Raw genomic sequence first — 112,061 nt, 5'->3', positions numbered from 1 at the left:
ATTATATGAAAGCATTTGCCGATCAGATCCGCCCGTTCATCATGGACCGCAAGCTGGTTTGTCTAGGCACCGATGGATTTGGCCGCTCGGATACGCGCGAGTCGCTTAGAAGTTTCTTTGAGGTTGACCGTTATTTTATTGTAGTTGCTGCGCTTAAGGCGCTCGCAGATGAGGGACAAATTCCAATAAAGGAGGTAACAAGAGCGCTAACATGCTATGCGATTAAGGCTGACAAGTTGAGTCCTGCTGATCCCCTAGCCACCTCTAACATAAATCATTAGTTGAACAGGATACTGCGTTCTGGATGATTCTAAAATCAAGAGCCACCAAAACGCAGTATCGAGTGGCTTCTTTAAACTGTAGCTAAGGTATACCCCAGCGACTACAGGGCTTAGATAACCGAGGTCATGGCAGAGGATGTGAAGCAAGCGCATCTGATGTCTATCACAACTAGGTTTCGCCGTTGGGGCTAAGTCAAGTATTATCGTAGCGGGCCGTTGCTGCCCGCCGCTCGCGCCCCTTGGGTAAGGTGAAAGCAGCCATGCTTCTTTCTCAATCGCTTCTCTGATCACCGAAGCATTGGTAATGCGAGCTCCAGGACGCTTCGCTTTCAGGAGGAACGATGACTTCAACTGAGCAAGCCAAACAGATGGCCAAAAGGTTACGCGCTTCATTAACAGAGCGTAATCAAGATATAACCCACTCTACTGCGCTTGAGCTGGTCTCCCATCAACTAGGCTACAGGGACTGGAATACTGCATCAGCAGCACTTTCAAAAGAGAGTCAGACGCAAAACAACCCAGCCTTCGAGAGACCTATTCCGATCCTTCGGATGTTTGAAGAAGCGAAGGCCCGCGAGTTTTATCTAGATTTTTTGGGTTTTACCATTGAGTTCGAACATCGATTTGAAGCCCACTTACCACTTTACCTTGGCATTGATCGAGGCGGCTTAAAGCTCCATCTTTCCGAGCACCATGGCGATGCCAGTCCGGGCTCGACAATCTTTGTACCGATGCGAAACATCGAGGCATTTCGCGATGAGCTATTAGCAAAACGCTATAGCTACGGTCGCCCAGAGATTGTTCACCAGCCGTGGGGAAAGGTTATGGAAGTCCATGATCCTTTTGGTAATCGCATTCGTTTCTGCCAGAACTGATTAGCTCCTAAGCGTAGTAGTCGCTGGGGTATAACTCAGCGACAACAGCAAGAATGCTAGCGATGAGCTCTTATAGCCGTAACTGTAACCTCAATAAGCACGTTTTCTTCAAGGGCAACGCCTAAGCAAGCCCGTTGAGGCCAGTGATCTGGGTTACTTCCGATCCAGTCACACCAGATGCTGTCCATCAGAGGCTTATCCTGCATATTTGCGATATAGACCTGGGCAGAAACGATCAGCTGCTTCGAAGAGCCCAGCTCAGCAAGGTTACGCTCGATCGTAGCGAGGGTCTGAACCGTCTGATCCCTCATGCTCAACGAGGTATCACTCGTGGTGGCTACTGTCCAAACAAGATCCTTGTATGCAGAAGACTTGTTTCTTCCCTCATAAATACCGCGGACTCGCTCAATAGGCTCCATAAAACGCTGCTCTTCTGTTTACATTTTCAAATAGGGATAATCATCTGTAGGTCATACTACTACCAGCTCAAATAGGCAACCTGAGCAGGTATGCCTATGAATTTACAATCCGACATATTGAAATCTTTCGGGCTGTTATGCGCAGCGGCAACGTAACAGGTGCCGCCCGGCAGTTATTCAGCTCACAGCCCATCGTCAACCGTGAACTTGCCCGGCTTGAAACACTGCTTGATATTCGACTGTTTGAGCGAGACGGCGGGAGCTTGAGGCCTGTTATCGAATGCTGATCTATTAGATCCAGACGTCATTAGGCGCTGTCCGCTCTCCGCCTTCTTGGCCAGTGTTTAAAACACCCCGTGGCTCGATCAGCAATAGCTTTACTTCTTGCTCAGTGTACGGTTTGTGCTCAACCCCTTTGGGGACCACATAGAGTTCACCTGCTTTTAGCGTCACGCTACCGTCCCGAAAGTCAATCCGAAGCGTGCCTTCAAGTACCAGAAAGGTCTCGTCTGTTTCTGGATGAGAATGCCAGATGAAATCTCCCTGGATTCGAACAACCTTAAACTGGTAGCTGTTCATCTCAGCAACAACTTTGGGTGACCACTGCTCGCTAACCAGCGACAACTTCTGCAGCAGATTGATTGACTGGTAGGGCGCTTGAATTACATCAGTGTTCATGGTGTCGGCTCCTTTGTTTGTGGAACCGTTACGCTAACGGGACTGAACGGATAACTCTTGCACGATCGTGCAGGTTTACCGGCCCAGCATGTCTAACCAGCGGGCCGGCGAAACACCGTAGCACCGTTTGAAATGGCGAGTCATATGGCTCTGATCGAAAAAACTAGCTGCCAGGGCTGCTTCTACAAGACTAAAACCATCCAGAAGCAATTTCCGACACCTGTCCAGCCGCCTAAGCGTCATGTATCGGTACGGGCTTGTGCCATACAGTGCCCGAAAATCCCGGGAAAGACTCCAGCGATCCCGCCCGCTGGCATATTCAAGCTCATCCAGTGTGATGCTTGTACCATGACTTGCGTGGATATACGCGCGTGCTCGTTCTGCTGCCGGGAAGTCATAGGCTCGCCTGCCCCGACGCCTGTTACCAACAGCGTCCAGCGCCTGCGCCAAGTCGTACAACGCATCCTCTTCCTCAAGCGTCTCGAGAGGACAGTCCATCGCTTGCATAAAGGCCTCAAGCGCTCTGCAAAGACGCGGGTCGGTTGAAAGGCCCGTTGCAATGAAAGGCAGCGGCTTACCCCCCAGAATCTGCTGAATGATCGCAGGCTCGACATAGATCATCCGGTAGCGAAAGCCTGCCTCGGTACCCGCCTCGCCGTCATGCAGCTCATCCGGGTGCAGGACAAGGGTTCCGCCTGGCAGACTATGACGCATGCTCTTCTGGTAGTGGAAGCTCTGTACGCCTGACAAGGTACGGCCAATGGCATAGGTATCGTGGCGATGGGGTTCATAACCATGACCGCTGAAGTAGGCTTCGATGCGCTCTATCCTCGAGGCGCTATCGCTGCGACGCACCCAGTCCCTGCTTGCCGTCTCTGTAGTCATCCCAAGCTGTCCTGATCAAATCCATGCATGAGCGTAGCGCCTCTGCATCATACAGCCATCCCATCGCTTCAGATGTCACGAATGGAGGCTATCCATTCAAGCGTCGGTGTCACCTTACACGGGATTTGAAAGTCAGAAACGGATGGTTATGCCAGGAGCCTCTGCGGCATAAAGATGATTCAGAAGCTGGCGCCTGGAAATACTCTTCAGAGCTGCTGCTTTCTAGCATTCTTTGATAACCGGGGAGCGGCGCTGCATGAGTGCGATGACAGGTAAGGATTGGAGTCTGCTGGTTGTCTTGTCAGCACTCTGGGGCGGCTCGTTCCTCTTTATAAGAATAGCGGTCAAAGAGCTGCCTCCCGGGTTGACACCATATAAGCAACCCCTACGTAGTTCAGCAAAGCAAATGATGCGTTGTATAGGGTCGCGGCTTGCGTGTCTAACTTGATGTTCCTGGCCTGAATCCAACTTGGCTAAGTCAAGGTCACTCTCCCTCTAAAGCCTATTACCTAAGCCCCTATTTAATATTTCTAAGCCGTACTGGGCCCTTGGACCTTTGAGTGTTTGGAGGTTACCTCTAATTACGATACGACCGCTGCTGTAACTGAAAGGAAAGCCTAGGTGTTGGCCCGCTTGGTGGCCATATCTATATAACACTGCCAGTGTTCTTTAACTTGAGCATGCACAATCTGCTCTCCTCGTCTAACAAGACGCTCGATCCACTCCGTATCCATAGCGCGGAAATTGGTGGGATAGCCTGCTATCTCCTCACCACTGACCATATCAGGACCAGTAAACTTAAGTGTGTTGTCTTTCTGTCCAAGATATGGAAGCAGTACCCCTTTCAGTTTCCCTGCTTTCTTTAAGTCAAACAGCCGGTTGGTCGCAAGATTCTGTGCTCTGGCGAATACGCTTTCGAAAGCAGCCTCCATACGCGACATCCAGATGGACGACGGTTCAGCCACATCTAAGCCATAGCCAGCTCTACACGCGATGATTCTGTCGTGACGTGGCACCTCAAGGCTTTCAGAAAAAGTACGCTCCGGCCAAAGCGGAGCAAGGCCGAGATTGTCATAAACCCCACCGTCAGTGAGCGTTACACGATGAGCCGTCTTCGCTCCGTTTTTATCGAAGATCAACCTCTGGTCCAAAGCTGGTAACGCGGCAGGGTATGCTGCGGAGGCGATCACTGCATCTGCTAATTCCACCCCATCGGACGTCGATGAGCCGTAGCGCCAGCAGTGGAGAGTATCGCGAGTGTAATAGAACGCTGCCTTGGACCGTAGCTCACACGCGATGACGATTAACGCAGGGCGATCTTGCCTGAGCTGCTTCAGCATACAACCGCGAAACGTATTACTGAACACGTTTCGGAGTATCGTAGTGCGGCTGGCTTTTCGCAAAAATGGTGACACGTTTGGCCAGTGCTCACCGGTTTTGGCCCTACCCGCCAGCTTTAAAGCCAAGCGAGCAGTTGAGGCTAGGATACGCTCGACAAATAGAGCAGATGCATAACCAGTAGCTGTCACGCCATCAAGCGAAGTGAAAAGCCGCTTCAAAGCCGGCACAACAAAGCCTTGCCTCAATATTTCACGTACACGGGCTTCAAAGGCCTCAAAGTCACCAGGGTGACTGCAATAAAGTCCTGCCAGAACACTACCGCCTGAGACCGCCGTGATCGTAGACACCTGCTGGAGAATCCCTAGGTCATGCAAGGCGCGGAGGCAGCCCAAATGAAACGCCATAGCTCTCGCCCCTCCACCTGATAGAGCCAGCGCAAGGGTGTCGCACGTTGTATCATGCGAGACCAATAAATCTTCATTTGCTTCCATGCACTATCCCTTCAACCTCGCCACGCTCCTGCCATCCCGCACGAAGCCAAGTCTCATGCTCTCCGCAGATGATCATCACATAGGGAGAGCCAACCGGCTCCATATGGCAACGTAGATGACTAAAGACCTCTTCATCATCGTTGCTTGGTTTAACCGATGCACCGGCAGGGTGGCTGTGCCACTCGCCGACATAATGCAACCGTCCAGCAGAAGCTTCGGCAATATCCTCGATAAGCGGCTTGAGATCTTTCATCCCGCGAATGAAATATGTGGGTGATCTTTTGCTATCGGGTGGTGCAGGCAGCGCAGCAACGATATGCAGCACATTGCGCTCAAGATTAAAACTTCCGAGCAAAACACCACCAGTCTCATCCTTGCCGCACTGGTGCCGTAGCTGCCGCATTGTCTGGATAGCCGCATGGGTGATAGTCACGCGAATCTTAGCGGAAACAAGTCGTGTCACAGGGTGCACCGGAATATCGACCGAATCGACCGCACCTGAAATCGTATCCATCCGCCATACCCGGAAGCTCGCATCAACCTCGTCGATAATCTGCATGAGACGTCCGGCTGCTAAACCACACAAGGTATGTACTTGCCAAGGTGGCAGCGGTCGGGATAGATCTTGGCAGGCGTTGGCGTAGCGAATTCGGTCCATCCGTGCGGCAGCCAGATGACCTTTCATCTTGTCATCGCGGGCTACGGCCCAGAAATACTGGGCTTCAATCTCGTCAATACGAACGTCTCTAGATGAGCCCTCCGCAAGAACAACCAAATCCGACCCACTAGGACCGAAAAACGCACTTACTGCACGGTTGATCGTCTGCTCAGACAACCAGCTCAATACAGCCGGAGAAGCACTAAAGTCGACCGCTAATTCGGCAGTGCGCAACGCGACATCTAATGTTTGAGCGGCCTCCCCTGGCCTGAGTACATCAATGCTGATAGCTGTATTGCCTGCCTCTGCCAGAATGCTGTCAAGCTCGTGTCTAAGAGTCTCAGCTTTGTTTAACCCCACTACATCGTCTTTTTGTACTTGCCTGACGATGTTATGAGGGAGAAGAACGTCGTCGTCTACAACTGTCCACACTCCCAATCCTGAACGGGTGGTGATCATAGCGACATTCGAACCAATCGCTCCTGCTCCAATCCCGAGCAGCCGTGCATCCTTTGATCGGGCGACTCCGGAAAACATCCGTGCCGCTGAACGATCTAGGCGCGCGAGTACCCGCCATGGTTCAATTCTGATACTGGATAGATCTAGACCATCGGTACCGCCCAAAAAATTCAATGTGGTGATACCGGCGGCAGTTACTGTGACGTTTAAACTCTCGCCGAGGTTGGCAATCGATTGGCTGAAGCTGTAACACCAGATCTCCGGTTCTTCATCCTCGCCTTCGTCAGTGCGCCGTTTGGGAACGGTTAGTAGTAATAATGGTGACAGTTCAGATGCGCTTGCTAGTTGCTCAGGTTCTTTAAGCCACTTAATAAAGTCCCCGATGAGATCGAATCCTAAGTCCTTACAAAGCTGGTCGAGCAGTTGCAAGTCATGCGGGGTTACCGCGAGACCACGATGTAATTGCGAAGGCAGTCGCCTAGCGTAGATAGAAAACTTCGCCTTCCCTGCATTTTTAGGAGGCTGACTCCCGACCGAGACAAAGAAACGCTCAACATCCTTAACTACCCATTCAATGTACCAAGTATGTCCAGCTAGGCCGGGTGGAACAATAAGCGTATGAGCGCCCGGGTGAATCAACGGCTCAAGGTGTTGCTGAGAGTCATGAATTGTTCCGGCGGCCATAGAGGAAAACCAGGTCCTGATACGCTCAATCAACGCTTGGCCGGTGAGTCCCGTGGCAAGGTCCGCCCAGTTCTCCTCCCAAATACACAGACATAAACCACCATCTGAATCAGGATTCAAATTGGTGTGTACCATGCCAACCGGAAAGTCGTTACGCGTGGATCGCACCCTAGGTGAATACAGGTTACTGTCTGCACAAAACAGGATGCTAATCGGTTCCTTGGAACAGATAGGTACTTTTCTACGCTGATCAAGCTCAAGCTCAAGCTCGATATCCAGCTGGTCCAACCTGCCCTTTTGGCTTACGCCTACTAGTTTCGCATATGGATAGCTCTGAGCCTCGCTTAGATACTGAACTACTGATCTTGCGAGCTGCGAGCGAGGCGTATCGAACATATGCACCATAATCAAATCCCTGCGCGTGGTGCAGGAGTCGCAATGACGATATTCCGAGCTTCCTTTTTAATTTTGTAGCCATTGCTCTTGATCTCGATGACAAGCGGCTCTGGCTTGGTTTTCGTAGGGTGCTCCATCGATACCACCCATTCGCCATCCAGTTTTCGAGCCACGTCCTTATAGTATGCCGCCGCTTGGCGGTGAGGAGGCTGCTTGTCTTCATCATCGCTAGGAATGACCTTGCTAGTGGAGACTAGAAGCCCACCAGGCTGCCCAGCCTTCTCATAGAGCCATTCTGAAGACTCGCTAGGTTCAGTCTTCTCCTCGCCTTTCTCATCGGACAGAGACTTATAACTACAGTGATGCGGAATGTTATTGATATCCCATTCCAACCGAGACTCACGCTGGTGGTACCGGGTGACCTGAACAATGTCATCGATCACATCGTGGGTAACATCTGCAGACAGAATCAGCTTAGTTTGTTGGCCATCCACCTCGAACGTAGCTTGCATAAATAGTGCATCATCGTTGCGGACCCGCACGACACCTTCCTCATCTCGCTTACCGAACGGAGAGTGAACGAAGAATTCCACACCATCATGTGACAGATTGAACTCAGGACACAGCGTCCCAGCGTCAGAGATCAAATTGCGCCGCTTGGCCGGTTCGATGCCACGCTCAGTCAAGAAATCATCGAGCTCTTCAGGGCGCGAAAAGACACGGACTCCTTCGCCCTTAATAAAACGATGTCGCGCTTCAGCGCGCAACGTACGTGCCTGCCCTGTAACGCCCTCCTCCAATACCGCATGCGCTGGCACCCACAAAGTTTTGATCTTAATGCGGTTGTCATCCTGGTATTTGGCGGCATGCTCCAGCCAAAAGACTTCCTTGGCGCGATTACAGTGATCTTGGTCTAGATGGGTGAATGCGACTACATCAATGGTCTTGTCATCGCCGAGGATGTCACGCAGCTCCTTCTCAAGGTCGCAGCGCTTGTCCTCAGCATCATCCGGCGAATGCATATCAGCAAAGTCGAAGAGAATTCGGCGGCCGTTTTCTAGCTCAATCAAGCAGGTATCAGCGTTGCCAATAGGGAAGAACCGAACAATGTGCATACCGAATTCCCCAACGTGCGTCAATGTTAAAGTGGCACGAAGCCATCACGCTTTCAAAGTACTACATGCAGTTTTTTGTAAGCAATAGGTCGCACCATGGTGTGTAAAAAAATAATTCAACAGATTTGAAGGACCATCTCTTTTCCTTTCTGGAAATCCAGTACGACAAGGCATCGCAGCGCTGGGCTGTCTGGTTGATACCCTGGACCCTGCAGGGCTTTTCAACCGAACCGCTGCTACCGGGCCAGTCAATACCTGTCGGCTGCACAGGCTTTCAGGTTGAGTACGACGGAGAGGTCTGGATTGAGCGCAAATCAGCGGAAAAGCTCCGCACCCACAGAGACCTGAGTAAATGGGCTGTGAGGCCTTTTTTTCACAGCTTCGAGAGCGCTCAACGCAAAGCAATGCATTGGCTCAACCACAACCGCCGCGATCTGGTTGAAGCCTGCATCAAGGAAACTAGAGAATCCCTTGGCTATCGAGCACGGCTAGCTTCCAGAGTGGATGAACATGGCGCGGTATAGCATTTATCTGAATGACGAATTGCAATGTGAAACTGACTGGCCACCCATGGCTCAGGCTGCATGGAACCGTGCTGGGCGTGATCGCAATGCAGCCCAGCACGGAGGCATCGCAATGCTCAAAAAGGACGGGGAGATGTTGGCCAGCGCTCAGCCACAAACCCTCAAGGGCCTCCCATGGCCTGATCACGACGAACCTGAATGCGATCTACGCGATGTCGTAAAGTCCTTGTTATTACTGCTTAGGCATGATGGCTGGGACGCCAGGGAGATAGCCGAGGCCATGACCGCTCATGGTTTGCCCACAACCAGGTCGCGTATAGATGCACTTCGCGGATCTACTCAGGGGAAGCGCACTGAAGTTACAGCAGCTGAGCTTGTGGTGCTAATCAGTTCGGTGCTCAATGAATACAAGAGGAGCGAGTCATAGGCGCTGACTACAGGCCAGCATTTAAATAAAGGGAAGCGCAGATCTCCTTATTAGGCATCTGCGCCTATTCCCTTTGCGCCGTCATGTAATGAAGAACTGCCATAGGCTCCGTGATCAAGACGTCATACCAGGCGGGATTGCTATTCACGATAGATTCGACTTCCTGCCTTAAGCCGTGATCAAGCATATCCAGATCGGCGCTCTTGAAATGTGATTCAAGCATGCAGCGAACATTGGCCGAATCGATGTTAACAGCAGTCTGGTTTAAAACCTGTACGGCCACGCGTACAGCCATAGCACCCCACTCGCCCATAGGGCCGTTTGAGCCTACAGAGGCAGTCAACCGATATCGTTGAAGGAATCCTTCTGTACTACAAGATAAATTCGTACTCATTCGAACCTCTTCTACCTTGAATAGCGAGAAAATTTCGCAGCCTTCTTACGGTATTCGGCGGACGTTACGTCCATGTATACGAACGCCTCGCGCTTATCAGAAGAAACGCGCTCTGGTGAGTTGCCGCCTTGTTGGGCGATATGGAACAGCTCATTGAGGGTCATAGGCGGTTTTCCTCAAACTTAATTGCGGAGTGGAAGAGCGCGTTTGATCGACCAATATGCGACCACCCAGGTACGCTGTATGAGTACGAAACTAGCAACATAAATCGGCACGCCAATCCATCGCGCGCGAGACGCCTCTGTTGTAAAAATATCGATGCCCGGCCAGGTACTAATTGCCCCAACGACTAACATTTCCAATTATTCGCTTGAGCAAGTTCACGCCTGTCGTTCCCCCACGGAAATTCACCTCGGGTCTGCTCCCAGCAGCAGAAATTGAGGAAGTCTTCGTCTCGCTCAGAAACAGGCTCCCAGGAAATCATGTTGACCTGCTGGCAGTAGCTTCCCCACGCGACATCAAGCGCCAAGCTGCCCCACTCTGCTAGCTCTGGATAGTATTTGCGAAGCGCGGCAATATCTTCAGCCGTATCTGCATCAGGAAGGCGATCAGCCCTCTCGGCGCCGTGATTGACGAAGTGCGGTGAGGGCAAAAATACGAACGACATGGTGGGTTTCCTCTAACTATTCAGCTTGGGAGACACATTATTCAATAGCATCCGCCCAGGAAGCAGGGAGCCGACTCAAGCGACCATCTGCCCGTAATCAGTCGCCTTTTGGTAGGCCGTCCGTAGAGCCTCGATCGCTTGACTGGTGAGCGTTGAAGGGCCAGTGGTATGCAGCGAAGTTCGTCTGTTGATCCATGGTTAATTTTCTTGATCAGTCGCTGGCAAGAATGGATACAGCTCCACCTCTGTCCAGCGGTGGTAAGAATCAGGCTCAAAGACCTGCCCGCTACTGCGGCAAAACTCCCATTCGGTTCGAAAGGCCTCAGCGGTAAGCGAGGCATGCAACTCCTGATGCCACTCGAAAGTGCCCATGCGGCCTACTTGGAACTGCTTTACACGTTTTCTGCCTTGGTCATCTGTCCAATTAACCCCGTACACCACATAAACTGGACAGCCGAGGCGGCGGCGATCCTTTTTCAGATAGCGGGTGATTCCGACGCGCCCGACGCTACGTTTGTGCGCCATTGGGGAAGTGCGGAAGCTACCACGTCCATTCCCAGCATTGGGCAGTTTCGCAAGCATCTGGTCTCGCCAGTTTACTGCCGCACGCAGCGCCTTTTCTTTGCTGACGAATCGCGACCAGGCGAATGTGGCAGAATATTCGTAGTCACCTCGCACGATCCTGACCTGATAGGCATCGTAGCCTGGGACGGTGATGTTGTCTGGCAGGAAGCGAGGGATAGCAGGCATCTTTTTTCCTATTCAAAATGGTGGGTAGTTCAAGCCAAACACCAATCGCAGTGCCGACAATCACTAATGCACATGTTTGTAGAGGCCCATTGCGTTTTCCTTTAACTATTTGCGCTCAATTGCCCAGAGCGTGAAACCAGTGAAAGCAAGGAGAAGCATCGCTGTAGCCAAGGAGTAGAAACCAACTTGGCCGAGCCTCTCTAGCGGGTGCTCAAACCACAGAAACGGTAGTCCCAGAACGAAGCTGCCAGTGATCATGTTTGTGCTGCCTGCAAACGTCATTGTCGTTTTCCTAGTTCGATGATTCCATTTCTGCGAGGTAGTCACGCCGGGCTTTATCAGCTTCTGGATCGCCCGTTTCTTGCCCTAGATCCCTGACCGTTTCATACATCAGCTTCTTGATCAGAGGATTCAACAAGACATTCTCACGCACCCACTGCTGGGCTTCTTCAATGGTCTGCCTTTGAGCATCAAGGATTGCCTGTTCGCGCTTCGAAGGCTCGAATGACATTTCGTCGTAGTGCGCCAACATAGATGCAAGCCGAGCGGCCTTGTCATAGTGCTGCGCGTCCAACCGCTCTGCCATTTGCAAGTCAAACATTGCACATGCCGGGCCTCGCCACGCCTCAGGAATGGCAGCGGGACTGGAAGGCTTGAGCGTGATAATGGTCATGTTTGGGGCCCTCATTGCAATTCTCGTCTAGCTGTAGTCCAAAACCAGCGTCTCATGGGAAATGCGCTATGCAAGGTCCTGTCATCCGGCGAGGCAGTCACCATTCAAAACACGCAGCATCAACGAAACTCAGCTGCAAGCTCAGAATCGCCAGCCCACTCAAGCGCATCAGCCATATCATTGAAGGCGCGGCAGTGGTTGTCAGTTTTGCTGACCTCAAGGATTCGCTTGTTGTCACGGATCTGGAGAACCCAGCACTCATCGGTCTCGCGAATTAATGAGGTTGCGATGAGGTTTCCGTTTCGGGCTGCTAGGATCATGACTGGTTACCTTCGTGGTAGACCCTTGAAAAAGTGCTTAAAGTGACTCCTGATGCTTTGCCCACTAGCCACCTCAGAGCTTCGGACAGGATCAGCAGAAACGCTGCTGCCGCTACGGTCAGGCCAAGGCTGGACTCAAGGCCCGGCGTGTATTCTCGTATCCCGTAAGCGAAATACAGGAGTATCAATGCTGGCACTAAGACCACTCCAATACTCACTATAAAGGCCTGCCATATAGTGAATAATCGGCTCAGGGTGAGGCCGGGGCCTACCACGGCCAGTACCCACAAAGCGCAGACGGCTCTGGCAAAAACCTCACTCCCAAAGCCAATAACCAGGGCCAGCACGGCGTAGTGGGTAAGGGAACGCGGGTTTGCCTTTATCTGCCCTGCCATACCGAGGACGTAGATACTACTGAGGTTGGAGCAGAAAGAGCTGTACCTCGGGGCCTGGGTGAAACTGTGCTGGTGGTAGAAGACGAGCCGGTTGTTCGTGCGCTCATAGTCGAAGTACTAGATGAGTTAGGCTATAGGGCCATCGAGGCTGCAGATGCTAAAGAGGCGCTTCCGGTGCTGGAAAGCCCGCAGCGTATCGATCTGATGATCTCGGATGTAGGACTGCCGGGGCTTAATGGCCGCCAGCTGGCTGATCTGGCCAGACAATATCGTCCTACCCTCAAGGTGTTGTTTGCCACGGGTTATGCTGAGGGATCAGGGGCTCGCAACTATTTGGCTAATGATATGGAAATCATTACCAAGCCCTTTGCCATTGATGCACTGGCGACCAAGATTCGCGAGATGTTAGCCGCCGGCTAATTAAGCCATGGTAATAGGGGCTAGTCTGCCCCTGTCATGCTAGTTACATAGCTTCGCTGAAGTAAATCCAGCTCAACTAGAGATCTAGTCAATGGGGTATACCCTGATGACTACAAAGCCCTGAATTACACCTATCAGCCAAAAGCAGTCGTAAACTTAGAAGAATTATTAGTTGCTACAGACATTACTGGATCTGTTCTTGCTGTTCCGGCCCGGATGAATGGGATCGGAGGCCAGCGCATTTGAATGAATGTCGTAGCAGTTCCCAGATGGCGCTGATGCGAACCTCGAAGATCAAGGTGCAACTTGGCAAACAGCCTCCAGGTTCACTCCGTCAGGGCCTAGTAAATACGCCGCGTAATAATTGGAGTGGTAATGGGGTCGGATGCCAGGCGCTCCATTATCCTTTCCGCCAGCTGCTATGGCGACCGCATAGAACGCATCGACTGCCTCACGACTCTGCGCAATCAGAGCTATGTGCGCCCCGTGACTGGGGACAGGCGCAGCATGCAACCAAAAAAACGGTTTTCCTTCAGAGCCGAACCCCAGTCGTCGAGGTGCCGAACCCGGTGGATTGGCCTCGATAGTCATCAGCAACTCAATTTCAAGTGGCCTGAGCGCGGCTTCGTAAAAGGCTTTAGCATGCGAGATATCTGAAACACCGAGTCCTACATGATCGATTACCGACCCAACGAAGTTGCTCATTAAGTATCTCCATAAAACGTCGAATGATTGACAGGATGGTAGAGCACGCCATTGGCAGAGCAAGGTCACTCTGTGCTCGTTTTAAACCTGAGATGCACCACCGTCAGCAAACAACTCAGCTCCATTGACATAGCTCGATGCATCGCTCGCCAGGAAGAGCGCAGCCTGACCGATCTCGTGTGCCTGGCCGATCCGACCGAGAGTGCTCTTCTCGCTGAGTGCATTGATCACCTCCTGAGCATTCTCACCAAGCACATTGCGCAGAGACGGGGTGTCCACGGGGCCGGGGCTGAGCAGGTTGATGCGTACACCAGAGCCTTTGACATCCAGAATCCAGCTGCGCACCAGCGAGCGGAGCGCGGCCTTGGTGGCTCCGTAGACACTCAAACCAGGACCGGGGTTTATCGAGGCGGTAGAGCCAATGATGACAACGCTGCTCCCCTTACCCATCAACGGCAGCGCGCCTTGAACGGTAAAGGTTGTGCCTTTGACATTGGTCGTAAAGAGCCGATCAAAGCCTGCTTCGGTGATCGCGCCCAAGGGCTCGATTTCACCCGTCCCGGCATTGGCGATCAACACATCGACCCGGCCATGCACCGCGCTGATGTGGCTGAACAGCTCGGCCAGCTCGGCAGGGTTCGAAATGTCCGCGCAGACGGCGGAGGCGTTGTCCCCGAGCTTTTTAACTGCTTCGTCGAGCGGAAGCTGGTGACGCCCGGTGATGACCAGCCTGGCGCCCTGACTGGCGAACGCTTCAGCAATGGCGAAGCCGAGGCCCGAAGAACCGCCAGTGACCAGAACCACCTTGTTTTCAAAAAGCATGAGAAATACCTGTGAGAGTGAATATATAGTGAACACTACATAGGTAAATAACCAGGCGCAACTTATTTAGTGACTGCTACAAAACTTGCCTAGCAATCCTCGATTGAAATCTCTTTTAGTGATCGCTACATTAATCACATCGACTGTACGAGATCGCCATGAACGAAAAACCCCGTCAGCGCCGCCCCGCCTTCGACCGCGAGCAAGGAATAGCCATCGCACAGGCGCTGTTTCATCAGCGCGGCTTCGATGCAGTCAGCCTGACCGACCTGACAGAGGCCATGAACATCAAGCCGCCGAGCTTTTACGCCGCTTATGGCAGCAAGGCCGAGCTGTTCGAGCGTGCGATGCATCGCTACGCCGATGAAAACGCGCTGCCTATGGACAAGCTGCTGGGATCGGGTCAACCACCCGCAGAAGCGCTGACCGCACTGCTGGTTGCCGCTGCTCGCCAGTACGGACGAGACCGGACTTTGCGTGGCTGCCTGATCACCGAGGGCATGCGGGCGGACGATCCTACCGCCCGCAACATGGCCGAGAAACTGAGCGACGCCGGAATCCAGGCCGTCCGCCGTTACCTTGACCAGGTTCGCCCGGACGCCGCTCAGGTCCTGGCTGACTACGTGCTTATCACCCTGCGGGGCCTGTCGGCGGCGGCATGCAGTGGCATGTCTTCCATGCGCTTGGTGGAAGCGGCGCAGCTTGCCGGCAAGCTGATTTCCCTTGAATTCGAGGCTAGCGACAGCGCTACGAACCCCTGAGCAACGCCGCATTGCCACTTCCCATGGGAACTCAGCGATCAGTGATGGTCGTTCCGGCAATGCTCTCGGCAAATCCACCACCGAAAATGCGTGCAGGCGTTTCAAAACCCGGCTTGCGCTCACCGCTCAACACACGGCGCGCCGCTTCGATGGCAGCCAATGGCGTGTAGGAGTAACCGTTAACCGTCTCGATCATGGATCGTGCAATGCTTCCATCCGATGCTATGACTTCTGCCACCGCGCGAGCCCGATGGGCGTCCCGCTCATAGGCACTGGGACCATCAGGCAGTTGTGATACGTCGCCCTCGGGAAAGGCGTCGCCTGAGATATGCACGAACATCGTGATGTTTGGAATGCCTGTCGAATGCCAACCCGTCACCAGATCACCGAAAGACAACGGTTGACACGTCACGGGCCCTTCACCGAAATCAAACTGTCGTGGCTGTGCATCAGACGTTGCAAGCAGTTCACCGTTGATCCGCGCAAGCAGACCTGCTCCGATGATTTCGCTGACGCTCATCGCCGAACCACGCGACATGGACCCAGGCACCTGTAACGCAATGCTCAGCGCGCGGGGGCTCGCTACCCGCTGAGCCACATGCATGGCCAGGCAGTCCGTGGGGACAACGTCCCAGCCGACACCAGGCAGAAGCATCACGCCCGCCTCGGCAGCTTGAGCACCCAGCCGTTCTGCAAGACGATAGACATTGATCTCGGCCGTGATGTCCAGGTAGTCGACGCCAGCCTTAATGCACGCTCGCATCAGGTGCTCGGCGGTTTGCGCGAAGGGGCCAGCAAAGTTCAACAACACGCCTACGCCATCCAGCGCCTCTGCGGCCTGAGCCTCTGCTGCAAATACGCGGTAAGGGACATTCAGCTGCGCCGCCAGATGCGCGAGCCGATCATTATTACGCCCGGCTATTTCGATATTGAGACCGAGCCCTTTCGCGCGCTCGGCGGCCATTCGCCCGGTGTAACCCGTCGCGCCATAGATCATTAATGTCTTCATTGCGCGTGCTGCCAACTTTTGTAGACGAACTCCACACTGTAACCATCCGGGTCCAGCACGTTCGCAGCATAGTAATTCGGGTCGTAATGCAGCCGGGCACCCGGCGCGCCATTGTCGACAGCGCCCTGACTCATCGCGGCAGCATAGGCGGCCTCTACTTCGGCCTTGCTGCTTGCCACGAAACCTACATGAGCCGCTCGCCCCTCGACCACACCCTCGCGCAGCCAGAAGAACATCCGGCCATTAGCGCCGAAGCCTTTGAGATCAGGATGGCCTGGCGGACCATCCTTGCCGTCGTAGTCCAGACGCGCGGTAATGCCTAGCGGCGTCAGGGCCGCTTCGTAGAAGCGGATGGAGCGTTTGATGTCACTGACCGACAGAAAGATATGGTCCAGCATGTCAAAGCCCTCGCTTGTTCAAATGGTGTAGCCGCTCGCCACTTCGATGGTCTGGGCATTGATCCATGCGCCGTCTTCGGACAACAGCATAGCAATGACGCGCGCCACATCTTCAGGCTCGCCCACCCTGTCCAGCGCCGTTTGCGCTGCCAGCAGTGCTTCGAACTCATCGTTGAGCCCCCCGCCCAATTCGGTCCGGATTGCTCCAGGTGAAACTGCGTTGGCCCGTATACGCCGATCACCGAACTCCTTGGCCATATAGCGCGTAAGCACCTCCAGCCCACCTTTAAACGCCGCATATGGCGCCACCCCGGCAGTGGCCACTCGGGTGGTGGCGCTGGTCAGGTTGACGATACTGGCGTTTTCTTCCAGCAACGGCAGAAGTGCCTGGGTCAGGAAGAACGGACCTTTCAGGTGAACATTGAACAAACCGTCGAACTGTGCTTCGCTGACCGTCTGCAATGGGTTGAACAGGCCATACCCCGCATTGTTGACCAAGCCAGCAAGCGTGCTGATGCCCCAGACGTCCCTTAAGGTCATCACGACCGCTTCTCGAAACGCTTCGAAACTGCCCACTTGGCCGACATCGAGTTCGAGCGCAGCGGCTTTACCGCCAGCCTGCTCGATACTGCCTACGACTTCTGCCGCCGCTTGAGCATTGCTGTTGTAGGTCAGGATGACACCCGTGCCTCGCTGGGCAATGTGCCGTGCCGTAGTGGCACCGATCCCACGGCTGCCGCCGGTGATAACGATAACGCTCATGTGATGCTCCGCTGTCGTTGAAATGAGTCACAACAGTAACGACGCACCACCACGCTGGCGTAGCCGTTCCTACCTCAAACTTGCCTGTTTCTGCTTTTCCCTTGTGTGGCTCATCGGCTAGCGGTCAATATTCCCATCATGAAAAATCAACTGAATGAACTGCGCACCTTAACGGCCAAGGCCGAAAATCGCCGCACCGAGACAGGCATCCCTCGAGTGGCCATGGTTCAGGGCAAGATTCCCGAGCACATGCTGGCAGCCGTCTACGACCCGATGGTCAACCTGATTCTGCAAGGCAGCAAAACGATGACGGTGGGCGACCGCACCCTTCGGTATGACCCTGCGACGTACTTCGTCATGTCTATCGACTTGCCTGCAGTAGGGGTTGTCCACGCCGCTGAAACCGGCGAACCCTATCTAGCCGTTAGCCTAACGCTAGACCCGACAGTGCTCGCTACTTTGCTGGCTGACCTTCCGAAGCCTATGGGGCGGTATGAAAACGACCCCGGCTTTTCGGTGGCGGCCGTCACGCCAGAACTGATGGATGCCTGGGTGCGCATGCTTCGGCTCATGGGCAACCCAGATGCTATTGCTGCGCTCGCTCCTGCGTACGAGCGCGAGATACTATTTCGCGTTTTACAAGGCCCGCATGGCTGGATGTTGCGAGAGATCGCCGCACCAGATACCGCTATGGCACGCGTGAACCTGGCCATTCAGTGGATTCGACGCGACTTTGCTGAACCCATCAGAGTGGAAAGCCTGGCGCAAAAAGCGGCCATGAGCGTCTCGGCGTTTCACCGGCATTTCAAAGCCGTCACTACGCTAAGCCCATTGCAGTACCAGAAACGGGTTCGCCTGCTCCAGGCCCGAACGCTCATGGTCGCCAGTGCTAAAAGCGTCACGGCCGCCGCGTTTGAGGTGGGCTATGAAAGCGCCACGCAATTCACGCGGGATTATGCACGGGTATTTGGCCTGCCCCCGGCGCGGGATGCTGCGAGAATCCTGAGCGAAACTAGATCCGATAAGTGACGTTGGCGAGATCCGGCACCGGTAAGCGGGCTGTTTATTCTCCTTTGTTTCCACTTGATGTTTATTGGTGACATCAAGCGTGTAACCCTTGGCGATACCTTTCAGTGCGATGACCTTGGCCACAACCTCATCAAGTTTGTCTTTACCTTTATTCATGACAACACCTCTTTCTTAACTTCAAATTCCGCTGGGGAGTACAGCGGATAATCTGTAAACCCTTGTTCGCCACCGCCATACAGGGTGGCAGGATTCAGTGCATTCAACGGCCAGCCATTGGCAATGCGCTGGGGCAAGTCGGGATTGGCGATAAAGGGGCGACCAAAAGCTATGAGGTCAGCAAGGCCTGCCTCGACAATACGTGCAGCGCGATCTGCGGTATACAGGCCGGCATAAAGGATGCGGCCACTGAATGTATGTCTTACCTCGCGCCGGAACGCTTCCGGTAGATCAGGAGCATTTGGCCAGTCGGCCTCGGCGATCGACAGATAAGCGATGCCTACCTCCTCGAGCACCTTGATGGCCTCTATGTAGGTCTGATGCGGATCTTCCTCCACAAAGCCAATGTAGACACGGTCTTCGCTGGTACTGGTGAACAGGGGCGTGAACCGCACGCCGACGCGATCAGGACCTACGACTGCGCTCACGGCCTGCACTACCTCCCTCAGGAAACGCAGGCGGTTGTTCAGCGAACCACCATACTTATCGTTGCGCTGATTGGCGTGTGCTGAAATGAACTGGTTGACCAGATAGCCATTGGCCGAGTGGATTTCAAGGCCATCAAAGCCAGCGCTTAATGCATTGCGCGCCGCTTGGGCGTATAGCTCAATTAATCCCTTGATTTCAGTGACGGTCAGCTCGCGAGGCTCGGAAGGCTCAACCAGGATACCGGCACCTGGGCCGGTTTCGATAAAGGCTTTCACCTTTTGTGCCTGGATTGCCGAGGGCGCAATCGGCGCTGCATTGTCTGGTTGTAATGCGGTATGGGAAACGCGGCCGACATGCCAGAGTTGAGCAAAGATCACCCCACCTTCAGCATGCACGGCGTTGGTCACCTTGCGCCATCCGTCAATCTGCGCCTGGCTGTAAATGCCAGGTGTCCAGGCATAGCCCTTACCTCGCGGTTCGATCTGAGTACCTTCGCTGATGATGAATCCGGCGCTGGCTCGTTGTTGGTAGTAGGTAGCCATGAGCGCTGTCGGCACATCGCCGGGCTGGCCACTGCGCTGGCGAGTGAGTGGCGGCATGACAATACGATTTTTTAGGGTATAAGGACCCAATGTGGTCGGTTCAAACAGTGAGCCGTGTTCCATGATTCAGTTCCTTCTTGCGTCAGCTGCTAAATGTTCGATTACAAACAGCAAGGCCTGATGTACTTAAGGTTCAAGTATTCTTTCAGGCCCTGGGTGGACCACTAATGCCTCCCACCGATAGCGAGCTTACACATTCTTCTGGTTCAGCTTCTCAACGAGAACCTTTGCGGCTTCGCTGGATGAAGTGGGGTTCTGCCCCGTGATCAGCAGACCATCACTGACTACGTAGGAGGCCCAATCGTCGCCTTTGGAGTACAGCCCGCCGTTGGCTTTGAGCACATCCTCAACCAAGAAGGGCACTACGTGGGTCAGGCCTACGGCCTCTTCCTCAGTGTTGGTAAAACCGGTGACATTCTTGCCTTCGACCAACGGAGTTCCATCTGGCTTTTTCACATGGCGGAGGACGCCAGGAGCGTGGCAAACGAGGGCAGTAGGTTTGCCCGCAGCAAGGAATGATTCAATCAACTGGATCGAGTTAGGGTCTTCAGCCAGATCCCATAGTGGGCCATGGCCGCCTGGATAGAACACAGCGTCAAAATCGCCTTCCGAAACGCTGTCCAGCCGCACGGTGTTAGCCAGTAATGCTGTTGCTACAGTATCGGCTTCGAAACGGCGGGTCAGATCAGTCTGGAAGGAGGGCTCGTTGCTCTTTGGATCTAGCGGAGGTTGGCCACCCCTGGGCGAGGCCAAGACGATTTCTGCCTTGGCGTCCAGGAAGGCATAGTAAGGAGCCGCGAGTTCTTCGAGCCAGAACCCAGTTTTACGGCCAGTATTTCCAAGGGTGTCATGTGAGGTCAAAACCATGAGAATTTTCATTTGATTTTCCTGTTTCTGTTCGAATCGGGATTAGGGGTTGGATTTTAAATAGACCGGTCGTCTATAAACTGAGCAAATTGAAATTACTTCGCAGCCTTGATGATCAATTCTGCTACTTCCTGAGGGTGAGACAGCATCGCTACATGACTCGACGGCACTTCCACCGAGACAGCATGCATACGCTTGGCCTGATCCAGCTGCTGTTGAGGTGAAATGATGGCATCGTTACGAGCTACTACAGCAAAGGAGGGAACGGTATGCCAGGCCACGTGCTTGACGGGTTCACTCAGTGCGCGGCTATTCAAGGCTCCCTGGGTTGCGGCGACGAGCGCCTGCTCAGGCTGTGGCAGATCTGGAGCGAAATACTTGGCGACGCCTTCATTGCTGACTTTGACGTAACCGGCTTGGTCTTTAACGAAAGATGACTGGCCTGGACTCTGCGGATAGCCTTTGGCGGTATCAAGAGCCGACTGACCTTCGGCAGGTGCAAAAGCTGCTACATAGACGAGCGAGTGAACCTTATCGTTCACGCCAGCATCCGTAATCACCGCGCCTCCCCAGGAATGCCCCACCAGCACGACAGGACCTTCGGCGTCTGCGATGGCACGATTGGTAAACGCCACATCGCCTTCCAGGGAGTCAAGCGGGTTTTGCACCGCGACAACTTTTAATCCAGCCTGTTGAAGCAGTGGGATTACCTTATTCCAGGACGAACCGTCTGCAAACGCTCCATGTACCAGCACAACGGTTTTCGCAGGGCTGCTTGCAGTGGTGTCCTGCGCAGCAGCGACACCTGCATGTGCCACAAATGCCAACGAGGATATAAATGCGGCCAGTTGGGTACGTATTTTCATCACTGTGTTCCTTTGTGGGGTGAGCTAATGTGTGCTTACCATATCCTCGAGTAGACCAGTCGTCTAGTAGTTTTTAAATTATTTTTGTATAGGTGTCTGCACTATGCTTCGTGCATCTTTGCACTATGGGTGTTGGGTGGATAGCATCCTGCGTCGCTCCGCTCTTATTCACCTGAAGAAATTTTCAATGCTGATCTTCTAACGGATCATTCATTAAGAGCGTTTGAAGGGGAGCTTGTTAATAGGGCCTTTGCTCGGTTGCCAGCAGAGGCCGTATTAGCAATGGGTACCGCTTGCTGGCGGAATGCGAAGCAAGGGTGAACGATGTATGGATGATGCCTGGCCCGTAGGCAATATCAGGTCAGGTTGAGAATCTGCCGCGTGGTCGTCAAGGCCATCTCAAACGGTTGGGTATTTCTAGAGATCTTAACCATGACACTGGCACCCACCCACAACTGATACAGGCTTTGCGCAACCACATAAGGATCATTGGAAACTTTCAGAGATCCCTCTGCGACACCCGTCTCCAGGGCTTGCGCGAGGCGATCGGTGATGCCTGATGTACCACGCTTAAGTACAGAGCGCATAGCTTCTGAAAGGTCGGCTACCTCAACCCCCAACTTGACGGCCAGACACTTTCCCTGGCAATCCATAAAGGATTGGCTTTCCTGCCATACCTCCCAATAGTTCATCAGCCGCTGTGCCATGGTCAGGCCGGGCTGGTTAAGTATTTGGTCGAGCTCCTCCAGATAGGTCTGAAAATAACTTTCTAATAGTGCTTCGCCAAAAGAGTCCTTGGAATCAAAGTAATGATAAAAAGACCCTTTTGGCACGCCAGCAGCTGCCAGAATCTCATTCAGACCTACAGCCGAATACCCTTTGGCGGCCATGATTCTCTGGCCTACATCAAGTATTCCCTGACGGACATCGGATGTTTCACGTTTCTTTGAAATGCTCATGTCGACGATGCTATCTCACTAATCGGTCGGTCTACTAGTACTTTGCATGCACATAACCTTAGACGTTTGCAACTGTTTTGGCTATACAAGGAGGCAACAGATAAACAATGGATACTGGATTCAGATCTGTTTTACTCAGTTTATGGATATTGCCCCTTTGGACGCCGCCAAAAATAATTGGCTATCTGTAGAAGGCTTCGCCGGACGAACATTAGGGTGAATTCTGACGTGTAGTCGCTGAGGTATACCTCAGCGACTACAGTGCCTGAACAGCCCCTCTAAGAGGGTAACGACAGGAATCGCCGTTCTGGTTTATAAAACAATGCGAGGTTAATAATGAATAAGGGCTTGGATAGACGTGTCGACGGCGCTTGTGCAAACGGCATTTCATTCAGCCGTGGAGACTATTAGATAACTGTAAGGACAAAGCATGAGCTGCAAAGTAAGGGTAGCTGTACCAGATGACGCTTCAGCCATCCAGGCAATCTATGCTCCTATGGTTTTGAATACCGCCATTTCTTTTGAGCTTGTACCTCCGACAGTTCAAGAGATGGCGAATAGGATTGAAACCACCTTATCGACCTACCCTTATCTGGTGGCAGAGCAAAACGGTAGGGTTATTGGCTATGCCTACGCAAGCCAACATCGGGCCAGAGAAGCGTATCGCTGGTCTGTTGATGTTACGGTCTATATAGACCCAACAGCGCATAGACAAGGAATAGGGCGATCCCTCTACCAAGGCTTACTACCTATCCTTACAGAGCAAGGATTTCATGCTGCCTATGCTGGCATTGCCCTACCTAATAACGCGAGTGTCGGCCTTCATGAGGCGCTGGGCTTTAAGCACATCGGTACCTATCCAGAAGTAGGATTCAAGCACGACCGATGGCATGACGTAGGATATTGGCGTAGAGAACTCAATGAGGCGGTACGACCTACTGAAGTAGTGAAATTCGGTGATATACAAACTGCCTTGCTTTCATAAGACCGAATACCCCCCCTATCCTAGCTAGTCTTTTCTACTAGCGTTTGGCCAAGTTATAGCTATTTTTGTGTAGTTAGTAGGGCTCATCCCAGCAGCTACATGGTGGCCACGATCCGGATTACTTCTGAAAAGCCTTCGTTACGCTGTGGGGGTTCGAATAAACGGGCCACACTTTCTATGCTCTCGTCTGGCACTCGCTTGTATAGTTGTCTTGTAAGGTTACGCTGCTTTGCTATTTCGATAGGCGTATCTATCCATACAGCAAGAGTCTCAAGCCCATGTTTATTAGCCATGTCGAGAATAGGCTTACGATGACGTGCGCCGGGCAAGGCCGCGTCAAAACAAACACATGGTGCGTAGTCCTTCGCGTAGTCTCTGATCCATTGAGATTTACCTGCTCCTTGTAAGCCGCACACTATCAATAAACGCGTACTAGATTTATCTGCGTCTGAAAGAGACTGCTCAAGCGCTTCAAAACTATCGGCCCAAGCTCTTTTACTTCGTTCTGGTGTCCATACGCGACCAGCCTCGGTTTCCAGGAAAAGGTCAGGATTGATCACTTGTACTGGTTCCAATGACTTCTCCACCATGATCTTTATGCGGTAGCTTTCGTAAACGAGTGAGCTTATATCAGAGCTTTCATCTTGTTAATTGATAGGTATTTTTATGTAGTCCTTAAGGTGTACCCCAGCGGTAACAGCGAGCAGCTATCGTCTGGGTGTAGAGATAAATAGGCAGAAGGACTTAAACGACTATACCGCCTATTCGCTACACCTAACGACTACACTCAACCACCTGATTTTGCCCTCAAGCTGGAAGATTATTCCTTTCAATAGATGATGCCATTTAGATGGCATTTGTTTGGATACTCCAGCGTACCTCGTCTAAATACACGTTTTCTCGCTCAACGAGGCATGCTCGCTGTGCTCTTTTGCACGGGGTGAAACATTGACGGGAACTGTATGCATGGCCATGCTGTATAAAAATACACACAACCATGTCGCTCGGATGTCGTCATGCAAACCCATTCCATCACCATTTTAGGCCCGCTTTCGGCCACGGATTTAACCCTCCCGCTTTATGGGTATCGCGTTCCGGCAGGCTTTCCCAGCCCCGCCCAGGATCATATAGAGGAACGCATATCGCTGGACCACTTGCTTGAGATCCAGGCGCCCCATACCTACCTGGTGCGTGCGCACGGCGACAGCATGATTGGGAGTGGAATTCACGATGGTGACCTGCTGGTCGTTGATCGATCCGCTGATGCAGTACAGGGTGACGTGATCATTGCCGCCATCAATGGCGAGCCTGTAGTCAAGCGACTTGGCAGAGTTGGCGAAACGCTGGCGCTTCTCTCCGATAACCCTCTCTACCAGCCCCGGCTGATCCTTGAAGGCGACGACCTTGAGGTGTGGGGCGTTGTGCGGTGCAGTCTGCGGACGCATCGTGGCCATGTTTGATGAGACTATCTTTGCGCTGATCGACTGCAATAGCTTCTATGCCTCATGCGAGCGGGTATTCCGGCCAGACCTCAAGCACACTCCGATTGTCGTCTTAAGCAATAACGACGGGTGCGTTATTGCGCGTTGCTCACTGGCAAAGAAGCTGGGTATCAAAATAGGAGCGCCCTACTTCCAAATCAGGGATGACCTCAAGCGCCTGGGTGCGCGCGCGTTCAGCTCCAACTATGCACTCTACGGCGACCTTTCCGCGCGGGTCATGACTTGTATAGAGTCGCTGGTGCCACGTCTGGAGGTATACAGCATCGACGAGGCCTTTGCCGATCTCACCGGTATTCCAGGTTCGCCTGAAGCGATGGGCCGCATGATCAAGGAGCATGTCCTCAAATGCACGGGTATCCCGGTAGGTGTGGGCATTGCCAACACCAAGACACTGGCCAAACTGGCTAACCATGCGGCCAAACGCTGGTACAAGTCTACAGGCGGTGTACTGGACCTGAGAGAACCGGACAGACGTAATCGAGCCCTGCAGCATATCGATGTGGGTGATGTCTGGGGCGTAGGGCGAAGACTTACTGAAAAACTCAACATGCTGGGCATCGAGAAGGCATGGCACCTCGCCCAGTACGACGCCTGGTCGATCCGCAAGATGTTTAGCGTCGTGTTGGAAAAGACGGTACGCGAACTGCGCGGTATCTCGTGCATCGATCTAGAGGAAGTTGCGCCCCCCAAGCAGATGATCTGCACGTCCCGGATGTTTGGCCAGCGCCTGTACCTGTTTTCAGCCGTGGCGGAGTCCGTGGCCTGCTATACGGCAAGGGCAGCGGAAAAGCTCAGGGCGCAGCAGTCGCTCTGCCAGGTGATGCGTGTAGGCATCCAGACGGGTATGCACGGCCCGCCAGAGGAGCGTTACTCCAATGGAGTCATCCTGAACCTGCCCTACCCCACCGATGACACCCGCGTGCTTGTGAAATACGCCCTGCACGGGCTAAAGCACATCTATCGCGAAGGCTATGGCTATGCGAAATCCGAGATCTTGCTCATGGACCTCAAGCAACGTGGCGAGTACTCCATGGACCTGTTCCAGCCCGAGCAGTCAGCTGGGGCCGACCGGCTCATGAGTACCATGGATACCATCAACCTCAAGTTCGGCAAAGGCATGCTCCGCCCTGCGCGTATTACGGCTCAACCCGGCTGGGCCATGCGGCGCGAGCTGATGAGCCAGAGCTACACCACCCGGCTGGATCAGCTTTGGACGGTGCGTAGTTGAGAGATACTGCGTGCTTCCTCTCTGGCCAGACAAAGAAGCTACTTTTCGACAGGATCGGCCAAAGGCGGACGGCTGGGACGCCCGCCTATTGGGATTAGCTGTGCTTCACTAGATTGAGTGTGGGTAATGGCCCTTCAGGAAATTGCGCCAGCCGTCCTTCGCTTAGGCCTCCCAGATCAATGCCAGCGAAGCCCAGTCGCTCAATCAGTGCCCCTACATTGGCCTTAGCCTCAGCATCCTCGCCGGAATAGAACAACACCCTTCGACCACTTTCGACCTGTGGATCGAGGCTCAACAGTGCCGGAGCAAGGTGGTTAAAGGCCTTGACCAGGCGCGCGCCAGAGACCATTCGTGCGACCACCTCACTCGAACTCTGCCCGCCCAGATCGAAGGGGCGAAAGGTCGGCGCCTCGATGGGGTTGTTGGTATCGACCACGATGCGTCCGTTCCAGGCAGGCAGATTCTCCAGCGCGTCGGGAATTTTCGACCAGTTCACCGCGAGAAAAACGATGTCCGACTGTGCGGCTTGCTCCCGGCTTACCGGTCTGACTTTCGGCCCCAGTTCGTCAGCCAGACCCTGCAGGCTCTCCGGCCCACGGCTATTGGCGATTGCGACCTCGATACCTGCCTTACTCAAGATGCGTGCAATGGTACTGCCTATGGCGCCAGCGCCGATGATTCCAATCTTCATGTCTGTTTCTCCTTAAGCGGTGAAACCGCCATCGACCAGCAGCTCGGCGCCGCTAACAAAGGCCGCCTCCGGGCTAGCTAACCAGGCCACGGCAGCGGCGATGTCACGGCCCTCCCCGTAGCGGCCGACCGCGATATTGGGGCGAACGAAATCGGCCACAGGGCCATCTGCCGGATTCATGTCGCTCTCAGTCGGGCCGGGATGCACTGTGTTGACCGTAATGCCGCGCGGGCCGAGGTCACGCACCAGTCCGCGGCTAAAGCCGGCCAGTGCGCCCTTGGTCAGGGTGTAGGCCGAGGCGGTGGCAAAGGCAGCGTACTGCACCATTGAACTGCCGATATGAATGATGCGACCGCCGCTCCCTATATGTTTAAGCGCCTCCTGAGTAGCAACGAACACGCCGGTCACATTCACCGCGAGGATGCGCTGGAAGTCTTCGAAAGCGATCTCCTCCGGGGCGCCCAGCACACTAATGCCCGCGTTGTTAACCAGGATATCCAGCCGACCGAAAGTGCTGGCGACCCGCTGTACCGCATCGCGCACCGCCTGAGGGTCTCCCGCATCGGCGGCAATCGCCATCGCCCTTCCGCCAGCAGCAACTATTTCGCCGACCAGCGCCTCGGCCTTGGCTGGCGAGGCGTTGTACGTAATAGCGACGCTGGCTCCGTCGGCCGCTAGGCGCTTGGCAATAGCCGCGCCGATGCTGCGCGATCCGCCGGTGACCAGGGCGACCTGGCCGCTCAGGGGAAGATTGACGTTGTTCATGATGCAGACCTCATATGAGTGGTAGATGTGCTTATGAAACGCCTTTCGCTTTCGACGCAGTAGCGGGTAATGACTAGAATTATCTTCAACTCATAATTGAAGATGATTCTATGGAAACCTTGGCCAATTTGGAGTCCTTCGTACGCAGCGCCGAGTGTGGTACCTTCTCGGCGGCGGCACGTCGTCTGGGTCTGACACCAGCGGCCATCAGTCGCAACGTTGCTCAGCTGGAAAGCAATCTCGGCGTACGCCTGTTCCAGCGAAGTACCCGACGTCTGACCCTGACCGAAGCCGGCGAGCGCTTCCTCGTCAATGTTGGCGGTGGGCTGGAAAGCATCCAGGAAGCAATTGCCGATCTCACCAGTAGCGCCGGTGCTCCGGCCGGTCTGCTACGCCTGTCGGTGGCACCTACCTTCGGCCGTGATTTTTTGCTACCTCTGATGCCTGGTTTTCTGGCCTGCTACCCGGCAGTAACGCCGGAATGGCATTTCGATAATCGCCAGGTGGACCTGATCGCAGACGGTTTCGATGCCGCTATTGGCGGCGGTATCGAGCTGTCGACCGGTGTGGTAGCGCGCGAATTGGCCCCAGCGCATCTGGTGCTCGTGGCGTCATCGGATTATCTGGCCGGGCGGCCAGCGCTATGTCGGCCAGAACAGCTAACCGAGCTTGATCACCTGGGCATGGGTAAGGTGCGCAGTTGGATATTGCAGAGCACTCAGGGTGAGCGACTGCCGCTGGAACTACGCCCGCGAATGCTAGTAAACGATCCGCAGGCACTATGCCAAAGCGCCTTGCTCGGGCTAGGCGTGGCGCTACTGGCCGTACCGGATGTACTGGCGCATCTGCAAAGCGGTGCGCTGCAACGTGTCTTACCGCACTGGTATGTCGATGCCGGCCCCATCTTGCTCTACTTTGCCAGCCAGAAGCTATTACCGGCCAAGACAAGGGCCTTCATTGATCACCTGGTCGAGCACTCCCGTGATCAGCAATGGAAGAGACGCTTCGATGCGCGGCTTGCAGCGAGTAGCTAACGTCCAATTTTTTGAAAAAGTCAGTTTTTCCTGACTGCCTGCATACTGACTGCTAGCAATGTTGCTTTTTGCGCGCCGCTACGCGAAATCTGAGTTCGGAATCCTTTGCTTAAAGTGAGGATTTCAATCTCTAGCGTGTACTTTACTGCCATAAAAGCCATGGCCGAATTTTTCAACAGAATCGGTCGAAAGCGGTCATTGTCAAGTAATGGATTTGGCCATTTCCGACGTTCCAGTCCAACCGATTTGCTCATAGACTGGTTTGCCCGTCTTAGTGGCGTGCAGGATAGCGAAGGTGATTCCTCGGCGAGCGAACTCGGCGTCAGCAGCTTGCATCAAAGCCGTAGCTAAACCTCGGCGGCGGTAGGCCGGCTGGACGAACACATTCAACACGTACCCACGCTTATCCAGAGTTGGGTGCGATGGATGGGGAGGCCAATCAATGCTCATTAGGCCAATGGCTGCGACCGGTTGGTCGCCATCTAAGAGTTTGAATCCGTAATACCGACCATCACCGAGCCGCTCCTCCAGCCATGACCGAAAGTGCTGAGTCATGACCCTTAGTTCTTCAAGATTCCCACCCGCCTCAAGAAACATTTCCTGGCGATGTGAACAGATCATTTCTGCGTCGGAAGGGCCAACAGGAACGCACTCCAAACCGGAAAATTTTTCACATCCTTGTAATTCGGTCATCGTTTATCCGGCGTCAGTAGCATCAATTCATAAGGAGGCAGCCTATGCCATCTTTATGCGTATTTGCAATGGCACGGCTGGGAGGTGAAAAACATGATAGGGCACAGGCGCCGACCTGAGCATCACTAGAAGCCGCTGGACCGCTAATCACCCACTAAAGGCGCATTGAAAGCAGGTCATAGGGCTTAGGGCGGTTGGAGCGGAAGCAGGTTTCTTTGGCATACGCACAGCTTAATACTGTATATATTTACAGAATTATACCTATAGCGTAGAGATCAAACCGTTTCACGAGCAAGCTCCTGAGCGCCAGGAGCTAGGCGATTTATGGTCACTCTGTACGTGGTTTTCCGCTGACTAGCCGGTTCGGCTCTGTACGAACCATGTTGCGCTACCCTATCTGAGCGTCTCTCAAGAGACGATACGCAGGGCTTTCAAGCTTGCTTCTTAGCTATGCCATATGCCTTGCATATGCCAAAATTTAGCATTACATTTGCATATGTCAAACATATGCAGGAGCAGCAAAACATGCGTACCGTCTCTATTTTCAAAAATGGTAAGAATCAGGCCGTTCGCTTGCCCAATGACATGGCCTATGAAGGCGTCGGGGAGCTTGAGATTACGCGGGAAGGTGATGTGATAACCCTGCGTCCTGCTCGGCCATCCTGGGCATCTTTTGCTGAGCTCCCCAAGGCTGATGCTGACTTCCTGCAAGAGCGGCAACCAGTAGTCGGCGATGAAGGCAGATTCAATCTGTGATCACCTATATGCTTGATACCTGCATCTGCTCTTTCATTATGCGAGAACATCCGGCCTCGGTGATCCAGCGTCTGGCCACCGAAGTGGAGCAGGGCAACCGGTTTGTGATCTCGGCCATTACCTACGCCGAAATGCGTTATGGGCAGATCGGCAAAAAGGCATCGACCAAGCACAAGACGCTGGTTGATGAGTTTGTAAAGCGCCTGGATGCCGTACTGCCTTGGGATCAGAGGGCAGTCGATGCGACTGTCGAACTCATGCGCGTGCTAACCAAGGCCGGCATGCCAATTGGCCCTAACGATACCGCTATTGCAGGGCATGCCGTGGCTATTGGCTGTGTACTTGTGACCAATAATGTGCGTGAGTTTAGCCGTGTCCCTAGCCTTGTTTACGAGGACTGGGTTTGAGAAAAGATCATATGCCTACTGGGCTAACTTGACATCCTTCCCGTCCTAAAGGACGGGGATTCCCACAGATGGACGCTCATGCTCGAGCGCGAGAATGTTTCTGGCCGCGTTGATATCGCGGTCGTGAGCGACACCGCACTCACAGCAGGTCCATTCTCTTATACGCAGCCCATTGACGCCTCCTGGCCCCGTCAGGGCGCCGCAAGCCGAACAGGCGCGGGTGATGTACGCTTCTCGCACTTCCTTGAAAACAATGCCTGCGTGATCGCACTTGTATTCCAGCATTGTTTTCAGGATGGACCAGCCAGCATCCAGCACGGACTTAGCCATCCTGGTTTTGGCGAGCTTCGAAGAGCTTACGCCGCCCACGATGATTGTGCCGTAGCAGTTCACCAGCTGGCGGCTAAACTGATGCAGTGCATCCTTTCGGCGGTTGATTATCTTGGCGTGAATAGCGCGTGTTCTGGCCTTGTTTCGGCTGCGCTGGGCTATGGCAAGCTTTGGCTCTAGATCACGATAGAACCTGCCATTTTCAAGCGTTTCGCCATCACTACAGGTCGCCACGTCCTTCAGGCCTAGGTCGATGCCTACCGCGCCTTGCCCAAGGCTGGATTGAACTCTGGCATCAACGACGACATTGAAGTACCAGCGTCCGCGTGCGTCTTCACTAAAGCTGCCTGAGCGGAATTTATGCCCTGCCAAGCCGTAGCTATCCCATACCTTGAAGTAGTGGCCGTTATGGTAGACCTGCCCATTGTTCCAGCTTGCAGCGCCGGTATTTATAGGAATCCAGCCAAGCGAGCGCCGGACGCCAGCCGACTTGCGCCAGTTGAGACGGACCTTTTTAAACTGTTTGCGGCGCGTGACGTATTCAGCGGCAATGCACTGCAAGGTCTGGCTATGTAGCCCTAGTTCTTTTGCAGCCCCTTTTGTGTAGGGGTGAAAGTCATAGGCCGATAAGAATCCCCCGCGCTCACGGATAGAGCGAGCGCTAAGCTCGTTTAGGTAGTTCCAGACAAAATTAACGCTACGCGCCATCTGCCGAAGCAACGGAACGTGCTTGTCTCGAACTCGAACCTTGAGGTTCCTGGTCTGTTTCATGAAAAGAAATATATTTGGTCTATGAGCAAAAATACAGACATTAGAGCTGGTAGACACTGCGTCTTCGAGATTCATGCACACTTGGTCTTTGTAACTAAGCATAGAGGGCGTGTTTTTTCAGATGCACACCTGAGGACACTAGAAAGGTTACTTTGCAAGGTGTGTCACGACTTTGAAGCAGACCTTGTAGAATTCAATGGAGAGGCTGACCATGTTCACTTGCTAGTAACGTACCCACCTAAGGTCGCGCTTTCCAGGCTGGTTAATAGCTTGAAGGGGGCTTCCAGTAGGCGCATGAAGCAGTTGCACCCTGAGCTGGCGGCCACTGCCTATCAGCACAATGCCTTGTGGAGTCCTAGCTATTTTGCAGGCAGTGTTGGAGGTGCGCCGCTCTCGGTAGTAAAGGCATACATTGAGCAGCAGACGAGACCCTTATAGGAAGGCTACGCCTTCCGCGCTATTCATCTCCGCACTAGAAGTACGGGGTTTTTCGGCATAACTGATAAATACGCCACATCGAACAGGACATCGCCCCATGGCCTCACCCGACAAACAACGTAAACGTACTCAACGAGCCAAGGACAAAGCCAAGCAGAATCGGTCTAGCAAAACCAAAGCGAAGATTGGGTCCCCACTACTAGCCAATCCGCTGGTCAACGAGCCATTCGACGACGTCGAGATCGACCTGAGCACCTTCAACTTCAAGGACATTGAAGAGAACGGTTTCGACCCAGCGGACTTCGACGATTTGTTTCAGGCGATGAATGCTGCCGAAGGCATAAGCCTGCTCGCCATGTGCTTGGTGTTTTTGCAGTACCCAGTGCTGGAACTGGTAATCGCTGAGGAAGGAGAAGAGCCTGCCATCGACTTCATGATGGGCCTGCTCATCGTCTATCGCGGCATGTTTCATAATGATGACGAAGAGGCTGCTGTGAACTGGATTGGCAGCGATACCTTCCAGGCTGCTTATAACGAAGCGTCGACGATCCTGCAGCAAAAGAAAGTACGCGGCGCTTCAAAACTACAAATTTAGTAGGTCGTAGATTAATTATACTGGCCACTCCATTAGGACAAGATCAAACACTTGTATCGGCTTACCCAATGGCAGCTGTTGGCCGATTCTGTTGAAAATGTAGGTTCAGCGGCAGCCAGCCGGTCAGGTGTTCCTGCTGTCGAAGTGCCTAGCAAGCCACTTCAAGTTGCCTTTCGGCGTTTCACTGAGCTCCCTTGCTCAGTTTTGAGGGTTAACTGGAGGGTTTCTGCTTGCAGCAGGCGTACCTATCCCGTGATCGGTGGCCCTTGAGGCAAAAGCTCGGCCATGCGTCGCAGGTTCTGCACAGTCGCAGCCAAGGTGAACTCGTCAGTCGCTCCTGTCAGACCACGCAGTCGCAAGCGGTCGAGGGTGCGCTTAGAAGACAGAGCTGCCTTGGTTTTTACATAGCAACGCCGAAATCGAGCGTTTTTTGAGCTGCCGATAAGTAGCTCTCTCAGAAGCCGACTTTTTCAACAGAATCGACCCATAGCAGACGCTGACGACAGGCTGACAAATGACTAGTGTGACGATACGAAGGAGGATGGTTTTATCGGCGCCGGCAACGCATAGGTTCGCTTCATCCATGCCACCTCCGCCAAAGGTGTGCGACCGAACAGGCGCTTGAAGTCGCGGCTGAATTGCGAGGCACTTTCATAGCCCACTAGAAAAGCCGTTTTCGCTGCCGTTAGATCGTTACGCAACATCAGTAATCGCGCTTGGTGCAAGCGTGTCGACTTGAGGTATTGCATGGGTGAGGTGTCGGTAACCTTGCGAAAATGCAGATGAAAATTGGGCACGCTCATCTGCGCTTCCTGGGCGAGTGCTTCTACATCCAGATGCTCGTGATAGGAGTGATGGATCTTGTGAATGGCACGTGTCACTTTGCCAAACTGGCCCTGTTGGGCGATGGCCACGCGCAGGCTACCACCTTGTTCACCCGTGAGGATGCGGTAGTAAAGCTCGCGCAGCATCGCTGGACCAAGGATCTGCGCATCGGTACGCTCTTCCATGATTTCCAGAAAACGCAAGGTAGACCGGCGCAGCGGTTCATCCATAGGCGAGGCATACATTCCCATAGGCTGGGCTGCGCCGAACCCTCGTACCTCATCCACCTGCTGGATCAACTCGCCGGCCAGAGTGAAGTCCAGGCGCAGGTATACTGCCAGCATTGGTTCTGCCTCGCTGGCGTCGGTCTCCATGGCGAAGGGCACTGGCACCGACACCACTAGATAATGCTGAGAATCGTAGACAAAAATTTGGTCACCCAGATAGCCGCGCTTCTGGCCCTGACAGAGGATGACAATACCCGGCTCATACAACACCGGTGTGCGTGTCAGCCGTCGGTTGGAGCGCAGAAAACGCACATCATCCAACGGGCTCAGGTTATAGCCCTCCAACGGAGCCAGTCGGCCCATCAGCTGTACCATGCGCACCGTGCACGGGTCCTTGGATCCAACGATTGTCTGCACTTCTCCCCGCATTATCATCCCCAGCCATCGGTCGAGCAGCTAAGCGCCTCCCATTGCTCAATACTCTCAAGCATTTGTCGCAGCTTGTCACGTACCAAGGTCAGGGCGTCGCTGCCCAGCAGGAGGTGAGCTGGCGGGTTGGGGCTGGCGATAGCCTTCAAGATGGCGCATGCGGCCTTTTGCGGGTCGCCCAGCTGTTGGCCGCTTTTTTCCTCACGCGCCTTGCGCACCGGGTCGAAGCTCGCATCGTAGTCACTGATACTGCGTGGAGTACGCTGCATCGAACGGCCTGCCCAGTCCGTGCGAAATGACCCCGGCGCCACGGCCGTGACAAGGATGCCAAAGGGGGCAAGCTCCTTGTTCAGGGTGTCGGATATACCTTCCAGAGCAAATTTGCTCCCGCAGTAGTAAGCAATACCGGGCATGGTGATATATCCGCCCATGGACGTGATATTGAGGATATGCCCCTTCCGCCGTTGGCGGAAATACGGCAAGAACGCCTTGGTCACCGCTACGGCTCCGAACACATTTACGTCGAACTGGCGGCGCATCTCAGCCAACGATGACTCTTCGAATATCCCCTCGTGGCCATAACCTGCGTTATTGACCAGCACATCCACCGGGCCGTGCCGATGCTCGACCTCAGCGATCACAGCGTCGATAGCATCGAATTGGGTAACGTCCAGAATCACACCATGGGCTCGCTCTGGCGAGAGCGCCGCAAAGGCCGCCAGTGCGGATTCGCTGCGGACGGTCCCGATTACCTGATACCCCTGGGCAAGCGCCTCTTTGGCCAGCGCCAAGCCAAATCCGCTGCTGACGCCAGTGATGAAGAGGGTTTTCTCTGCATTCATGTGAAGTACTCCTGAGATTCGCAACGAGGCAATGCTAAGGTCAGGAGTAAGAAGAGCCTATGCCGGATCGACTTGGAGTATTGCCTATTCCTATCAGGTTAACCGTTCAGGGTTTGGCAATCTGAAGATTTTTGTATTTCGCTTTCTAATCAAGGCTGGCATTTGCCAAGGGCCGCTTTGGTCGATAGCTGCCTCTGGCGGTAGGGTTCAGCAGGGTTTCTAGCGTGGACGGAGCTGAGGCCGTGAAAACGTTAGTAGGAATACCCGCTTTAAAATCAGTAGTTTAAGTATGACTAACAATCAGCGTCATTCAGATAGATCTGTCAGCGAGAGTCATGGCCTGTATAGAGTCGATGGTGCCCCGCTTGGAGGTCTACAGTATTGACAAGGCCTGGGCAGACCTCACCGGTATTCCAGGCTCGCCGGAAACGATGGGTCGCGTGATCAAGGAGCATGTCTTCAAATGCCCCGGTATCCCGGTAGGTGTGGGCATTGCCAACACGAAGACCTTGGCCAAGCTGGCCAACCACGCCGCCAAACGCTGGTACAAGTCCACCGGTGGGGTACTGGATCTGAGAGAACCTGACCGGCATAACCGGGCGCTGCAGCACATCGATGTCGGTGACGTCTGGGGCGTTGGGCGACGGCTTGAGGAAAAGCTCAAGCTGCTGGGCATTGAGAAGGCATGGGACCTCGCCCAGCACGACGCCTGGTCAATCCGCAAGATGTTTAGTGTCGTGTTGGAAAAGACAGTACGCGAGCTGCGCGGCATCTCCTGCATAGACCTAGAGGAAGTGGCACCACCCAAGCAGATGATCTGCACATCCAGAATGTTTGGCCAGCGCCAGTACACATTTTCCGCGCTGGCCAAGTCGGTGGCCAGCTACACGGCTCGGGCGGCAGAAAAGCTCAGGGCGCAGCAGTCGCTCTGCCAGGTCATGCGTGTGGGCATCCCGATGGGTATGCACGGCCCGCCAGAGGAGCGCTACTCCAATGGGGTCATCCTGAACCTGCCCTACCCCACCGATGACACACGTGTACTGGTTCAGTACGCCCTGCACGGACTGAAACACATCTACCGCGAAGGCTATGGATACGCCAAGTCCGAGATCCTCATGATGGACCTCAAGCAGCGTGGCGAGTACTCCATGGACCTGTTCAGCCCGAGCAGTCAGCAGGTGCCGATCGGCTCATGAGCACTATGGACAGTATTAACCGCAAGTTCAGCAAAGGTATGCTCCGCCCTGCGCGTATCACGGCTCAACCCGGCTGGGCCATGCGGCGCGAAATGATGAGCCAGAGCTACACCACACGGCTGGATCAGCTCTGGACGGTGCGTAGTTAAGAGAGTAGCTTTGACTGGAGAGTGAGAGAAGGTACGGTCAACCTTCCTGCGGAACGGTCCAGAAGATCTGAACATTGCCATTATCGCGAAAGGCCAGGGTTACGTTATCGGTTTCCTCAAGCTCGGCCATGACCTGCTCCCATGCTTCCTCCGGATCACTTTCAAGCCGCTCAAGCAGGGCTGTCTTTGCACGCTGCGCAGCTGGACTGTTGATCATGCGCTGAAGACGCATCGGTGCGCCAGCGAAGCATGGTATTATAGACCAAACGCACACAGCCAAACGTCTTTGCAAGCAACTCTGCTTGTTAAAGCGTTGGGTAGAACTGGTATTTGTAGGCGCATTTAGTCATGCCTTACAACATACAAAACTTAGTGTGAGATAGAAATTGGTCATCAGCAGGAAACGGTAAAAGGGCACGCTTTGCGCGCCGCGCTATCCCTCCCTGCACTTGAAGTACGGGGTATCTCGCGCAAGACTGATGAGCTTGCTGCGTTGCTTACTGCTCTTGCTTTTTCGAGGGACAAGTTTATGGATATTTAGAGCCACCTGCTGATCCGTTACCTGAGAGATCTATGTTTGATGCCTGACTCTCTGCTTTCTGCGAGTCTGCACCATATCGCCATCGGCCATTGAACTGACCCTGATTTTACGGACACCTCGAATGTGACTATACCGTTAGAGAGGAAGGTATCCCATGACAAATAAACGTACCTATCAGCGCTACAGCGCCGAGTTCAAGCGAGAGGCTGAGCGCCAGCTGGCCGATTTCATTCGCTTACCACATGCGATGCATCCAACTCGCCTGAATAGGGCAGAAACCTATTAATATCGTGCACGAGAACGCCGGTTGGTACTGGGGTTGTAGGTACGAACTTCACCCATCAAACCAGCGTTCTTGTTTCTGCCTTTCCCAAGATTTCGTGAAGAACCTTTTTTACCATAGAATTTGGCGTAAGAATCTTCTTTGCCGGTCATCGAAATTCATGGCCGCGCGGCCCGACCGAGGACACGAGTAGTCTCCTACGGCGATACTTCCCGAAAGGTACCAGGCCGTCTCGTTGGGTGCTCAATAGCGCATAGTCCACTGTAACCAGACTCTAAAAAATTGGCTGAATAATACCTGCCGAGCACTCAACGAATATCTAAAATCCATTAGATTTAGATGGATCGATTCAGCAAAATTTACATAGCCTAACAGATACCATTCTGGTGAGCTCTACATAAAGGCTTATGCCAAATAGTGAAATCACATTCCGTTTTCAGCAGCCCCGCCAAATCAGAATACATTCGCTCAAAAGGCTGCGTTTCAATCGGCCTGTACCCAATCCGGTAATACCATTTCTTCAGAAATTCCTTTCTTTGATTTTCCCAAGTTCGAGGGGTCAGCAATTCTAGTTGCATTGTAGTGCATCCATTCTGGAGAGCCCACTTTTCAGCGTGTTCAACCAGCGCCGATCCAATACCTCTACCCCTCTGATACAAGTCGGCAGCAAGCATCCCAAACTCGGCAACGTTTTTTTTGAGAAGAGTAATCTTAACCACTCCAGCTAAAACTCCTTCAATTTCAGCCAGCATAAGATTTCCTTTTCCTATGAGAGAGCTTAACTCCTCGTGATTTGTCCTGAGCGCAGACGGTATCCACATACCCGCCTCGGCATCAGCGTAGACTTCATTTATAAGGCGCGTCAGTTGATCTAAACGGTCAGGATCTAGATCTGCGCCACTGGCGAGCCTTATTCCAATCATATTATTCACAAATATTTATCTCCATCTCGATGAAAATTAGCCTTAGAGTTCATGCGATAAGTGCAATAGCTACGTTATCCAACTCTTCTGTATATTTTTGTAAAGGGCACCTGTGCCGGTATTTGATAGCCGAGCCACTTCTGTAGACCGAATAACGAATCGACGATGGGATCGCCGCACTCCACTACCAGCAACGCCGATTTCGCAAGGAACTAAATAAATCTGTTCCCCTTTTTCCCTGCGTTTGCACGATCAGCGAGTGATGGTATTCAACGGCTTCCGCCGCAGACCTACAAAAAGCACTCGTGGAAAAAGTAGCGCCTGACAACCTCATCGCGTCAGGGCTGCGCTTTGGTTCTTGGAAAATACAGGTCATTCAGTCCTGTCTGCAGCAACGCCTGATGCAGATCCGATCCATCCACCGGTATCAGGGTGCGCTTGGCAATCGCCCAACCCGCAGCGGATCTTTCAAGCTCCCAGCGATTGACTACCGCGCGGTGAATTCTATAGCCGGTAGATACGCCGTGGTTTGGCAGTTCCCTGGGTTGCCCTTCGTGATCCAAATGGACAATCATCAGATAGGAAGTCACTACCGCCGTATCGCCTTGCAGATCGATCAGGGGCAAGCCGGCAAAATGAGCGAGCCCTTGCCCGATGGCTTCATAATGCTCAGGCCTTTGAATGAACGCCGCGATGGCTGTCGCACCTTGCGCTCCGTCCAACACCGGACCTCTATCGAACACCCCGTTCTCCCGGTAAGCGGATAATGTGTAGGCGGCATGTCCGGTATCTGCGCTAGGTGGATGGGATGCTATGAGCTGATAAATTGCCAGCTTGTCTTCGACAACACGCAGCCTGCTTTCAAGGTCCGCTAAGTCCGTAGAATTCATGTTCTTTTCTCTGCTTGAGCGTGGGGCTATCGATGGGAAGTAGCGCATCGATAGAAATTCTTTCGTATCGTTCGATGTGTTCGATTCGAGGTTATCTGGCATCAGCCGTGTGAGAGGCCTCGATGATCAGATCAGCAATCGTCCGGGGTTGAGAGAGAAGCGAAACATGACTGGCACGAACGTCTATCATGTGAGCGTTCATCCGTTGTGCCATGAAGCGTTGAAGCTGGGGATTAATGGTTCGGTCTTCGGTCGATACCGCATACCAGGTCGGCTTGTCATGCCAGGCGGCGACCGTCGTTTTTGCCGTCGTGATTGCTTTGCCGAAAGGCTGTTGGACTGCAAACAGGACCTTGGCTTCCTGCTGGGGTAGGTCACCCGCAAAGTCCTGTACGAAGGATCGCTCAGAAAGCATGCCATATCCGTCGGCTGACCACCGAAGACCTTTAGCGGCCGGGGCAGGCGCGAAGCGTTGGGTCAAGGCCTGGTAGTCTTCGCCAGCATCGGGCGCACGGGCAGCGATATATACCAGCCCCTTCACCCTGGGATCGTCGCCTGCCTGGCTTATTACCATTCCGGCATAGGAATGCCCGACCAAAAGCGTAGGTCCGTCCTGTAGGGCAAGGGTTCGTTCGACTGCGTCCACATCGGCATCCAGCGACGTCGTCGGGTTTTGCACTGCGGTAACTTTGAAGCCCTTGGCTTGTAATAACGGAATAACCTTCGACCAGCTGGACGCATCCGCATAAAGCCCGTGGACCAGTACGATGTTCTTTATTTCATTGTTGTTAACGGACGGAATGTCGTGCGCTTGGGCAGCGAATACCGCTCCAAGGCAGACGGCAATAACCGATAGGCCAATGCCGAGTCGTCTGACTGACTTCATAGATATATCTTCCTCTTTTAGTCGCCTACCCGTTAATAGCAATAGCGTCAAAAACAAATAAAAGGCGGACAGCTGTAATTCAGGCGCGGTGGAATATATTCGAACCAGATTGACTACAGCCTGAATCTACCTTCTAGTAGGTTTAATAGTCAAGTGCATTAAGTGAGCGCGGTTTAGCCAACAGATCTAAAATCTTCGGAGATTTCAGATGGACGTATGACAAGCGACGCTTTTCCCAGCGGCTAGATGGCCGAACCGATAAATGGCAAGGCAATCCCATCAGCATGCAGAGCAGGCGTGACCCGGAGGTTGACTGGACAGGGCTTTCGCCCTTTCAGGGCCTAGCTGCCGGCGACGGAACTAGTAGAGGCATACCTACCGGGAGACCGCAACGGACAACCGTTCCGCCGGCGGTCAGTACAGATATAAGCGCGAGTTTTATCATCTGCCGGATAAACATCAGGCATTGCAAGAAAGACTACCTTCTAGTAGGTTATTTTCTAGCTTTTTTTGGAAAGGCCACTGAACTGCGCAGGTGGGTTTACCACGTAATCGAACATTCAATAGAGTCGTGGTGATCGTTTACTTAATCGGCCTAGCGAGCGAAAACACCCGTTTCATAGCTCTACCTTTTCTTGCGGTAAGTAAAGCGCAGCGCCCCTCCGGATAGCTATTGAAACTCAATAAAAATCGATGGTTAAGAAGAGACCCTATGGAAACGCCAGATATCATGACTCACCTTTCATCGTTCCGACTGACGATCGATAACATCGACGCCGCGCTTATCCATATGTTCGCCGAACGCTTCCGGTGTACGGATCAGGTTGGCTTTCTGAAGGCGGAACACCACCTGCCTGCGGTCGATGAGGCTAGGGAACAACATCAGTATGATCGCCTGAAGAAACTTGCTGAGGGCGCCGGTCTCGATCCGATTTTCATCGAGAAACTGATGCAATTCGTCATCAGTGAGGTAGTCAAGCGGCACAGGCAGATAGCGGCTGCGCATGAATCCGGAAACGCGGAGCACTTTCCTACAGCGAACGGTTCGTGATGCATCAACCCCGTCTCAAGCGTTAGGCCATGGGTTGTCGTACAGAGCCGTCCGGGTTTGGAGTGTTATCCCTTACTCTAAACCCAGGTCGGTTGATTGGAATATTCGGATCTACCATTACTGAATGATGCCTGTGCTTCCCGAGATTGATTTTCGATGGGGCAGGCAGACTTTCGGGCAGTTGCTCTGACACCTACCTACGCTTCACACCTTCCCTTTATCACAGTCGATCCTGCCGGTTAGATAAGCAATGCTGCTAAGGAAATCGCATGTCCTTAAAATTCGTATTAATAGCTCCACTGTTGACTCTCGCCCTTGTGGATCTCAATGCAATGGCAGCGCAGCCCGATAACTGCGCAATAGAGCCGGCTCCCGATGTGCTAAAGCACCTCTTGGCAACCATGAACGAGCGCCTTGAAATCGCGGATCTCGTGGCGCTCACCAAGTGGGACAGCGCCAAACCGAGCCAGGACAGCGGAAGAGAGTCTCAGGTGATTGCCAATGCACAGCGACAGGCCGTCCAGTACGGTATCGGCAAGGACGACGCGGGCCAATTACTGAATTGCTGGCAGCCCAGATCGAGGCCAGCAAACTCGTTCAATACCGCTTACTGGCCACATGGCAAGCAGCGGGAAGAGCTCCGGAAACGCAACGACCGGATCTGAAGAACCAGATCCGCCCTCTGCTTGACGAGCTTCAGACCCGTCTACTGAAGCAGTACGCCAGATTCTGTTCATTCAGGAAGCATCCAGACTGTCCCGCCTCGTTAAACCAGACACGACCGCCTTTAGCCCGCGATCAGCTACATGCGTTAGGGCTGATTCGGGCCACAGGTGAGCTATGCACCGGCAACAAACCGCAGGCATGAATGCCCGGCACAATGGAGTCGATGTCAAGACAATCGCGGTCAGTGAAAGGCACTACTGTGCCTGCCGCCTAGCGCCGCTCCGCATCGTCCGGGTTACCCTAGCCTCTGTTCTGGAAGGGTCGGATTACCCACCGCTCACACATGGCCCATAACTCGGGAGTTCCGGCTTCGATCACAGGCCCATATCGGCTAAGCACCTAGTCGAGCGAGACGCCACTCTCCTCCCACGTCCCGCCATCGGTCATTATATTTGCGAGCAAGGGCTGTAGACGGTCAAGCGCCTCGGCGAACTTTGCATCCGCTGTCTGTGCAAGCTCGAACTCCTGCCAGAGGCCAAGCAAAGCGTTGCCTTGTGGCTGTGGCAAAAGCCCGAACAGGCGCACTGCCGCCATGTGCTCCTGCTCGGCCTGTACCTGGCTCGATGTACCGCCATGAATGGGGTGATCGCCGACATCAATCTCAACGATGTCATGCAGCAGGAGCATCTTGATGACACGCGCTGCATCTATCGTTGCGCTTGAATACTCGCTGAATATCAGCGCGTCATCGCCAAATGCCAGGAATGTTCGACCGAGTTCTCTCGTCGGCTCTCATCCAGCAGCAGTGATTGCCGCACGACAGATTTAAGTTGGTCGATTTCCCTCAGGGAGGCGAGCTGTCGGTCGAGCAGGGTATTGCATGGCTTGGCTCCGGGTCCGTCTTGGCAGGTCGGGTATTGCAATCGGTACGGCCTGCGGCACAGTGATCACCGCGCATGCGGGCCGACCGGTCTGCAGCCGCCAGCCCGTGCTCTTCGTCGCTTGAAAGGCCCTGTAACGCGACAGCGGTTGAGAAGGTACATCCGTACTTTAGGTCGTACCGTTCCTGCTCGCCTCGGACGTATCGGTAAAACCAGCCTCCCCGCCCGGGTCTCATCGTGACCAGGCGCTGGATCTTTCGCCAGCACCAGCAGATCAACGAGTAGAGCCGGCATTACCCGCCTTGAGGTGGATCGGCCGGTCGCATAGGCGAAGGCTGCAATCCGGTCCCCGCGGCAGCGAAGTCAAAGGAGGCCTCGCCGGCCGAAGGCCGAACCATTCATGTTTTGACATCGGAGTCAGACACCAATGAATCCAGGCCTTCGAACAAGTATTCAGCTACGACGGCGGTTTCCAGCACGCCACAACCTGGTATCGAGCCGTCAAGCGCCCTCTGTCAGGCGCTGGATCGATACGCGGACGAGAGATTCGAACGTATGTGGATCACCGAAACCTCTTGCCGCCAACATTGCACCGTGTACGGAGGCCATGAACACCTTCGCCTCGATCAACGGGCTGCTGTGCAGTCGAAACTGTTTGTTCGCTGCTCCACGCTCCAAGGTCGACGCAAGCCATGCTGTGAGCTCCTCGAAATGCCCTTGCACCTCGACCGCAACATTGGCCGGAATGGCCGGCAGCTCAGCCGCCAGCATCGCGCAGATACAGAACGAAGACGTACCCTTTTCGATGCACTCGGTCCAATAGCCGGCGTAAGCGTTCAGTTGTGCTACTGGATCGGCAAGCTGTCGTTCGAGCATGGCCAACCCGTCACGGGCCTCCGCGCGGTATCGCGCCACAACCTCACGAACCAGATCGGCCTTGGTAGGAAAATGGTAGTGAATGCTTGCCTTGCTGATCTGTACCCGGGCAGAAATATCTGCATAGCTGAAACTGTTGTAACCCCCCGCTTCTATGAACGACCGGGCAAGCGTGACGATATCCGCCGCTCTGGGAGAAAGTTCTGCATACATAGTTAATATGAGTCGTGTCCAATGTAGATATAACTCTACCAGTTGATAGGTTTTAGATCAAAGTCTCAGAGTGTCATTGACCGAATCCGATTGGTCTGGACGTCATCTACAACCCATCGAGCCGGCTCGCTCCAGTGCTCAACTCTCTCGCGTTCTGGTTCTTCATCGTGGAGCACGGTGATTACAACTGCCCTGCCCCTTTCCGCCTATCGTGCCTTCTTTTCCTGCTGTGCACGGTATCCAGCAACGCCTTGGCGCGCCGCCGTAAACATTCATAATCTTGAACGATTCAGGGTCAGTGAGTACCGCTGCGACAAAGAATCCTATCGTACATTGATAATATACCTACCAGTAGGTTAGTATTCCGGAACTGGTACTGAAGAGGGGTGAGATGCCAGCGCGCTTACTTCTCTGTCGACTCGCTATTCATGGGTCCCGCTTCAGGCCCGCGAGTGCAGTAGTCGGTCGGCAACACACCTGTCCATGCCAGCCCAAACTATCTGGAGAATCCCATGAAGAATGTTGATTCAACCCCCGCCTACCTTTCGAATACTTGGCTGCAAACCTACTACTTGCTACGCTTCGCCGTTTCGGTAGTCTGGATCATACTGGCGGTCGTCCTGGGCCGGCATAACCCGGCCATTGGTGCAACTCTGCTGGTCGCCTACCCGTTATGGGATGCGCTCGCCAATTACCTCGATGCCCGCAAGAGCGGTGGGCTTGGCTCCAATCCGCCGCAGTTGCTCAACGTCATCGTCAGCGTGTTCGTCGGCATCGCCATTGGATGGTCGCTTACCTTTGGCATGGCCGCCGCCATCAAGGTGTTTGGCACGTGGGCCATCGTCGCCGGCTTGCTGCAGTTGGCGGTCGCCGTCCGGCGTTGGAAGACTGCTGGTGGCCAATGGGCGATGTTCCTCAGCGGTGCCCAGTCTGCGGCCGCAGGCGCCTTTTTCTTCAAGCAAGCCGGTAGCGGCATCCCGCTGGATGTAACAACGGTAGCGCCCTACGCCGGCTTCGGGGCGGTGTACTTCGCCATCGCGGCTATCTGGCTGACCGTCAGGAATGCTCGTCAGCGGTCTAGAGCTCTTGCCCGCTGAGCAGATCTGCTCATCAGTGCCGCTCGGTCTTGCAGAACCACGCGCCGGGTTTACCAAAATGACAAATGGTTTCCAAAGCTGTCTTGACCCTAGAGCGGCACTAATATATGAACCAGTCAGTCTACATATCGACACTGCAGGCAGGCACATCAAATGGCAAATCACGCTGACCTTGGACAATTGACCAGCTTGCCAGTGCGGTACAAGAGATAAGACGGTAGAGCCCAGGACGTCAGACTGGCATAGGATTACAATAGATCCAGGCTTAATCCCTTCTTTGATACCCGCTCTCCTGCTTTACATACGATTGTTGTAACCGCAGTGGGGCTGGAGTCCTATGCTGCCAATCATTGAACAATGTCAATTTTATAATGCATTTTATCGCTAATAAAAATCGCTCTAAAACCGATACAAGAAGACAAGATTTTTCCTCTATCAGAGCGTGTGTATGTTATCCAATCTCAGTATTACCAAAAACTGGGTGCTGGCTTTGCACTGATCAATTGCGATCATATGCATCCTGGTCTATGTCGCCCGCCAAGGCTTCTTCGAGGTAGATCACTCTGTTAGATGGAATATTCATACCTATGCAGTCCTGGACAATGCCAATGACCTTTTGATCAGCCTGACCAATATCGAAACAGGCATGCGCGGCTTTGCCTTAAGTGGCGAAGACGATTTTCTGGAACCCTATACCTCCGGAAAAAATGAGTTCGAGCAGTCCTAGATAAAACTCAAGGACCTGACCTCTGATAATCCAGTTCAGCAAAGCCGCCTGGATGACATCAAAGCTTTCAATCAAAAGTGGATAAGCGAAGATATCGACAAAACCATTCAGCTACGCCGTGAAGTCACATTAGGGCACATCCCAATGGAGGCTGTCGTTTAGCGTATCGTTGATCGTCACGATAAGGTCAAGATGGATGGTATGCGCAAGCTGATTGCCGATCTGAGCGCTGATGAAGACAAGCTATTGGTTACACGTACCGCTACGATGGAGTCTGCCGCAAGCGCAGCCGTCTGGACATTAATCGGTGGGGGTATCGCCGCAGCCATCGCTGCGCTGATCATTGCGCTTAGCTTGTCTTCCTCTATCAAGGGCCGTCTCGAAGAGGCTATCAAGGTTGCTCGCTCGATTGCAGAAGGCGGCCTGGATACTGACATCAACCAGACGGGTAATGACGAAATTGGCAACCTGATGGCTGCGTTCAAAGCCATGCAGCTGCGCCTGCGTGAAATGATCTCCGAGATCAAGGGTGGCGCCGATCAGCTTCTCACCGCAGCCCATGATATTTCGGGTACATCCGAGCAATTGGCTGTGGCTGCCCGTGACCAGTCCAACTCGGCTTCGTCCATGGCGGCAACCGTAGAGGAGCTGACAGTTAGCATCAGCCATGTATCGACCAGCGCCACTGAGGCTCACGCCATTTCCACGGACTCAGGCAAACGTTCGCTTGAAGGGGGCAATGTCATCCGACGTACCCTGGAAAGCATGACGCAGATTGCTGGCACAGTGCAGAACTCAGCCGATCAGATTTCTGAACTGGGTCGCCATGCCGAAGAGATTACGTCGATTGTCAATGTGATCAGTGCGATTGCCGAGCAAACCAACCTGTTGGCCCTGAATGCCGCCATCGAGGCTGCTCGTGCCGGTGACCAGGGTCGTGGTTTTGCCGTAGTAGCTGACGAGGTTCGGCTGCTGGCGCAGCGCACGGGTAAGTCCACTCAGGAAATTGCGGATACGATCAAGAAGATTCAGGTCAGCACCCAGGATGTTGTAAGCAGCATGAATGTAGGTGTTGTTCAGGTGAATCAAGGCGTGGAGCTGGCTCACGCTGCCAGCGAGGCTATTGAGGAGATTCGCAATGGTTCGGATCGTATTATTTCTGTAGTCGATCAGATCTCCATTGCGCTGCGTGAGCAATCAGCCGCCAGCCATGATGTGGCGCGAAGTGTCGAACGTATTGCTCAGATGGCTGAGACCAACAGCTACTCGATCGAAGGCGCCTCGCGTAACGCGTCTAACATCCAGCATCTTGCTCAGTCATTGGACAAGCAGGTCGCGCAGTTCCGCCTGTAACTGGATAGTATTGTAAGAGCGTATGGTTGATGGCTCCCTTAAAAGACCATCAACCATACAAAACCTGTCCCTTTACACCTGTTTCGCTTGCCTTGGCTATTTTACGCAACTACTGGGTCTAAGCGGGTCTGGATGGGGTATCTCTGACGGCTCCGTCTGTTGGCCTCTTGGCTTGGGGGCGAGCCCTTTTCTCAAGAGAGTTTGAGCTACTCGCTCTCTTTTGTAAGCCGAGCTTTTGTCCTTAAGCGGAAATAAACAAGCCATTTAAGATTGAAAATGCGCTTACCCAAGTGCGATAGGCAGCAGCCCTTCAAATTGAAAAGAAACCATAGCTGTAAACGCTCAGGTTTACCCCACAGCTTTTCAGAGCCATGGGAACAGTCTGAATGGCAATACGACGGCGTCTAAATGAATGCACTGTGGCCCATCCACCTCTACCAGTTCTCAACACATTCACAACTGTTCTACTTCAGCTGCGCGGCAGTAATCTATTTGCCTTCAGTCATGCTGCTTATTTTTGAGGCAAGATCTGTAATCGTAAAAGGTTTAGTCATAAGCTCTACCCCAGGTCGATTAAGGCTCTTTTGCAACGTCACGCTTTGATCATAACCCGTGATAAATAGCACTTTTAAAAGGGGATACATTTCTAACGCCTTAGCCGCAAGGTCTCGCCCGTTAAGTCCTGGCAGCCCTATATCAGTTACGAGCAAATCAATTCCAGGTCTATTTTTCAGGATGTCCAGACCTTCATGCCCGTCACTGGCGATAAGCGTAAAATAACCCATATCCTCAAGCACCTCTGGTACCAGCTCACGAATGGCTGGATCATCTTCAACCAGAAGGACCGTTTCGCGTGTAATCGTATTCTGGGGGTTCAGCACAGGCTCGGTCGTGTCCTCCTGAATGTGCCCCTGATAGCGAGGTAAATACAGGTCAACGGTTGTTCCTTTGCCTTCTACAGACGAGATCTTTAATCGGCCTTCACTTTGTCTGGCAAAACCATAGACCATTGAAAGTCCGAGCCCTGTCCCCTGCCCCATCGGCTTTGTCGTAAAAAATGGTTCGATGGCCCGCTTCATGACTTCAGCTGACATTCCCGTACCATTATCGGTCAAGCCGATTCGTACATATTCTCCTGGAGCTACATCGGGAATGTTGAAGCAGTTCTCAAGCTCTATCAGCAGCTCCCCCCCTTCATGCATAGCATCTCGGGCATTAATGGTCAGGTTAAGGATCGCGTTTTCCAGCTGATGGGAATCACATAGTGTTAACCAAAGGTCTTGCTCCGGCTCGATTCTAAGAACACAGGACGGGCCAACAGAACGGCGCAAGAGCAACTCGATTTCATAGATAAGTTTGAGGACATCGACCGGTTTTGGCGCGAGCGGCTGCCGACGTGAAAAGGCAAGCAGGCGGTGGGTCAGTGCGGCGGCCCGTTGTGCTGACTCCTGGGCTATGTCTGTATAACGTTCGAGCTTATCGGTGCGTCCATACGAGAGGTGCTTCTTTAACAGCCCTAAAGAGGCAATAATTCCGCCAAGAAGGTTGTTGAAGTCATGAGCGATACCTCCCGTCAGTTGCCCCACTGCCTCCATCTTTTGCGCCTGCCGGAGCTGATCCTCAACCTGGAGCAATGCCTGCTGCTGTTCTTTCTCCGCTGTGATATGCCTGCCATAGAAATAGCAGGCGTTGCGTTCGGCCGATGAATGCCAGGATATCCAGCGAGGGGTGCCGTCCCTGTGACGGTAGCGGTGTTCAAAGCTTGTCAGGTGATCGCTTGAAGCAGCCCGCTGGATTGCCTCTCGAGTTTTCTCTATATCTTCATGCCATACGAAGCCATAGAGGCTTTTTCCTTCAAGCTCGGCCTGATCGTATCCCAGAATGTCTTTCCAGGCTGGGTTTACAGAATGAAAGACACCATCAGGTCCTGTTACAGCTAGGAGATCTCGGGAGTTTCGCCAGACGCGATCATATTGTGCAGTACGGTTCGCAACGCGACGTTCAAGCCTTGTGTTGAGCTGCTGAAGCTCTTCGGCTGCCTTCTGCTGCTCGTGAATATCTGTAGTTGTGCCAATCCATTGAAATACTTCATCTTCAATGCCATGGACGGGCACGGCTCTGACCACGTGCCAACGGTACTCACCATCGAAGCGGCGAAACCGCATTTTCGTTTCATAAACAATTTCAGACTGTGTACACCCAGCCCATAGAGCCTCCACTGCAGGACGATCTTCGGCATGAACCCAGTCGAGCCAGTTCCTGGCTAACTCAGCACTACTTTCAGCCCCGCAGTAAGTAACAAGCCAGTCGCTCGCCCAGCGTACCGTACCCTCAGGGGTTGCGCTCCAAACCCCGTTGGGCATGGCTTGAACCAGAGCCTTGAATTGCAACTCGCTTGCTTTAAGCGCTTGCTCAGCCTGATGTTGCTCAGTTACGTCATAGCCTTCAACAAAAGTACCGGTAACGTTTCCGGCGTCATCTTTAATAGGCTCATAAATAAAGTTGAGGTATCGCTCGGTGGAAACGCCTATGTTTTCCCCATGCAAACGAAAGGGCACATGAGTGGCTACAAGCCGCTCACCGGTCTTAAATACCGTGTCCATCCATTCAAAGAACTGCTCGTCTGCGATATCGGGATAAGCTTCGCGAATGGTTTTACCTATAAAGTCTCGGCTACCAAACAAACGCTCATGGGTGGCATTAGCAAACTCAAATACGTGCTCGGGCCCTTTTAGAACAGCGATAAAGCCGGGCGCCTGGTCAAACAAGCGGAGCTGGCGTTCGGTTTCTTCGCGATGACGACGTTCAGCCAGTACTTGAGCAGTGGTTTCGACACAGGGACAGAAAAAGCCAGCAACCTGTCCTTGTTCATCGCGCACCGGTGTGTAGGAAAATGCAAAGTGAGTTTCCTCTGGATAACCATGGCGGTACATGGTTAAGGTGATATCGTCCATATGCACGGAGGAACCGCTATAAACGGAGTCGACAATCGGGGCTAATTCCTCACGTGCCTCCCTCCAGACTTCAAACAATGGCTGCCCCATGGACGCGGGATGCTTGCGTCCAAGAATATCGGCATAGGCATCGTTATAAATCATGGTTTTATCGATACCCCAGGCAATAAACATGGCCTGTTTGGATCCCAGAACAATGCTGACCAGCATTTGCAGGGTTTGAGGCCAGGTCTCTGGCTTACCAAGCGGGGAGTTCTCCCAGGCGAGGCTCCGAATAAGTTGCCCCGTCTGGCCTCCTCCCTGCATAAAGGTAAAAGGGCTATTTTGCGGTTGTATTTCAAGCATTAGATATTCTCGGTAGCGATGAGATATCCAAGCCCTAAAGGCATGGTCAATAATTATTAAGAACACGCCTATGTTAAATTATCCCTTGCCACTGCATTTAAACTTCCCTTGGATCAGAGGCTTAAATCCCCTTAATCGTTGTGTGCAAGGCTTGAGAGGACACTCTGGCTGCCAGCGCGGAAACAAGCAGCCCGGTTGCGGCTGGGGAAAACTCTTGTGCGCGAAGAGCCTTTTGAAGACAGAGTCAAGCTAGAGCAAAGCTCAATCCAGTCAGAAGCGAAATATCTCATCTCTGCAGTGCATGAGCTGCTGGCGCCGATCGAGCGGCTACCTCAATGAGCCCATTCGAAACAGCGGCCCCAGCAACAGGTACACGTCGCTCCTAAAACCATGAGGTGGCCTTTAACGGTTTGCACTCCTGCAAATCTTTGACGTGAGCATCTAGTAATGGCCCCTCTGATTCAGCAAAATCCTGTTTGAGCTGCCGATCTGATTGATCACCGCTTTTTGACTAATCCCCGCCTGCCCTATGGACAGATAATTCTGGCTGCCCTGTGTCAGCGCAGTCGCTACGTGTCCAGCTCCTTCCTGATGCCCTTCATACAGATTCGACTGCCCGATCTGCCTGTAATAGAACTCGTTCGAACTACCAGACTGGACCATATCGATCGAATTGGCCTCCCCGCTCTGCTGAAGGCTGGACAGGATGCCAGGCTCAGCCGGCGCGGCCAGTGCCACGTTGTTATCACCATCCTGCAGAACAGACAGACCGTTACCTGAGCCAGTTTGAGTTGAGGAAATCAGGTTGGAATCTCCTATCTGGGTAAGTGCAGTAGCGCTACCATCGCTTTGAAACTGGAACAGATAAGCAGAATTGTTTTCGCCTTGTTGCCTGGTGAACCCTACGCTGTAGCCTGACGAGGTCAACTGGTTGGCAAGACTGAAGTTTGCCGCGCCGCTCTGTAGCTGCAAGGTATAGGTATCATTTGAGGCGGTGTGCCAACTGCTAGCCTGGTTACTTTCACCTTGTTGAAACATATCGGCATTGGAATCAGATGAGCCAGTATCGATATAAACGCTTCCATCGTTGTTGTTGCCTGTCTGCTGGAGCAGGACATTCACATCTTGTGTGTTTTCCTGATGGATTAGACCAACATTTAACGAGCCCTCCTGCTCAATTTTGACGCGAGAATCTACGCTGTTGATCTGTATCGATACAGCTTGGTTTTGATTACCTTTTTGAGTCACTATGGACTGAAGACTAGCCCCGGTCTCCTCAGAGGGCTGCAGAGTACCAGAGCTGGCGTTCTGCATTGATTGTTGGATCTGCTCTTGCGCATAGGCTCCTGACGCGGCTATTAACGATAAGATAGCCAGGCCTGATGATTTCCACCTGCTCATAGCGGTACCCTCCAGACACCCGTTGGTCTTCTTGGTCATCACAGCCAGTCTAACGGTAGACTTAATCAGCCCATTTACTGCCCCAACGTGTGACTAACTATTTCAGATACACCGATCAGTAACGAGGCTACCGCCAAGGTAGCTTCTAAATGCCTATCTGGGCGCTTGTTGGACACCGTAACGAGCAACGCTCACCAGTGGCAGGCAGCGGAGTGGCCGGAAGCGTTGTGCCTGCAGCAAGGCAAAGGGCAATGTGTGTCGATCACCGCAACACTGAGCTCGGCGATGCCGATCTTGAGGATGCGATTCCCCAATGTCTTATCAAGGCTAGGCGATGGCTTCAGGACAGCAACTTCGATATGTGGACAATGACAGATGCAGCCGATGGTGTGGCCCCTGACTTGACTCTTTGTCAGTGGTAAGGCTGGGCTTCGAGTCATCATGAACAGTGTTAGGGCTATTGGATTGGATAGATCTTACAATAGCCTCCTGTAGCTTTCCTTATGCTAATGCCCAAATACGGATGATGGCACTATCAAGCTCAATGGTACGCTCGTAAGGTGTTATTTTTAACGCTCGTAAAATGTTTCCATTCTCTGTAACGGTTTCACCATGAGCGATAATAAGGATGAAGAATTTGTGTTGAAAATCAGTAAGGCTCTTAAGCCTTAGCGTATCGCTTAATATCGACCAACCGATTGGATTTGAAGTGGTAGCCTGAGGCAATGGGTCATGAAAACTCAATCGTCCCTCTGGAACAGGTCGAAGTAGTTCCATAGTCTCCGGCAAGTTATTACGGCCAGCTATACACTTCGTGTAGGAAACATCACCTAAGCATTTGACTTCAGCTGCCATCTCCAGATCCTCAGTATAAAGATCGAGTCGCTGCCCGTTTCCTATAGTTTTTCCGATCCAGATTTCTCGCTCCTGCTCAAACCAGGCATGCAAGCTGAGCTCAGCTTGTATCCAGTGTTCACGGCAATCATTTAGCTGGAGCACTTGGCTAAGTCTTGTTTCGATTTTTGTAAAGGCTTGCTCGAATAAATCTAACCACTCATCCCGACTTAACATACGCTGCTTGCTCTTCTTGATTGGCTAATAGAAAAGCCTGAGATCGGGCTTCTCTTGTCTCTCCTTGTAACGTCGTTTATATAGAAAACTTTATGGTGGCGCCCATGGAAAGGTCTTCGCCCATACGTACCAGCACCGCAGTCGTTTTTGTGCCGCCTTTAAATACGCTCGGCGACTATGCAGCACTCGTAGGCGCATAATGTTTAGAGGTGGATGGTTCTAGGCTGGAATGCTATTTATCTACAGGAAATAGTAGAGACCTCCCACTCAGCTCGCAGATAATTCCTGCTCGCTCCTGGGCCTGAAGGACAAGTCTTCGCACCCCGTCATCGCCCCCGCGAACATGAAAGCGAAAGGTGCCAAATTTACTTTTGACCTGGGTAACTTCCAGGTCCAGCCCTGGATGGTTCTCCAAGTAAAGCATAAGGTCGCGACTGAGCTCTCGAATCAATAAGAACCAGCCATCTCCACACTCGAAGCCCCAATGCATTGAACTCTCATCCGTGGGCCTGGTACGGCCACGGTAGAGATAGGGAAATTCCGCGTATAGTTGGTTAGTTAATTCAGCATTCATTGCTTATCTCTTGTAGCGGCAGCGGTCTGGGAGGTAGTAAATAGCCAGCCAGATTCCCTTTGGTGCATTAACCTTTACTAGACTATCAAGGTGCCTGAGCCAAACGTTACTTCACTTATTATATTCACCTCCCCTCTTTGTACATTAAGCCTTTGCTCCAGCCCAGTTACCTTTCCATAAACTGCTGTATCAAGAAAGATTCGGGTGGCATACCCTCGGCCTTGCTGAAGCGCCAGGATTAACTTGATTGACAGGGAATACTCGATAACCGGTGCAGCTCGTGTTATGCGAGCCTGGGGAATGGAAACCACACAGCCCTTCTCAGATCGTTTCAAACACTCCACAACCTGCTCTAACTGCTTGTCAGTGAGCCTATGGGCATCATCGACAATAAAGCAGGTTCCGCTTTCAAGCTGATCGTAAGATACGTTCATGACTTGTGTTAGGTGATTTCCTACTAGGATCGGCTCAGCGGGAAACGCTGTCTGAAGTAATGTGCTTTTTCCTACACCTCCGCTACCGCTGACCAGTACACGCTCTCCAGAGTGGACTAGTTCAACTAGACGTTGCAAAAGTACGCTTCTTTCAAATGCCTGGGCTGTCTCATCAGCAGAATGGGACTTGGACATACCTTTTACCTATATAAGGCTTGTAAGGCAGTAGGAAACAGCCACAATAAGTATAATGGCAAATGTTAAACAGCTTATGGGCCAGCGCTCAGCACAGCACTGACCTTATGGATATTTGAACACCTGAACACATCATTGTTGCGACTGAGGGCTGCGTATCATTGGTAGAGCGCGGCTATCTTAAGCATTTGTGTACGAACTATTAGTGGCGAACTTGCCAAGGGTGAAACCGTTACGCTGGTATGATTTGGCACGTTTCAGGTCAGAAAACGTGCGGTGCGCAAGGGACGCAATCCCCAGACCGGACAGGAAATCGATATCACGACCAGCAGGAACCCCACCTTCAAGCCTGGCAAGGACCTAAAGGATGCCATCAATGCCTGATGGTTCTCAGTGATTGAAGAGGCCCTAACAGGCAGGGCCTCTTATCCTGCAACCTGTTACCCGATAGCCTCAGTAAACCGCTCTAGCCAAAGGCTTACATCACCTGTCAGACATCTTCTCTGTCTGCCAAAGAGGGCACACACTATTCTGTGCATGAGGCAACAGTGCAGGACGCGTCAGCGTGTTTCACGGATGAAGGCCCCTGCCTGACACCGCGTTAAACACCACTCCTCAAAAACTCTGCTCTGGCAAGTTTTCAGCACTTGCCGCACGAAGTATTGATTACGCTTTTTAACCCTACGCAAGGAAGCAGTAATGGGTCTAGTACTTAGCCGCCAGGAAGGCGAAAACATCATTCTCCTGCTCGAATCCGATTGCGATGACGCTGCTGTGCTAGAGGCGCTGCGTCATGAGGGCATCACGCTGTCTATCACCTATGCCCAGAACGGCAAGGCCCGCGTCCTGATCGAGGCGCCGCAGGTCATCTCTATCATTCGCGAAGAGCTGATTGAAAGCTAAGACGGCTGCGCCTGTTACTAGGCCTCCTGTCTGCCCAAGGCCCCTGATGCCAAAGGCGTGATCACCGTACCCGATACCATCAAAAAGGATTTTTTATGCCACGTGCCTGGATGGCCGCTGCCCTGACTCTTGTCCTCTCATCCACTGCCTTTGCGCAGGACTGCTCGGTAAGCGAGATTCTTGGCCAGGTCTATGGACCTGATCACAAGGCCGATCTTGAGCTTTCAACCTGCAAGGTATGGCCAGCCCGGCCCGGGATTACCCTTGTTGCCGCGGGGCTAAATCGCGATGGCGACTACCAGGTTGGCAGTGAAGACCTTGAACTGCTGCTGGTGGACACGGCCACGTCCAGGGTAATTGCCCGCCGCCTGGAAGAGAATCGTCTCGGCTACGATGCCATCCAAGTTGGCAAGCTCACGTTTGATACAGCACCCTATAAGCTCAACGACGATGTACTCGCCTTTGGCTTGAGAATTGGCCGCCATAACAACTCAGGTGGCTATCCCTTTTCACAGACATCCCTGACACTTTATATCGCAGGAAAGAGCGGACTTGAGCCTGTATTGGAGGATCTGTTGGTTGAATCACTTTCTGGCGAAACAGACCCTGTTTGCCAGGGAAGATATGAGGAATCGGCCGCTACGCTTGCCTTGGGAAGCGCAACATCACATGGGCTGCATTCATTGGCTGTGACTCAACGCATCTCTACCTATCGTGAAGTCATGGGCACATCAGATACGTGTATGCCTCAGGATGAGAAAACCAGCCAGCACCGATATACGCTGACTTTTAACGGGCATCATTACCCCGTCCCACGTGAATTAAAGGCTCTGACACCGTAAAGGCGGGGCCTGAGGCGATGGATGTCAAGGAAAGCAGTAGAAACAGCGTACTAACACGTCTTTCGTTACTTTGGTCGGCGCTATGAAGCATACAGCAGAGGCTAGCAGGAGGTGAGGGCATGACACCTCTATGTCTGTGCTTTATTTTGCAAGCGCGGCGGATGGATTGTCGTATCGACGCCGTGCCTCTGCAAGCATCGAAAGACTCAACTTGCGGACCTCAATCTTGCTCTGCTCGATATGCGCGCGCAGCATTCGCAACGCTTCATCCCGTTTACGGGAGAGCAGTACCCTAAGAATACTGGCGTGCTCATTGTAAGTCTCTTCAATGCGGGCACGCTGAGTGAAGTCCAGACGGCGAACGATGCGTATATGTTCCGTGACCTCTCGGTGTAATCGCAGCATTTCACGGTTGCCGGCTGCCGCAACCAAGCCATTGTGAAAGGCTTCATCAAGTCCAGCCACTGTCTGCATGTCAGACTGACGTCTGTCTACCGGGGCAGTCCATACCTGCCAGAGATCTTCCAGTAATTCCGTTAAATCAGGCAGGCTGCAAAGGCGCTCTACTGCCGCGGACTCCAGCACGATACGCAAATCATACAGCTCATCGATACGAGTGAAGTCCAATGGCTTGACCATCCAGCCACGACGAAACTCTACATCAAGATACCCTTCACGCTGGAGCCTATAGAGAGCGTCGCGTACCGGTGTTCGCGACACCTGATAGCGCTCGGCTAGCTGAGTCTCAGTGAAGCGATCATGAGGGAGCAGATAGAAATCAAAAATCTCCTGCTTGATTCTGATATAGATCTGCTCAGCCAGTGCGTTACTTTGGAACTGGGTCATAAGCTATCCGCGGGATTCCAATGTACCAAGATCAATACTGACATGGGCTGCCACGACCTTCCAGGCTCCGTCGAGCCGCATCCATGTTTGCATCTGGCGCCCCACACGCAAGGTGACGCCATCACTGAATTCGGTGCTGACCGTAGCGCAGTTCTCACCAAAGGTTGTGATGACAGTATTATACAAGCGTCTGCCTGGCCCTACCGGTTGGCAGACCCGCCGGTAGTCGGCAATAGCCTGACTGCCATAGAGATTTTCGGCAACGCCGAAGCGCACCGTATATGGGGCATCCCAAAAATATGCATCAAGCGTTTCCAGCTCATTGGCGACCAGCGCACGTTCATAGTCTTCGAAGGCAGCCGTCACCGAAGCCACTACGTTGGGGAGGTTGATTACGGAAATCGAAGTCATGGTCTATCCTTTTGCAGAGCGGCTTCCAGAGCCGTCAGATACGCAGTACGGCCGACAATGCCCCCCTGAGCAACAATCATTTCCAGCGTGGATCGCTTGAATGCGGGGAAATAGCTTTCTGTCGCCTCCTCAATCAACAGGCAGCGATACCCGCGGTCATTGGCCTCACGCATGCTGGTTTGAACGCACACTTCAGTGGTAACACCGGCAAATAGCAGATGGCTGATGCCACGTGCCTGAAGACGTTCATGCAGGCCGGTCGCGTAAAACATGCCTTTGCCGGGTTTATCGATCACCCACTCGCCTTCGGCCGGTGCGACATCGGCAATGATCTGGTTTCCGGGTTCGCCACGTACCAAAATACGCCCCATCGGACCTGGATCGCCAATACGCAATTCTGGCAGGCCGTGTGCGTGTTTGGCATCCGGGCAATCGGACAAGTCTGGAAGATGTGACTCCCGAGTATGGATAACCAACATGCTCTGTTGACGAGCCAGTTCGAGCAGGCGCCGAACAGCCGGAACGATCGCCTTTAGTGGCGTCACGTCATTGCCCAGCGCAGCACCAAAACCACCCTGCTCGATGAAGTCACGCTGCATGTCGATTACGACCAGCGCGGTATTGGCCGGCTCGAAGCTGAAATCATTAGGATTAGCCGTAACCCGAATCATATAGCCTCCGTCTGGGCATTGCCGCCGGCCATGTAGTGTCCCAGTACGGTCCTGTCTGCCTGGGCTATATCGGTCTCGAACCCAATATGCCCGTCGTGCATCACCAGGATGCGATCAGACAGCTCAAGTAGTTCATCTAGGTCCTCGCTTAGCAGCAGGACCGCCGCGCCTGCATTTCGGGCCTCAACGATCCGTCTGTGAATCAAGGCAGCCGAGGCGAAATCCAGCCCAAAAACCGGATTAGATACGATCAGTACCGATACACCCTCGGTCAGTTCGCGGGCGAGTACGGCGCGCTGAACATTACCACCGGAAAGCGTACCGATGGGGCGTTCGGGATCAGCTGGACGTACCTGGAAGCGCTCGATAAGAGCCTTGGCCTGTGTACGAATCGCTCGGCGGTCGATGCGCCAGCCCTGACGGCACAGTGGCGCCTGGTCAAAGTTGCGCAGGGCCAGATTCTCCGCAACGCTCATGTTGGCAATGCACGCATTGCGCAGCGGCTCTTCCGGCAGACTGTAAACGAGCATGTGCTGCATCTCGCGGCGGCTAGCACGATAGGGATTACCGTTTACGCGGACTTCACCCCCGCTGGCCTTGCGCTGACCGAGCAAGGCTTCAGTAAGCTCACGTTGACCATTGCCGGAAATCCCCGCGATTCCTACGATTTCTCCCGGCCGTACGGCCAGCGAAAGCCCGCTGACCGCAAGTGTACCCTTGTCACCCGGCACCTCGAGCTTTTGGACCTCCAATCGCGGAGCGCTGTTTGCTACGGCAGGTCGCTCAAGCGCAACCGTACGGGTATCCGCCTCACCCATCATCCATATCGCCAGCGACTCAGGTGACGTCGCAGAAACAGCGGTGCTACCGACCAGGCGGCCTTTTCGCAGCACCGTCACATCATCGGCAAAGGCGGTTACTTCACGAAATTTATGGGTAATCATCAACACCGAGATCTCGCCCCGGTGTGCCATGTCATGCATGAGCCCCAGCACCTCATCGGCCTCTTGTGGCGTCAGCACTGATGTCGGCTCATCGAGAATGATGAAGTGCCGTTCCAAATACAGCTGCTTGAGAATTTCGAGCTTTTGTTTTTCGCCGGCTGCCAGGCTGCTAACGGGACGGTCCAGATCGAGCCGGAACGGCATACGTGCCATGAAGACCGCGAGCCGCTCACGCTCCTGCGACCAGTCGATACGCCAACCCAGGTCGTTCCGTGACAGCACCAGGTTCTCCGCGACGCTGAGTCCCGGCGCCACGGTAAAGTGCTGGTAGACCATCCCGATCCCCAGCGCATGGGAGTCTATGGGCGTGCGAATCTGCCGCTCTCGGTCGTTCACGACAATCGCGCCCTCATCGAGCGGACCGTAACCGACAATTCCCTTGACCAGGGTGCTCTTGCCGGCGCCGTTTTCGCCCAGCAGGGCATGCACGCTTCCCGCCCTGACCTTAAGCGATACGTCCGCCAGGGCGCGCAAGCTGCCAAAGGATTTGCCGGCACCGATAATTTCCATGCTCAGGGCACGCATGGATCAGGCCCGTCCCAGCACATCGAGTAGCATCGACGAATTGCCGACAGCGCCAAAGACCCCGCCCTGCATCTTGATCATGTTAAGCGCTGCCAAATGGTTGCCGTGATCCGTTGCACCGCAGCAGTCCTCGAGGAGGATGCACTCGAAGCCACGGTCGTTACCCTCGCGCATGGTGGTATGGACACAGACATCGGTCGTGATCCCCGTAAGAACCAAGTTGTCGATTCCGTGGTTACGCAAGACGAGCTCAAGATCCGTCGCATAGAAGGATCCTTTGCCGGGCTTATCGATGATGATCTCGCCTGGCAGCGGTGCCAGCTCCGGAATGATCTCCCATCCCGGCTCGCCGCGTACCAGAATGCGTCCACAGGGTCCGTCATCGCCAATGCCGGCACCGATACGCTGCGACCGCCAGCGCTTGTTGGCGGGCAAATCGGCCAGATCGGGGCGGTGGCCTTCGCGGGTATGGATGATGGGAAATCCCTGTGCCCGCATGACCTCGAGGACGCGCTTTATGGGTTCAATCGGTGCGCGGGTCAGCGAAAGGTCATACCCCATGGTATCGACATAGCCGCCGACACCACAGAAGTCGGTTTGCATGTCGATGATCACCAGGGCGGTGTTGGCCGGGTCGAGCCGACCGTTATAGGGCCAGGGATAAGGCGCTGAGGCGAGATGACGTAGATTCATGGGATCATTCCTGGGTAGAGGGGGTAAACAGGCGTTCCGGGGCGGGAAGCCCGCAGGAGGTCCCATCAGTGTGGATGACTTCACTCTCCCAGGGCAGCCGGTAACGGCCCGCCGCCAGGTCATGCATATAGGTATAGGGGCAATCCTGCGCGCCACCCTTGACGGCAGAATAGCCGCGGTGGCCAAACTGATAGATGTTGTTTTCCACGCCCCAGTGCAGGCGCGCTTCACGCACCAGGTCCGGACGCATTTCGCAGCAGACGATCTCGTCGGCGCGCCCACCGCCCTGGTTCATGATGCCGCCGTCAAAATCGACGAACATGGCTTCGCCCATCGAATCGAATGTGCCATCGGAGCCGCACATGCACACACTGGCGGTTTGCATTAAGTTGCAGAAGGCATTCGCCTGATTGGTAATCTGCCAGGCATGCCGAATCGGTGCGGTATAACCGGCAGTCCGGATCATGATTTCGGCCCCCTTATAGGCGCACTCGCGAGCCATTTCTGGGAACATGCCGTCGTGACAGATGATCAGTGCCAGTTTGCTGCCACGGGGACCTTCACAGACAGGAATTCCCTGGTCGCCCGGCTCCCAGGGTTCAACCGGCACCCACGGATGCATCTTGCGGTAATACAGGCGGATCTCACCGGTGTCGTCGACAATGATTCCACTGTTGAACGGATTGCCCCTGGGATTGGCCTCCATGATGGAAAAGCAGCCCCAGATCCTATTGTCTACGCAGGCCTGGCGCAGCGCGGCCACTTCCGGACCATCTAGAGAGCACAGGATTTCGGGCGAGGTATCCATGGACAGCCCGTGCAGGGAATACTCCGGGAAGACGATCAGATCCATGCTAGGCATGCCGCGCCGGGCTTTACCGACCATTTCCACGACCCTTTGGGTCTGCGTCCACAGCGCTTCACGGGTATGAGGATCCGGCAGCGACAGTTGAGCCAGACCGATCACGACGCCATTAGGCGACTTATTCAAACCACCAAGTCCACTGGACATGAGTATTAACCTCTATCGGGTGAGACTGAGTTCGCCAGGGGCGCCAGTCAGGGTGCGGTTAGGTTGGCAGGTGATAAACATCACTAGCAGCGTCAGGGCATAAGGTGCGGCGGCAAACAGGTAATACCCTGTACTGATACCCACCGCCTGCAGGGCGGGGCCGATGGCGCCGGCAGCACCAAATAGCAACGAGGCCCACAGGCAGTTCAGGGGTTGCCAGCGGGCAAAGATCACCAGGGCAACGGCCATTAACCCCTGGCCACTAGAGAGCCCCTCGTTCCAGCTTCCCGGGTAGTACAGTGACAGATAGGCCCCGCCGACGCCCGCAAGAAAGCCGCCTATGGACGTTGCCCAGATGCGTACCTTGATTGGGCGGTAGCCAAGTGCTTGGGCCGACTCTACATGATCACCGACCAGGCGCAGCATCAGGCCCCAGCGTGTACTGCGCAGCCCCCAGTGCAGCAAGATGGCGAGGGCAACGCCCAAGAAAAACAGCACGTTGATATTGAGCGTCGAGCGCACCCGTTCATCGGCACTCCACTGCCCCAGCGAAAACGAAGGCAGCATGGGCGCTTGCGGTTGGATGAAGGCTTTGCCAAGAAAGAAGGCAAGGCCCGTTCCGAGCAGAATGAGGGCGATACCAAAGGCGATATCGTTGACTTTGGGCAGCGAGCAGACGATGCCGTGCAGGAGTCCCAGGGCCAGACCGGTACTGCCGGCTGCCAGTACGCCCAGCCAGGGTGAGCCAGAGAGATAGGACACGGCATAACCAGTCATGGCGCCGGCCACCAGAATCCCTTCCAGACCCAGGTTGATACGCCCACCCTTTTCGGTCAGGCATTCACCTAGGCTGACGAACAGAAAGGGCGTTCCTACCCGGACGGCACCTGCCAGCAGAGCCAGAAAGAATGTCAGCCAATCAATATTAGCCATGGCTGGGCACTCCTGCGGCCGAGGACGCCGATTTCTCAAGCAGTCGCAGGCGCCAACCCGTGATGCGTTTGCTCAAGGCTTCCCAGGCCAGCAAGTTAGTAAACAGAATGCCCTCGAGAATCAGCGTGGTCGCATCGGGCAGATCCAGGCGGCGCTGTAGCAGGCTGCCGCTCGCTTCCACACCACCCAACAGTGTTGCGCACACGATGATCGCAACTGGGTTATGCCGGGCGGCAAAGGCAACCAGGATGCCACTAGTGCCATAACCGGCGATCAGCGCGGCGTTCGCGCTACCCTGTACGGCCGCAACCTCGAACATACCTGCCAGACCCGCGGCCGCACCACCCAGCAGGCAGGTCATCAAGACCAGACGGTCAACCGACAGGCCAAGCATACGAGCAGTTCGAACATTGCCGCCCACGATGCCTAATGAAAATCCGCTGACGCTGTGGCGCAACAGGATGTAAGCCAACAGGCAGGCGATAACACCCGCCACAAGCCCCCAATGCACCGCGAAGGCGTCGCTGACGGTGCCGATGAGATAAGTGTCATCGAGCGGTACGGTCGAGGGCTTGTTCAGACTGGCCGGATCGCGCAACGGTCCTTCGACCAACTGCCGGAACAGTGCAATGCCGATATAGGAAAGCAGCAGGCTGCCAATCGTCTCGTTGAGACCACGCTTCTGACGCATCCAGCCGGAGAGACCGATCCACAGGCCGCCCACCAGCATGGCCGCCAGCCCCATCAGCGCTAGCATCAGCATGGAGGGCAGCGCCGGCAGCCACAGCGGTAGTACCGCAGCGGCCAGGCCACCAAGTACCAGCGCCCCTTCCCCGCCGATGATGATCAGCCCGGCCCGGGCCGGCAGTGCGACGCAAAGCGCGGTCAGCATCAGGGGCGCAGCTCGCTGGAGTGTATTTTCCCAGGCGAAGGCAGAGCCGAACGCGCCTTCAATCACCAGGGCACCCGCCTCCAGCGCCGGCTTGTTCTGCACGGCGAGAAACAACAGGAACAGCACACAAGACGCCAGTACAGCAAGCAGCGTGGGCAGGCCTGGCAGTGCCTTGGCCGCCAGGCTTCGTAACTTGTTATCAAGGCTACTCATATAACAAGCCTCAGATCTGACCCTGGACGCCTTCGACCAGATAACTCATGCGCTCGAGCACGACATCGGTCTGAGGTTGACTGGTACCGTCCGCAATCACGACGTTGCCCCTGTTGTCCTTGATGGGACCCTTAAAGATTACAAATCCTCCTTCGAGCATTTGCGCCTTGATGGCATCGGCTTGCTGTTTGGCTGCTTCGCTCACCTTGGGACCGTACGCTGAGGTCTTTACGAAGCCTTCCTTGAGGCCGCCGCGCATGAAGTTGATCATCGACTTGCCGCTTTGCGCCGCCTCGACATGGGCGCGGTAAGGTGTTTCCCAGTTCCATTCGGCACCGGTGAGGTAGCCCTTCGGCGCCAGGGCTGCCTGACTGGCATGATAGCCGCAGGTCATTGCGCCACGCTTTTCAGCGGTTTCCACAATGACCTTGGGTCCGTCCACGTGACAGGTCAGTACATCGCATCCTTGGTCGATAAGACTGTTGGTCGCCTCGGCTTCCTTGACCGGTAGCGACCAATCACCAGTAAAGATCACCGTCACCGTAATGCTTGGGTCCACCGAGCGCGCGCCCAAGGTAAAGGCATTAAGGTTACGCAACACCTGAGGCACTGGTTTGGCTGCAACAAAGCCAAGCTTCTTAGACTGGCTCATATGGCCCGACACAACGCCGTTCAGGTATTGGCCTTCATCGATATAGCCGAAGAAGCTGCCAGCATTCACCGGATCCTTGCCTTCCTGCCAGAGCCCGCCGCAATGGGCGAACCGGACATCTGGGTACTTCTTGGCGACCTTGACGACATGCGGATCGAAATAGCCAAAGGAGGTAGGAAAAATCAGCGTGGCACCGTCCTGGCGAATCATTGCCTCCATCGATTTTTGTACCGCGACGGTCTCAGGTACGTTCTCCTCTTCGATCACCTTCACGTTGGGCAGCGTCTTGATGATGGCTGCGGCCTGGGCATGCGCCTGGTTGTAACCGAAATCGTCCCGGGCACCCACGTAGATGAAGCCAACAATCAGTGGCTTGTCTGCGGCCCGGGCCAAGCTGAGGGGCAGCGCGGCACTAAGACCGATCAGTCCGGCCAGCTTGATGAAGTCCCGACGGTCAAATGAGTTCATGGCGGTATCCTTAATAGAAAGAGATCAAAGCGATGCGCGGTACGCGCGCCAGCCGTTGAATCGGGAGATATCTTCTGCGCCGACCAAGCCTACTGGCTCGCAGATAAAGCCTTTCACCCAGCGCCCGTCCACCAGTTCTACCGAGCCGATGCCTAGTGGAGCAGGAATGGCGGCGACAAAGGCGCCGAAATGGCGTAGCGGCATGACCCACACCTCAAGCTCAATGGCGACGCCTTGCTCGGTGACTCTGACAAGGCCGGGCTTGGCCGGCTCGGTATTGGCTAGTGCATAGAGACGATAATCCACACTGGTCGTGGTACACGCCACACGCCGCGCCCCGCTTTCAAGCAGTTGCCAATTAAGCGGCTGTCCCCAGAGGTGAGCACCGACTACCGCAACGTCAATGCTGGGCTCGGTACTGTCCAGAGGGGCCAGGGCTATTTCATCGCTCTGATTTTCACCACCAAAGAGGGGCTGCCAGCTTGCGGCCGTTTCGGCCAGGTAATGATCGGAGCCTGCCGGACCAATCAATGTAATCCCGGCGGGCAAGCCGTCCTGCCTAGGCACAGCGGGTAAGGCAAAGGCCGCCATGTCCATGAGATTAACGAAGTTGGTGTAATAACCCAGGCGGGTATTGCTCTGGAATGGATCAGCCAAGACCTGTTCTATGGTCGGCAAGCAGGGCGCCGTAGGAACAAGCAGTAGATCAATGCCGGCCAAAAGTTGTTTAGCCTGGCGTGTTAACTCTTTCAAACGATACAGAGCGTTAAAGGTATCAACAGCCGAATAACGGCCCGCTTCAGCCAATATGGCTCTTACCACAGGATGAATGACGTCTGGCTGATCTGTGTACAACTGCCCTACCGCAGCGCGCCTTTCGGCGACCCAAGGCCCTTGGTAGAGCAGCGCTGCAGCCTCTGTAAACACATCGAAAGGAACCGTAGACAGCGTAACACTTGGGTCCTGGCGCAACCGCTCAAGACTCTGGGCAAAGGCTTCTGCCGCCTGGTTATCACCAAAGAACTCAAGATCGTCCGGCACGGCGACCCTGCGCTGCCGACGCTGGATGGGCCGCATCGGCACTGATCGAGAGAAGGCATCCTCAGGATCATAATGAGCAACTATCCTCGCGACCTGCCAGGCACTGGCCGCATCGGCAGCAAAAATTGAAATACTATCGATGCTGCGGCAGGCAGGTACCAGTCCTCGGCTACTGAGCAACCCAAGGCTTGGCTTGAGGCCTACTATTGCATTGAATCCTGCCGGTACTCGTCCAGAGCCAGCCGTGTCAGTCCCCAGGGCAAACGCGACGTATCCCAGCGCAACGGCTACAGCCGAGCCCGAGCTGGACCCACCGGATACATAATCTTCATCAACTGCGTTGCGAACAATGCCATAGGGCGAACGGACGCCCACCAGGCCTGTCGCGAACTGGTCAAGGTTGGTCTTGCCTACCAGGATGGCGCCTGCATCTAACAGACGCTGCACGACAGAGGCATTGTTCTGGGCCTCATAGCTGAACTCGGGACAGGCGGCCGTGGTGGGAAGCCCTGCTACGTCAATATTGTCTTTTACCGCAAAGGGGATGCCGTAAAGGGGCAGCGTTTCCCAAAGTGCTTCTCCCAACCGACTTGCCTGTTGCTCAAGCTCACAGGCTCGTGCCAGGAGCTGCTCGGGCGAGACGCGATAGATCCATGTCTCTGGTCGCTCTCCCGCCAGGATTGCAGCAGATAAGGCGCGTACGGTTTGACTAGGGGTTGTCTCACCCGTTAAGTAACGCCGAGTCAGCTGGCTAATAGCATATGCACTCATTGAATTCGTTCTTGTATACAAGTTTGAATTTCTACATAGCAGGCTTTGTGCCAGTGTTCATGAGGTAACTTAAAGCAGCATGGATGCAGTGCTACCTAGCGCGTAGCGGATACTTGAGTACATCGATGTAACGCATCGTATGCACTAGCAAAGCGCATAAAGCATAAGTTGTGCGCTATTACAGGGATGGCTTGACTGAGCTACCGAAGAACGCTCTTATCAATTTCAGGTTGGCTCATCAGGATGAAATGGAGTAGTGACGGCCAGAAACGTACCTGCTGTCTGCATTCGAAAATACCGCTGACCAGACAGGGACAAGCTTAGGTCAGAAAATCATAACGCTAATTGAGGTCAGTCTTTTAACCAGAGGATGATCAGCTATCGGGCTGACTGGGCAGAACAGCGTTTACTGGAGCAATCACATAGCGCGTGCTGCGCCCGCCGCCAGGCAAACGAACAATACAGCCCTTGCTCAGGAGATCGCTCAAGTGGCGCGTGGCCGTAGCCTTGGAGACCTGCGCCACGGCCTTGTATTGAGCCGCACTAATGCCCTCCTCGAATCCACGCGTACCACCATCAAGCAACCGATTAAGCACCTTTATCTGCTCGGTCGATAGTTCATCGGTGCGGTGGCTGTGCCAGAACCGGGCCTTTGCCAGCACACGATCAATGCGCGCCATTGCCTGTTCCAGGCTTTGCAGGAGAGTTCGCAGGAACCATTTCAGCCAAGCGGTGATGTCCAGCGTACCCTTCTGGCTTGATTCAAGGATCCTGTAGTACTCATTACGGTTATCAAGAATGCTTGCCGACATGGTGTATAAACGGATTGACTGCTGCTCACCCTGGGCAAGCGCCAGATCGGTAAGCGCACGGGTAAGCCGGCCATTGCCATCGTCGAAGGAATGCAGGGTTACAAACCAGAAATGGGCTATGCCAGCGCGCAGCAACGGATCAAGGCCCGGCTCCTGACGACTACGCTCGAACCAGTCAATAAAAAGGTCCATCTGGTGTTCAAGACCTGCCCGGGGCGGCGCTTCAAAATGCACGGTCGGCTGGTCGAGCCGGCCCGAGACCACCTGCATCGGTTCGTCACCACGTAGTGCACCAATACGAATATGTACACCCCAACATAACGCGTCCTCGGGAAAAAGCCATCGGTGCCACTGGTACAGTCGAGCCAGTGTAAGGGGCTGGGCCCTATTGCCCGTGGCATCGAGCAACAACTCAGCCAGGCCTTCACTGCGTGAGCTGGGTTTACCGGTATCGGCAAGGCCCAGGCGACGTGCAAGAGATGAGCGTACCGAGCCTACATTGATTTGCTCCCCCTCTATCGCCGAAGAAGTCACGATATTGTGCAGTAAGGTATCCAGATTGTTTTGAAGCCCGGTGTAGTCTTCGACTGTAGAGGACATACCAAGCAATCGTCCTTGCGCCTGGTTGCAGGCTCGTAAAAGCTGAACCAGATCGTTTTCCTGCCAGGTAAAAGCTGGCCACTCCGGTTGCTGCCAGATCCAGTTCAGGGATTGCATATAGGTGCCTCGGTACAACGAGCCAAATACACTACTCAATCGGCTCTTTAGATGAGCCGATTATACAATTTAATCGGCTCATCGGTTACAAAAATTCTTAGTAGATCCCATTGATGGATAACGGGCGCGAAGGTCAAGTTGAAGATCGTCCCTGGAAATTTCAACATACCTGGCTTGAGATTTTGAACGGCACCATTACCGGCCAGGTTACCCAGGGTGCCTTGATCTACAGCTTTAACTATACGAGCGAGCGCACAGGGAAAACTATTGATCTGTCAAAGCAGACCTATCCAGATGAAAGCGGAAAATGCACCTGGCAATAAGCTAACGCCCACCCTGCATGTCGGCTACAGCAATAGGCGTATTGGGAGTCTAGTCGTTAAGGCCTTCCGTACACAGCCAAGCAGGTTAGCTGCCTATACAACTGCTTCAGGCATCGCTTAACAAAGCTATTGAGGCGCTCTTGGCCTCTCGAACATACGAGGGTCAAAGGTGAAGTTATAGACTTCTAATACTTTGATTAGGCGTGCCTCTGGGTGAAATGGATTTATCACCACGTTACGCTCCAACGGCAAGATAGCCGAAGGAACAATCAATCCCAGGTGTGAGCGGCTTTGCAGCCAGCGAGTACCAAAGTCCATGCTGGGGCGATCATAGGGGATGCTATTCCAGCCAGTGGGCAGTAGTTCGTTCTCAAGTTCAAGATACAGACCTTTGTCTTCAGGCAGCTCAAACTCCGTGATTTTCATCCCTTCTACAGGCTCGCCATTGGTATGAACAAACGTTTCCAGGCTACAAATGGCCGGTGTAAGCCCCATATACACGGCAGGGGTACGCGGGTGGTTCCATCTGCCACCGGCAATAGCTGCCCCCATTCCTGTTAGGTCCGTTGCACGTCTTTCTTTTGCTACCCTCCACGCACGCATCAGGCCACACCGCCCCACTCAAGGGCATTTAGCACACGACGAACCTGCATGGCACCAATTTCCGTCTCGCAAAGCACAATTGGCGTTGCATTACCAAGCGCCTGGTTGGGCCGTGCCATCCACTGCGCAGCCACCTCTCTGCTGCCAAAGATCTCTTCGGCCTGGTGGGAAATAGCCGCTATTCGATCCAGCCGCTCCGACGCTACCGTATCAAGAGGCTTTTTTTCACGCATTCGTCGCTCAAATGTAGAAAGCGAAAGGCCCAGCACACCTGCAATGATTTCCTCTGAAACACCAAAGGTCTGGCTCATGGCTCGGCCAAGCACCGCAGGAAAGCCTGCCTTGATTTGAACAAGCCGTTCGGATTCATTCAGAGAATCACGCTGAAGACTGAAATCCCAAAACATGGCGGACGAAACTTCTGTCTTTTTAGGCAGACGCCGCTCGGTGGTAGTGATGTTCATAGTGATTGATCTCATCTTCGTCAGATGACGTAAATATATCGTCAAATGAAGTATAGACCTGTCACCATCATGTGGATACCACAAAAGATGTGTTTCATGAGGCAAGGAATGCCAGGTCTCGGTGTATGCCGAGAACGGTATAGTAAGTCTGTCGTTCACCGCGCCACTGAACTCGGCGCTGCCTGATTTAAGTCCCTTGCCAACAAGACAACGTGTACCAGCAGCGCCGCTCTAGGCATGGCTCTCCTGGCCTGTCTGCTTAATACACAGTGCCAACCGTCCTGTGCCTCTAGTGGCATAACCGCGACGAGAAACATCAGTGCTTTATGCAAATGCCGCCTCGTTCCCTTCATAGACGGCTCGCCCTTGCATAATGGAAAAGTCGTGGGAAAAAAGAAGATGCGCCAATCAGAGATGCGCATCCTATACATCCTCGATATCAAGGATGTTAAGACCTAAAGGAGTACAAATGAGCACTACTGACCGTTCGCTGGATATCATTTCCATGCCTGTCATCTCAAATCATCATCTGGATGATGTCACAGCCAGCCGTCTCTTGAGCGAGGGTGATGATAACCCTTGGTGCCTATGTGCAACCTATCAATCGGGCATGATTCTGGAGCTTGGGGATGTTGACCTTGAGAAAGAGATCCCTCGTTGCCTAATTGATCTTAGGCACTGGCTTCAGGATCGCAATTTTCCCATGTGGGTTATGCTGGAGCCGGCAGGTGTAGTTCACCCCGATCTTCCACTATACGATTGGTAGACTTCAGGCTTAGGGGAGCCATCATGAACCGGGAGCTTAAGGCGCTTCGCGCCAAGTGGGCGGCTGATGCTGCTACAGCTGAGGAGGTGGCTCGCTGTCTTGAGCTTGAACGTCGGGTCGAGGTTGCAGGCAATATCCGTTTCGTACTCGGCTTTGCGGCTGTGCTTGCTACAGCGCTCGGCCTTATCGGCCTTGTCGTCTCCAATGTCTATCCTGTCGAAGGCTCTCTGGCGACCTGGCAGAACGCTGGACTCACGGGTGGCCTACTGGGCCTGATCGCAGGAACATATGTCGTGATCAGAGGAGCAGAATAGGCATCATGCTCAATTAATCAATCTCTAATCATGCCACTCAGAGCTCTCAATCAGTCGGGCGAAAGCATACAGGCGTTCGATCTGAGCCCAGTAGAGTGGGCGATGCTAAAAGCCACAACCAAGGCGGCCAGGCTGGTCATGCCCTGTTGCGGTGCTGACGCCATACTTAAAACATCCAGACGTGGCACTCAGTTCTTTGCGCACAAGAAACAGGGCGACTGCACCTCAGCTCCCGAATCCGAGCAACACCTGCGGCTCAAGGCGCTTGTTGTTAAGCTCATCCGAAAACATGGATGGACTGCTGCTACAGAAGTAGATGGCGAGACGCCCAGCGGAGAACCTTGGGTCGCTGATGTACTGGCAACAAAAGGTACACGAAGGGTGGCTGTAGAGGTGCAGTGGTCTTCCCAAGTTGACGAGACGAGCCTATACCGACAACAGCGCTATCTTGAGTCCGATGTACGTGGCCTGTGGCTGATGCATCAGGCAAACTTTCCCATTTCGAAAGCGTTTCCGGCTGTATGCGTGGACGAGCTGGCGGATGGTAATTTCTTGGCCTTGCTGGCGCACGATCAATCCACGCGATATGGCCAGCGCAGACGTAGCCGGAGAGAGGACTGGGAAGAGCAGCTGCCCATTGAGCAGGTCATTGAGGCTGCGTTTACGAAAAGATTTTGGTATGGCCTTCTAAGACCAGGTGCCGAGGTCAATGTCGAAGTCTTTGGAGGGCGAGACCAATGCTGGCGCTGCGGCAAATGGACGGGCGTGGTCAGCTACTTTCAGCTTGTACCTCGTTCAGACAACGCAAGGCCATGCATAGTCAGCCTTGAGGAGCTGGCTGGACAGGAAGATCTTTTGCTCGAGCTGCTTTATCGACATCCTGCCGCAGTGCAGATCGGGCCTATCCGTGTTCGTTATAGCGCCAAGGCCAAGGCATCTTATCTGGCCAATGGCTGTTTGCACTGTGATGCTCTACAGGGCCGGTTCTTTGTCCACAAACATGAACAGAAGCAGACGTTCTTCCGACACAGGATCGTACCCAGTCGGAGACTTCTGGACTTGGTGAATACCCACAGAATGTGTCGCTGGCATGTTGCAGGCGAAGCCGACGGCTAAGGTCGGCTCACCACTAGGCTGCCCCCCAAGAATCAGCCAGCTGACCCGGCCGATGGCACAGGCTGAACTGCACCCGTCGCGTTTGGATCCTTGCCCCCCTCCTCGTCCTGCATCTGCAGACGACGCATCACCGACAGGAAGGCTTCCATGGGCTGTGCCCCACCCAACAGGATGCGCTGCCCGGTCTTGTTATCCACGACAAAGGTGGCAGGCGTGCCATTGGCGCCGTTGCTCTTGGCCAGTGCCACCGACTGCTGGAGCTTGTCCATGTGCCGGCGCTCGGTCATGCACTGCTTGAAGGCCTGTGGACCTGCTCCCAGTTTGGTTGCCAGGCCATTGAGGTCTACCTCTTGCCCGGGCTGCTTGTAGAGCTGATCCAGCATCACCCAGAACGCCTGATTGCCCTTTACCTCGGAGACACACTCCAGGGCATGGGCCTGCACCTGTGAGGTGGATGAGAGGATAGGCATGTTCTTGTATTCCCAGTTCACCGTACCACCCGAGGCGTCCACGATCTGCTTGGGCGTTTCATGAAAGCGCTTGCAGTAGCCGCACTGCGTGTCAGCGAATTCAACCAGCGTAAAACGAGCCTTGGTGCTGCCATAGATATGCTGGCCTGCCTTGCGCCCTTCCAGGCTGTCAGACGCCGCCTGATAGCCCTCAAACATCTGCTGGCGCGCCTGATCGGCTTCGCGGGTACGGATATCCGCCAGGGTGGTCTCGATCGAGGCCTGCAAGCGCTCGGGAGAGGTGGCTGACTGCACGGTTTGCGCCAGTTCATCCATTCTCTTTTGCGTCTGGTGAGACTGATAAAACATACCGCCCACAACAGTTGCGCACGTTACAGCAAGCGCAATGACTACAAGTTTGTTCGAATTCTTGTCACTCATTTTAAAACTCCCGTTTTAATATATAGTGGCGCTTTGATGTAACTTTGCCGCATATTAATAATTATAGTGGCAATTTGAGCTTTAATTGCCTTTAAGATCTAGCCTAACCATATTCTTACAATATGTAACAAAACGTGTCAGTTAATTAATGATTGAGAAACGTATCGCAAATAGTAGGCAGCATGTCTGCGAGCAGAATTAAATAAAGTGCCATTGCATAACCGGCCATTCCCGTCCCTAAAGCGCCTGTTATGGAAGTTGCAACGGCTTTTGTACAGCAGACCGGTAATGGCTCTCCAAATAACCTTCCCTGAAAGAAACCCCATCCTCCCATAACAATTGCGTTACTCAATAAACAGACAATGAATAATCTGCCCAGTGACTGATTAACGCCAAGACAATAAACCGTACCACAGGCAAATGCCGTTGAGGTAAACATTAGCAAGATCATGGATAATCTATTGGGATATCGCATGGCTATCTCCCTTGAAAGAACTGCCAGAAGAGTCTGGAAAAGAAACAACATTGGTTTTGAATCCCTTGCGGACAGGAATAGCAACCAACCAGCCATTTGGCATGAGTTCGATCAGAGATTGGAAAACTGCCCCATCCAGATAGTCCACCGGATGGCCGGTCATGTCGGATAGAGGACGAGTCAATACATGCCTTGGCTTGAGTTCGATGATGTCAGAGCAACAGCTGGCTAGATGGGATTGAACAAATGAGAACGGGGGAAACTTGTTTGAAAGATGCCCTGAGTAGACACACAGAAGTGCAATTCGGGCAGTATCATCTGCACCATACTTGTCATGACCGTTAAAGTAAGAAACCAACTCTCTTAACTCGTCAATCGACATTGAAAGCAATAGCTGGTTTATGACCGATCTTTTACGAGTAGGTAATGCTTCAAGTAACTGAATGGCTGACATGTGCATACGAAATCCCCTATGAAAGAAAACCTAGTTCCATAGTACAGGGAAATTTCAGGATGCAAGTCCAGTGATCAGGCTGGAAAAATAACTGGCATAAAACTGGACTAATCCGCTGTTAGTCCTATTTCAGAAAGGAACGGTTTCAGATATTGATCTGCATTCTGGCTAGGCGACCCTCGGTCATACTGTCCAACTCCCAAAAGTCGAGACCGAAATCCGTATTTATTGATTCGCCAATATAACGAAAGTCTGATTCGCGGTTCTTGGCAAAAACGCCATGCGGAACCTCTTCATCCTCAAATAACCACTTGCGTAGATTAAAGTCGATCACCAGTTGATCATTGGGGTGCTGAAGATAAGCACAGACGTCAGGCGAGAGTTCTATCCAGTAATGCGGTACGATAATATGGCCGGCGCTGATTCTCCTGCAGTGCCCACGCATTAACTGATGAGAAAGCTTAGCTTTATTAAGCAGGTATTGAACGCAGGCTGAAAAGCCATCGCAATCCAGATCCTTTATGTACTCAAGGTCACATAGCTGTAGCTCTAACAACTGAGCTCTTTCACTATACATGGAGTTTCTCCCTCCAGATAAAAAGGGCAGTGCTCACTAATTTTCGCTACTCGCCTGCGAACTCATCTGTAACCTGTTTAAACTTAGCCAACTTAGCCCTCATTTCCGTTATCAGTGACTGGCGAACTCTAAGCTTTTCGTAATCATCCTCAGTACGGACTATGTTCTCTTTTTCCCACTCGTAACAGTTTGATAATGATGCGTTTGAATACCTGAACTTATGTCGAGGCTTAGAAATATGTTTAGCGGTAAATTTCCTGTCACCTCCAGACTTCGGCTTCAGAAGATAGGAGCTGTTGTACCAAAGAATTAAGAGGGAATTCTTTAATAAGCGAACTCGGCTGCCCAGCCGGGGATATTGCTTATGCCTTTCCTGCCCTTCCCTGGCCTGTTGCCAGAAGAACTCGCAGGCCTCCTTTGCTTGAAGAGCATTCAAGTAGGTCAGCCGCTCCGTTTGTTTCTCCAGCTCCGCCACTGCCGTTCGGGTGAGCTCAATCAGATCAGCTGCATCGATACCGGAATCACCCAAGGAGGACTTTTCGCTAACCAGATGGGCTAGCTGTTCATTGGAAAATTGCTCTGCCATTGCCACAGTCCTTTCCGCTATGAATCAGTGTGAGGGCGGTCGCTGGATTAACCCTATACGGTGCTGTTGACATGAGGCAGGGCTCACTGGGCCAGACAGCGAAAAATCATCTGTAGTTCTCTAAGTGGATATACCCTGAGATCCATCGGGGTGCAAGGTCAGAAGCTGTGGAGCAAGCACCGCAGTAAATCATGGTTTATTCATTTGGATCTTCGATGATCAGAAACCGCTTTATTGAATCAATGACTCTTAGCTCAATCTTTACTCTTATCCAATATGATAAGGATTTTCGAGGTCTCGTATCCAGTCAGAAAGCACTTGCCTGTTGTACTTCCATATCATATTGGATGTTTGGCTATGAAACTCCAGCTCGGCTGAACATTACCAATAATCCGTGAAAATCCAATCTATCAGGATATAGGTCTTGATTTATCCAGTCTTCATGTCTGCTTTGACCATGTATCCAATATGATATGGAACACTGGCTGTCCTTCACTTCGAATGAGGTCACCGATAAGAGCGCTTAATTCGGAAATTCTTGGAAGACCCTCTGATGCTGATATTAAAATTCCTGCTTCAAGCAACAAAAAATTGCCATCAGAGCCTCTGTAAGCCCATTTAAAGGCCATTACTCTCCTTATCCTGTACCCCACTACAGGGCAAGCCGCCATTGCGTGGTTATAAGCCCGAAAATAAAAAAGGGAGCCTGCAAGGCTCCCTAGATGACACGTCTTGGTAATTAAGGGTTTGAGGCTTGATTGGAATAGATCCGTTTTTTCATACCAGGCCAAAATGGCATACGTTGATCCATCACGTTTCCATGCATACCAATGCGATTGACAGCGTTGGGACAGCCGGTACTCGGCGCCTCAAAAAAGACCGCATAAGGGGTGCCACAACTTGAGCATACCTCAAGTGATACCTCTCGGCTGCGATACGCAGCAGCCAGCGAATAGGCTTCACTAATGTTAGGAATACGCGCCTGCTTACCGCTCAATTTATTTTGTCTTTGAATCATTTGATAGAACATGTAATAGGCTTTGACAAACAAGTCGATGTCAACCTTCCCCTTCTCCTGGCCGCATATGGCAACATAGGTATAGAGAAATGTTGAGGCTATTTTACGATCGCTTGCATTGTTAATTATCGTTGGAATACTACGAAATTGTCGATTGCCACGGATTCGCTCCTCGCGACTAATATTCATTTCATCCCGAAGCTTACGTAATGTCTTGGCACCAACTGATGTCTCGACTTCAATAACGCTTGTCGTGAACTTATACCTCAGCATTTTTCTGGCCATTTCAAGGCGACGAGACGCTTCCAAGCTTTGAAAAATTACGGTAGTTCCTTTTGTATTATCGTTCATGTTAGATCTCCGCAGCTGAATTTAGACACTGAAGTTGAATTCGGCTCAACGCCTCAATTAATAAATTAGCTTTTCCGATCCCGTTAATGATTTGAGGGTCGAATCTAAGCGTCAACTTCCCGCAAGAAGTCGTAGTTACCAGATGCCTAATTTGTGCATCAGTGAGCTTTAACATGAACTCTAAATCTGAGCTATTCAAACCATATCTTGCTCTGGCGTACTCATTGCCGTATTTATGACAGCAAAGCTTTAGCTGCATGAAATATCGATAAGCAAGATCCTGCTGCGCAGTGAGACTAGTAATACTCTTGCTAGTCATGCAGGCTAACGCTGATTTTATTTCTGCCTTATTAAATACTATCCGAAAATGGCAAATAGTTGGATCAGACAGGTTTATGATGCTTTGAAATGACAGTTCACTAAGCCATGATATTTCACGACTATGAAATTTGAAATCTCTCAAATTCTGGACACATCCATTCGTAGCGCAATGATGTATAAAAGACCAGATCTGATAGTTTAGGTCAGCCAGGTCCTTACAACTTCCATCCTTTATGCTCATTTCGCTGGTATTGAAAGTGCTCATTATTCGCAATCCCCACCTATACCGTATGAGATGTTCTTGCATATAGCCAGAACCCTTGCTCCGTAGTTTCTGGCTAATGCTTCTTCCTTAATATTGTGATATCGGCCAATACCTAGTTCCAGATCCCCAGGCGCAGACTTTATTCGCTCACTTAATATTGATGCACCCATTCTCAGTCCGTTTTCAGGACTTAATAATGATTTTGGATCTTTAATACGGTCGGAATTCCAGTACAAATTAACCTGCATTATTCCAACATCAACTGACCGCGCACTTCTTAAAAGCTCAGTCAGAATGTTCTCCGCCTCAGCCAACGTTTTGGCGTAATAGGCCTTGGTTGCAGTGCGCAAGGTATAAGGCCATGGGCTTATACCTTTATCAGATGAATAAGCTGACTCAGCAAGTGCAACTGAATAAAGTAGGTTTACCGGCAAACCATGTTCTCTTGCTATTTCACCAAACAGCGAATTATCAAGGTCAGCATGGGCTTTATTTACGGATAGCGCTCCGAGGGCGAAAGCCAGTAATGCAATCTTTTTCATGTTTCCCCGCCTGCTAAGTCTTAGCTTGGTCTGAACTACCTATCCATTTTCCACAAAAATTCCATTATGCAAGTGTCACATTCAGAATGACGCTAAAATCTTTCGCAGCGGAGAATTACCGGCTTCGTGTCCGAATATTGCGCAGATTGGTTTCTTGTAATCAATACCTTTGGACAAACGGCCAAAGGCTGACTTGAGCAAGAAAAAAGAAGAATATGAGATATGCCCCAGAAGCAACTCGATATAGTGGCGAGTTGAGCCAGGCAATCACAAGAATAGAAGGCAAACAGTCGTTAGAACATTTGCTTGAATCAAAAGCTGGTAGAGACTACGAGCTGGGTGTTGCTATAAATGTGTTGCTAAAGGGCTGCTTCTTTAAAGAGGCCAGCTACCTCGGAAATGAAATGTAGTCTATGTTTTGGGGTAAGGGCAACCGCCTATGCAATTTTTTTCACAGGATCTTTCAACCACTGGATTTCAGTTTTAACAGGTACCCACTATGGCCACATCACCTAGCGCTACACTTACCCCAAAGACGCCACGAGTGTTTAGGGGCGTCCTGTATGCAAACCTGATGTATCTGTTGATACTCGCAGGAGCCCTTGCTCTACAAAGCGCAGTAGGTAAACCTGTAATAGCTGCTGGTCTGCTTCTCGCCGTATTCCTGATTTTTTTGCCAGCAAGCATCATGATAGGAGCCGGCGTTAGAGCTGCTTATGCAGCCAGGTCGGGCAAAATTCTATTTCTTACCATCACCGTGCTTTTGAGCGTTTTGCTTGCACAGGACATGATTCCTGATGAGGCGCTCCGCTTGGTTGCGTGGTGCTGGATTGGCGTGGGTCAGCCTGTAATGCTGCTTGGCCTAATGGCGCGGTTAATCTCCCGAAGCAAGGCTCCAAGAAAGACAAGGAATAGTGCAGGTGCCGCGAGAACTTTTACTGCCTCACCATCATCAGCAGTTAAGTCTAGTGACTCCTTTCTCCATGATTATGCGGCGGAACGTTTCAGGCGAGAGATGAATGATCACCATGAGAACACGATTAGATATCTTCATGATCAAGCGCTTCACGACGCCTGTCCGTCCATTCCAGCTCCACACTATCCAACTTAAGAGAAAGCCCGCATAAGCGGGCTTTTTGATTTCTCCATCAATCCTTATCAACTATATCCTTGCCATCGATCACAGCGGCTATACGACTTCCATATTGAAGCTCACTGCGCTCGAGCTCAGGGTTTCGAGCAGCGAACTCAATATGCTCATACGCTTTTTCCATCCCCATACGCTTGCTCTGTTGTTCCTCTGCAGGCATGTCGGCAAAGCTCTTGTATCCTAGTCGGTGAGCTGTTTTCTCAAGGTCCTCATTGATAAACGCTTGCCGAGAATCATCGATATGTACGGCGTCAGCTACATCAACGGCTAGTCCAGTAAAGAACGAGATTCCATTTGCCGGTACATCTGCAACCTGCTTGGCTACGGTTCGAACCTGGTTATCTGACGTAAATTGCGATCCATAAAACTCAGCCATCGCTTCGGTTTGACCGAGACGTAAAGCCTCTTCCCGCTTACGTTCAGCCATCTGCTCGCCTGAGCGTGCAAGAGATTCTTGAGAGACTCTTTCGCTCTTGCCCTGCATTGCTGCGGAAAATTGTCCAAAATAGACGGCCGATGCCTGCTCGTTGGTCATGTTTTCAGTCACCTCATCGCCCAGGAAACCTCCCACTACAGCTCCCATGACTGATCTGAGCGCACCAGAGACAGGTCCATCGCTTACTTCGAACCTTGAAAGATCCTCACCTCGCTCGTTGGCCGCTTTGAATTCAGCCAGTTTCTCGTCATCCCAGCCAGAAATCTTCCTCGTAAACTCGGCTGCTTTCTCGTATCCCCAGCTTTGGGCTCCAGCGACCGAAGCGCCTACACTCGTTGAAAGCAACGCGCCTTCAGCGGTCTGACCCAGCCCAGCATTGCTGAACGCATTAGATCCTTTGGGTGCATTTATGACGGAATCAAAGACGCTATTGATCTGATCGGTCTGGACTTTCGTGCCCCAGGCAGAACCTTGCGCCTCTGTTTTTTGACTTGCGCGCTCAAAAGCTTCACCTACTGGGCCATTACTCGACATGTTCTGCATAACAGGGGGAACATGTGCGGATGTCGAAGATCCACGCTGAACGTCATCTCTGTTTACCGCACGAGGTGCTTGGATGTTTTCCGCATCGTCCCTGACGCCTTGAGCGATATTCGCAGACTTGTCTTCTAGATCGGAATTACGGCTGTATGACGCTTCTGGAGAACTCTGTATATTTCTTCCCAGCGCCTTACCAATCACGTCTCCTACTACACCAACAGAGTCGTAGTACTTGCCTTCATCCTTGAAGTTGTTTCTCTCCCCCATTACTGCAATGGCTGCGGCTACGAAAGCCTTTTTCTCATCCATACGATACGGGTTGTCCATATCGGTATAGTTGTTCTTGAGCTCATTGATGTGGCGCTTAACGTCCCTGTCCGCGTAGTCACGAACAAAACTATGCAGGGATCCGAAGGCATCCTTGTTGTTCGCAACCGTATTGGAAATATCGTTAAGCGTGAGGCCCGTTGTTGAGGCAAAGCTCTGTGAAAGAGAGGACGTCCTAGCGTAATCCCGACTGGCATCTATTGACTCCGACGCTAAGCTCTGTAACTGGCTGGCTCGCTCCTCGCCCAGGATATTGGAAAGCGTTTTGGTGTTCATGCTCTTGATATCATGAGCAAGGGAGTCGCTTAGGGTTGCGCCTTGTGTTTGCGTATAGCCTGCATTTTGCAGGTACTTCATGGAATCGGCCTGGCTGAACTTAACAGAGTTGGTATTAGTATCTGATTGTGAGGCTGAGATAGCTGCCTTTCCGCCAACGCTAGTTTGCTCGCCCTGCTGGCTACTATTTTCTTCAGAGGTCTCCCTTCCAGTTCTACCACCTCCTCTCTTAGAAAAACTCAAATCCAAGCCGGCCTGACCGTTGAGAGCCAACAACATGGCACCAGCCACTGTGTTGGTGTTCTCAGCACCCAGATTATGATCACGCACAAAACTGTTGGCAGCGCTCATCAGGGCCTGAGAAGACTGATCCTGCCGGTTACTGATTTGCCGGCCGAACTGCTCGGCTAACGCATAGGTTTGCTGTTGCGATACGTTGTCCGTTAGCGAGTTTGAAAGTGTCCGAGAGAACTGCTCACGCTTGCCCTCTGCAAAGCGTTCAGACGATGAGGCGGCACTTCCGAGTATTGAGTTGAAGCTGAAGTTCGGAAGCAGGCTGTCGGCGCCGGTTCCTGCGGTACCACCTACGTTCGTGTTGCTGTTCATGGCCAGGTTGTTCAGGACCGGGCCATTGCTGACCACATCGGGCGTCGTAATCTTCTCGTTGATGTGATCTGCTCCGTTCATGCGTTGAGCCAGCGATGTCCAGGCATAGGTCGAGCCGGTCACCAGCATCATGGTAAGCACTGGGGTAGCCGCAGCCAGCATCCCGCCTGTAGCCAACCAGTTGGCCAGATATTCGTCTGACTTGTACAGACCATAGAAGGAGTCGAGAGCGATAGCCGTACCGCTAGTGCCTCCCATCAGCGATTCAAGGTCCTGTGTGGCTGCGCTGTAGAGGTAAAGATTGATGATGGACAGCACCGGCATCCATAGCTGGATCCAGATCAACATCTGGAAGTATTTACCTACCAGTGTTTGCCCATATCGGCCTATAACCATTAGAAACCCCATAAAGGGTACGATGGCATAGACAAAGCCCTCGATCAGCGCCAGCATTGGTCGTACGGTTGTCAGGAACATGGACTGCTCTGACGCCCACTGCGTGTTTCGCTGCATCAAGGCCTGTCCAATCATGGTTGCACTGGAAAAGTCGCGCATGTCCTGATATCGGCCCTGAGCCGCCTGCAGGTAGACATTGTCCAGTACCGCGGCCATGACATATTTCTGCGCATCAACCGCAGCCGCGCCTCCTGTTGCGAGCGAACCGAAGTTTTCCGACAGTTTCGTATAGAGATCCTGATCGTCATACAGGACGATGCCTGCCGATTCGGCCATGGCATTCTTGACAGTTTCGGAGGCAAAGGCTGCCTGCGTGCGCTCCATCAGTAATGTATAGGCCGCCGAGCAGGTCATAGTGGTGCCAAAAGGGTTTCCAGCATCCAGAAAAAGCAGCGTATGGTGAATGGTGGACTTGTACTGCATGGCATCGACTGCTGAGTGGGTCATCAGTGCATCAAGGGTAAATCGGTTGGTATCAATGCCCTTGAGCGTGCATTCCTTGATGTAGTTGTACCAGGAGCGGCGAAAGTTCACCGTGCCGGTGCTGGTACCGCTTTGCATGTTGGCAACCGACTGATCGCCCAGGGACTCATTGATCGCCTGAAACACCTTGGGCTCGGAGACCTTGCGGCGAATATCATTGATGCTTTTCAGCGCATCGGCAAAGTGTGTTTCGGTAATCCCCGGAATAATAGTGCCATAGCCCACCTCAAACAGCCGGGTCAATCCGTAGCCCAGCTTTGAGATCGTGCCGCCTACTGCACCTGCTATTAGCGGCACATTATCGACTGGTCTTACTGCGCCATTGTAGGCATCCTCAATCACTACCGTGACCTTGGGTGCAAAGAGCGCCATATAGATAATGATTCCAATCAGTGCCTGCTGAAAATCAACCCCCCCTTTACCTGCACTGGTCAGGGCCTGCCAGCCGATGATAAGCACACCGACCAGAAGGCCTATCGAGACGATCTGAATGAAGTCCCCTGATCCGGTGATCATGGCGACACCGTTGAAGATCTGCTCCAGAAAGGCACTTTCACCGATTGAGTAAATGGTCCATTCCATCACTTCTGCCCTCCACCTGTTGTGGTGACCTGTTCCTGCATCGCATAACCGCTCTTCTCGACCAGGCCCAGCGTGGTCTCGGAACGGGCCAGCATCTGGCCAAGGTCGCCGTAGTCACCACGCAGCGCATCGGCTTCCCGATCCAGCTCGGCCAGCGAGTCACGCAACTGCTCGCGGGCCAGGTTGGCGTGGGAACTCTGACTGGTGGCAACCGCCGTGTAGGCCGTTGTGATCATGCGGCGTGCAGCATCACGGATCATGGAAAGCGCCATGGCGCCAGCGGATTCTTCGGCAAACTCCCGTGCGGTCAGGCTGCTTACGGTGGAAAGGCGGCTGAGCATGGAACCGGCAGAGCCTGCGTTGGCTGACACCGCCTGCTCCTGCGTGGTGGCGGCCATACCTTCGGTGCCGGTCGCGTACTTCATGATCAGGCCGTCCGAGGTTGAGCCATTGCCCAGATAGGCCTCCTTGATCTTGCTTCTGAGGCCGGTCAGGGTGATGGTCTTGGTGGGGCTAGTGCTGCTGATGGCACAGTTCTCGGTATCGCCGCCGCAGTCGTATACCTTAACGGTACCGCCTTCAATGAGATCCCTGAGCTTGACCATGTTGCCGGGCAGGGAGCGAGCGATGTTGGTGTCGTCATCACTGCCCTCCCCCACAATCACTGTGCCGGTCATGGACATGATGGCTTCAAGCAGGTCGGTATCCAGTGAGCCGCTGGTCCCGCTTGTAGTGGTGGCAAACCACAGGTCAACCCGATTACGCCGGAGCTCCTTCCAGACAATATTGCCCATCTGCTTTTCATACTCGGCCGGGTTGGACTGCTTGAGCGAGGCGCGGGAGCTGACTCCATCAGTCTCACTCCAGGTTGCAAAGTAGTCCGTCATGGCACCGGTGATTGTGGCGCTGGTACGTACATCATTGTCCAGCTTGAATCCCATAGCCCCTACCGAGTCATTCACAACCCCCTGCGCCAGCTGGCAGGAGTTGCCCATCATCTGGTTGAGGTTCTGGATGCGGGATTGAAGCTCCGAGAGCAGTTCAGCGCCGTCTGGAAAGACATTGGATAGCGCCAGCTGGAAGGCATAACCGGTCGCGTTGGCTGCCACACTTCGCAGGAGCTGGACGAACTGGTCGGCGTTGATAAAGGAGAACGATCCACCAAACAGATCCACCCCGCCGCAGCCAGCCTTCCAGCTCGGAATCTGGAGGTTGGCAAAGTTGGTGTTCATGATTGGACTCTTGGCGATATAGCGTCCCCCGGCCAGTGCACCTCGTGTCTGGGTCTCGAACACACCCGGATCCGTGGTGTTGGTCATCTGGTTGAAGAGGTTATCCATCTGGTCCTGCAGGCCCCCGGCATGGGACGCCACAGGCAGCGTGGCGCCAGCAGCTAGACATAGCGCCAGCGCTGCCCAGGTGAGCGGTATTTTCATTGAAGCTCTCCTCCGCCCACGCGGGCGCGGCCAAGGGATTGGTCTATGTGCTGAAGCAGTTCGGAAGGGGGAATAAACCCACTCTCATCGCCCTCGACTAAACCAGCGGGAAGCAGCTCGCTCAGGTTGTCATCAAGGTTGCGCAAGGGTCGGGTGCGATTAAGCGTGCGCTGGTCAATCCAGCCCTTGCTGGCCGCCGCCAGGGTGATGCGATGCTCGATATCCCCAAGCGCCAGCGCGCCCTGGGCGATAGGCGCAAAGTCACCGTTAGGACTGGCCAGATAAATCGCCGGGAGCTGGCGCACCCCCAGCAGCCGGGCATGGCCAGCGTCAGGCTTGAAGGTTGGAAAAGGACTACCGGGCAGGTCCTTGCCATCTATAGAAACAGGCGTCACGGTAAAACGGCTTTCCAGCATGCGCAGTACCGGAACCTGTGTTTCGCACAGGTCACAGTCCGAGGCATAGAAGAAAAACACCCCAACCTTTTGCGCCAGCTCATCAAGCACCTGCGACTTGGCCTCGCCTGCCTGCTTGTCCAATGCCTGCGCGGCATAGGTTGCATTGGGACGACGGGCATTCTCGTCGAGCAGAGGATCACCCTGCACCGCCAGCTGGGTGACGTCCGCAAACTGCGAACTGCGGTCCATGGCGTAGCGCTGGAGCATCATGAAGGCTCGTACATTCTCAACCGTCGGGTTATCCCAGGCAGCGTCCTTGTACTTGGGCAGATTCTTTCTGAACCATTCTGCGCTAAAGGCTTGTGGCGGTGCCGGGGTAGCCTGTGCTGGCGCCTCAGTTATGGTTTGTACTGTCTGGGATTGAGGTTCAGGAGGCGGAGGCGCTAGTGCTTCTTCTGGTGGCTCTGGCGGGTCTTCGTAAAAGAACCAGCCACGCTGCTTTTGTGACCAAAAAGAGTGAGGGTCGGTGGTGTCGGCCGGAGCGTTGGAAGCAATCACACTGGCCAGCAAAAGAACAGGGACAAAGGCGTGTCGTTTCATGGCGTGCGCATCGTAGTGGCGGTATGTCGATACTACGATGCAAGAGCACTACCCTATCGGCGTACTGCCTACCCGCGCGGGTAGGGAGTAGCAAGATTGGGTATAAATAATTGGGTTGACGGCCCCAAAATGCTCCTCTTTTACAAGCTGCGCTGTTATCAGTTATGCGCGAAAAACCCCGTACTTCTAGTGCGGGGATGAATAGCGCGGAAGGCGTAGCCTTCCTATAAGGGTCTCGTCTGCTGCTCAATGTATGCCTTTACTACCGAGAGCGGCGCACCTCCAACACTGCCTGCAAAATAGCTAGGACTCCACAAGGCATTGTGCTGATAGGCAGGGGCCGCCAGCTCAGGGTACATCTGCTTCATGCGCCTACTAGAAGCCCCCTTCAAGCTATTAACCAGCCTGGAAAGCGCGATCTTAGGTGGGTACGTTACTAGCAAGTGAACATGGTCAGCCTCTCCGTTGAATTCTACAAGGTCTGCTTCAAAGTCGTGACACACCTTGCAAAGTACCCTTTCTAGTGTCTTCAGGTGTGCATCTGAAAAAACACGCCCTCTATACTTAGTCACAAAGACCAAGTGTGCATGAATCTCGAAGACGCAGTGTCTACCGGCTCTAATGTCTGTATTTTTGCTCATAGACCAAATATATTTCTTTTCATGAAACAGACCAAGACCCTCAAGGTTCGAGTTCGAGACAAGCACGTTCCGTTGCTTCGGCAGATGGCGCGTAGCGTTAATTTTGTCTGGAACTACCTAAACGAGCTTAGCGCTCGCTCTATCCGTGAGCGCGGGGGATTCTTATCGGCCTATGACTTTCACCCCTACACAAAAGGGGCTGCAAAAGAACTAGGGCTACATAGCCAGACCTTGCAGTGCATTGCCGCTGAATACGTCACGCGCCGCAAACAGTTTAAAAAGGTCCGTCTCAACTGGCGCAAGTCGGCTGGCGTCCGGCGCTCGCTTGGCTGGATTCCTGTAAATACCGGCGCTGCAAGCTGGAAAAATGGGCAGGTCTACCACAACGGCCACTATTTCAAAGTATGGGATAGCTACGGCCTGGCAGGGCATAAATTCCGCTCAGGCAGCTTTAGTGAAGACGCGCGCGGGCGCTGGTACTTCAATGTTGTGGTTGATGTTGAGGAATTGGTATCAATGGGCCAGGGCGCGGTGGGTATTGACCTCGGCCTGAAAGACCTGGCGACATGCAGTGACGGCAGAACCCTGGAAAATGGCAGGTTCTATCGTGATCTGGAGGCTAAATTAGCCATAGCCCAGCGCAGTCGAAACAAGGCCAGAACACGTGCTATTCATGCCAAGATTGCTAATCGGCGCAAGGATGCTCTACACAAGTTTAGCCGCCGGCTGGTGAACAGCTACGGCACGATCATTGTAGGCGACGTAAGCTCTTCAAAGCTCGCCAAAACCAGGATGGCCAAGTCAGTACTGGATGCTGGCTGGTCTATGCTGAAAACAATGCTGGAATACAAGTGCGATCACGCAGGCATTGTTTTTAAGGAAGTGCGAGAAGCGTACACCACCCGCGCCTGTTCGGCTTGCGGCGCCCTGACGGGGCCAAGAGGCGTCAATGGGTTGCGTATAAGAGAATGGACCTGCTGTGAGTGCGGTGTCGCTCACGACCGTGATATCAACGCGGCCAGAAACATTCTCGCGCTCGGGCATGAGCGTCCATCTGTGGGAATCCCCGTCCTTTAGGGCGGGGAGGATGTCAACCCAAGTGTTCGGACACGCCTCAATTCCTCTCCCTTGAGAAACAGCAAAGGGGTTCGTCGTGCTTGCCCCATATTGCTACAGGTATCACGTCTGACCGCTGGGCCAGTTCACGCGCATAACTGTAAGCCTCTATCCAACCTGCAAAGGTAGGGTCAGAAGGTTTGGCATTGAGATAGTGTCCTACTTTCAGCACGACTTACCTCCCTGCTGCCAGGTGCGATCGAAACTGAGCATGCGGGACAGGACTATCGCTACAGACAACACGATACCGGCGATAGCATAGGCGACCCAGCTTCCTCCACGCTCAGTCCCAACATGCAGCCCATACATTAAATAGGAAAACGTACAGCTAAAGAACACTGATGCCACTAACGCGGCTACCCAGACGGGACGCCGGGTGGCGGCCAGCTTTGCTAACACTACGCCTATCAGCACAGTACCGGTGATCAAGCTTAAGCAAAATGCAGCAAGGTACAGGTCTGCAACGGTGATATCGGGCATACCCACCTCAACAGCCGCTCACTGGTCTTTAATGTCTTTTCTTCCCCAGAATGGAAGGGACAAGCACAAGACCATGAAGATAAAGCCCAACAGCCAGACGTAGACGATCCAGGTTTCCTGTCCGGCAGAGAGCGCTTTTGCATGCGAGTGCAGCTCATAGAAATGGCGAGAGGCCCAGAAGCCTCCCATGCCGAGCGCCAGCAAGATAGTAGGCAAAAGGAGGCGTAGGGTTTCTACCAGCTTCCAAACAGCTGCAAAGGTCGCAACTATTCCAACAATGGCAGCGGTGAGTACGGCCAGCATGGATATATCGGCGAGCAGGGCTTGAAACATTATGTTCTCCTAGGCGCTCAGTGATTTTGAACGGTACAGGTCTGTCAGGCGAAACCCCGTCTTGACCAGTTTGACGAGGTTCAGAAGCGTAGGTGTGATTACCAGCAGCTTCTTGGCCCGCGTCAGCGCCACGTATTGCAGGTTCACCTCCCCTAGCATCTCCTGCATGGGAATCTCATCGTCCGTGAGGTCAGGAAAGTCGTCGCACAGATAAACCTGATCCCATTCCAGGCCCTTGCTCTTGTGAGCCGTGGTTATGACCATTTGCGCCTGCTGGCCACCCTTCACGAGCTGGCTCTTGAGAATGGCAAGGTTGTCAGGAAGATTGGGGTAACTGTCCACGACCTTCACCGCTCGCAGCATCTCAACGTCACGGGCTTCCTGCGCCACTATCTGGTAAGCGGTGTAATCCGGGTAGTCTTCAAGCAGGCGCTTGTTCTGGATGTTTTGCGGTTCGTCCTTTGAAAGCCAGTACACATCCAGGATGCCCTTGAAATCGTAGGCATCGTACCCGCCAACTAACTCAATGCTCATGCCACGGGATGAGAAAAACAGGGCGGCTTCAATCACGCCCATCACCGTGCGCGCAATAAAGGCAAAGGGCGGCTTTGAATCGCTTAGCTTGAACTCGGACGAGACCACAATGCGATCCTCCCCTCCCAGCCCCACAAGCGGTACATCCTCACCTTTATAACGTAAGAGTACGTTTGCCATAGCCGCGACATTGGGACCAAAGCGAAAGCTGTTGGTTAGCCGCAGCTGCTCGGCGTCGTGCAGCTGGGGATGGCTCAGGGCATCAATAGCGCCCCTGAACTGGTAGATCTGCTGGTGTTCGTCCCCTACGGTAATGACACGCGCCTTGGTCTGGCTGAACACAATATCGGTGGTCAGCTCGTTGCTGTCCTGCCCTTCGTCAAAGAGAATCACGCTGTACTGGGCAGACAGATCCGGACGGGAGAGCTGGTACTGCTTCAGATACACATCGTGCACCGCAATTTGCTTGCTGTACGGGTCCTGCATCTCACTCCATAGTGCTTCGGCCACCTTGATCGCAGCATTGGCCAGCCGTGGATCGTCCTTCTTTTTTGACTTCTTCGACTTCATCTCTTGTGCACGCCGGTAGTGCGCCTGCGTAATGAATTGATCAGCGCTGTTCATGAAACAGGAAACGGTGGCAATCGCGGCGGCAGCGACTTGATAGTTACACTCAAAGTCTCGGGCCACCTCGACGGGCCGCAGATTGCCCTTGAGCTTGTGCTGGAGTGTTTTCCCGTAGCCGGTAAAGGCCATCTGGTGCGTGGTCTTGCATGTGACGTTACGGGGAAACTTCTTGGTAGCTTCATCACGAATGGCCCTGTTATAGGCCAGATAAAGCATCTGCTCACTGGGATTGGCCCTGGCAAAGGCTACCAGTGTCGACGTCTTGCCTGTACCAGCATAGGCACGGACCACCAGCTTTTTTGCCTTCGAGGCAATGATGGGTTCCTGCTCGTGAGTGGGCGTGAAGGCCATGAGGAGTCCTTGAATAGTGATGCCAGGTGCTACCAGCGTCTCACAGGTCTTCCGGGATGCAAGTCAGAAGCCTCAAACAATGGCCAGTATCAGGAGTTTTTCTGGCGAGGCAGACGAAAGCGCGATGGAGGCGGCGCATCGCTGTAGAAGATACCTGTTTTAAGGTGCATGGCGACCAGTCGAGGTCCCAGGCTCACGATAATGCGTGGTCCGGATTCAGGGATATCCCCTTCCTTGATCTCCCTGTCTGCAAGCATGGAAGGATCAAGTCGGTACTCCTTCCGCGAATCCAGATCGAGCAATATCCACTTCTTGTTTCCAGACACACCCTCAAAACTGAGCACCTCAAAACTGGAGCGAATTCCGGAAGGAAGAGGAGGAAGCGATTGGTAGTTCATGTCGGCGGCACCCTGTTGTTGAGTTCACTGCCAGCTTAACCAACTTTTTAATACCAATCGGCGAAGTGCCTACCCGCGCGGGTAGGGAGTAGCAGGATAGCTCAACTATTTTTCCAAGTAGCATAGAAAGAACATGCCAAATCGCAGGGACTGACTGATGAGTTACGACATCAACACGAAAAGATTGCTTGATCGGGTAATGGGCACCGCCAGCGCAAGTGCAAAGCGGGCAGCCCTAACGATAGAGACGCGCGCAGTTACTGCAAAAGACGCGATTCGCGACAGGGCAGACAGTTTTAGAGGCAGCGCAAGCAAGGTGTATGCGGGTGCGATAGGTACTATCGATCTGATCACTACTCTAGGATTCACATTTTCTGCCATCGCTGCGCCCGTCCCTACCGCTATCGGGATAGCGCTGATCTATCTGTTCGAGTCTCAGTACAAACTGCGGTTGGAGGAGACTGAAATCGCTGTTGCATCACGTCAGCGCCAGCGCAAGCAGGCGCGGGTTGTTGCACTTCTCAAAAAGCACGGTGCGATCCCTGAGTCTGCCATCCTTGAGACAGCATGGGTGCGCGTTTCGATCAATAGCCGCACCGGAGAGATCAGGGGAGCAATCCTTCAGGGGCAGTCCAAGGGAACCCCACTCGAACAGATCAGCATGCAAGAGCTGGAAGATCTGATTGAGCATGCTCCTGATGCTGATACCAGGAGCCTTCTTGAAGCCTACCTTTCCTTTCGCATAGCGCAAACTAGCGCCAACCAGGAGTCACAGCATGTCGATTAAGGACACTATTGCCAAAATGGACGAAAAGCTTGTAGCTGAGCTGATGGAAGCTGCCCAGCTAGCGCTTAACGATGATGAGACCTGCAAGCGGGTTGCCGAGGATATGCAGGTACCGTTCTGGCTCATACAGACATTAGGCTATGTAGCAATCGAGGTATCAGGCAGCTCAGGCAATGAGCTAGAGATCATGACGCAGCGCCAGCTAGAAAGATTTACTTCAATATGAATTTAGTCTCCAGCAAACATGACGCCATACCCTTCTGCCCTCGCCTGCCTGAGTACCGACAGTAGCTCAAACCAAATACCAGAGCGTTGAGTTAAAGGTGGCATGCGCTGTTCAAGTATCTGAATCAGACTGTCTAGATCTGAAAGCACGCAATCTGTATAGGCATCGATTAGCTGGCCTGTCCGGGCACGAAGTTGCTCAAAAGCTGGGGTAAGTATCTGCATCGCTGCATCGTCAATGGCAAGTAGATGTCGCCCAGCCATATGCTTTTTGCTTTGCTTGCTGTTTTTGGTTTTTCGAGGCACCAGTTTGTGGACATCTAGAGCCAACTGCTTACCCTTTATCGGAGAGATCTATGTTTGAGGCCTGACCCTCTACTTTCTGCGAGTCTGTACAATATTGCCATCAGCCCTGACTGATTTTAATGGCGCATCAATTCCAGTGTCTTTACACCGTTAATTGGCCTTAGACTTTCTTCCAGGATCAATCAAATGTAAAAAACGGGACGCTGTCCAGCTTCCCTCGTGTATGAGTTTCATGCCTTTAGCCAGGTTGAATTTGGCAGGACCTCACTTCTCTCTATCCATAGAGAGTTTTCGTCCACAGGTCCCTATAGGCCTGATTTGAACACATGCTGCATGTGGCTAGCTATCGGCCAGGAGCAGCCACTACAGTTCAGCAACCCTGCGACGCTGCTTGACCAGCCTTGTCCTTATGTCTAAACCTGTAAGATCATGCAATAAATAGGGGCGTGCCACCATTACGCCATCTTAGCCAAGAAGTCATTTCATGCTCTTAGGTAATCGCCATGGACGACGTAGCTATAACATATTTGGATGTGTACCAGAGCTGGCAAAACCATCTATTCAATTTCAGCCTGGACGACCCGGAGACCAAGGTGCCTGGCCTGCGAAAGCCGCAATTAGCCGCGCTTTACGCTACCCTTGGTCATCTAGTGGTCGACCCTACAACTACGGCAACCGTTGTAATGCCCACCGGCACAGGGAAAACCGACACAATGCTCGCACTGATAATCGCAGCGAGAATGAGTCGGACACTGATCCTTGTACCTTCGGACGCCCTCAGAGCTCAATTAGTGAGCAAGGCCGCGGAGATGAAAACGCTCCGTACTGTGGGGGCCGTATCGGACACGGCGTGCAATCCCGTTGTTGCTGCCATCGATTCAAAGCTGTCTGAGCCGAAGGTTGCTGAATTGGCTACTGCCAACATCATTGTGGCTACCCCTCAGGCCCTGCTGCTATTCGAAAACGCCGCCTTGGGGGCGCTGGTGAACATGTGCAGTCACCTGATGATCGATGAGGCTCACCATGTCGTAGCAGCCAGTTGGAATCGGATCAAAACTGCCTTCAGGGGCAAACCCTGTATTCAGTTCACAGCGACGCCATTCCGGGAGGATGGCATAGCTCTGGCCGGCAAGATCATCTACAACTACCCGCTCCGGGATGCGCAGCTTGATGGCTATTTCAAAGGCATTGAGTTTCATCCGGTACGAGAGTACAACCTTAAGCTGTCCGACCAGGCCATCGCAGACAAGGCTGTTGAGCTACTCCGGGCTGACCTCAAGGCAGGCTATAACCATTTGATGATGGTGCGGGCTAAGTCGCACAAGCGGGCGGCAGACCTGTTTGAGATTTACAAGCAGCACCTCGATCTCACGCCAGTATTGATTCACAGCAAGGTTCCGAACCAAGCCCGAGTAATGGCGGAAATCGTCGAGAAGAAGCACCGGATCATCGTCTGCGTCGACATGCTTGGCGAAGGCTTCGACCTGCCTGAGCTCAAAATCGCCGCCATTCATGATCAACATCAAAGCCCTGCAGTGACGCTCCAGTTCATTGGCCGGTTGACGAGGGTTGATGCCGCCCTTGGTGATGCCAAGTTCGTGGCGAATATCGCTAACCAGAAGACCGATCATCAGATGGCAGATCTCTATAAGGAGAGCGCTGATTGGGGGGCAGTCATTCGCAACGTGAGCGAGCAAAAGGTCAGCCGGGAAATTGAGAAGGCGGACTTCAACGAGCAGTTTGCTGACGGTGACGATGCCCAAATGATTTTTGGGTTGAACCCGAACCCCAAGATCAGCGCCGTGGCGTATCACGTCTCCCCCAAAGACTGGACACCACAGCGTGCGCAGGGGCTGGATGGGCGCAGAGAAACACTGCAGTACATCTCCATTAATGACCAAGCCGATACCGTCATTGCCGTGACTAGGCGAGAGTCGCTGGTTGGGTGGGCTCAGACCGAAGAAATCGTCGATACCAACTGGAATCTGTACATTGCCTTCTATAACAAGGCGCAGAAAACCCTGTTCATTCACACCTCAGGTGACGATACCCAGTCAACTCGCTTTCTTAACCTGGTAGCCAAAGCCCCTCGCCGCATCAATGGCGAGCCGACCTTCCGCACGCTCCACAACATCAAGCTGATGAAGCTGCAGAACGTTGGCCTATCACGCGCCCGGAAAGACCTGCGGTTCACGATGCACGTGGGGCGCGATATCAATCAAGTGATCAGTGACATCGAGAAGGGCAACGCGACAAAATCCAACATCTTTGCAACCGGTTTTGAGGATGGAGACCGAACTACCGTGGGCTGCTCGCACAAAGGAAAGATCTGGGAGATGAACTCCTCTCCGATAAACTACTGGGTCGAGTGGTGCAAGCGCATGTCGGTCAAACTCAACGACAACACCATCGACCCTTCTGACGTACTCAAAAATGTCATGCGTGTTGAGCAAATCAAGGGCAGCTGGCCAGAAGGACTGTTTTACGCAGACTGGCCTGAGTCGATCGTAATCGAAAACGAGCAAAGGATCTCGCTGCATTTTCAAGGAGAGACTTTCAACCTTCTCGACGTCGAGCTTGGTAAGCCTGAGTACAGTGGCGCTCAGACGCTGGATATCCCCGTCTTGGTCGCGTGTGATAATGGCGAGGAGCGTCGCCTCACTTCCATTACCATCAAGTTGTTGGAAGATGGATACAAGACCTCCTGCCCAGGTGTGAAGATTCTTTACCCCCACGAAATGCCACTGGACTCCTACTTGGATGGAGAGCCGCTTGTATTGCTCAAGGTCGACGGTTCCATGGTGCAGGGCAATTACCGTCAGTATTCGCTCAACAGCATGGATGCAAAACTGCCTACCGGTTTGCTCGAACCCTGGAATTGGGGAGCAACGAAAATCCATCAAGAGTCCATGCGTGCGGAGCGACGTGAGGATTCTGTTCAAGGCTTCACCTTTGCCAAAATCGCTGACGACTACTCAATCGTCTTCAACGATGACGGCAAAGGCGAAATCGCTGACCTAGTGGCAATCCGGGAAAGCAAGGACGTTATCTACGTTGACCTCTACCACTGCAAATTCTGCCCAATGGTTGATGGCGTAGCCGTGCCCGGGGCGCGCGTCGCCGACGTCTATGAGGTATGCGGCCAGGCGTCGAGATCGGTGAAGTGGCTGTACACTGGCGATAAGTTCTTCAACCGACTGATGGATCGCTACCAGCAATCACTGCTTAAAGACTTCGACCGAATCCTGAAAGGCACGCCTCAGCAGCTGGAGATACTGCGCAACAAATGTCACGACCACGAGCTAATCTTCAAATTTGTGATCGTGCAACCCGCGATATCAGCGAAGAAGGTATCGAAGGAGCAGCTTGCCGTCTTGGGAACGAGCTACTCGTATATCAAAAGCATCTCAGGCTCGGATATCAGGGTCATTGTTAGCCCTTAATCGACTTGCATCAGCGGAATTGCATCTGGTTCCGCTGATGACATGCTGTGACCACGCCTCCGATACCTACTTCGCCTTTGCTGCTCAGGCTTGTGGCAGCCTGAATCGCCCTAAATCTCCTATGTACTCGAATGACCCCTTCTGGCCGGTATCAGCCACACAGTGCTGGTAGTTACAGGTCGTCCAAACAAATTAATTGGACACGATCAAGGCTCTACGTAACGGCTCTTATGATCACGACTTTCCTACCTCAGCTCCCTGAGGATGAAGTAAAGGCATGGCTAGTTGTCCTATAGCCAAAACATGTAGCCCGCGCAGGGCTGCTAATAGAAATGACTGAGAGACTTTATGTAGCTCTATCTAACAGCCTTTACCTAATGATGTTACTCTTCATCATACAGCTTGCCTTGGAGATAGATCTTTTCAAGAAACCGTATCCTCTCGGACGTCATCTCGCCTAGACATATCTCCCGGTCCTCGTTGCGTGATAGGCCTCCACTCATCAAGGTGTAGTAGGCCTCGCAATTGTCGTCTCTAAACTTCAACCACGCTCGTTGGCTTTGCCTTAAACTCTGGCTTAGCTCTTCTTTGGGTACTAGTCCGCCATCAAAGCCACCCGAGTCAATCTTGTGCATGATGTCGCGATAGGTTCTATTGAGTTTCGTGTCAACTGACTCCTCGGAGTCAGACGTGACACAGCGCTCCTTGCATTGCTCCTGCGCTTGTGCCTGAAAGACGATGCCCGCTATAGCGATCAGGGCCAGAAGGGCCTGCTTTACTCGTATGGATCGATGTCTTGTCACTTGCAGTTACCTGCCTTTCGATATCCAGCCGCCTGCGCCTCAGCTTCGGAGCTGAACGGTACCTGATTCTTGGCCGAGACCTTGGTATAGCTTGGGCATCCCTGAGGCAAATGATAGATGTGGCTATTCTTGTTACCAATAATAGTCTCAGACGATACAGAGTTGCTAGTATTAGCCGGCTGGGCAGCCTTCTGATTTCGTGCCGGAATCGGGCTGACGATACCCTCCCCTATCGGCTTGTACCCCAGGGTCCATTGGCGCTCACCGGTTACGAACGGGTTGTGGTGGCCCATCACTGCGGCAATACGGTTATCCCGCTCCTTTTCCCAGGCGGTAACGGGATACTGCCTGTCCCAGGCCATGAGGAGCTGCTGTTGCTGGCGCGACATGGAAAGATCATACCGATCGTACATGTAGAACGTTACCCGAGCCGTCAGGCCCTTGACCTCATCGCGGGGCTCAGCTGAGCGACCGGCAAAGTCGACTTTCGTCTTGCACTGCCCATACTGCGGTGCCACACCGCTCACCATGCCGTACTGGTAGTTGCTGCGATCGCCATTGACCTCGCCCACCGAGGGGTAGAGGTTGAAGATATCCGCTTCCATGGCGCGAAAGACCGGATCGTCCGCAACACAGTTCTTGCGCCCGCCGTTCTGCCAGCACTGGCGCTGGTGACCAAATATCCAGGCGGGGACGATATGCTCCCACTCGACGCGCTCGGCCCGGTTCTGCTGCGAGCGCGTTTGATAGCCACAGGACGCCAGGTCAATGCGTCCACCCGACTTGCCGGTCCAGGTCCAGTGACAGCCGCAATACAGCTCACCTTGAGCGCTGCTGCCCTGGTCGAAATAGACCTTTTGCTTGGCCACAACCTTAGCCTCAGTAAAAGTAGCAGGTGGTGCGGCCTGAACGGCAAAGGATAAGAGCAAAGCAAGGGAGAGAAGGACTTCTTTCATTACAGTATGCAAGGCAAACGAGACGGACCGGCATTATAGAGGGTGGTCAGGGATTATGCTGGCGGGAAGGTCTCTCGGCGATCATCAGTCTTGCGCGAGATACCCCGTACTTCTAGTGCGGAGAGGGATAGCGCGGCGCGCAAAGCGTGCCCTTTTATCGCTTCCTGCTAAGGGCCAATTTCTATCTCACATCAAGTTTTGTATGTTGTAAGGCATGACTAAACGCGCCTACAGATACCGGTTCTACCCAACGCTTGAACAAGCAGAGCTGCTTGCAAAGACGTTTGGCTGCGTGCGTTTGGTCTATAACACAGTGCTTCGCTGGCGTACCGATGCGTTCCATAAGGAGCAGCAGAAAGTCGGCTACTCTGCGGCTAGTGCCTATCTGACGGCCCTAAAGAAACAGCCGGAACTGGCATTCCTGAATGAAGTTTCCTGCGTTCCTCTTCAGCAGTCCTTGCGCCACCAGCAGAGTGCATTCAAGAACTTTTTTGAAGGACGGACCAAGTACCCCACCTTCAAGAAAAAGCGAAACCATCAATCGGCTGAATTCACCGCCTCGGCGTTCAAGTACCGGGACGGCGAGCTGTTTCTGGCGAAAAGCAGCGAACCTCTGAATATCCGCTGGAGTCGTGCCCTGCCGTCTGTCCCTTCTACCGTGACGGTTTCAAGGGATGCAGCCGGGCGCTACTTCGTCTCGTGCCTGTGTGAATTTGAGCCACAAGCCTTGCCGGTCACGCCGAAAATGATCGGTATCGACATGGGCTTGAAAGACCTGTTTGTACCTTCCGAAGGCGAGCCGTTTGCCAATGCTCGCCATACCGCTAAATATGCCTCTCGTCTGGCACTGGCACAACGCCGTCTGAGCCGTAAAAAGCTCGGCTCTGCCAATCGAGTCAAGGCCCGCCAGAAGGTTGCGAGGATTCACGCCAGGATCTCTGATTGCCGACTCGACGGTTTGCACAAGCTGTCACGCAGACTAATCAACGAAAACCAAGTGGTCTGTGTCGAAAATCTTGCTGTAAAAAACATGATCAGAAATCCCAGGCTAAGCAAAGCTATCGCTGACGCGGGCTGGGGTGAACTGGTCCGCCAGCTGCAATACAAGGGTGCCTGGGCAGGCAGGCAAGTGGTCGCCATAGACCGCTGGTTTCCCAGCTCAAAGCGTTGTTCTGGCTGTGGGTTTGTAATGGACTCGATGCCGCTTAGTGTCCGCTCTTGGGTTTGCCCTCAATGCAAGGCAGAACATGACCGCGACGTGAATGCCGCACTTAATATCAAAGCGGCCGGGCTGGCCGTGTTAGCCCTTGGAGCGAATGTAAGCGGCAGAGGTCAAGTACCTGTGTCCTGTTTGCAGTGAATTGGGAATCCCCGTCCTTCAGGGCGGGGAGCAGTCAAGAGTCGTCTTGCAATACAGGCAATCCTCGTGGTTACAAGGGATGTCCCTAAGCTCACGGACACGAGGAAACTGATGACGTACCCAAGGAGCCAGTACCGAGTTGCCACCCGAAACACGAAGCCAGGCGAGCGCATAGGCCAAAGGCCAGCGAAGCGTTGGATCCCCAAGCTCTGTGCTGATCAAGCGCTTCAGTCGAGTCCTGCAAGCCTTGAGGTCGCGCTCAAGCGTTGGATCGTTTTCACGCAGCAGATCTGGAAGTAGCGTTTGAAGTTCAGTAAGGGGTAAAGGCCTATCTCCAGTAATCGCCTGGAAGAGCTGCCCTAAGGCGCCTTGCTCGTCTCCTAGCAGGATCTGATAGCACAGCAGCTCCTTTGGATTTAGAGTTTTGAGACGCTCTAGTGCCTCCTGCTGATCCTGAAACAAGGTCAGAGTTGACCGGCAATCCGAGAGGGGCGAATTCAGGCTATCGCGTACCAGCTTGTAGTCCTTGATCAGCCGGTGATACGGATTTTGCGGAAAGGTAATAGGCGACAGGTGCAACGTGTCTATAACAGGCAAATCCAGCAGCCTGAGTGGAAGCTGAGTGGCCTTAAGTATGCTGAGATCTGCTTAACAATGTTGTGACCAAGCACAAATTCGGCGCCATCGCCTAGGACATCAAGCTGCGCTAGTGCCGGACGTGGGTCCTGGCGTACATCCAGCTCAATTGTACTACCGGTATCCGCTCGAAGTGCTCCGAGCTTGTATATCTGCTCAGGCTTGCCATCCTGAGTGGGTATGACTTCCAGATCAAAAACCAGGCAGCCTGGCTTGGGAAAAAGCACCGCCATCTGTAAAACATCCTTGCCTACATCAAACGAGCGTAATCATAGCTCAGCTTGGCGGTTCGGGGTCGTCCTTTCACGGTCTACCAGCGTTTCATCCAGCAGGAGCTCAGCATTGAATGAGTTAGTGACCTGCTGGATCTGATGAATGGCGGCTTGGTTGTATTTCAAAACTCAAGGTGGAGAAGAACTTTAAACCTGCAACATCCGCACGTGACCTTACAACAGTCTGGAATTTAAAAGTCTCGACCGGAGACGGAGAATAAAGCCGCGGCATTAGGACATCTAATGCGCTTCACCTAAATAGGCATCCATTTCAGACGCGGGCACCATGCCGCCACCCGTTGCCCAGATCAGATGGGTTGCGCTAGCGGCAAGGCTATTGCAGAAACCGAGGCGATCAAGGTAGCCCTGGCTTTCATGCAACACATGCGCAACCCCAGGAGCCCCAGCCAACGCAGAAGGCTCCAGCTGTATATCCTCTGTTTGATTGAGCAATCGCAAAAGCATGAGCAGTTCATCATCAGTGACGGTATAGAAGCCATCAAGCATGCGTTGCATCGAACGCCCCACAAAGCCTGAAGGTCGCCCTACTGCGAGACCATCCGCAGCGGTTCGGTTGCTAATACCAAAATCCTGCACCGAAAGCCTGTCATGCAGGCCGGTATACACACCCATCAGCATACAGGGCGATTCGGTGGGCTCAGCAAAAATACAATGGACATGATCGCCAAATGCCAGCTTTAAGCCAAAAGCAATGCCGCCAGGACCGCCGCCCACTCCACAAGGCAGGTAAACAAACAGAGGGTGTTGAGCGTCGACAACAATCCCCTGTTGTTCAAATTGCTGCTTTAGCCGCTCCCCAGCTACTGAATAGCCCAGAAAAAGCGTTTTCGAGTTTTCATCGTCGATGAAATAGCAGTATGGGTCTGCCTGCGCCTGCCTTCTGCCCTGCTCCACCGCCTGACCGTAATCGCCTGCATGCTCGATTACAGTGACACCGTGGGCACGTAGTTTGTCTTTTTTCCATTGTCTGGCGTCAGCTGACATGTGCACGGTTGCCGCAAAGCCAAGACGTGAAGCGGCCATACCAATAGACATACCCAGGTTGCCGGTACTGCCCACTGCGATCTTGTGCGCATTAAACAGCGTGCGGCACGGGTCTTCAGCCATGCAGCGATAGTCATCAGACTGATGCAACAAGCCGCTCTTTAGCGCCAGCTGTTCTGCATGACATAACACCTCATAAATACCGCCGCGTGCCTTTACCGATCCTGAAATCGGTAGATGGCTGTCTTTTTTTAGCAGTAGCCGTACAGGCTTATCGATGCCGTAACGCTCGCAGAGTGCTTGAGCAAAGGAGGGTACGTCCACGAGCTCAGACTCAATGATGCCTTTAGCGGCGGCTACCTCTGAAAAAACCTGTGCCAGTAAAGGGGCGAAGCGCTGCAGACGCTCGCTTGCCTGCCGTACATCCTGGGGGCCCAGCTCAATATCGTTCAAGGCTTCTACCAGCGGTGCAATCTTTGGATTGAACCAGCTAACGGGCTTGCCTGCAAGAATGGGAGTTAGCAATGGGTATTCAGCGGTCCACTCGACCAGGCTTTTTCCATAAACAGTAGTAATCACGATGGCACTCCGGCAGAAGTGTATTCAAGCATTACGGTTTAGATAGACAATCATCAAACCGCGGGGCGACCGTCAGCAACTGACTCATGCAACTCAGCGGACAAGGGCGGATGGGTAACAGGCGTCCACAGATCAACTTTGCTGAGCGCTAGCGCGTTCAGGTCTGGACGTGGCCGCTGTAGCTCAGGAACGTTCTGGCAATAGGCCTCCAAGGCATGCGCAGCAAGCAGTAGCTCCAGGTCACCTCGAAACTTGCCAATAACCTGCATTCCAAACGGCATGCGTAGATGGTCCAAACCCATGGGCATAGAGAGTGCTGGATTAGTTGCCAGAGTTACCACGTATGTCAGGGCCAACCAGCGGTAGTAGTTTTCCAGCGGGACACCGTTGATACGGTCCAGGTAGGGCTGCTCCCATGGAAAGGCCGAAACAGGCGTAGTAGGCGACAATATCAGATCATATTGATCAAACAGCTTTTGGAACCGCCGAAAAATACGGGTTTGCTCTGCACTGGCCCATACGCAGTCCCTGAGCGACATCTGTATGCCCATTTCATAATTAGCCCGCGGATTTGGGCCTAGCGAGTCAGGATCGCTTTCATAGGCAGCCTGCAGGCTACCAACAAACGCTTCGGCCCGTACCACGTCAAAGCAGCGATGAGCATGCTGCATGTCAACTTCGATTTCTTCGCAGCTCGCAAATACATGCCTCAGGCTGGCAATCTTGTCACGAAACACCTGCCGGATGTCATTATCGACATCACATACCCCGAAGTCCTCGGTATAGCCCACCCGTAGGCGGGACAAATCAACAGCAGGCAAGCCTTCCATGGAGGGTGTCATTGCAAAGTTGTAACTCAAAGGATCGTTGGGCGCTACGCCTGCCGTTGCGGCTAACTGAAGCCAGGTGTCGGCCACATTGCGTCCCATTGGACCAACTACCGAAATTGGAGTCCAGCCCAGTAGCTTGCGCTCGCTGGGCACAAGGCCAGGAGAGGTACGAAGACCCACAACACCGCATTTTGCTGCCGGAATACGTAATGACCCTCCAGTGTCAGATCCACTGCACAATGGCACCATATTGGCAGCCAGGGCTGCAGCAGCGCCACCCGATGAGCCGCCAGCGTTAAGGCTTGGGTTGAATGGGTTACCCGTGGCTCCCCAGACTGGATTACGTGTGTTGGCGCCCGCGCCCATCTCCGGCACGTTTGTTTTGCCAACCACGATGGCGCCTGCTGCACGAATTCGGCGTACCAACTCATTGTCCTGACCTGGTAGATTGGCACGAAACAAGGGAGAGCCATACGTTGTGAGTAGGCCTTCAGTTTCCTCCAGATCCTTGACTCCGATTGGCAGCCCGCTAAGCAGGCCACGTGGCTCACCACGTGCAATAGCCTTTTCAACGGCTCGGGCCTCTTGGCGGGCGCGCTCGAATGAGGTAGCACAAAAGGCATTTATCTTCGGGTTGTATTGTTCAATGCGTGAAATGCAGGCCTCCAGCACCTCGACAGGTGAGACCTTATGCGAATCCATCAGGACTTTAAGTTCTACCGCGCCCATATCGGCCAGTTCATTTGCGTTAGCCATCAGGTCCATCCTGCGAGAAAAGTTGAAGGGAGATTAGGAATACCCAGCGCCTGCAACAACCAACATATTTAGAAAGCAGCCATGCTGTTTCAGGAAGGCTCAAGGCTTGGCAATCCCTCATTACAGGACAGAACCTTTTTCATATGTTCGATAAACGCCTGCATGGGGCCTGGCAGCTGTCTTCGCGCCAGAGTCTGAATCTCAATTGAGCGTACGTTGTCAGAGAATTCAGGTACTGCCAGAGCTTTGAGCTGGTTAGCGTTAAGTCGATGACGTACAAACAGCGCTCCTGCGAATGTCACCGCACTGCCCGACAGGGCAAATTGCACTAAGGTCTCCAGACTGTCGGAATCCATAATGCTCTTGTAGATAAGGCCCTCCCGGCTGCAATAGATATCCAATAGCTGACGCAAGGTGCTATTGGGACCAGGTAAGGCCAAGGGATAAGTCACAATTTCCTTGAGCGAGACATCTTGGCATGACGCCAACGGGTGACCCGGTGCAACTAAGGCCAGTACTGGCGCAGGTTGGGTATAGGCAACACTGATTCCCTTGGCTGCACCCAAACTGAAGCAAAGGCCTATGTCTGCCTGAGCCTCGCGTACCAGGCGGGTGACTTCCTGAGCTGACGCCACCTGGATTTGATAGGTACTTTGCTGCCCCGCCAAGCGAAACTGCGCTATTGCGTCTGGCAAGCAATGAGGCGCAAACCCTTCCGTACAGGCAATCTTGATAAGTGATTCCGACTGTTGCCGAAGAGCTTTGATTTCATTTCCTACCAGCTCGGCGTCCAGCAGCGTACGACGCGCATAGCCGGCCAGGAGTTCGCCTGCAGCAGTCAGGATGACCCCGCGGGATTGACGCTCGAAGAGAGTGGTCTGTAACTCACTTTCCAGGCGACTGATCTGACGGCTGATGGCCGAGGGAACCACATGCAGACGCGTTGCCGCTTCACTGATGGAACCGCTATTGACCACCTGCAGAAAGTAACGCACGGCAGTCTCGCTAAGGATGCGGGCACTCATTGGAGTTGAGCTCTCTGGATAAGGGAGACAGTATCCTAACCGAGTCTCCCCATGAGCTAAGGCCTTGTACGCAGCGGCCATTCGTTAGGCCTCATAGGCATTAGCCAGTTGTATTTCCCTGACCTTACGGGGGCTAATCGATGCGCTAACCAGGGCAGAGATGGTTACCGCACTCAATAAGAACAGGAACGCTGAGTCGTAACTGTTGTAATAAGCCACTAGAAATCCGATGGCCATTGGGGAAATAAAGCCCGCCAGCTGGCCACCAAAGTTGACCATACCAATACCGGTACCTACTAGCCGCTGTGACAGTATCTTGGTGGGTAATGCAAAGGCAGTTGCGAACACAAAAGACTTGAAGAAATAGGCGGCGGTCTGAAAAGCGATTACCTGGGCGGTTGTCTGGGCCTCGTACATTCCATAAACAAAGGCACCTGTGAGTACGCAGCTCCCCATCATCAGGAATTTCTCTTTGCCGTCAAAGAAGCGTGTCATCAACCAGCCGCCCATGGCGGTCGCCACACTGGCTGCGATAAATGGAAGAGGCACCAGAAAACCTACAGTTTTAAGATCCAAACCGCGAGCAGTCAGAAGATACATTGGCATCCATGCATCCAGCCCCTTATTAACCAGGCTCAGGCAAAACCACACCAGTACTATCTTCCAGAGCAGTGGCATGCGTAGCAGCTCTTTGGCACCGACTCTTGCACTAGGTGCACTATGCGCAGGCTCCTCTATCACTTTGGTGGTACGCCTTACTGAAAGTGCGTAAAACACGGCAAAGACGATGCCGGCTAAGCCTATAGCCAGAAAAACATCTCTCCAGCCTAACCACAGGATCATGGGTGCAATGATCAGTGGTGCAACGAAACTACCCACATAGTTGGATGAGATCATCAGGCCCGCCATCTTGGGGCGCTCAGCTCTAGGGTAAATTTCGGCAACACCCTTTACCGCAGAGGAGGGATAGCTGCCCTCCCCTAGCCCAAACAAAAATCGGATTAGCAGGAGCGATGTGAGTGACCAGGCGAGTCCGGTCAAGACTGTGAATACAGACCAAAGGCCTATAGAAACAACAATAACAACCTTGCTGCCGAACCTGTCAGCAAGCCAGCCACCCGGTATCTGCATTGCAGCGTAGCCAAGATAAAACGCACTGAGCACTACTCCAAGCTGAGCAGGGCCAACATCAAAGTCTTTACCAATATGGGCCAAGGCCAGCGAGATAGCTGAACGGTCTATATAAGAGATCATGTATCCCAGATACAGAAGAACAAAAACAAACAGCGGGCTATGCAAAAACTTTGAGGATTTCATAAGGGTTGCCCTAGCGCTAAGGTTGCTCGTGTAGGGCTATGGTGGGCAGCTATCAAAGGGGCAACAAGTGATAATTTGAGAGCTTAGCGTTGCCCTTTTTTCAAAGCACTTTAGCGGTGCAAGGGCACTAATAAGGGGCGCTTATAACCCTATAAAAATGCCCGTTGTGCCTCAGTTGAGTGCGCTATTCACGCTGTTATTCGTGTTATACACCTGACTCCTAGGAAACTTTTTTAATTAAGGTGTTTGAGTTTTAAAAGGAGCCGTTGTGATTTGCTACCTCAACTTCGGTGCTGGGGTCTGGAAAGAAAAGGTTTGGTTAGGTAAAGAGCTATGGCTGCTTATGCTCTAGCAGGAGGAAGAAGCCAGTCGGTATTTGGCCTTTTGATCAAGCGCTGTTATATATGCTCCTGTTTAAGCGAGACGTAATGATCAGTCCTTTGGCGACCTGCTTGATGGTGCGATTTCTGTGCTCTGCTTGGCAGTAAGCTAGGAATGAAAAAGCCAGATTAGTTGAGGTATATCAAACATACGCAAGGTCCCAGATAGGTAGGCATGCCTAACCTCTAGAAAGGCATGAACCAGGCAAACTAGAGCATACCCGGTAAGGCTTTGTGCTCACCCGGCATTGGCGAATACTTCAGATGGCTCAGAGATAGAGTTCTGTCTTACCGCGGTCGAGGGACCCGTTCTGGTACCCTGCCCTACCAGACCTCTTGACCCTCTTCGCCCGATTAGACCTTGCTAGTTGTCAGAAGCGTGCCCGGCTTTGCGCTATGCCTGGCTTGTACTGCCCAACCTACCGCCACCTCCTCAGACTAGCCGAAGTCTTACCGACGCCTATGCTTTTAGCTGGCATGCGCGGGACCTGTTTCCCGTACACACGCCATAGCTGTTCAGCAGCCTTTGCTGTAACTATTCCTAATACAGCATCTCCGTTTGCCATCTGGTGCAAAACGGCACAGGTGCATCGCAGTTTTTTTCTAGACTTTTTTTACTATTCCACAGAAAGAACCCTGCGATGCTTATCTCACGCCTGAAAGATCCTTCCCTCCTCGTCAACATGGCCTACGTCGATGGTAACTGGATAGATGCCGACGATGGCACTACTGTAGCTGTACTCAACCCAGCCGACGGTCAGCACGTCGCGCACGTCCCTTCGCTAGGGGCTACCGAGACTAATCGTGCCATCGAGTCAGCCCACACTGCATGGAAGCAGTGGCGTCAGGTGACTCCAGCCGAGCGCAGTAAGCTGCTGGAGAAATGGCATGATCTGATCCTGCAGAACCTGGAGGATCTTGCCCAGATCATGACCGCAGAACAGGGCAAGCCCCTCGCTGAAGCACGTGGAGAAATTCTGTATGGCGCAAGCTTTATCAAGTGGTTTGCTGAGGAGGCACGCCGTATCTACGGCGATACTATTCCTGCCCCTACGCCTGACCGACGCATTATCACACTGAAACAACCAGTGGGTGTGGTAGCAGCGATAACACCCTGGAATTTTCCCAACGCCATGATCACTCGCAAATGCGCTCCAGCTCTGGCCGCAGGGTGTACGGTGGTTGTAAAACCTTCAGATTTAACTCCGCTTTCTGCCTTGGCATTGGCCGTGCTGGCTGAGCGTGCCGGGTTTCCCAAGGGAGTCCTCAATGTGGTTACTGGTATGCCTGAAGATATTGGCTCCCAGCTCACTGAAAACCCGCAGGTACGCAAGCTGTCGTTCACTGGCTCGACAAAGACTGGCCAGCGGCTGATGACTCAGTGCGCTGATAGTATCAAGCGCCTGAGCCTGGAGTTGGGAGGTAATGCCCCCTTTATCGTATTTGACGACGCCAATCTGGAGCTGGCTATTGCCGGAGTCATGCAAAGCAAGTTTCGTAACGCCGGCCAGACCTGTGTGTGCGCTAACCGGATTCTTGTACAGGAAGGTATTTATGAGCGGTTTGCCGAGCGCCTGGCCACTGAAGTGGCACAGCTCAAGACCGGTAGTGGGCTTGACCCAGACGTAAATCTTGGCCCGTTGATCACTGCTGCTGCCGTCAACAAGGTCTCGGCACACATCAGCGATGCGCTGGAAAAAGGCGCGACCCTGCTCGTGGGTGGCTTGCCAGAGCACAGAGATCTATTTGTAAAACCTACAATTTTGCTGGACGCCACGGCAGAAATGCTGATCGCCAATGAGGAGACCTTTGGCCCCGTCGCGGCGCTGTTTCGCTTCACAACTGAAGAGCAGGCCATAGAGATGGCTAATGCTACGCCCTATGGCCTCGGCTCCTATTATTTCACTCAGGACATGGGCCGCTCCTGGCGCATGGGCGAAGCGTTGGAATTTGGTATGGTCGGTCTTAACACCGGGATGATTTCCATGGAAGTTGCCCCGTTTGGTGGCATGAAACTCTCTGGAATCGGCCGTGAGGGCTCCAAGTACGGCCTGGACGAATTCCTTGAGGTCAAAGCCTGGCACATCGGTGGGCTAACGTAGCCGACGCTAACAGGAAGAGTCCTGGCAGCCAGCATGCTTTCGAGCCAGTGCTAAAGAGGCGCTGGCGCTCATGTATAACCGAGGCGCCAACCTTTCCTGAAATGGCGCCCTTGCTTAACCAAGGTATGGAAGCAGCTTGTTTGTTGACGGCCTCTCCAGCCCCCAAGTCCAGGATCAGCCTGCCTTGATTAAGCTACGTAGAGGCATTGCATTCTTGATGACGGGAGACTTGATCACGATGTAGCTGAAGTATTTTTCAATGCCGATATTGCGATCAAGGATCGATTCCATCAGCTCCTGATAGTGCTGGATACTGCTCGTGATGAAGCGAACCAGATAGTCATAACCGCCACTGATAAGGTGGCATTCCGTAACCTCGTCGATACCTCGGATATAGGACTCAAACTTAATAAAATCGGCGCGTTTATGATCGGAGAGGGTGACTTCAGTAAAGACCGTAACAGAGTTGGCAAACTTGGCCAGGTTCACATGGGCCTCATATCCCGTGATATAGCCTGCCGCCTCCAGACGCTTGACCCTTTGCAAGCACGGACTGGGCGAGAGTCCGACCGCTTCCGCCAGACAGACATTTGTCATGCGTCCGTCCTTTTGCAGCTGTACCAGGATATTGATGTCGATTCGATCCAGTTTAAGGGCAGCATCCATACATTCTTACCTCATTTACCATGCTCGTTAGACAAACCGTCAGGCCCGTAGAGCAATCTGATGGGCATACACCAGATCGGCCAGACTCGCATACTCACAACGTCTACCTTCCATGGCCTGTTCCGAATGGCTCCACGGTTCTGCATGGCGGCGACGCAACGTGCAGAGTGGAAAGTCCACCAGATCACTCCAGGGATCGTCACTGTCCGTACTGCGAATCGGCAGCAGTTCCGACCGTTCAAGCCTTAATGAATCCAGCGCGGTTGCCAGCGCATCTCTGAGGTTCCCGCCTCGATTCTCCACAATTGCATCAAACGTGACAGGCAATCGTGCCGCCATAGCTGATGCATCACCTGAATCAAGCGGCGAGATCAGAATTAAGCGATAAAACTTGCTTAGATACTGAAGCGCGCCTGGAGCATCTTCAAAGATAGGCCACCGGTGAACTGCTGTACCAAAGGCCAGACTGTCGTCCCAGTCAGGTTCAATCTGCAATTCACGAGCCAGTTGGCGATATATCTGGCAATGGAGCGCCGCTTGGCTGATGTCAGGTGCTGCGTTTCTTAGCTCAGCGGTCAGGCGCCGATAGGCCGCCATTAACCATTGCGGCGATGTGGTGGCCTGAAAGCGCACCAACAATGGGCGTAGAGCCTCCAAAACGCCTACCTGGCGGTCGATCAAGGTTCCATAGCAGGTAAAGCCAAGCGCCTTATAATGAGTGATTCGCATAGGAAAGCTCCGGATGCCGCCACTCGGCAAAGATCCTGAGGAGGCGATAGCCCTTCGGACTCGCGGATATAGGCCTGCGAGCAAACGGCTGTAAATATGATGCAAGAAAAACGTAACCTTATGCACATACCTTGGTTAACGCCTTGTCGAGCATGTGCAAAGCCTCGGCCAATTGCGCTTCGGTTGTTACCAACGGTGCCAGGAAGCGAATAACGTTACGGTGTACACCGCACTTGATAACCAACAGACCCGCCAGGCGAGCCTCGTCGATGACGCGCTGAGCTAACAACGCGTCGGGGGTCACCCCATCGTCCATAACCATTTCAATCGCTTGCATAAATCCTAATCCACGGGCTTCACCAATTGCGTTGTAGCGCAACTGCAGTGCAGATAGCCCCTCGCCTAGTTGTCTAGCAAGACGCTCCCCTTTTTCCAGGAGGCCTTCCTCTTCGAAGAGATCAAGCACTGCAAGGGCAGCAGCGCAGGCTACGGCGTTACCGCCATAGGTCCCTCCTAGCCCGCCCGGTAGCGGAGCGTCCATGATTTCGGCGCGTCCAACCACGCCGGAAAGCGGCATTCCCCCCGCCAGGCTCTTGGCCACGGTCACCACATCCGGCTGGATACCGGCATGCTCAAAGGCAAACATCTTGCCGGTCCGGCCAAAGCCTGTTTGAATTTCATCAAGAATCAGCACGATCCCGTGGCGTGTGGCAAGCTCACGCAGGGCTTGCAAAAACTCCGGAGGCGCGGGCAGAAATCCTCCGTCCCCTTGGACCGGCTCGACAAGAATAGCCGCCACCCGATCTGGGGCGATCTCGGTATGAAAGAGCTGTTCCAGTTCTGCCAGCGCCTGGGCAGAGGTAATGTGACGGAAACGATCGGGATATGGCGCATGGAAGATCTCGCCCGGGAAAGGTCCAAAGTTCTGCTTGTACGGTTGGCTAAAGCCGGTGAGCGTCACACCAAGCAAGGTACGCCCGTGAAATCCGCCTCTAAAGGCAATGACTGCAGAGCGATTGGTATAACTTCTCGCAATCTTAATAGCATTTTCAACCGCTTCGGCCCCGGATGTCAGAAGCACGGTCTTATAGGGATTCCCCCCACCCACTAGCCGATTGAGCCGTGCAGCTACTTTCAGATAGGGCTCGTACGCCATCACCTGAAAACTGGCATGTGAGAGTGCACCGACCTGTTGCCGCACGGCCTCGACGACACGCGGATGATTGTGTCCTGTGTTGAGAACGCCGATCCCGCCTACAAAGTCCAGGTAGCGCTTGCCGTCGACATCCCAGAGTTCTGCCCCCAAGGCACGGGCAGCAACGACTGGATGGGCGGTGATAATACCGCGCGGCACGTTTTGCTCACGCAGAGCAAGCAGAGACTGACTTGGAAGGGCAGCTGCATTCATCTTGTGTTCCTCATGAAACTCATAGGCATTAGCGACCAGAGCAGCTTAAGCCTCACCAAGCGACGCTAACGCTGAAGTGTCAGCCCTGAACATACAGATTGACTGTTTTGCTACACCACGACGGCATATTCCGCTGTTGCTCCGCTGCCATTGGCGAACCCTCGATATGAAGCGCTGTCATTCCTTCGGTGAAATCTGCTGTTCAAGCAGCTGATACCTCTAGGCGGTACCTTTTGGAGGACCGCATTCAGACGATTCTTTCGTATGGATACAGCACCATGGCCATTTCTTTTGAGGAGTAGCTGGCCATGGCACTGCTATGCAAGTTTGATGACGTACGAAGCCGAGAATGGACGCAGCTTTTTGCGCAGCATGCGCCCGACATTGATGTAAGGATCTGGCCAGACTTGGGTGATCCCGCCGAGATTCGCTATCTTGCAGCCTGGCAGCCGCCAGAGAATCTGATGACGTATTTCCCTAATCTTGAAGTGCTGTTTGCAACCTCGGCAGGAGTTGATCAGTTTGATCTTGCCGCAATTCCTGAAACATTGCCGCTGGTACGGATGCTTGATCCAGAAATCACCCGAGGCATCGTGGAATATGCCACCATGGCCGTACTTAGCCTGCACAGACACCTGCCGCGTTACCAGCAGCAGCAACAACGCCAGTGTTGGAAAGCGCACCGGCTGATTCCAGCCTGCCAGAGGCGGGTCGGGGTCATGGGCCTGGGCCAGTTAGGACAAGCCGTACTGGGCCATCTCCAGCAGTACGGCTTTCTTCTCTCAGGCTGGTCACGCTCGGCTCATCAAGTCCCTGGAGTTACCTGCTATGCCGGTCAGGACGAGCTACAGGCGTTTCTTGGACAAAGCGATATCCTGATCTGCCTGCTACCGCTCACCGAGCAAACCCAGGGTATCCTCTGTCGGGAAACATTTGCAGCACTACCTAGTGGCGCGAGCCTGATCAATATTGGCCGAGGCAAACACCTGATCGAAGATGATCTGCTTCAAGCGCTGGACAGTAACCACCTTGAGGCGGCCTTTATTGATGTGCTGGAGGACGAGCCTGCTAGCGCAGAGCATCCCTTCTGGCACCATCCAGGCATTACGCTAACGCCCCATATCGCAGCCATGACTTCTGCACTGGGCGGTTTCGAGGCACTACTTGCCAATATTCGACGTTTTGAAGCCAATGAGCCTATGCAGGGTGTAGTGGATCGCAGCACCGGATATTAGGTGTAGATGCTTATCCTTTCGAGCAGCTACAGCGCCATCGCTGATTAACACACCCCGCGCTAAACAACACATCGAGCCCAAGCACCACGTCAGCCTCATATCGAGGCTGGCGCTGTCGTACAGCTCATCAAAGGCTTGTTCCTGCCAAGCAGCGGTTAACACAGCGCATTGACCAGTCTGCCCAGCAAGGCATCACATGCCGCCAACTGCTCCAGCGCTACATACTCATCGGGCTTATGGGCCTGCTCGATAGAGCCAGGACCGCACACCACCACCGGTACATCCAACCGGTCGGCAAACAGTCCTCCTTCAGTGCCAAAGGCTACCTTCAACTTTTGCGTACCCGGCTGGGTAAAGGATTCCACAAACTTAACGGCGTCAACGGTGGGATGCGTGTTCAGTCCGGGATAGGAGTTCAACTTCTCGATTTCTATCGCAGCGTTGGGTGCACGATCACGTACGCCATGAATGAGTCGTTCGGCCTGCCCACGCAAGTCGTCGATTAGTAGATTGGGATCATCAGCTGGCAGATGGCGAATTTCAAAGTCCAGTGTACACAAACTGGGAACGATGTTGATCGCCTTGCCTCCTTGAATCAGGCCGGTGTGCACTGTCGTGTAAGGCACATCATAGGCATCATCAGAGGCACCAGCCGTCTCCAGGCGCGTCTGGAGCGTACGCAGCTGCTGGATGAAATCAGTAGCCAGGTAAATCGCATTCACGCCCCGTGGAGCCAGCGACGAGTGGCCTTCCAATCCGCGACAGTGCACGCGCCAGACGCCCTTGCCTTTGTGTCCTACTGCCAGCTGCATGGATGTCGGCTCCCCAATCAGGCATAAAAAGGGGCGGACCGGTAACAGCGCCAACACCTCTAGCAGGCGACGTACCCCGACGCAGCCAATCTCTTCGTCATAGGACAGCGCCAGCTGCAGGGGGCGCCTTAGTGGTTGCTGAGCAGCCTCCAGCAGGGCATTGATAGCACAGGCAACGAACCCTTTCATGTCGCAACTGCCGCGACCATAGACTCTTCCATCGAGCACCGTGGCGGTGAACGGCGGCAGCGTCCAGGCCTGCCCTGCCACAGGCACTACGTCGGTATGACCGGACAAGACTACACCTGGTACGTCCGCTGGCCCAACACTGGCAAACAGGTTGGCTTTCTTGCCTGTCGCATCGTGTATTAGCTGACATGCAATGCCCCGAGCCTCCAGTAAATCGCGGACATAGCCAATCAAGGGCAGGTTTGAATCGACCGAGACCGTTTCAAAGCCTATCAAGCGCTTGAGGATCGTAATACTTCGCGTATTCAACCGGCAAGACTCCTGCGGGCGTCCTGGGTTTGGCTGGACGTGAATCGATGAATATAAAAGGGCTGGATTGGAGTACTGGTTGATCCAGTGTCAATGAGCTCTGCCATCACATCGCCTACCCCAGGCCCCAGTTGGAAACCGTGTCCGCAAAAGCCAAAGGCGTAGTACAGGCCCTCGACCCGGCTACTAGGACCCATTATAGGAATGTCATCGGCAACATACCCCTCAATCCCGCTCCAGGTCCGAATGATATTTACCCGAGCCAGTGCAGGTGCCAACCGTCTTAAATGCCTAAGCTGATTGATCAGGCTCTGCGGCTCGGCAGGTGATCGCAGCGTATCCAGGTTGGGGCGACTGCGCCAGCCACCACCAATAATGATATTGCCACGAGGAATCTGACGAAAATAAACCGTTCCACCTGGTTCTTTGGTATAGACGCCAACGACCTCCTTGAACACATAAGGCACCGGTTCGGTGACAGCCATTTGGGGGCCATGCGTCTCGATAGGTACTGCCTCACCAAATTGGGTCGATAACCGGCCGCCCCAGGCCCCGGCTGTGATCAAAAGGCGCGGGGCCTGAAAGCGTCGACCATCGGTAGACGTGACAGTAAACCTGTCGCCGAGCTTTTCAACCCTCTGAATCTCGGTGTGCTCTTGCAGATCCACCCCCTCCTTTACGGCTGCTCGAGCAAAGGCCGGTGCGGCCAGGCGAGGATTGGCATGGCCGTCATAGGGTGCATGGGAAGCCGCGAGAACGTCGGGACCCAGGTAAGGAAACCGCTCTCGCATGGCCGCGCCCTGATAAACCTTCAACCCCAGCTCCACCGATTCTGGCGCATGAGCATAGGCTTCCAGGGCGGCAATTTCCTCCTTGTGATAACACACTCGGATATGGCCGCTGGGAATAAACTCCAGGTCATCATGGATCAGCTCAGGCAAGCGTTCCCAGATCATTCTTGACCGGGTGGCTAATGCCAGTTGTGGAAGAAAGCGTCCCTGGCGCCTGACGTTACCAAAATTGGTACCGCTTGCGTGTTGCCCAACGATTCCACGTTCAAGCAACACTACAGAATGCCCGCGTCTACGTAGGAAGAAGGCTGACGAGCAGCCCATTATGCCGCCTCCGACAATAATAATATCTGCCTGCGAATTCATGACGGGGTCTCCTGAGCAATGTCCTCTTCAAGGGCGAATGTGACCGGTCGTACTGGAGCCTGTCCCCTCAAACGACCTACGCTTTCAATCGGAACTCCGGCTTCCTGAGCGATTACTTCAGCCCCGGCATGAGCGCAGTACCGTCCCTGACAGCGACCCATTCCTACCCGGCTAAAAGCCTTGGCCCGATTAGCTTCGCGGGCGCCCTTTTCATTCACCACCGCGCGCAACTCGCCTGCGGTAATCGCCTCGCACCGGCAGACAATAGCCTCATCTGGTAGCGATACGGCCAGTCCAGAAGGCCAGGGAAATGCCTGCATAAGACCCTGCCTGAATCGCTCATGAATGACTAGTCTTTCCCGCTCCTTAACCCGGGTGGCCGCATCGGCGGACCTTCCCAGATCCTTGAGTACGGCCAGCGCCACGAGCCTTCCTGCGGACTCGGCGGCGTCGGCGCCCCGCACACGTGCGCCATCTCCAGCGGCATAAATGCCCGGGGTCGACGTTCGCCCGTCTTCATCTAATTGCAAGATCCACTGACGGGTCAGCGCATCGAACTCGAATGCACATTTAGCCAGGTCAGCCAGTTGTGTTTCTGGCCTGAGATGGTAGCCCAGAGCCACGGCATCACAGCTGATATGGTGCTGCTCCCCCTTGGCATCAGAAAAGACTACGCCCTGCACGCCCTCCTCTTTACGACCAAGCACCTCCATTGGGGTAATGCCGAAATACAAAGGCACCTTCTGGCGACGCAGAGCTGCTATCAACTTTAAGCCATTGAACAAGACACCAGGACGTGCCATCAGCTTGGGCATAGCGATAAGACGTAGAGGCATCGGTGAGGTATCCAGCACAGCGGCTACGTCAGCACCTGCCTTTAGATACTGGACCGCTACCAGATACAGCAGCGGCCCACTGCCCATAAAGACTACCTTATGCCCGATCGATACGGCTTGGCTCTTGAGTGCAACCTGGGCGCCTCCCAGACTGAAGGTACCCGCAAGATTCCAGCCCTTGACTGGCATCAGGCGA

General features: G+C 53.4%; 118 protein-coding genes and 4 pseudogenes (2 of these 122 cut by a window edge). 39 read left to right on the top strand and 83 right to left on the bottom strand.

The window, feature by feature from the left end; all coding sequences use genetic code 11:
• Positions 1-281, top strand: partial view of a pyruvate dehydrogenase (acetyl-transferring), homodimeric type gene (gene aceE, locus EAW52_RS24645; RefSeq protein WP_122044480.1) — the 3' portion only. 2,410 nt of this gene lie to the left of the window's left edge; only the last 281 of its 2,691 coding nucleotides appear in the window; the start codon falls outside the window, past its left edge; the stop codon is at positions 279-281.
• Positions 282-622: 341 nt separating this feature from the next.
• Positions 623-1,156 (top strand): glyoxalase superfamily protein, encoded by a 534-nt coding sequence (locus EAW52_RS24640; protein WP_122044479.1) that lies wholly within the window; start codon positions 623-625, stop codon positions 1,154-1,156.
• A gap of 56 nt (positions 1,157-1,212) precedes the next feature.
• On the opposite strand, the gene EAW52_RS27040 is transcribed toward EAW52_RS24640, so the two are convergent.
• Positions 1,213-1,467 (bottom strand): Rid family hydrolase, encoded by a 255-nt coding sequence (locus tag EAW52_RS27040; protein ID WP_372238939.1) that lies wholly within the window; start codon positions 1,465-1,467, stop codon positions 1,213-1,215.
• Positions 1,468-1,628: 161 nt separating this feature from the next.
• Here EAW52_RS27040 and EAW52_RS24630 point away from each other — a divergent pair, with 161 nt between their 5' ends.
• Positions 1,629-1,862 carry a LysR family transcriptional regulator gene (locus tag EAW52_RS24630; RefSeq protein WP_372238938.1) on the top strand — a complete coding sequence of 78 codons (234 nt, stop codon included), beginning with the start codon at positions 1,629-1,631 and terminating at the stop codon, positions 1,860-1,862.
• Between the two features lie 4 nt (positions 1,863-1,866).
• Here EAW52_RS24630 and EAW52_RS24625 read toward each other — a convergent pair whose 3' ends face one another.
• The 5 genes from EAW52_RS24625 to EAW52_RS24600 form a co-directional block, all read right to left on the bottom strand.
• Positions 1,867-2,253: a cupin domain-containing protein gene (locus EAW52_RS24625; protein ID WP_122044476.1), complete on the bottom strand. Its 387-nt coding sequence runs from the start codon at positions 2,251-2,253 to the stop codon at positions 1,867-1,869.
• 75 nt (positions 2,254-2,328) lie between these two features.
• Positions 2,329-3,138, bottom strand: a complete 810-nt coding sequence (locus tag EAW52_RS24620; protein ID WP_122044475.1) for an AraC family transcriptional regulator — start codon at positions 3,136-3,138, stop codon at positions 2,329-2,331.
• 617 nt (positions 3,139-3,755) lie between these two features.
• The gene (locus EAW52_RS24610; RefSeq protein ID WP_122044474.1) at positions 3,756-4,970 is read right to left on the bottom strand and encodes a patatin-like phospholipase family protein; all 1,215 of its coding nucleotides are present in this window, start codon (positions 4,968-4,970) and stop codon (positions 3,756-3,758) included.
• On the bottom strand, positions 4,957-7,176 hold the full coding sequence (locus tag EAW52_RS24605; protein WP_218567908.1) for a Mov34/MPN/PAD-1 family protein: 2,220 nt from the start codon (positions 7,174-7,176) through the stop codon (positions 4,957-4,959). The genes EAW52_RS24610 and EAW52_RS24605 overlap by 14 nt, the downstream gene beginning before the upstream one ends.
• Positions 7,177-7,178: 2 nt before the next feature.
• The gene (locus EAW52_RS24600; protein WP_122044473.1) at positions 7,179-8,282 is read right to left on the bottom strand and encodes a hypothetical protein; all 1,104 of its coding nucleotides are present in this window, start codon (positions 8,280-8,282) and stop codon (positions 7,179-7,181) included.
• A gap of 125 nt (positions 8,283-8,407) precedes the next feature.
• Here EAW52_RS24600 and EAW52_RS24595 point away from each other — a divergent pair, with 125 nt between their 5' ends.
• A complete protein-coding gene (locus EAW52_RS24595) occupies positions 8,408-8,806 on the top strand; it encodes a hypothetical protein (protein ID WP_122044472.1) in 399 nt (132 codons plus the stop codon).
• Entirely contained in the window at positions 8,793-9,233 is a 441-nt protein-coding gene (locus EAW52_RS24590) for a hypothetical protein (protein WP_122044471.1), read from the top strand. The genes EAW52_RS24595 and EAW52_RS24590 overlap by 14 nt, the downstream gene beginning before the upstream one ends.
• Before the next feature lie 64 nt (positions 9,234-9,297).
• Here EAW52_RS24590 and EAW52_RS24585 read toward each other — a convergent pair whose 3' ends face one another.
• The 6 genes from EAW52_RS24585 to EAW52_RS24565 form a co-directional block, all read right to left on the bottom strand.
• On the bottom strand, positions 9,298-9,576 hold the full coding sequence (locus EAW52_RS24585) for a hypothetical protein (RefSeq protein ID WP_162997718.1): 279 nt from the start codon (positions 9,574-9,576) through the stop codon (positions 9,298-9,300).
• A 62-nt stretch (positions 9,577-9,638) separates the two neighbouring features.
• Positions 9,639-9,791, bottom strand: coding sequence for a hypothetical protein (locus tag EAW52_RS26100; RefSeq protein WP_162997717.1), 153 nt, complete (start codon positions 9,789-9,791; stop codon positions 9,639-9,641).
• A gap of 185 nt (positions 9,792-9,976) precedes the next feature.
• Positions 9,977-10,294 (bottom strand): hypothetical protein, encoded by a 318-nt coding sequence (locus EAW52_RS24580; protein WP_122044469.1) that lies wholly within the window; start codon positions 10,292-10,294, stop codon positions 9,977-9,979.
• A gap of 198 nt (positions 10,295-10,492) precedes the next feature.
• Complete coding sequence (locus EAW52_RS24575; protein WP_122044468.1) at positions 10,493-11,044, bottom strand: hypothetical protein; 552 nt, start codon at positions 11,042-11,044, stop codon at positions 10,493-10,495.
• 292 nt (positions 11,045-11,336) lie between these two features.
• Positions 11,337-11,717, bottom strand: coding sequence for a hypothetical protein (locus EAW52_RS24570; RefSeq protein WP_122044467.1), 381 nt, complete (start codon positions 11,715-11,717; stop codon positions 11,337-11,339).
• 119 nt (positions 11,718-11,836) lie between these two features.
• Positions 11,837-12,037 (bottom strand): hypothetical protein, encoded by a 201-nt coding sequence (locus tag EAW52_RS24565; protein ID WP_122044466.1) that lies wholly within the window; start codon positions 12,035-12,037, stop codon positions 11,837-11,839.
• Positions 12,038-12,393: 356 nt separating this feature from the next.
• On the opposite strand from EAW52_RS24565, the pseudogene EAW52_RS24555 reads away from it, so the two are divergent.
• Positions 12,394-12,852: pseudogene (locus EAW52_RS24555) on the top strand (response regulator); the annotation flags it as partial.
• A gap of 294 nt (positions 12,853-13,146) precedes the next feature.
• Here EAW52_RS24555 and EAW52_RS24550 read toward each other — a convergent pair.
• Together EAW52_RS24550 and EAW52_RS24545 are read right to left on the bottom strand one after the other, a co-directional pair.
• Positions 13,147-13,557, bottom strand: coding sequence for a VOC family protein (locus tag EAW52_RS24550; protein ID WP_122044463.1), 411 nt, complete (start codon positions 13,555-13,557; stop codon positions 13,147-13,149).
• Between the two features lie 81 nt (positions 13,558-13,638).
• Positions 13,639-14,379: an SDR family NAD(P)-dependent oxidoreductase gene (locus EAW52_RS24545; protein WP_122044462.1), complete on the bottom strand. Its 741-nt coding sequence runs from the start codon at positions 14,377-14,379 to the stop codon at positions 13,639-13,641.
• Between the two features lie 158 nt (positions 14,380-14,537).
• On the opposite strand from EAW52_RS24545, the gene EAW52_RS24540 reads away from it, so the two are divergent.
• Entirely contained in the window at positions 14,538-15,140 is a 603-nt protein-coding gene (locus EAW52_RS24540) for a TetR/AcrR family transcriptional regulator (protein ID WP_122044461.1), read from the top strand.
• A gap of 31 nt (positions 15,141-15,171) precedes the next feature.
• Here the strand turns inward: EAW52_RS24540 and EAW52_RS24535 are convergent, their stop codons facing one another.
• The 3 genes from EAW52_RS24535 to EAW52_RS24525 are packed head-to-tail and all read right to left on the bottom strand — an operon-like array spanning position 15,172 to position 17,309.
• A complete protein-coding gene (locus EAW52_RS24535; RefSeq protein ID WP_122044460.1) occupies positions 15,172-16,149 on the bottom strand; it encodes a trans-acting enoyl reductase family protein in 978 nt (325 codons plus the stop codon).
• The gene (locus EAW52_RS24530) at positions 16,146-16,547 is read right to left on the bottom strand and encodes a VOC family protein (RefSeq protein WP_122044459.1); all 402 of its coding nucleotides are present in this window, start codon (positions 16,545-16,547) and stop codon (positions 16,146-16,148) included. The genes EAW52_RS24535 and EAW52_RS24530 overlap by 4 nt, the downstream gene beginning before the upstream one ends.
• 18 nt (positions 16,548-16,565) lie before the next feature.
• Positions 16,566-17,309, bottom strand: a complete 744-nt coding sequence (locus EAW52_RS24525; RefSeq protein ID WP_122044458.1) for an SDR family NAD(P)-dependent oxidoreductase — start codon at positions 17,307-17,309, stop codon at positions 16,566-16,568.
• 138 nt (positions 17,310-17,447) lie between these two features.
• On the opposite strand from EAW52_RS24525, the gene EAW52_RS24520 reads away from it, so the two are divergent.
• Positions 17,448-18,338, top strand: a complete 891-nt coding sequence (locus EAW52_RS24520) for an AraC family transcriptional regulator (RefSeq protein ID WP_122044457.1) — start codon at positions 17,448-17,450, stop codon at positions 18,336-18,338.
• A 152-nt stretch (positions 18,339-18,490) separates the two neighbouring features.
• Here EAW52_RS24520 and EAW52_RS24515 read toward each other — a convergent pair whose 3' ends face one another.
• The 4 genes from EAW52_RS24515 to EAW52_RS24500 all read right to left on the bottom strand — a co-directional run bounded on the left by EAW52_RS24515 (position 18,491) and on the right by EAW52_RS24500 (position 22,277).
• Entirely contained in the window at positions 18,491-19,648 is a 1,158-nt protein-coding gene (locus EAW52_RS24515; RefSeq protein ID WP_122044456.1) for an alkene reductase, read from the bottom strand.
• A gap of 126 nt (positions 19,649-19,774) precedes the next feature.
• The gene (locus EAW52_RS24510) at positions 19,775-20,464 is read right to left on the bottom strand and encodes a type 1 glutamine amidotransferase domain-containing protein (RefSeq protein ID WP_122044455.1); all 690 of its coding nucleotides are present in this window, start codon (positions 20,462-20,464) and stop codon (positions 19,775-19,777) included.
• Positions 20,465-20,547: 83 nt separating this feature from the next.
• Positions 20,548-21,318 carry an alpha/beta fold hydrolase gene (locus tag EAW52_RS24505; protein WP_122044454.1) on the bottom strand — a complete coding sequence of 257 codons (771 nt, stop codon included), beginning with the start codon at positions 21,316-21,318 and terminating at the stop codon, positions 20,548-20,550.
• Between the two features lie 356 nt (positions 21,319-21,674).
• Complete coding sequence (locus EAW52_RS24500; protein ID WP_122044280.1) at positions 21,675-22,277, bottom strand: TetR/AcrR family transcriptional regulator; 603 nt, start codon at positions 22,275-22,277, stop codon at positions 21,675-21,677.
• 430 nt (positions 22,278-22,707) lie between these two features.
• Here EAW52_RS24500 and EAW52_RS24495 point away from each other — a divergent pair, with 430 nt between their 5' ends.
• Positions 22,708-23,262 carry an arsinothricin resistance N-acetyltransferase ArsN1 family B gene (locus tag EAW52_RS24495; RefSeq protein ID WP_122044453.1) on the top strand — a complete coding sequence of 185 codons (555 nt, stop codon included), beginning with the start codon at positions 22,708-22,710 and terminating at the stop codon, positions 23,260-23,262.
• 95 nt (positions 23,263-23,357) lie between these two features.
• On the opposite strand, the gene EAW52_RS24490 is transcribed toward EAW52_RS24495, so the two are convergent.
• Positions 23,358-23,837 carry an AAA family ATPase gene (locus EAW52_RS24490; RefSeq protein WP_122044909.1) on the bottom strand — a complete coding sequence of 160 codons (480 nt, stop codon included), beginning with the start codon at positions 23,835-23,837 and terminating at the stop codon, positions 23,358-23,360.
• 441 nt (positions 23,838-24,278) lie between these two features.
• Here EAW52_RS24490 and EAW52_RS24485 point away from each other — a divergent pair, with 441 nt between their 5' ends.
• Both EAW52_RS24485 and umuC read left to right on the top strand, forming a co-directional pair.
• Complete coding sequence (locus EAW52_RS24485) at positions 24,279-24,722, top strand: LexA family transcriptional regulator (protein WP_122044452.1); 444 nt, start codon at positions 24,279-24,281, stop codon at positions 24,720-24,722.
• Positions 24,715-25,992: a translesion error-prone DNA polymerase V subunit UmuC gene (gene umuC, locus EAW52_RS24480; protein WP_122044451.1), complete on the top strand. Its 1,278-nt coding sequence runs from the start codon at positions 24,715-24,717 to the stop codon at positions 25,990-25,992. The genes EAW52_RS24485 and umuC overlap by 8 nt, the downstream gene beginning before the upstream one ends.
• A gap of 94 nt (positions 25,993-26,086) precedes the next feature.
• Here umuC and EAW52_RS24475 read toward each other — a convergent pair whose 3' ends face one another.
• A complete protein-coding gene (locus EAW52_RS24475) occupies positions 26,087-26,683 on the bottom strand; it encodes an NADPH-dependent F420 reductase (RefSeq protein WP_122044450.1) in 597 nt (198 codons plus the stop codon).
• Positions 26,684-26,695: 12 nt separating this feature from the next.
• Positions 26,696-27,448, bottom strand: coding sequence for a 3-oxoacyl-ACP reductase family protein (locus tag EAW52_RS24470; protein ID WP_122044449.1), 753 nt, complete (start codon positions 27,446-27,448; stop codon positions 26,696-26,698).
• A gap of 110 nt (positions 27,449-27,558) precedes the next feature.
• Here EAW52_RS24470 and EAW52_RS24465 point away from each other — a divergent pair, with 110 nt between their 5' ends.
• Positions 27,559-28,482 carry a LysR family transcriptional regulator gene (locus EAW52_RS24465; protein ID WP_122044448.1) on the top strand — a complete coding sequence of 308 codons (924 nt, stop codon included), beginning with the start codon at positions 27,559-27,561 and terminating at the stop codon, positions 28,480-28,482.
• Between the two features lie 201 nt (positions 28,483-28,683).
• Here the strand turns inward: EAW52_RS24465 and EAW52_RS24460 are convergent, their stop codons facing one another.
• A complete protein-coding gene (locus tag EAW52_RS24460; RefSeq protein WP_122044447.1) occupies positions 28,684-29,175 on the bottom strand; it encodes a GNAT family N-acetyltransferase in 492 nt (163 codons plus the stop codon).
• A 525-nt stretch (positions 29,176-29,700) separates the two neighbouring features.
• Between EAW52_RS24460 and vapB the strand changes: the two genes are divergently transcribed.
• A complete protein-coding gene (gene vapB / locus EAW52_RS24455; RefSeq protein WP_074830119.1) occupies positions 29,701-29,931 on the top strand; it encodes a type II toxin-antitoxin system VapB family antitoxin in 231 nt (76 codons plus the stop codon).
• Entirely contained in the window at positions 29,928-30,338 is a 411-nt protein-coding gene (locus tag EAW52_RS24450) for a type II toxin-antitoxin system VapC family toxin (RefSeq protein WP_122044446.1), read from the top strand. The genes vapB and EAW52_RS24450 overlap by 4 nt, the downstream gene beginning before the upstream one ends.
• 45 nt (positions 30,339-30,383) lie before the next feature.
• On the opposite strand, the gene EAW52_RS24445 is transcribed toward EAW52_RS24450, so the two are convergent.
• Positions 30,384-31,439, bottom strand: coding sequence for an RNA-guided endonuclease TnpB family protein (locus EAW52_RS24445; protein ID WP_122044445.1), 1,056 nt, complete (start codon positions 31,437-31,439; stop codon positions 30,384-30,386).
• A 21-nt stretch (positions 31,440-31,460) separates the two neighbouring features.
• On the opposite strand from EAW52_RS24445, the gene tnpA (EAW52_RS24440) reads away from it, so the two are divergent.
• Positions 31,461-31,877, top strand: a complete 417-nt coding sequence (gene tnpA, locus EAW52_RS24440; protein WP_122044444.1) for an IS200/IS605 family transposase — start codon at positions 31,461-31,463, stop codon at positions 31,875-31,877.
• A 97-nt stretch (positions 31,878-31,974) separates the two neighbouring features.
• Positions 31,975-32,472 carry a hypothetical protein gene (locus tag EAW52_RS24435; RefSeq protein ID WP_122044443.1) on the top strand — a complete coding sequence of 166 codons (498 nt, stop codon included), beginning with the start codon at positions 31,975-31,977 and terminating at the stop codon, positions 32,470-32,472.
• Positions 32,473-32,990: 518 nt separating this feature from the next.
• Here the strand turns inward: EAW52_RS24435 and EAW52_RS24430 are convergent.
• Positions 32,991-33,899 carry an AraC family transcriptional regulator gene (locus EAW52_RS24430; RefSeq protein ID WP_122044442.1) on the bottom strand — a complete coding sequence of 303 codons (909 nt, stop codon included), beginning with the start codon at positions 33,897-33,899 and terminating at the stop codon, positions 32,991-32,993.
• 56 nt (positions 33,900-33,955) lie between these two features.
• A complete protein-coding gene (locus EAW52_RS24425; protein ID WP_122044441.1) occupies positions 33,956-34,795 on the bottom strand; it encodes an oxidoreductase in 840 nt (279 codons plus the stop codon).
• 335 nt (positions 34,796-35,130) lie between these two features.
• On the opposite strand from EAW52_RS24425, the gene EAW52_RS26590 reads away from it, so the two are divergent.
• Positions 35,131-35,991, top strand: coding sequence for a DNA-directed DNA polymerase (locus EAW52_RS26590; protein ID WP_256680684.1), 861 nt, complete (start codon positions 35,131-35,133; stop codon positions 35,989-35,991).
• Positions 35,988-36,140, top strand: a complete 153-nt coding sequence (locus tag EAW52_RS26585) for a DUF4113 domain-containing protein (RefSeq protein ID WP_256680682.1) — start codon at positions 35,988-35,990, stop codon at positions 36,138-36,140. The genes EAW52_RS26590 and EAW52_RS26585 overlap by 4 nt, the downstream gene beginning before the upstream one ends.
• 37 nt (positions 36,141-36,177) lie before the next feature.
• Here the strand turns inward: EAW52_RS26585 and EAW52_RS24410 are convergent, their stop codons facing one another.
• Complete coding sequence (locus tag EAW52_RS24410) at positions 36,178-36,357, bottom strand: DUF1654 domain-containing protein (RefSeq protein WP_256680681.1); 180 nt, start codon at positions 36,355-36,357, stop codon at positions 36,178-36,180.
• Entirely contained in the window at positions 36,311-36,412 is a 102-nt protein-coding gene (locus EAW52_RS26580; protein WP_256680680.1) for a hypothetical protein, read from the bottom strand. Before EAW52_RS26580 ends, EAW52_RS24410 begins: the two co-directional genes overlap by 47 nt.
• A gap of 423 nt (positions 36,413-36,835) precedes the next feature.
• Between EAW52_RS26580 and EAW52_RS26575 the strand changes: the two genes are divergently transcribed.
• Positions 36,836-36,967, top strand: coding sequence for a hypothetical protein (locus EAW52_RS26575; protein WP_256680679.1), 132 nt, complete (start codon positions 36,836-36,838; stop codon positions 36,965-36,967).
• A gap of 365 nt (positions 36,968-37,332) precedes the next feature.
• On the opposite strand, the gene EAW52_RS24400 is transcribed toward EAW52_RS26575, so the two are convergent.
• From EAW52_RS24400 to EAW52_RS24390, 3 genes are all read right to left on the bottom strand, one after another.
• Positions 37,333-37,887: a GNAT family N-acetyltransferase gene (locus tag EAW52_RS24400; RefSeq protein WP_122044439.1), complete on the bottom strand. Its 555-nt coding sequence runs from the start codon at positions 37,885-37,887 to the stop codon at positions 37,333-37,335.
• Positions 37,888-38,225: 338 nt separating this feature from the next.
• Positions 38,226-38,777, bottom strand: a complete 552-nt coding sequence (locus EAW52_RS24395; RefSeq protein WP_122044438.1) for a nuclear transport factor 2 family protein — start codon at positions 38,775-38,777, stop codon at positions 38,226-38,228.
• Positions 38,778-38,868: 91 nt separating this feature from the next.
• On the bottom strand, positions 38,869-39,555 hold the full coding sequence (locus tag EAW52_RS24390) for an alpha/beta fold hydrolase (protein ID WP_256680862.1): 687 nt from the start codon (positions 39,553-39,555) through the stop codon (positions 38,869-38,871).
• Positions 39,556-40,375: 820 nt separating this feature from the next.
• On the opposite strand from EAW52_RS24390, the gene EAW52_RS27035 reads away from it, so the two are divergent.
• Positions 40,376-40,714, top strand: coding sequence for a chorismate mutase (locus tag EAW52_RS27035; protein WP_122044436.1), 339 nt, complete (start codon positions 40,376-40,378; stop codon positions 40,712-40,714).
• A 332-nt stretch (positions 40,715-41,046) separates the two neighbouring features.
• Positions 41,047-41,582 (top strand): annotated as a pseudogene (locus EAW52_RS24380) (chorismate mutase).
• A 197-nt stretch (positions 41,583-41,779) separates the two neighbouring features.
• Here the strand turns inward: EAW52_RS24380 and EAW52_RS24375 are convergent.
• From EAW52_RS24375 to EAW52_RS24370, 3 genes are all read right to left on the bottom strand, one after another.
• The gene (locus EAW52_RS24375) at positions 41,780-42,067 is read right to left on the bottom strand and encodes an HD domain-containing protein (protein ID WP_256680677.1); all 288 of its coding nucleotides are present in this window, start codon (positions 42,065-42,067) and stop codon (positions 41,780-41,782) included.
• 50 nt (positions 42,068-42,117) lie between these two features.
• Positions 42,118-42,198, bottom strand: a complete 81-nt coding sequence (locus EAW52_RS27030; protein ID WP_372238937.1) for a hypothetical protein — start codon at positions 42,196-42,198, stop codon at positions 42,118-42,120.
• 564 nt (positions 42,199-42,762) lie between these two features.
• Positions 42,763-43,350, bottom strand: a complete 588-nt coding sequence (locus EAW52_RS24370) for a TetR/AcrR family transcriptional regulator (RefSeq protein WP_122044435.1) — start codon at positions 43,348-43,350, stop codon at positions 42,763-42,765.
• Between the two features lie 512 nt (positions 43,351-43,862).
• Here EAW52_RS24370 and EAW52_RS24365 point away from each other — a divergent pair.
• The 3 genes and pseudogenes from EAW52_RS24365 (at position 43,863) to EAW52_RS24360 (ending at position 46,527) form a co-directional block, all read left to right on the top strand.
• A complete protein-coding gene (locus tag EAW52_RS24365; RefSeq protein ID WP_122044434.1) occupies positions 43,863-44,447 on the top strand; it encodes a DUF308 domain-containing protein in 585 nt (194 codons plus the stop codon).
• A 616-nt stretch (positions 44,448-45,063) separates the two neighbouring features.
• Positions 45,064-45,336 (top strand): annotated as a pseudogene (locus EAW52_RS27025) (CHASE3 domain-containing protein).
• Positions 45,337-45,366: 30 nt separating this feature from the next.
• Entirely contained in the window at positions 45,367-46,527 is a 1,161-nt protein-coding gene (locus EAW52_RS24360; RefSeq protein ID WP_372238872.1) for a methyl-accepting chemotaxis protein, read from the top strand.
• Between the two features lie 488 nt (positions 46,528-47,015).
• Here the strand turns inward: EAW52_RS24360 and EAW52_RS24355 are convergent, their stop codons facing one another.
• The 4 genes from EAW52_RS24355 to EAW52_RS24335 form a co-directional block, all read right to left on the bottom strand.
• Positions 47,016-49,826: a PAS domain-containing protein gene (locus EAW52_RS24355; RefSeq protein WP_122044433.1), complete on the bottom strand. Its 2,811-nt coding sequence runs from the start codon at positions 49,824-49,826 to the stop codon at positions 47,016-47,018.
• A 441-nt stretch (positions 49,827-50,267) separates the two neighbouring features.
• Complete coding sequence (locus EAW52_RS24350) at positions 50,268-51,227, bottom strand: hypothetical protein (RefSeq protein WP_162997714.1); 960 nt, start codon at positions 51,225-51,227, stop codon at positions 50,268-50,270.
• Positions 51,228-51,728: 501 nt separating this feature from the next.
• The gene (locus EAW52_RS24345) at positions 51,729-52,298 is read right to left on the bottom strand and encodes a hypothetical protein (RefSeq protein ID WP_122044431.1); all 570 of its coding nucleotides are present in this window, start codon (positions 52,296-52,298) and stop codon (positions 51,729-51,731) included.
• 651 nt (positions 52,299-52,949) lie between these two features.
• Positions 52,950-53,501 (bottom strand): hypothetical protein, encoded by a 552-nt coding sequence (locus tag EAW52_RS24335; protein ID WP_122044429.1) that lies wholly within the window; start codon positions 53,499-53,501, stop codon positions 52,950-52,952.
• A 213-nt stretch (positions 53,502-53,714) separates the two neighbouring features.
• On the opposite strand from EAW52_RS24335, the pseudogene EAW52_RS24330 reads away from it, so the two are divergent.
• The 3 genes and pseudogenes from EAW52_RS24330 to EAW52_RS24320 all read left to right on the top strand — a co-directional run.
• Positions 53,715-53,885: pseudogene (locus EAW52_RS24330) on the top strand (HU family DNA-binding protein); the annotation flags it as partial.
• A gap of 315 nt (positions 53,886-54,200) precedes the next feature.
• Entirely contained in the window at positions 54,201-54,404 is a 204-nt protein-coding gene (locus EAW52_RS24325; protein WP_122044428.1) for a carbon storage regulator, read from the top strand.
• 95 nt (positions 54,405-54,499) lie between these two features.
• Positions 54,500-55,246: a hypothetical protein gene (locus tag EAW52_RS24320; protein WP_122044427.1), complete on the top strand. Its 747-nt coding sequence runs from the start codon at positions 54,500-54,502 to the stop codon at positions 55,244-55,246.
• 141 nt (positions 55,247-55,387) lie between these two features.
• On the opposite strand, the gene EAW52_RS24315 is transcribed toward EAW52_RS24320, so the two are convergent.
• From EAW52_RS24315 to EAW52_RS24265, 11 genes are all read right to left on the bottom strand, one after another.
• On the bottom strand, positions 55,388-56,092 hold the full coding sequence (locus EAW52_RS24315; RefSeq protein WP_122044426.1) for a GntR family transcriptional regulator: 705 nt from the start codon (positions 56,090-56,092) through the stop codon (positions 55,388-55,390).
• Positions 56,093-56,095: 3 nt separating this feature from the next.
• Entirely contained in the window at positions 56,096-56,503 is a 408-nt protein-coding gene (gene hpxZ, locus EAW52_RS24310) for an oxalurate catabolism protein HpxZ (protein WP_122044425.1), read from the bottom strand.
• Positions 56,500-57,174, bottom strand: coding sequence for a cysteine hydrolase family protein (locus tag EAW52_RS24305; protein WP_122044424.1), 675 nt, complete (start codon positions 57,172-57,174; stop codon positions 56,500-56,502). The genes hpxZ and EAW52_RS24305 overlap by 4 nt, the downstream gene beginning before the upstream one ends.
• The gene (locus tag EAW52_RS24300; protein WP_122044423.1) at positions 57,171-58,703 is read right to left on the bottom strand and encodes an ABC transporter ATP-binding protein; all 1,533 of its coding nucleotides are present in this window, start codon (positions 58,701-58,703) and stop codon (positions 57,171-57,173) included. Before EAW52_RS24300 ends, EAW52_RS24305 begins: the two co-directional genes overlap by 4 nt.
• A gap of 3 nt (positions 58,704-58,706) precedes the next feature.
• Positions 58,707-59,396, bottom strand: coding sequence for a cysteine hydrolase family protein (locus EAW52_RS24295; protein WP_074830085.1), 690 nt, complete (start codon positions 59,394-59,396; stop codon positions 58,707-58,709).
• Between the two features lie 4 nt (positions 59,397-59,400).
• Positions 59,401-60,408 (bottom strand): formamidase, encoded by a 1,008-nt coding sequence (locus EAW52_RS24290; protein WP_122044422.1) that lies wholly within the window; start codon positions 60,406-60,408, stop codon positions 59,401-59,403.
• 12 nt (positions 60,409-60,420) lie between these two features.
• A complete protein-coding gene (locus tag EAW52_RS24285) occupies positions 60,421-61,341 on the bottom strand; it encodes an ABC transporter permease (RefSeq protein ID WP_122044421.1) in 921 nt (306 codons plus the stop codon).
• A complete protein-coding gene (locus EAW52_RS24280; protein ID WP_122044420.1) occupies positions 61,334-62,446 on the bottom strand; it encodes an ABC transporter permease in 1,113 nt (370 codons plus the stop codon). The genes EAW52_RS24285 and EAW52_RS24280 overlap by 8 nt, the downstream gene beginning before the upstream one ends.
• 10 nt (positions 62,447-62,456) lie before the next feature.
• Positions 62,457-63,566 carry a BMP family ABC transporter substrate-binding protein gene (locus EAW52_RS24275; protein WP_122044419.1) on the bottom strand — a complete coding sequence of 370 codons (1,110 nt, stop codon included), beginning with the start codon at positions 63,564-63,566 and terminating at the stop codon, positions 62,457-62,459.
• 24 nt (positions 63,567-63,590) lie between these two features.
• The gene (atzF, locus tag EAW52_RS24270) at positions 63,591-65,378 is read right to left on the bottom strand and encodes an allophanate hydrolase (RefSeq protein ID WP_122044418.1); all 1,788 of its coding nucleotides are present in this window, start codon (positions 65,376-65,378) and stop codon (positions 63,591-63,593) included.
• Positions 65,379-65,752: 374 nt separating this feature from the next.
• Positions 65,753-66,907 (bottom strand): Fic family protein, encoded by a 1,155-nt coding sequence (locus EAW52_RS24265; RefSeq protein WP_122044417.1) that lies wholly within the window; start codon positions 66,905-66,907, stop codon positions 65,753-65,755.
• A 113-nt stretch (positions 66,908-67,020) separates the two neighbouring features.
• Here EAW52_RS24265 and EAW52_RS24260 point away from each other — a divergent pair, with 113 nt between their 5' ends.
• Positions 67,021-67,230, top strand: coding sequence for a hypothetical protein (locus EAW52_RS24260; RefSeq protein ID WP_122044416.1), 210 nt, complete (start codon positions 67,021-67,023; stop codon positions 67,228-67,230).
• A gap of 126 nt (positions 67,231-67,356) precedes the next feature.
• Here EAW52_RS24260 and EAW52_RS24255 read toward each other — a convergent pair whose 3' ends face one another.
• Together EAW52_RS24255 and EAW52_RS24250 are read right to left on the bottom strand one after the other, a co-directional pair.
• Positions 67,357-67,833: an RES family NAD+ phosphorylase gene (locus tag EAW52_RS24255; RefSeq protein WP_122044415.1), complete on the bottom strand. Its 477-nt coding sequence runs from the start codon at positions 67,831-67,833 to the stop codon at positions 67,357-67,359.
• The gene (locus tag EAW52_RS24250) at positions 67,833-68,297 is read right to left on the bottom strand and encodes an antitoxin Xre/MbcA/ParS toxin-binding domain-containing protein (RefSeq protein ID WP_122044414.1); all 465 of its coding nucleotides are present in this window, start codon (positions 68,295-68,297) and stop codon (positions 67,833-67,835) included. Before EAW52_RS24250 ends, EAW52_RS24255 begins: the two co-directional genes overlap by 1 nt.
• A 469-nt stretch (positions 68,298-68,766) precedes the next feature.
• Here EAW52_RS24250 and EAW52_RS24240 point away from each other — a divergent pair, with 469 nt between their 5' ends.
• From EAW52_RS24240 to EAW52_RS24230, 3 genes are read left to right on the top strand one after another with little or no spacing between them, the layout of a single operon-like run.
• Complete coding sequence (locus EAW52_RS24240; RefSeq protein ID WP_122044412.1) at positions 68,767-69,063, top strand: hypothetical protein; 297 nt, start codon at positions 68,767-68,769, stop codon at positions 69,061-69,063.
• 23 nt (positions 69,064-69,086) lie between these two features.
• Positions 69,087-69,377: a hypothetical protein gene (locus tag EAW52_RS24235; protein WP_122044411.1), complete on the top strand. Its 291-nt coding sequence runs from the start codon at positions 69,087-69,089 to the stop codon at positions 69,375-69,377.
• Positions 69,378-69,407: 30 nt separating this feature from the next.
• On the top strand, positions 69,408-70,493 hold the full coding sequence (locus tag EAW52_RS24230; RefSeq protein ID WP_122044410.1) for a competence protein CoiA: 1,086 nt from the start codon (positions 69,408-69,410) through the stop codon (positions 70,491-70,493).
• 32 nt (positions 70,494-70,525) lie between these two features.
• Here the strand turns inward: EAW52_RS24230 and EAW52_RS24225 are convergent, their stop codons facing one another.
• The 7 genes from EAW52_RS24225 to EAW52_RS24195 form a co-directional block, all read right to left on the bottom strand.
• Positions 70,526-71,383, bottom strand: coding sequence for a DsbA family protein (locus EAW52_RS24225; RefSeq protein ID WP_122044409.1), 858 nt, complete (start codon positions 71,381-71,383; stop codon positions 70,526-70,528).
• A gap of 145 nt (positions 71,384-71,528) precedes the next feature.
• Positions 71,529-71,858, bottom strand: coding sequence for a hypothetical protein (locus tag EAW52_RS26095; RefSeq protein WP_162997713.1), 330 nt, complete (start codon positions 71,856-71,858; stop codon positions 71,529-71,531).
• Positions 71,842-72,318, bottom strand: a complete 477-nt coding sequence (locus EAW52_RS26090; protein WP_162997712.1) for a hypothetical protein — start codon at positions 72,316-72,318, stop codon at positions 71,842-71,844. Before EAW52_RS26090 ends, EAW52_RS26095 begins: the two co-directional genes overlap by 17 nt.
• 139 nt (positions 72,319-72,457) lie before the next feature.
• Positions 72,458-72,889, bottom strand: coding sequence for a hypothetical protein (locus EAW52_RS24220; protein WP_122044408.1), 432 nt, complete (start codon positions 72,887-72,889; stop codon positions 72,458-72,460).
• Between the two features lie 46 nt (positions 72,890-72,935).
• A complete protein-coding gene (mobI, locus tag EAW52_RS24215; protein WP_122044407.1) occupies positions 72,936-73,475 on the bottom strand; it encodes a conjugative transfer protein MobI(A/C) in 540 nt (179 codons plus the stop codon).
• Between the two features lie 739 nt (positions 73,476-74,214).
• Positions 74,215-74,844, bottom strand: a complete 630-nt coding sequence (locus EAW52_RS24205; RefSeq protein ID WP_122044405.1) for a hypothetical protein — start codon at positions 74,842-74,844, stop codon at positions 74,215-74,217.
• Positions 74,845-75,429: 585 nt separating this feature from the next.
• Positions 75,430-75,972, bottom strand: coding sequence for a transglycosylase SLT domain-containing protein (locus EAW52_RS24195; protein ID WP_122044403.1), 543 nt, complete (start codon positions 75,970-75,972; stop codon positions 75,430-75,432).
• 499 nt (positions 75,973-76,471) lie between these two features.
• On the opposite strand from EAW52_RS24195, the gene EAW52_RS24185 reads away from it, so the two are divergent.
• Positions 76,472-77,083: a hypothetical protein gene (locus EAW52_RS24185; RefSeq protein ID WP_122044401.1), complete on the top strand. Its 612-nt coding sequence runs from the start codon at positions 76,472-76,474 to the stop codon at positions 77,081-77,083.
• Between the two features lie 37 nt (positions 77,084-77,120).
• Here EAW52_RS24185 and EAW52_RS24180 read toward each other — a convergent pair whose 3' ends face one another.
• The 4 genes from EAW52_RS24180 to tnpA (EAW52_RS24165) all read right to left on the bottom strand — a co-directional run bounded on the left by EAW52_RS24180 (position 77,121) and on the right by tnpA (EAW52_RS24165) (position 83,903).
• On the bottom strand, positions 77,121-80,828 hold the full coding sequence (locus EAW52_RS24180; protein WP_122044400.1) for a conjugal transfer protein TraG N-terminal domain-containing protein: 3,708 nt from the start codon (positions 80,826-80,828) through the stop codon (positions 77,121-77,123).
• The gene (locus EAW52_RS24175; protein WP_122044399.1) at positions 80,828-82,264 is read right to left on the bottom strand and encodes a conjugal transfer protein TraH; all 1,437 of its coding nucleotides are present in this window, start codon (positions 82,262-82,264) and stop codon (positions 80,828-80,830) included. The genes EAW52_RS24180 and EAW52_RS24175 overlap by 1 nt, the downstream gene beginning before the upstream one ends.
• Positions 82,261-83,262 carry a conjugal transfer protein TraF gene (gene traF, locus EAW52_RS24170; protein ID WP_122044398.1) on the bottom strand — a complete coding sequence of 334 codons (1,002 nt, stop codon included), beginning with the start codon at positions 83,260-83,262 and terminating at the stop codon, positions 82,261-82,263. The genes EAW52_RS24175 and traF overlap by 4 nt, the downstream gene beginning before the upstream one ends.
• 224 nt (positions 83,263-83,486) lie before the next feature.
• Positions 83,487-83,903, bottom strand: a complete 417-nt coding sequence (gene tnpA, locus EAW52_RS24165) for an IS200/IS605 family transposase (RefSeq protein ID WP_122044397.1) — start codon at positions 83,901-83,903, stop codon at positions 83,487-83,489.
• A gap of 21 nt (positions 83,904-83,924) precedes the next feature.
• Here tnpA (EAW52_RS24165) and EAW52_RS24160 point away from each other — a divergent pair, with 21 nt between their 5' ends.
• On the top strand, positions 83,925-84,980 hold the full coding sequence (locus EAW52_RS24160) for an RNA-guided endonuclease TnpB family protein (RefSeq protein ID WP_122044396.1): 1,056 nt from the start codon (positions 83,925-83,927) through the stop codon (positions 84,978-84,980).
• A 204-nt stretch (positions 84,981-85,184) separates the two neighbouring features.
• Here EAW52_RS24160 and EAW52_RS24155 read toward each other — a convergent pair whose 3' ends face one another.
• The 4 genes from EAW52_RS24155 to EAW52_RS24140 all read right to left on the bottom strand — a co-directional run bounded on the left by EAW52_RS24155 (position 85,185) and on the right by EAW52_RS24140 (position 87,742).
• The gene (locus EAW52_RS24155; RefSeq protein ID WP_122044395.1) at positions 85,185-85,499 is read right to left on the bottom strand and encodes a hypothetical protein; all 315 of its coding nucleotides are present in this window, start codon (positions 85,497-85,499) and stop codon (positions 85,185-85,187) included.
• Between the two features lie 18 nt (positions 85,500-85,517).
• Positions 85,518-85,832 (bottom strand): hypothetical protein, encoded by a 315-nt coding sequence (locus EAW52_RS24150; RefSeq protein WP_122044394.1) that lies wholly within the window; start codon positions 85,830-85,832, stop codon positions 85,518-85,520.
• 9 nt (positions 85,833-85,841) lie between these two features.
• Positions 85,842-87,344, bottom strand: a complete 1,503-nt coding sequence (locus tag EAW52_RS24145) for a UvrD-helicase domain-containing protein (protein WP_122044393.1) — start codon at positions 87,342-87,344, stop codon at positions 85,842-85,844.
• Between the two features lie 89 nt (positions 87,345-87,433).
• Positions 87,434-87,742 carry a hypothetical protein gene (locus EAW52_RS24140; protein ID WP_122044392.1) on the bottom strand — a complete coding sequence of 103 codons (309 nt, stop codon included), beginning with the start codon at positions 87,740-87,742 and terminating at the stop codon, positions 87,434-87,436.
• Between the two features lie 157 nt (positions 87,743-87,899).
• Here EAW52_RS24140 and EAW52_RS24135 point away from each other — a divergent pair, with 157 nt between their 5' ends.
• The gene (locus EAW52_RS24135) at positions 87,900-88,529 is read left to right on the top strand and encodes a hypothetical protein (RefSeq protein WP_122044391.1); all 630 of its coding nucleotides are present in this window, start codon (positions 87,900-87,902) and stop codon (positions 88,527-88,529) included.
• Complete coding sequence (locus EAW52_RS24130; protein WP_122044390.1) at positions 88,519-88,755, top strand: hypothetical protein; 237 nt, start codon at positions 88,519-88,521, stop codon at positions 88,753-88,755. Before EAW52_RS24135 ends, EAW52_RS24130 begins: the two co-directional genes overlap by 11 nt.
• 2 nt (positions 88,756-88,757) lie before the next feature.
• On the opposite strand, the gene EAW52_RS24125 is transcribed toward EAW52_RS24130, so the two are convergent.
• A complete protein-coding gene (locus EAW52_RS24125; protein ID WP_162997711.1) occupies positions 88,758-89,084 on the bottom strand; it encodes a hypothetical protein in 327 nt (108 codons plus the stop codon).
• A gap of 479 nt (positions 89,085-89,563) precedes the next feature.
• On the opposite strand from EAW52_RS24125, the gene EAW52_RS24120 reads away from it, so the two are divergent.
• Positions 89,564-92,503, top strand: coding sequence for a DEAD/DEAH box helicase (locus tag EAW52_RS24120; protein ID WP_122044388.1), 2,940 nt, complete (start codon positions 89,564-89,566; stop codon positions 92,501-92,503).
• 383 nt (positions 92,504-92,886) lie between these two features.
• On the opposite strand, the gene EAW52_RS24115 is transcribed toward EAW52_RS24120, so the two are convergent.
• Positions 92,887-93,306 (bottom strand): lysozyme inhibitor LprI family protein, encoded by a 420-nt coding sequence (locus tag EAW52_RS24115; protein ID WP_162997710.1) that lies wholly within the window; start codon positions 93,304-93,306, stop codon positions 92,887-92,889.
• Complete coding sequence (locus EAW52_RS24110) at positions 93,303-94,262, bottom strand: endonuclease (protein ID WP_122044386.1); 960 nt, start codon at positions 94,260-94,262, stop codon at positions 93,303-93,305. Before EAW52_RS24110 ends, EAW52_RS24115 begins: the two co-directional genes overlap by 4 nt.
• 214 nt (positions 94,263-94,476) lie before the next feature.
• Here EAW52_RS24110 and EAW52_RS24105 point away from each other — a divergent pair, with 214 nt between their 5' ends.
• Complete coding sequence (locus tag EAW52_RS24105; RefSeq protein ID WP_122044385.1) at positions 94,477-95,622, top strand: RNA-guided endonuclease TnpB family protein; 1,146 nt, start codon at positions 94,477-94,479, stop codon at positions 95,620-95,622.
• Positions 95,623-95,640: 18 nt separating this feature from the next.
• Here the strand turns inward: EAW52_RS24105 and EAW52_RS24100 are convergent, their stop codons facing one another.
• From EAW52_RS24100 to EAW52_RS24075, 6 genes are all read right to left on the bottom strand, one after another.
• A complete protein-coding gene (locus EAW52_RS24100) occupies positions 95,641-96,219 on the bottom strand; it encodes a hypothetical protein (RefSeq protein ID WP_162997709.1) in 579 nt (192 codons plus the stop codon).
• Positions 96,207-96,491 (bottom strand): hypothetical protein, encoded by a 285-nt coding sequence (locus EAW52_RS24095; RefSeq protein ID WP_122044383.1) that lies wholly within the window; start codon positions 96,489-96,491, stop codon positions 96,207-96,209. The genes EAW52_RS24100 and EAW52_RS24095 overlap by 13 nt, the downstream gene beginning before the upstream one ends.
• Positions 96,492-96,770: 279 nt before the next feature.
• Entirely contained in the window at positions 96,771-98,114 is a 1,344-nt protein-coding gene (dsdA, locus tag EAW52_RS24090) for a D-serine ammonia-lyase (protein WP_122044382.1), read from the bottom strand.
• A 53-nt stretch (positions 98,115-98,167) separates the two neighbouring features.
• Entirely contained in the window at positions 98,168-99,700 is a 1,533-nt protein-coding gene (locus tag EAW52_RS24085; protein ID WP_122044381.1) for an amidase, read from the bottom strand.
• Between the two features lie 89 nt (positions 99,701-99,789).
• Positions 99,790-100,725 carry a LysR family transcriptional regulator gene (locus tag EAW52_RS24080; RefSeq protein ID WP_122044380.1) on the bottom strand — a complete coding sequence of 312 codons (936 nt, stop codon included), beginning with the start codon at positions 100,723-100,725 and terminating at the stop codon, positions 99,790-99,792.
• Positions 100,726-100,809: 84 nt separating this feature from the next.
• A complete protein-coding gene (locus EAW52_RS24075; protein ID WP_122044379.1) occupies positions 100,810-102,042 on the bottom strand; it encodes an MFS transporter in 1,233 nt (410 codons plus the stop codon).
• 1,021 nt (positions 102,043-103,063) lie between these two features.
• On the opposite strand from EAW52_RS24075, the gene EAW52_RS24070 reads away from it, so the two are divergent.
• Entirely contained in the window at positions 103,064-104,524 is a 1,461-nt protein-coding gene (locus tag EAW52_RS24070) for an NAD-dependent succinate-semialdehyde dehydrogenase (protein ID WP_122044378.1), read from the top strand.
• A 174-nt stretch (positions 104,525-104,698) separates the two neighbouring features.
• Here EAW52_RS24070 and EAW52_RS24065 read toward each other — a convergent pair whose 3' ends face one another.
• The 3 genes from EAW52_RS24065 to gabT form a co-directional block, all read right to left on the bottom strand.
• A complete protein-coding gene (locus EAW52_RS24065) occupies positions 104,699-105,190 on the bottom strand; it encodes an Lrp/AsnC family transcriptional regulator (protein ID WP_122044377.1) in 492 nt (163 codons plus the stop codon).
• Positions 105,191-105,229: 39 nt separating this feature from the next.
• The gene (locus EAW52_RS24060; RefSeq protein WP_122044376.1) at positions 105,230-105,919 is read right to left on the bottom strand and encodes a haloacid dehalogenase; all 690 of its coding nucleotides are present in this window, start codon (positions 105,917-105,919) and stop codon (positions 105,230-105,232) included.
• Positions 105,920-106,037: 118 nt separating this feature from the next.
• Positions 106,038-107,327, bottom strand: coding sequence for a 4-aminobutyrate--2-oxoglutarate transaminase (gene gabT / locus EAW52_RS24055; RefSeq protein ID WP_122044375.1), 1,290 nt, complete (start codon positions 107,325-107,327; stop codon positions 106,038-106,040).
• Between the two features lie 308 nt (positions 107,328-107,635).
• Between gabT and EAW52_RS24050 the strand changes: the two genes are divergently transcribed.
• Positions 107,636-108,562 (top strand): glyoxylate/hydroxypyruvate reductase A, encoded by a 927-nt coding sequence (locus EAW52_RS24050; RefSeq protein ID WP_122044374.1) that lies wholly within the window; start codon positions 107,636-107,638, stop codon positions 108,560-108,562.
• Positions 108,563-108,717: 155 nt separating this feature from the next.
• On the opposite strand, the gene argE is transcribed toward EAW52_RS24050, so the two are convergent.
• The 3 genes in view from argE to EAW52_RS24035 are tightly spaced (each overlapping or abutting the next) and all read right to left on the bottom strand, a layout consistent with a single transcriptional unit that may run on beyond the window.
• The gene (gene argE, locus EAW52_RS24045) at positions 108,718-109,872 is read right to left on the bottom strand and encodes an acetylornithine deacetylase (protein WP_122044373.1); all 1,155 of its coding nucleotides are present in this window, start codon (positions 109,870-109,872) and stop codon (positions 108,718-108,720) included.
• On the bottom strand, positions 109,869-111,029 hold the full coding sequence (locus EAW52_RS24040) for an FAD-binding oxidoreductase (RefSeq protein ID WP_122044372.1): 1,161 nt from the start codon (positions 111,027-111,029) through the stop codon (positions 109,869-109,871). Before EAW52_RS24040 ends, argE begins: the two co-directional genes overlap by 4 nt.
• Positions 111,026-112,061, bottom strand: the 3' portion of a protein-coding gene (locus EAW52_RS24035; protein ID WP_122044371.1) for an NAD(P)/FAD-dependent oxidoreductase. 353 nt of this gene lie beyond the right edge of the window; only the last 1,036 of its 1,389 coding nucleotides appear in the window; its start codon lies beyond the right edge, outside the window — the gene reads right to left on this strand; the stop codon is at positions 111,026-111,028. The genes EAW52_RS24040 and EAW52_RS24035 overlap by 4 nt, the downstream gene beginning before the upstream one ends.

The organism is Pseudomonas sp. LTJR-52 (genome assembly GCF_003691465.1).
Lineage (GTDB): Bacteria > Pseudomonadota > Gammaproteobacteria > Pseudomonadales > Pseudomonadaceae > Chryseomonas > Chryseomonas luteola.
The sequence above is the reverse complement of the archived record's forward strand: the minus strand, read 5'-3'. Positions and strand labels throughout refer to the sequence as shown.

Bases quoted from the DNA above. Each gene is read 5' to 3' on its own strand.
- EAW52_RS24640 (WP_122044479.1), top strand. From the start codon at position 623: ATGACTTCAACTGAGCAAGCCAAACAGATGGCCAAAAGGTTACGCGCT.
- EAW52_RS27040 (WP_372238939.1), bottom strand. From the start codon at position 1,467: ATGAGGGATCAGACGGTTCAGACCCTCGCTACGATCGAGCGTAACCTT.
- EAW52_RS24625 (WP_122044476.1), bottom strand. From the start codon at position 2,253: ATGAACACTGATGTAATTCAAGCGCCCTACCAGTCAATCAATCTGCTG.
- EAW52_RS24620 (WP_122044475.1), bottom strand. From the start codon at position 3,138: ATGACTACAGAGACGGCAAGCAGGGACTGGGTGCGTCGCAGCGATAGC.
- EAW52_RS24610 (WP_122044474.1), bottom strand. From the start codon at position 4,970: ATGGAAGCAAATGAAGATTTATTGGTCTCGCATGATACAACGTGCGAC.
- EAW52_RS24605 (WP_218567908.1), bottom strand. From the start codon at position 7,176: ATGGTGCATATGTTCGATACGCCTCGCTCGCAGCTCGCAAGATCAGTA.
- EAW52_RS24600 (WP_122044473.1), bottom strand. From the start codon at position 8,282: ATGCACATTGTTCGGTTCTTCCCTATTGGCAACGCTGATACCTGCTTG.
- EAW52_RS24590 (WP_122044471.1), top strand. From the start codon at position 8,793: ATGGCGCGGTATAGCATTTATCTGAATGACGAATTGCAATGTGAAACT.
- EAW52_RS26100 (WP_162997717.1), bottom strand. From the start codon at position 9,791: ATGACCCTCAATGAGCTGTTCCATATCGCCCAACAAGGCGGCAACTCA.
- EAW52_RS24580 (WP_122044469.1), bottom strand. From the start codon at position 10,294: ATGTCGTTCGTATTTTTGCCCTCACCGCACTTCGTCAATCACGGCGCC.
- EAW52_RS24575 (WP_122044468.1), bottom strand. From the start codon at position 11,044: ATGCCTGCTATCCCTCGCTTCCTGCCAGACAACATCACCGTCCCAGGC.
- EAW52_RS24570 (WP_122044467.1), bottom strand. From the start codon at position 11,717: ATGACCATTATCACGCTCAAGCCTTCCAGTCCCGCTGCCATTCCTGAG.
- EAW52_RS24565 (WP_122044466.1), bottom strand. From the start codon at position 12,037: ATGATCCTAGCAGCCCGAAACGGAAACCTCATCGCAACCTCATTAATT.
- EAW52_RS24550 (WP_122044463.1), bottom strand. From the start codon at position 13,557: ATGAGCAACTTCGTTGGGTCGGTAATCGATCATGTAGGACTCGGTGTT.
- EAW52_RS24545 (WP_122044462.1), bottom strand. From the start codon at position 14,379: ATGCTTTTTGAAAACAAGGTGGTTCTGGTCACTGGCGGTTCTTCGGGC.
- EAW52_RS24540 (WP_122044461.1), top strand. From the start codon at position 14,538: ATGAACGAAAAACCCCGTCAGCGCCGCCCCGCCTTCGACCGCGAGCAA.
- EAW52_RS24535 (WP_122044460.1), bottom strand. From the start codon at position 16,149: ATGAAGACATTAATGATCTATGGCGCGACGGGTTACACCGGGCGAATG.
- EAW52_RS24530 (WP_122044459.1), bottom strand. From the start codon at position 16,547: ATGCTGGACCATATCTTTCTGTCGGTCAGTGACATCAAACGCTCCATC.
- EAW52_RS24525 (WP_122044458.1), bottom strand. From the start codon at position 17,309: ATGAGCGTTATCGTTATCACCGGCGGCAGCCGTGGGATCGGTGCCACT.
- EAW52_RS24520 (WP_122044457.1), top strand. From the start codon at position 17,448: ATGAAAAATCAACTGAATGAACTGCGCACCTTAACGGCCAAGGCCGAA.
- EAW52_RS24515 (WP_122044456.1), bottom strand. From the start codon at position 19,648: ATGGAACACGGCTCACTGTTTGAACCGACCACATTGGGTCCTTATACC.
- EAW52_RS24510 (WP_122044455.1), bottom strand. From the start codon at position 20,464: ATGAAAATTCTCATGGTTTTGACCTCACATGACACCCTTGGAAATACT.
- EAW52_RS24505 (WP_122044454.1), bottom strand. From the start codon at position 21,318: ATGAAAATACGTACCCAACTGGCCGCATTTATATCCTCGTTGGCATTT.
- EAW52_RS24500 (WP_122044280.1), bottom strand. From the start codon at position 22,277: ATGAGCATTTCAAAGAAACGTGAAACATCCGATGTCCGTCAGGGAATA.
- EAW52_RS24495 (WP_122044453.1), top strand. From the start codon at position 22,708: ATGAGCTGCAAAGTAAGGGTAGCTGTACCAGATGACGCTTCAGCCATC.
- EAW52_RS24485 (WP_122044452.1), top strand. From the start codon at position 24,279: ATGCAAACCCATTCCATCACCATTTTAGGCCCGCTTTCGGCCACGGAT.
- umuC (WP_122044451.1), top strand. From the start codon at position 24,715: ATGTTTGATGAGACTATCTTTGCGCTGATCGACTGCAATAGCTTCTAT.
- EAW52_RS24475 (WP_122044450.1), bottom strand. From the start codon at position 26,683: ATGAAGATTGGAATCATCGGCGCTGGCGCCATAGGCAGTACCATTGCA.
- EAW52_RS24470 (WP_122044449.1), bottom strand. From the start codon at position 27,448: ATGAACAACGTCAATCTTCCCCTGAGCGGCCAGGTCGCCCTGGTCACC.
- EAW52_RS24465 (WP_122044448.1), top strand. From the start codon at position 27,559: ATGGAAACCTTGGCCAATTTGGAGTCCTTCGTACGCAGCGCCGAGTGT.
- EAW52_RS24460 (WP_122044447.1), bottom strand. From the start codon at position 29,175: ATGACCGAATTACAAGGATGTGAAAAATTTTCCGGTTTGGAGTGCGTT.
- vapB (WP_074830119.1), top strand. From the start codon at position 29,701: ATGCGTACCGTCTCTATTTTCAAAAATGGTAAGAATCAGGCCGTTCGC.
- EAW52_RS24445 (WP_122044445.1), bottom strand. From the start codon at position 31,439: ATGAAACAGACCAGGAACCTCAAGGTTCGAGTTCGAGACAAGCACGTT.
- tnpA (WP_122044444.1), top strand. From the start codon at position 31,461: ATGAGCAAAAATACAGACATTAGAGCTGGTAGACACTGCGTCTTCGAG.
- EAW52_RS24435 (WP_122044443.1), top strand. From the start codon at position 31,975: ATGGCCTCACCCGACAAACAACGTAAACGTACTCAACGAGCCAAGGAC.
- EAW52_RS24430 (WP_122044442.1), bottom strand. From the start codon at position 33,899: ATGGTACAGCTGATGGGCCGACTGGCTCCGTTGGAGGGCTATAACCTG.
- EAW52_RS24425 (WP_122044441.1), bottom strand. From the start codon at position 34,795: ATGAATGCAGAGAAAACCCTCTTCATCACTGGCGTCAGCAGCGGATTT.
- EAW52_RS26590 (WP_256680684.1), top strand. From the start codon at position 35,131: ATGGCCTGTATAGAGTCGATGGTGCCCCGCTTGGAGGTCTACAGTATT.
- EAW52_RS26585 (WP_256680682.1), top strand. From the start codon at position 35,988: ATGAGCACTATGGACAGTATTAACCGCAAGTTCAGCAAAGGTATGCTC.
- EAW52_RS24410 (WP_256680681.1), bottom strand. From the start codon at position 36,357: ATGATCAACAGTCCAGCTGCGCAGCGTGCAAAGACAGCCCTGCTTGAG.
- EAW52_RS26575 (WP_256680679.1), top strand. From the start codon at position 36,836: ATGACAAATAAACGTACCTATCAGCGCTACAGCGCCGAGTTCAAGCGA.
- EAW52_RS24400 (WP_122044439.1), bottom strand. From the start codon at position 37,887: ATGATTGGAATAAGGCTCGCCAGTGGCGCAGATCTAGATCCTGACCGT.
- EAW52_RS24395 (WP_122044438.1), bottom strand. From the start codon at position 38,777: ATGAATTCTACGGACTTAGCGGACCTTGAAAGCAGGCTGCGTGTTGTC.
- EAW52_RS27035 (WP_122044436.1), top strand. From the start codon at position 40,376: ATGGAAACGCCAGATATCATGACTCACCTTTCATCGTTCCGACTGACG.
- EAW52_RS24375 (WP_256680677.1), bottom strand. From the start codon at position 42,067: ATGCTCCTGCTGCATGACATCGTTGAGATTGATGTCGGCGATCACCCC.
- EAW52_RS24370 (WP_122044435.1), bottom strand. From the start codon at position 43,350: ATGTATGCAGAACTTTCTCCCAGAGCGGCGGATATCGTCACGCTTGCC.
- EAW52_RS24365 (WP_122044434.1), top strand. From the start codon at position 43,863: ATGAAGAATGTTGATTCAACCCCCGCCTACCTTTCGAATACTTGGCTG.
- EAW52_RS24360 (WP_372238872.1), top strand. From the start codon at position 45,367: ATGGATGGTATGCGCAAGCTGATTGCCGATCTGAGCGCTGATGAAGAC.
- EAW52_RS24355 (WP_122044433.1), bottom strand. From the start codon at position 49,826: ATGCTTGAAATACAACCGCAAAATAGCCCTTTTACCTTTATGCAGGGA.
- EAW52_RS24350 (WP_162997714.1), bottom strand. From the start codon at position 51,227: ATGAGCAGGTGGAAATCATCAGGCCTGGCTATCTTATCGTTAATAGCC.
- EAW52_RS24345 (WP_122044431.1), bottom strand. From the start codon at position 52,298: ATGTTAAGTCGGGATGAGTGGTTAGATTTATTCGAGCAAGCCTTTACA.
- EAW52_RS24335 (WP_122044429.1), bottom strand. From the start codon at position 53,501: ATGTCCAAGTCCCATTCTGCTGATGAGACAGCCCAGGCATTTGAAAGA.
- EAW52_RS24325 (WP_122044428.1), top strand. From the start codon at position 54,201: ATGGGTCTAGTACTTAGCCGCCAGGAAGGCGAAAACATCATTCTCCTG.
- EAW52_RS24320 (WP_122044427.1), top strand. From the start codon at position 54,500: ATGCCACGTGCCTGGATGGCCGCTGCCCTGACTCTTGTCCTCTCATCC.
- EAW52_RS24315 (WP_122044426.1), bottom strand. From the start codon at position 56,092: ATGACCCAGTTCCAAAGTAACGCACTGGCTGAGCAGATCTATATCAGA.
- hpxZ (WP_122044425.1), bottom strand. From the start codon at position 56,503: ATGACTTCGATTTCCGTAATCAACCTCCCCAACGTAGTGGCTTCGGTG.
- EAW52_RS24305 (WP_122044424.1), bottom strand. From the start codon at position 57,174: ATGATTCGGGTTACGGCTAATCCTAATGATTTCAGCTTCGAGCCGGCC.
- EAW52_RS24300 (WP_122044423.1), bottom strand. From the start codon at position 58,703: ATGCGTGCCCTGAGCATGGAAATTATCGGTGCCGGCAAATCCTTTGGC.
- EAW52_RS24295 (WP_074830085.1), bottom strand. From the start codon at position 59,396: ATGAATCTACGTCATCTCGCCTCAGCGCCTTATCCCTGGCCCTATAAC.
- EAW52_RS24290 (WP_122044422.1), bottom strand. From the start codon at position 60,408: ATGTCCAGTGGACTTGGTGGTTTGAATAAGTCGCCTAATGGCGTCGTG.
- EAW52_RS24285 (WP_122044421.1), bottom strand. From the start codon at position 61,341: ATGGCTAATATTGATTGGCTGACATTCTTTCTGGCTCTGCTGGCAGGT.
- EAW52_RS24280 (WP_122044420.1), bottom strand. From the start codon at position 62,446: ATGAGTAGCCTTGATAACAAGTTACGAAGCCTGGCGGCCAAGGCACTG.
- EAW52_RS24275 (WP_122044419.1), bottom strand. From the start codon at position 63,566: ATGAACTCATTTGACCGTCGGGACTTCATCAAGCTGGCCGGACTGATC.
- atzF (WP_122044418.1), bottom strand. From the start codon at position 65,378: ATGAGTGCATATGCTATTAGCCAGCTGACTCGGCGTTACTTAACGGGT.
- EAW52_RS24265 (WP_122044417.1), bottom strand. From the start codon at position 66,907: ATGCAATCCCTGAACTGGATCTGGCAGCAACCGGAGTGGCCAGCTTTT.
- EAW52_RS24260 (WP_122044416.1), top strand. From the start codon at position 67,021: ATGGATAACGGGCGCGAAGGTCAAGTTGAAGATCGTCCCTGGAAATTT.
- EAW52_RS24255 (WP_122044415.1), bottom strand. From the start codon at position 67,833: ATGCGTGCGTGGAGGGTAGCAAAAGAAAGACGTGCAACGGACCTAACA.
- EAW52_RS24250 (WP_122044414.1), bottom strand. From the start codon at position 68,297: ATGAACATCACTACCACCGAGCGGCGTCTGCCTAAAAAGACAGAAGTT.
- EAW52_RS24240 (WP_122044412.1), top strand. From the start codon at position 68,767: ATGAGCACTACTGACCGTTCGCTGGATATCATTTCCATGCCTGTCATC.
- EAW52_RS24235 (WP_122044411.1), top strand. From the start codon at position 69,087: ATGAACCGGGAGCTTAAGGCGCTTCGCGCCAAGTGGGCGGCTGATGCT.
- EAW52_RS24230 (WP_122044410.1), top strand. From the start codon at position 69,408: ATGCCACTCAGAGCTCTCAATCAGTCGGGCGAAAGCATACAGGCGTTC.
- EAW52_RS24225 (WP_122044409.1), bottom strand. From the start codon at position 71,383: ATGAGTGACAAGAATTCGAACAAACTTGTAGTCATTGCGCTTGCTGTA.
- EAW52_RS26095 (WP_162997713.1), bottom strand. From the start codon at position 71,858: ATGCGATATCCCAATAGATTATCCATGATCTTGCTAATGTTTACCTCA.
- EAW52_RS26090 (WP_162997712.1), bottom strand. From the start codon at position 72,318: ATGCACATGTCAGCCATTCAGTTACTTGAAGCATTACCTACTCGTAAA.
- EAW52_RS24220 (WP_122044408.1), bottom strand. From the start codon at position 72,889: ATGTATAGTGAAAGAGCTCAGTTGTTAGAGCTACAGCTATGTGACCTT.
- mobI (WP_122044407.1), bottom strand. From the start codon at position 73,475: ATGGCAGAGCAATTTTCCAATGAACAGCTAGCCCATCTGGTTAGCGAA.
- EAW52_RS24205 (WP_122044405.1), bottom strand. From the start codon at position 74,844: ATGAACGATAATACAAAAGGAACTACCGTAATTTTTCAAAGCTTGGAA.
- EAW52_RS24195 (WP_122044403.1), bottom strand. From the start codon at position 75,972: ATGAAAAAGATTGCATTACTGGCTTTCGCCCTCGGAGCGCTATCCGTA.
- EAW52_RS24185 (WP_122044401.1), top strand. From the start codon at position 76,472: ATGGCCACATCACCTAGCGCTACACTTACCCCAAAGACGCCACGAGTG.
- EAW52_RS24180 (WP_122044400.1), bottom strand. From the start codon at position 80,828: ATGGAATGGACCATTTACTCAATCGGTGAAAGTGCCTTTCTGGAGCAG.
- EAW52_RS24175 (WP_122044399.1), bottom strand. From the start codon at position 82,264: ATGAAAATACCGCTCACCTGGGCAGCGCTGGCGCTATGTCTAGCTGCT.
- traF (WP_122044398.1), bottom strand. From the start codon at position 83,262: ATGAAACGACACGCCTTTGTCCCTGTTCTTTTGCTGGCCAGTGTGATT.
- tnpA (WP_122044397.1), bottom strand. From the start codon at position 83,903: ATGAGCAAAAATACAGACATTAGAGCCGGTAGACACTGCGTCTTCGAG.
- EAW52_RS24160 (WP_122044396.1), top strand. From the start codon at position 83,925: ATGAAACAGACCAAGACCCTCAAGGTTCGAGTTCGAGACAAGCACGTT.
- EAW52_RS24155 (WP_122044395.1), bottom strand. From the start codon at position 85,499: ATGCCCGATATCACCGTTGCAGACCTGTACCTTGCTGCATTTTGCTTA.
- EAW52_RS24150 (WP_122044394.1), bottom strand. From the start codon at position 85,832: ATGTTTCAAGCCCTGCTCGCCGATATATCCATGCTGGCCGTACTCACC.
- EAW52_RS24145 (WP_122044393.1), bottom strand. From the start codon at position 87,344: ATGGCCTTCACGCCCACTCACGAGCAGGAACCCATCATTGCCTCGAAG.
- EAW52_RS24140 (WP_122044392.1), bottom strand. From the start codon at position 87,742: ATGAACTACCAATCGCTTCCTCCTCTTCCTTCCGGAATTCGCTCCAGT.
- EAW52_RS24135 (WP_122044391.1), top strand. From the start codon at position 87,900: ATGAGTTACGACATCAACACGAAAAGATTGCTTGATCGGGTAATGGGC.
- EAW52_RS24130 (WP_122044390.1), top strand. From the start codon at position 88,519: ATGTCGATTAAGGACACTATTGCCAAAATGGACGAAAAGCTTGTAGCT.
- EAW52_RS24120 (WP_122044388.1), top strand. From the start codon at position 89,564: ATGGACGACGTAGCTATAACATATTTGGATGTGTACCAGAGCTGGCAA.
- EAW52_RS24110 (WP_122044386.1), bottom strand. From the start codon at position 94,262: ATGAAAGAAGTCCTTCTCTCCCTTGCTTTGCTCTTATCCTTTGCCGTT.
- EAW52_RS24105 (WP_122044385.1), top strand. From the start codon at position 94,477: ATGACTAAACGCGCCTACAGATACCGGTTCTACCCAACGCTTGAACAA.
- EAW52_RS24095 (WP_122044383.1), bottom strand. From the start codon at position 96,491: ATGGCGGTGCTTTTTCCCAAGCCAGGCTGCCTGGTTTTTGATCTGGAA.
- EAW52_RS24085 (WP_122044381.1), bottom strand. From the start codon at position 99,700: ATGGCTAACGCAAATGAACTGGCCGATATGGGCGCGGTAGAACTTAAA.
- EAW52_RS24080 (WP_122044380.1), bottom strand. From the start codon at position 100,725: ATGAGTGCCCGCATCCTTAGCGAGACTGCCGTGCGTTACTTTCTGCAG.
- EAW52_RS24075 (WP_122044379.1), bottom strand. From the start codon at position 102,042: ATGAAATCCTCAAAGTTTTTGCATAGCCCGCTGTTTGTTTTTGTTCTT.
- EAW52_RS24070 (WP_122044378.1), top strand. From the start codon at position 103,064: ATGCTTATCTCACGCCTGAAAGATCCTTCCCTCCTCGTCAACATGGCC.
- EAW52_RS24065 (WP_122044377.1), bottom strand. From the start codon at position 105,190: ATGGATGCTGCCCTTAAACTGGATCGAATCGACATCAATATCCTGGTA.
- EAW52_RS24060 (WP_122044376.1), bottom strand. From the start codon at position 105,919: ATGCGAATCACTCATTATAAGGCGCTTGGCTTTACCTGCTATGGAACC.
- gabT (WP_122044375.1), bottom strand. From the start codon at position 107,327: ATGAATGCAGCTGCCCTTCCAAGTCAGTCTCTGCTTGCTCTGCGTGAG.
- EAW52_RS24050 (WP_122044374.1), top strand. From the start codon at position 107,636: ATGGCACTGCTATGCAAGTTTGATGACGTACGAAGCCGAGAATGGACG.
- EAW52_RS24040 (WP_122044372.1), bottom strand. From the start codon at position 111,029: ATGAATTCGCAGGCAGATATTATTATTGTCGGAGGCGGCATAATGGGC.